Genomic DNA, 115,343 nt, shown 5'->3' with positions numbered 1-115,343 from the left:
GCTGTTGAACTTCCAGACGATGATTTCGGATCTCACAGGTCTGGAGATCGCCAACGCATCGCTGCTGGACGAGGCCACCGCCTGCGCCGAAGCGATGACCATGGCGGAGCGCGTGTCGAAGTCGAAGGCAAAGGCCTTCTTTGTGGACCGCGACTGCCACCCGCAGAACATCGCGGTGGTGAAAACCCGCGCCGAACCGCTGGGGATCGACGTCATCGTCGGCAACCCCGACAAGATGGACCCCGAGGCGGTCTTTGGTGCGCTGTTCCAGTATCCGGGCACCTATGGCCATGTGCGCGACTTTACCGACCACATTGCCAAGCTCCACGAACACAAGGGCATCGCCGTTGTTTCGGCTGACCCGATGTCGCTGACCCTGTTGAAAGAGCCGGGCGCGATGGGGGCAGATATTGCAGTTGGCTCCACCCAGCGTTTTGGCGTACCGGTGGGCGCAGGGGGGCCACATGCGGCCTATATGGCGACCAAGGACGCCTATAAACGCAACATGCCGGGCCGCATCGTCGGCGTGTCTGTCGACGCGCATGGCAACAAAGCCTATCGCCTGTCGCTTCAGACCCGCGAACAGCATATTCGCCGCGAAAAGGCGACCTCCAACGTCTGCACCGCGCAGGCGCTGCTGGCGGTGATGGCGTCGATGTATGCGGTCTTCCACGGCCCCAAAGGTCTGCAGGCGATCGCGCAGCGTATTCACCGCAAGGCCGTGCGTCTGGCCAAAGGTCTTGAGGAAGCAGGTTTCAAAGTCGACCCGCAGGCGTTCTTTGACACCATCACCGTGGATGTCGGCCCGTTGCAGGCGGCGGTGATGAAATCCGCCGTTGATGAGGGCATCAACCTGCGTCGTGTTGGGGAAACCCGTGTGGGGATCTCTGTCGATGAGACCACGCGGCCCGAGACCATCGAGGCGGTCTGGCGTGCCTTCGGTATCGTGCGCGCGGATGATGATTTCAGCCCCGAGTACCGGGTGCCTGAGAACATGCACCGCAAGTCGGACTATCTGACGCATCCGATCTTCCACATGAACCGGGCCGAAACCGAGATGATGCGCTACATGCGTCGCCTCGCGGACCGCGATCTGGCGCTGGATCGGGCAATGATCCCGCTTGGGTCCTGCACCATGAAGCTGAACGCGGCGGCGGAAATGATGCCGCTGAGCTGGCCGGAGTTTTCGACCATCCACCCCTTTGCGCCTGCCGATCAGCAGGAAGGCTATGGGGAGTTGGTCACGGATCTGTCCTCCAAGCTCTGCGATATCACCGGCTATGATGCGATCTCCATGCAGCCGAACTCCGGCGCGCAGGGGGAATATGCGGGCCTGCTGACCATCGCCGCCTACCACAAGGCGCGCGGTGAGGGGCATCGCAACATCTGTCTGATCCCGATGAGCGCCCATGGCACCAACCCGGCGTCGGCTCAGATGGTGGGCTGGAAAGTGGTTCCGGTAAAGTCCGACGAGAAGGGCGATATCGACCTTGAGGACTTCCGCGCCAAGGCGGAAAAACATGCCGAGCACCTTGCGGGCTGCATGATCACCTATCCCTCGACCCATGGTGTGTTTGAGGAAACCGTGCATGAGGTCTGCAAGATCACCCATGACTCCGGCGGTCAGGTCTATATCGATGGTGCCAACATGAACGCCATGGTGGGCCTCAGCCGTCCGGGCGATCTGGGCGGCGACGTGAGCCACCTGAACCTGCACAAGACCTTTGCCATTCCGCACGGGGGCGGCGGCCCCGGCATGGGGCCGATCGGGGTGAAATCGCACCTGATCGAGCATCTTCCGGGGCATCCGGAAACCGGCGGCGTTGAGGGGCCGGTGTCGGCGGCACCTCTGGGGTCGGCCTCGATCCTGACCATCTCCTGGGCCTATTGCCTGATGATGGGCGGCGCGGGTCTGACGCAGGCGACCAAGGTGGCGATCCTGTCGGCGAACTACCTCGCGAAGCGGCTCGAAGGGGCCTATGACGTCCTTTACAAGGGGCCGACCGGCCGTGTTGCGCATGAGTGCATTCTGGACACCCGTCCCTTTGCGGACAGTGCGGATGTGACCGTTGACGATGTGGCCAAACGCCTGATGGACAGCGGGTTCCATGCGCCGACCATGAGCTGGCCTGTCGCGGGCACGTTGATGGTGGAGCCGACGGAATCGGAAACCAAAGCCGAGCTGGACCGTTTCATCGAGGCGATGCTGTCGATCCGGGATGAGATCAAGGCCGTCGAAGCAGGCGAGATGCCGCGCGAAAACAACGCGCTGAAGAACGCCCCGCACACGATGGAAGATCTGGTGAAAGACTGGGATCGCCCCTATTCGCGCGAACAGGGCTGCTTCCCTCCGGGGGCCTTCCGCGTCGACAAATACTGGCCGCCGGTCAACCGCGTCGACAACGTCTACGGCGACCGCCATCTGGTGTGCACCTGCCCGCCGATGGAGGACTATGCCGAGGCGGCAGAGTAAACTGTAGGCAAAAGGACGCGCCCCGCAGGGGCGCGGCTGGTACAGCAGAGCCCGTCCCTTGCGGGGCGGGCTCTGCCCGTTTGGTGCCAGCGTGATGGGCCAGCTGTGATGGCGATATGCCCGGCGGCGGCAGGGCTGGGCGCAAAGCGAGGCCTGGTCGGCACGGCGGCGATGCGCGGATCGTGCCCGTCAGTAGCCTCTGGCGCGGTCGACCTCGTGCAGCAGATCGGCGCCTGCGGTCAGGCGGCGCAGGTTTTCGAGCACATCTCCCAGCGCATCGCCGAGGTGCCAGCCGGACACATGGGGGGTGATGGTCACACAAGGGTGTTTCCAGAGCGGATTGTCCTCGGGCAGGGGCTCCTTGCGCAGCACGTCGAGCACCGCATGGCCGGGGCGGCGCTGGTAGAGGGCGGAGGCCAGCGCCTGCTCGTCGATGAGGTCGCCGCGCCCGGCGTTGATGAGGGTTGCCCCTTCCTTCATATGAGCCAGACGCTCTGCATCAAGCAGGTTGCGGGTCTCCGCCGTGGAGGGGAGGATCGCGCAGACATAGTCGGAACTGGACAACAGCCCATTGAGCCCGTGATCGCCGCTGAGGCAGGTCACGCCGGCAATCTCCTTGGGGGTGCGGCTCCAGCCCATGGTCTGAAACCCCATGTCGCGCATCAGACCGGCCGTGAGCCCGCCGATATGGCCGAGCCCCAAGACCCCCACGGTGGTGTCGGCGGGGCGGCGCGGCGCGACCGGGTCCCAGAGCGCGCGGGCCTGGGCCTTTTCGTGATAATCCATGTTACGGGTGCCGCGCAGGACATAGGCGAGGCAATACTGGGCGATTTCGCGGGCGGGCTCTTCGGGTTTCAGCCGCGCCACGCGCACATGCGGCGCCAGGGACGGGTGGTTCACGATGGTCTCCACGCCCGCGCCCAGTTTCTGAACCAGTTGCAGGTTCGGCAGCTGCGTCGGAAGATCGGATTTCAGCGCCGACACCGCCAGCACAGTGACCTCGTCGAGATTGCCGGGGGCCGCCGTGGTGCGAATATCGGCTGCGGGATCCAGGGCGCGGAATTGCGCCGCCAGATCCTCTTCGCTGTACCAGCCGTTATGTCCGATTTCGATCAGCAGTGCCATGTCCTTGGTCCTTCGGTTTGTCGTGCGACCCGCAGGTAAAGCGGCGGGCATGGCGTCACTGTGCTGGACAGGCCGCAGTTTGCCAAGTCATGCTGCAGAGGCAAAGTGGGCAGGCAGTGGCCGGACGGGCGCGCGGCACAGGGCAGGGGGCACGCCGGGGGGGCGGTGCGATCCTGTCGCGGGCGCCGGGCGGGCTGCGCAAATGCGCTTGGGCAGAATGCAACTCGGATACGCAGGACAGGACGTGACAGACACAATGGTTCCCTTTTTTGATCGGCGCGACGATGGCGTCTTTGTCGGCAATGATCCTGCGCGGGGTCCCTGGGCCGTGGACTATTGCCATGCCGGACCGGTTGCCGGGCTGGTGGCCCGCGCCGCAGAGGTTGAGATCGGCCCGGAAAAGCAACTGACGCGCCTGACCATGGATTTGCTGCGCCCGGTGCCGCTGGCCGGCATCCGCGTCGCCGCAGAAACCACCCGGCATACGCGCACTTTGGCAACGACGCGCGTGACCGTGCATGATCTGTCGGATGCGCTGCTGGTGCAGGCCACGACCATGCATCTCGCAGAGCGCGACATCGGGCTGGTGCCGACCCCCGCACTGCCCGCGCCACGGTTCGAAGAGGCTGAACCGGGGCCCTTTGCGATCGGGGAAGGGCGGCATGAGCTCGCGAATTTTGCGCGCCTGCTGGAAGCGCGCTACCCGCCCGGCCATGGATTTGGCCCGGGGCCAAAGACGATGTGGTTGCGCACGCCGGATCTGGTGCAGGGGGAGGAAACCTCGCCGGTGCAGGGGATCTGCGCATTGGCGGACTGCGGTAACGGGATCTCCTGGAACCTGCCGACCAGCGAGATGGGGTTCATGAACACCGATCTGACGTTGCAGATCCACCGCATGCCAGAGCCGGGCTGGCATGCGTCCGAGGCGGTTTCCCATTGGCAGCCCAACGGGATCGGCATGTCGCAGGCGGTGCTGTATGATACCGAGGGGCCGGTGGGGATGGCCTTGCAGACACTGGTCCTGTTCCCGGCGCGGTAGCTCTGTTCGATCCCCCCGGGACGCGGGGTCATGTGCAGGTCAGTCAGCCGGGATCGCGTGCAAAGACCGGCTCCGGGTAGCCCACCCGCGCCAGATACAGCCCATGCCCGGGGCAGACCGGCCCGCAGGCTGCGCGGTCCCTGGCGTCGAGCGCGTCGCGCACATCGTCCGGTGACCAGCTTCCTGCGCCGACGCGTTCCAGCGTGCCGACAAAGCTGCGCACCTGATTGTGCAGAAAGCTGCGGGCGCGGACATGGAAATGAACCTCTGGCCCCGACAGGCCCGTCACCTGCTCGATCCGCAGCTCGTCCAGCGTCTTTACCGGGCTTGCGGCCTGACAGATGGACGAGCGGAAGGTGGTGAAATCATGTTTTCCGAGCAGATGGTTGGCCGCGGTCTGCATCGCCTCCACGTCGAGGTGATGATTGATCTGCCAGAGCTGACCTGCGTCATGCGTGGCCGGTGCGCGTCGCATCAGGATGCGAAAGAGGTATTGGCGCTCGATGGCGCTGAACCGGGCGTGCCAGTCATCGGCGACACGTGCGGCATCGACGATGGCAACCGGGGCGGGCTTCAGGTGGAAATTCAACGCTTCGCTGAGGCGGAAGGGATCCCAGTCCTTGCGCAGATCGCAATGGGCGACCTGGCCCAATCCATGCACGCCGGTGTCGGTGCGCCCGGCGGCGGCGATGGTGTGTGGCCCCGGTTCCAGTTTCGCCAGGGCGGCCTCGATCGCGCCCTGTACCGAAGGCTGATCTTTTTGTCTCTGCCATCCGGCAAAGGGCTTCCCGTGGTATTCGACTTTGAGAGCTATACGCGGCATGGAGCGCGGCGTAGCGTGCCGGGGCGGAGCTGACAAGCCAAAGTTGGTGCACAGGGCCGGGCAGGGCCCCGCGGGCCCGGGCTGGCAACCGCAGGCGGTGATGCCTATGTTGCGGGGAGGCCGTGCGGGAGGCACATCCCGAACAGGCACAAGGAAACGGCCCGCCAAACGCGGCAGGGCGCATGAGGAGCGGCAGGTGACGCGAGGAACAGGGGTGACGGGGCTGGCCGCGAATGTGGCCGACGGGGTGCTGCGCGGGGCGGAGACCCTTGGTGGCGTGGTGGCAAGCCCGTTTGCAGACCCCGCATTGCGGCTCGGGGTGACCGGTCTGGCACGTGCGGGCAAGACGGTGTTCATCACCTCGTTGGTGGCCAATCTGCTGAACCGGGGGCGCATGTCCCAGTTGACCGCCGCGCAGCAGGGCAGGATCGAGGCCGCCTATCTGCAACCGCAACCGGATGACACCGTCCCGCGCTTTGACTTTGAAAACCACCTAGCAGCGCTGACGGGGCCGGACCCGCATTGGCCGGAGAGCACCCGGGCCGTGTCCGAGCTGCGCCTTAGCCTGCGATTGCGGCCTACGGGCCTGTTCGGGGCGGTGACCGGGCCGCGCGTCCTGCATCTGGACATCATCGACTACCCGGGCGAATGGCTTCTCGACCTGTCCTTGATGGACAAGGATTTTGCCACCTGGTCGGCGGATGTGCTGCGCCGGATCGAGACCCGGTCAGAGGCCAGCGCATTTCGCGCCGCCGTCAAGGCCGCCGATCCGTCGGCCGCGCATGATGAGGCGCAGGCACAGGGGCTGGCCGCGTCCTTTGCTGCGTATCTGCAGGCCGCGCGGGCGGCGGGCTACTACGATTGCACACCCGGGCGCTTCCTGCTGCCGGGGGATCTGGCCGGCTCTCCGGTGCTGACGTTTGCGCCGCTGCCGGAAGGCGCTGCGCCGCGCGGCAGTCTTGCCCGCGAGATGGCGCGCCGGTTCGAGGCCTACAAGGCGCAGGTGGTGCGGCCGTTCTTTCGCGATCACTTTGCCCGGATTGATCGGCAGGTGGTGCTGGTGGACGCGCTGGGGGCGCTGCATTCCGGCCCGCCCGCGATGGAGGACCTGCGGCGCGCCATGACCGATATCCTGGCCAGTTTCCGTCCCGGTTCGAATGGCTTTCTCAGCCAGTTGCTGCGCGGCAAACGGGTGGAGAAGATCCTCTTTGCCGCCACCAAGGCTGATCACCTGCACCATCAACAGCATCCTCAGCTGACCGCGATTATCGAGGCCCTGACACAGGATGCCCGGGATCGGGCCCGCTTTGCCGGCGCAGAGACCGCGGCGCTGTCCATGGCGGCCCTGCGGGCCACGACAGAGGAAATGCGCTCGCATGACGGGGCGGAACTGCCCTGTGTGCGCGGGATTCTGGCGGAAAACGGCAAGCCCGCCGCACTCTATCCCGGGCGTTTGCCCGAAGATCCGCGCCACCTGCTGACACCTGCCCGGCAGGGGGCAGAGCAATGGCTGGACGGCAGCTATGCGTCGATGCGGTTCGCCCCGCAGCCCCTGACCCTGAAACCGGGCGATGGTCCTCCCCATATTCGCCTGGACCGGGCGGCGGAATTCCTGTTCGGGGATCGCCTGTGAGCTGTGTTCTGCGCCCGGCTGCGCCGCTGGATGCCAGTTGTATCGGCGATATCCTGCATCGCTTTGAGCGCGACACAGCCTGGATGCCGAAGGAGCATTCGGCAGCGGAGGCGATCGCATTTTGCGACCGGATGATCGCGCGCGGCTGGGTCACGGTGCTTGAACGGGGCGCGCCGGGGGATGTGGTCGGGTTTCTGGCGCAGGATGGCGCCGAGGTCTGCGCGCTCTATCTGCGGCCGGACATGTGCGGGCAGGGCTTGGGGCGGATGTTGCTGGATCATGCAAAGCGGGCCTCTGCCGAGCTCAGGCTGTGGACGTTTCAGGCCAATACCGGCGCACAGCGGTTCTATGTGCGCGAGGGCTTTGTCGAGGTGCAACGCACCGATGGCCACCGCAATCCGGAGCGTTTGCCGGACATCGAATATCATTGGCGCGCAACCAAGAGGGAGGCTGCCGCATGACCCGCAAGCCCGTCGTTTTTGATCTCGAACCGGACGATCAACCGGCACAAAGCGTCAGTGATGCGCCGCCTGTGCCCGAGCTTGACGAGCCGACGGCGCTGCAAGCCACGGTCGAGGCGGTCGGCGCCGCGCGCCGCCGGGGCTGGGGCGGGTGGCTCTGGGGGCTGGTCCTGGGGCTGCTGGGCACCATCATATCGGTTGCGGCCTGGGATTACGCCACCAGCCTGATTGATCGTGTACCCGTGCTGGGGCTGGTGGTGTCGGGGGCGATGATCGGCCTGTTGCTGGCGGCGCTGGTGTTCTGTGTGCGCGAGCTTGCCGCCCTGGGCCGTCTGCACAAGGTCGACACATTGCGGCAGGCATGCCGCGACGCCCGGTCCGGCGATCTGTCGGCGGCGCGGGCACAGGTCGCGCGTCTATCGCAATTCTATCGGACCCGCGCGGATCTGGAATGGGCGCGGCGCAGGCTGCACGAGCGCGAACCCGAGATCCTTGATGCGGATGGTTTGATGGACCTGGCGGAGGCAGAGCTGTTGTCGCCGCTCGATGTGCAGGCCCTCGCGGAGGTTCAGACCGCGGCACGGCAGGTGGCAGGGGTCACCGCATTGGTGCCGCTGGCCCTGGCGGATGTGATCACCGCCCTGGTGTCGAGTTTGCGCATGATCCGCCGGATTGCCGAGATCTACGGCGGGCGCTCCGGATTGTTCAGCTCCTGGCGTTTGACGCGCGCGGTGCTGTCGCATCTGGTGGCGACCGGCGCCGTGGCGGTCGGGGACGACCTGTTGGAGCCGGTGCTTGGTGGCTCTGTGCTGTCGAAGTTGTCTCGGCGCTTTGGCGAGGGGCTGATCAACGGCGCATTGACCGTGCGCGTCGGGCTGGCGGCGATCGAGGTCTGCCGCCCGATGGACTTTGCCAGCGTGGACAAGCCGCGCCTCAGCGTGGTGCTGCAGCGCGCACTCAAGGGCTTTGTAAAGTGATTTCCGAGCGAAAAACTCGTGATCTGATTTCTGATAACTGAAGTCAACTATTTGAAAATAAATGAAAAACATCTTGCGACCTGCCAATTTAGAATCGATTTAAATTGCAGGGCCAGAAACGATCCCGACTCGGGATCTTCACGCAAGGAGACCTTCATGAGCCAGTCCGCATGCAGCAGCTGTGCGTTTTTCGAAGGCCACAAAGCCAACAATGATCAGACCCTGAAAGATGCCGGCCTGTGCCGTTTCAATCCGCCGGTGTTCCAGCCTGAGGCAGCCGAGCGCGGCTATTGGCCGGTCGTGAAACAGGATGATTGGTGCGGTCATTTTGAACGGGACGCCGCCTGAGTGCAGCGCGCCCCGGGGATGTGAGTGCCCGCCAGCCTTGCCAGCCAGCAGGTGCGACGCCTGCCAGCCAGCGCGCCAGCCATGCCCGCATCACCTCCGGCCGCCAGCCAGCGAGCGACATCACGCCGCCAGAGAAATCCCTCCGGCGGTGTTGTCATGTCAGGAACGCCACGCGTCCCGTGCGCTTCAGATCAGCCGGGGCGGTTCATCCTTTGGCTGACGCATGGATTCGATTCCGGTGCGAAACCCTTCACCGATGCGATCCGCCAGATGCCCCCATTGCATCGCCTGTTCGGCCCCGAGTTCGTGGTGCAGCACCTCGTGAAACAGCCCAAGCCAGATCGGGAAATGCTCCGGCTTCACATCCGGGCGGGCCAGGTGCTCGCGCATGGGGAAGCCGTCATAGACCCGTTCGCGCAGGATCGCGTTGCGCCAGAAGTTGGCGATCTTGGTCTCATGCTCCGGCCAATCGGTGACATGAGCGGCGAACACCGGACCCAGCACCGGGTGACGCCGCACCGCGCTGTAAAAGACACGCACAACGCGCCGGATGTCGTCCGGGGTGATGTCGAAACGGGCCAACGGATGTGCGTCTTGCATGGTGTCTCTGCTCCACTTGGTCTGCGACGCCCAACCTAAGCCCGAAGCCGCCCGGCAGAAAGGGGCGCATGGCGTCGCATCCGTCTTGTGTGGTGGATAGACTTTACCCTTGCGCCACAAGCCCCTATAAGCGCTCTCATGACACCGACTGCAACACGACGTGTGGCCATCATTATTCGAATTATGAACCCGGCGCTCTGAGTATACGAGGCGCCGGGCAAAGGTGCTTGAGTGATCGCACCGAACCGAATATCCCCAAACCGACCCGTTGATGCAAAAGGACGCCACCGATATGTGCGCCGACAAGACCGAAGTCACGCCCGACTACAAAGACACGCTGAACCTTCCCAAAACCGATTTCCCCATGCGCGCTGGCTTGCCCAAGCGCGAGCCCGCATGGCTGGAGCGCTGGGAAAAGATCGGCGTCTATGACCGCCTGCGCGAGAAGGAAGGCCGCACGCCCTTTGTTCTGCACGATGGCCCCCCTTACGCAAACGGTCACCTGCACATTGGCCACGCGCTCAACAAGACCATCAAGGACATCATCGTCCGCTCGCACCAGATGATGGGCTTTGACAGCCGCTATATCCCGGGCTGGGACTGCCACGGTCTGCCGATCGAATGGAAGATCGAAGAGCAGTACCGCAAGAAGGGCAAGAACAAGGACGCGGTGCCGGTCATCGAATTCCGTCAGGAGTGCCGCAAGTTCGCCGAGGGCTGGATCGACGTCCAGCGCGCCGAGTTCAAGCGCCTGGGCATCACCGGCAACTGGCCAAACCCCTATATCACCATGGATTATCATGCCGAGGCGGTGATCGCCGAGGAGTTCATGAAGTTCCTGATGAACGGCACGCTCTATCAGGGCTCCAAACCGGTGATGTGGTCGCCGATCGAGAAAACCGCGCTGGCCGAGGCCGAGGTCGAGTATCACGACAAGGAAAGTTTCACCATCTGGGTGAAGTTCAAGGTGGCCGAACCTGCGGATCACAAGCTGGCAGGCGCGCATGTGGTGATCTGGACCACGACGCCCTGGACCATGCCGTCGAATAAGGCAGTCGTCTATGGCGCCGACATTGCCTATGGCCTTTATGAGGTGACCGGTACGCCGGAGGAATGCTGGGTCAACGTGGGCGACAAATATCTGCTTGCCGACAATCTGGCCGCAGATGTGTTCAAACGCGCCCGCTTGGCTGAGGATCAATATACCCGCGTTGCCGACGTCTCTGCCGACGATCTTGCGGGCATTGGCCTCGCCCACCCGCTGGCAGGCGCCGAAGGTGCCAACGGTGAATGGGACGACATCCGCGACTTCCGCGCCGCCGACTTTGTGACCGACACCGAAGGCACCGGCTTTGTGCATTGCGCGCCGAGCCACGGCATGGAGGAATTCGAACTCTACCGTGATCTTGGGATGCTGGAGCAGGTCATCACCTACAACGTGATGGACGATGGCGGCTTCCGCGCTGATCTGCCGTTCTTTGGCGGCAAATACATCCTCAACCGCAAGGGGGGCGAAGGCGACGCCAACAAGGCGATCATCGACAAGCTGGTCGAGGTTGGCGGCCTGATGGCGCGCGGCAAGATCAAGCACAGCTACCCGCATTCCTGGCGCTCCAAGGCGCCGATCATCTACCGCAACACGCCACAATGGTTCGTGGGCGTGGACCGCAAGCTGAACGACGGGCAGGATCAATACGGCGAGACCATCCGCGAGCGCGCCCTGCGGTCCATCGACGAGCTGGTGAAATGGACCCCGCAATCGGGCCGCAACCGGCTCCATTCGATGATCGAGAACCGCCCCGACTGGGTGCTCTCGCGCCAGCGCGCCTGGGGGGTGCCGCTCACCTGTTTCACCAAGAAGGGCGCATTGCCGACGGATTCGGACTATCTGCTGCGGGACGAAACCCTGAATGCGCGCATCGTGGCCGCATTCGAGGAGCATGGCGCCGACATCTGGTACAGCGACGGTTTCAAGGCGCAGATGCTCGAAGGCATTGCCGATCCGGATGCCTATGATCAGGTCATTGACGTGCTGGACGTGTGGTTCGATTCCGGTTCGACGCACGCCTTTGTCCTGCGCGACCGCGACGACGGTGCCGAGGACGGGATCGCGGATGTCTATATGGAAGGCACCGACCAGCACCGGGGATGGTTCCATTCCTCGATGCTGCAGGCCTGTGGCACCAAAGGCCGAGCGCCCTATCGCAACGTTGTGACCCATGGCATGACGCTGGATGAAAAGGGGTTCAAACAGTCGAAATCGCTGGGCAACATCATCCCGCCCGAGGATATCATCAAGCAGTATGGCGCCGATATCCTGCGGCTCTGGGTGGCGCAGACCGATTATACCGCCGACCAGCGCATCGGGCCGGAGATCCTCAAGGGGGTTGCCGACAGCTATCGCCGACTGCGCAACACCATGCGCTTCATGCTCGGCAGCCTGGGCGATTTCAGCGAGGATCAGCGGGTTGATCCTGCGGATATGCCCGAACTGGAACAATGGGTGCTGCACCGTCTGGCCGAATTGGATCACCAGGTGCGCGAACGCTATAAGGCGTTTGATTTCAATGGTGTCTGGCAAGCGGTCTTTACCTTTGCGACATTGGATCTGTCGGCCTTCTACTTCGACATCCGCAAGGATGCGCTCTATTGCGATGGCGACACGCTGAACGCCCGCGCCGCGCGCACGGTGCTGGACATCCTGTTCCACCGTCTGACCACCTGGCTTGCGCCGATCCTCGTCTTCACCATGGAAGAGGTCTGGCTGGAGCGTTTCCCCGGCGATGACAGCTCGGTGCATCTGGTCGATATCCCCGAGACGCCACGCGACTGGATCAATGAGCCGCTGGCGGCCAAATGGGCCAAGATCCGTCAGGCGCGTCGTGTGGTGACCGCCGCCCTGGAGGTGCAGCGCACCGACAAGGTGATCGGTGCCTCGCTGGAGGCGGCGCCGGTGGTGCATGTGCGCGACGTGGACGTTCTGAACGCCCTGAAGTCGGTGAATTTCGCGGATGTCTGCATCACCTCTGATGTGCAGCTGACCAATGATCCAAGCCCGGCCGAAGGCTATCGCCTGCCGGAGGTCGATGGCGTTTCCGTCGTGTTTGAAAAGGCCGATGGGCAGAAATGCCAGCGGTGCTGGAAAATCCTGCCGGATGTTGGCCTCCAGGCGCACCCCGGAACCTGCGGGCGCTGCAGCGCTGCGCTCGGGTCCTGAGGGCGACGCAGCTTGAACGATTGGAAGAACGCCCGGAGAGACCTCTCCGGGCGTTTTTTTGTCGAGTGTTGGTGCAGAAAGAGCATCGCGGCGTCAGCGGGCAGCTCTGGCGCCTCACGCGGTCAGCACGGCGACCCGCGCGCCGATTGGTTCATCGCGAATAGGGCGGGCCAAAGGTCCAGGAGCCGCCCTCGGGCGCTGACCTGTCGGCCCTGTTTCGTGAACGGGATCTGCGGCTTGGGAAAGAAATGGTGCCCCCACACGGACTCGAACCGCGGACCTACTGATTACAAATCAGTTGCTCTACCAGCTGAGCTATAGGGGCGGGAGTGGTCTTCGAGAAGGGTCTCTGCCGCGCGGCGCGCGCCGAAACTTCAATTGAATCCTCAACTCCATCCGGTGCCGTCATTTACTCAGAAGCGCTCGCGCCTGCAAGTGCTTATTTCGCCGACTTCGGATGCAGGGGCGGATACGCGACAGTTGTTGCGGAGGCAAGTCCTTTTTATACATTTGCAGCCTCGGAGACCGGACATGAGCCTTGCGTTCGACAGCTGTGCCAAACGGGCGTGATGCGGGCGGGAGGTGTAAATCGGGTTTGGTGAGTCGTGGCCCGGCGGCACCGGGTTTGGCTAGCCTGACCCACCAAGCAACTCCGCGTGGGTCAGGCATCTTCGGGGCGTGGTGCCTATCGTGCGCCGCCTGTCAGGGCTTTCCGAAGCGCATGGTACGACGCCTTGGGGGTGCGTTTCAGGGTGTCGAAGTCCACATGCACCATGCCAAATCGTTTTTCATACCCGAGCGCCCATTCGTAGTTGTCGAGCAGGGACCACAGGAAATACCCCTGCACCGGAACGCCCGCGGCGATGGCACGCTGGACGCGCTCCAGATGGGCGTCGACATAGGCGATGCGCTCCGGGTCCAAGACCGTTCCGTCGGACACCAAATCCGCGTTGGCCATGCCGTTCTCCGTCACGATCAGGGGCAGGTCGCCGGTATATTCTGCGGCTGTGCGGGTCAGGAACTGATAGAGGCCGTCGGGGTAGATTTCCCAACCCATCTGGGTCTTGGGCAGGGGGCCGTCCAGCTCCGCGTAATGGGGCCAGGCGCCGGCCTCGGGACCGATGACCTTGCGGGTGTAGTAATTGAGGCCACACCAGTCCACCGGCTGCGAGATGGTCGCGAAATCATCCTGCCAGCCTGCGGGCAGATGTGGTTCCAGCCCTTTTAGCGCCGCCTCGGGATAGGCCCCCTTGAAGACGCCGCCGAGGAAGAAGCGGTTGTAGATCGCGTCATAGGTCTCCGCCGCCGCCAGTGCCGCGGGGCTCTGGTCGACTGGCTCGGCCCATTCGAAGTTGAACACCGCGCCGAGATTGCCCATGCCGAGCCCGCGCATCACCTCGATGGCGCGGCCATGCGCCAGCAGGACGTGATGCATGGCGCGGGCGGTGGCGCGAATGTCGCGCAGGCCCGGCGCATGGTGGCCAAGGAAATGCGACAGCCAGCCGACGCACCAGGGTTCGTTGATCGGGGCCACCGAATACATCCGGTCGCCGATGCGGGACATGATGACCTCGGTGAAGTCTGCAAACCAGTTGCCGATGTCGCGATTGCGCCAGCCGCCACGGTCGGCCAGCGGTTGCGGCAGTTCCCAGTGGTAGAGCGTCGCGCAGGGCTTGAGGCCCCGCTCCAGCATCGCGTCGGTCAGCCGGTCATAGAAATCAAGGCCTTCGGGGTTGGGGGTGCCGGTGCCCTCGGGCAGGACCCGTGCCCAGCTGGTGGAAAAGCGATAGCAGTCCAGCCCGGCTGCCGCGGCAAGGTCCAGATCCTCGGCATAGCGGTGATAGTGATCGCAGGCGGTATCGCCGTTTTCATTGCGGACCACATTGCCGGGGGTGGCAGCGAAGCTGTCCCAATGGGTGGGGCCGGCGCCGCCGAAGCCGTGCCCTTCGATCTGGTAAGAGGAGGTCGCGCTGCCAAACAGGAACCCGGCGGGGAATTCCTGACGTGTGAAACTGAAGTCTGTCATATGTCTACATCCTGTTGGGCGCCGGTCCGGTGGAGCGACCGACGGTCAGCTCTGCTTCGAGCAATTCGGTGAGGGGTGGGGCCCCGGGGGTCTCGATCTGGGTGATGAGGAGGGTGGCCAGGCGTCGCCCGGCATCCCGCACCGAGGAGCGGGTGGCGGTAAAGACCGGCACATCGGCGCCATTGCGCAAATAGGACAGATCATCGTCATGGGTGATGACGGAGATATCGCGGCCCATCACCATGCCCGCCTCCTCGATGGCGCGGCGCACCCCAAAGGCGGCAATGATCGAGGATACCAGATAGGCGGAGGGCGGCTGGTCGAGCTGCTGCGTCCGCCGCACGGTGTCATAGCCATAGACCTCGGTCATTTCACCGGCAAACAGCAGGTCGGGGTCGATTCCGATGTCCCGCGCCTGCAACGCGGCTTCGTAGCCCCGGCGCCGGCGAAAGGCGAAATCCATGCTTTCCTGGCCGTTGACCAGGCAGATGCGGCGGTGGCCGAGGTCGAGCAGGAAATCGGTGGCGCGGCGAAACGCGCTGGTGTTGTTCACATCGAGCCAGCTGTAGGGGGCGGTGATGTCGGTGGCGCGCCCATGCACGGCAAAGGGCAGGCCGATGTCCTGCAACATGGTGATCCGCGCGTCCCGCATTTTCGGGGCGTGCAGCACGATGCCGTCGACATTCCGCTTGGCCACCATCTCGTGATAGGCGCGTGACTGATCCTCATCCGCCACCAGCGACAGCACCATGTCATAGCCGGCCTTGCTGTAGCGCTCCCCGGCGCCAGCGATGAAGTCGCCAAAGATCGGGTTCATCATCTCGTGCTGGGTCGACATCGGGATCACATGACCGATCGCCATGGCGCGTCCGGTGGCCAGCGCCTTGGCACGGGTGTTGGGGCGATAATTGTGCTGTTGTGCGGCGGCCATGACCCGTTTGCGGGTGGCCTCGCTGACCTCGGGATAGCCGTTCAGCGCGCGGCTCACGGTTGTCTGGGACAGGCCCAGATGCGCTGACAGCTGTTTGAGGTTCATGCTCACGGTTCTCCAAAGCGCTTTAAAGTTGGGCTGCAATCGGTTTCAGGCACCCCTGTCTGCCTGTGATTATGACAAAGGGAAAGAGCTGATTTCAAGCATATATGTTTGGGCGCTAACATCGAGTCATTGACAGGCGTCTCCGAATCTAGAAGTTTAATGGCAGTCAAAGCGCTTTGGTTGTTTGGTTCGGGTGCTCAAAATACTAGCCTCATAAAAACAACCAACACGGGATGATGGCGCAAAAAAACATCGGGAGGAGATACGATGAAACGGAGTTTGATGACGGCCGCGGGCGTGATGGCACTGGTGGCCGGTACCGCTGGCGCGCAGGAGCTGATTTTTCCGGTCGGAGAAGGCGACTTCAACTGGGACAGCTACGCCGAACTGGAAAAGATCGACCTCGGCGGCGAGCAGGTGACGGTTTTTGGTCCCTGGCTTGGTCCGGACCAGGAACTGGTCGAAAATGTGCTGGCCTATTTCGCAGCGGCAACGGGGGCCGACGTCCGCTATGCAGGCTCCGACAGCTTTGAACAGCAGATCGTCGTCGATGCCGAAGCCGGCTCCGCGCCCAATGTGGCGGTCTTCCCGCAGCCCGGCCTCGTGTCCGACATGGCCGCGCGCGGGTTCATCGCACCGCTGGGCGACGACACCGCAAACTGGGTCAAGGACAACTACGCCGCGGGTCAGTCCTGGGTGGATCTGGGCACATTCTCGGGACCGCAGGGCGATGACGGCCTGTTTGGCCTGTTCTACAAGGTCGATGTGAAATCCCTTGTCTGGTTCAACCCGGAAAACTTCGAGGATTTCGGCTATGAGATCCCGACCTCGATGGAAGAGCTGAAGACCCTCACCGATCAGATGGTCGAGGATGGCAACACCCCGTGGTGCATCGGGCTGGGCTCCGGCGGTGCGACCGGCTGGCCGGCCACCGACTGGGTCGAGGACATGATGCTGCGCACGCAGGACCCGGCGGTCTATGACCAGTGGGTCAGCAACGAGATCCCGTTCGACGATCCGCGCGTCGTCGAGGCGATCGAGGAGTTCGGCTATTTCGCGCGTAACGACGACTATGTCTCCGGCGGGGCAGGGGCGGTGGCCTCCACCGACTTCCGCGACAGCCCCAAGGGCCTGTTCGCCAGCCCGCCGCAGTGCATGATGCACCGTCAGGCGTCCTTCATTCCGGCCTTCTTCCCCGAAGGCACCGAAATGGGTCTGGACGCGGATTTCTTCTACTTCCCCGCCTATGAGGGCAAGGAACTGGGCAACCCGGTTCTGGGGGCCGGCACCATCTGGTCGATCACCAATGACAGCGATGGCGCACGGGCGCTGGTGGAATTCCTGAAATCCCCGATCGCGCATGAGGTCTGGATGGCACAGCAGGGCTTCCTGACACCGCACAAGGGCGTCAATACCGAGCTTTATGCCACCGACACGTTGAAGAAGATGGGCGAGATCCTTCTGTCCGCCGACACCTTCCGCTTTGATGCGTCGGACCTGATGCCGGGCGGCGTCGGTGCCGGCAGCTTCTGGACCGGTATGGTGGACTACGCGGGTGGCAAGCCTGCGGCGGAAGTGGCCACCGACATCCAATCCTCCTGGGACGCGCTGAAGTAACCGCACGTCCTGTCGCGGGGTCGCTCTGGGGCGGCCCCGCTTCCCTTGCCGGTGAGGCCGCGCCAACACGCGATCTGCCTTGTCGGCCCCAATTCTTCTTCAGGAGCCAGTCATGCATCCAGCCATTCAAGGGCTGCTGACCATCGCCTTTGGCGTCGGGGGCTGTGTCGGCTATTTCTACCTCTCGAACCTTATCCTCGACACGCTGATCTTTCCGGCGCGGGGCAAGGAGATTGCCCGCAATATCCGACGCGCCAATATGGTGCGACCGTGGCTGTTCCTGTTTCCGGCCCTGCTGGCGCTGGGGCTGTATCTGGCCTACCCGGTGGTGGAGACCCTGCGTCTGTCGCTGACGGAGCGCCAGCCCGGCGGCGGGTCGGAGTTTGTCGGCCTTGCCAACTACAGCCAGATGCTGGGCGAGGACAAATTCTGGGAGGCGCTGCGCAACAATTTCCTCTGGCTTCTGGTGGTGCCTGCGGCCTCGACCGCGTTTGGCCTGCTGGCCGCGCAGCTCACCGACCGGCTGGCCTGGGGCAATATCGCAAAATCGCTGATCTTCATGCCCATGGCGATCTCCTTTGTCGGCGCGGCGGTGATCTGGAAACTGGTCTATGACGCGCGCCCGCCGGGCACCGAACAGATCGGCATCCTGAATGCGATCTACATCTGGCTTGGCGGTGTCGAGCCGCAGCAGTGGCTGACCATCCCGTTCTGGAACAACTTTTTCCTGATGATGGTGCTGGTGTGGATTCAGACCGGCTTTGCCATGGTGATCCTGTCGGCGGCCCTGCGCGGCATCCCCGAGGAAACCATCGAGGCGGCCATCGTCGATGGCGCCGGTCCGTTCCAGATCTTCTTCAAGATCAAGGTGCCGCAGATCATGGGCACCATCGTGGTGGTCTGGACCACCATTACCATCGTGGTGCTGAAGATCTTCGACATCGTGTTCGCCCTGACCAACGGCCAGTGGGAAACGCAGGTTCTGGCCAACTACATGTACGACAAGCTGTTCCGCGCCAATGACTGGGGCGTCGGCTCGGCCTCGGCGATGATCATCATGCTGCTGGTGACGCCGATCCTGGTCTGGAACGTCTACAACGCACGCCGCGAAATGCGCTGAGGGAGGGCTTTGCCATGAATGCCATTGCAGGACAGAAGCCCGGGCTGATCTGGGCGCTTCGTATCTCGGTCATCGTGCTGGTTGGGCTGTGGCTGTTCCCGACCGTGGGGCTTTTGGTGTCGTCCTTCCGGACCGGCGACCAGATTGCCACCTCGGGCTGGTGGAAGGCGCTGTTCCCAACCGAGCAGAACCTCACCCTGCGCACGGCCGCACCCGATACCCAGGTGCAGGACGGTGATGTCTGGGTGATCGAGGGCAACCTGTTCGAAGATGACAGCGAGGCGGAAATCTCCGCCTGGGGCACCAACGCGCGCGACATCTCTGCCTATGGGCCGGGTGACACTGCCGAGCTGCGCCGCGGCGGTCAACTGACGGTGCAGGCCGACGGCAGCTATCGCCTTCAGGCCGAAGAGGAAATGGGCGGACGCCGGGGGCCGCGGGTCTTTGTCACCGCTGTGGTGCCGCCGGAATTCACGCTGCAAAACTATGAGACCATCCTGATCTCGGGTGGGTCGACCGACAATATGGCGCGGGCGTTTTTCAACACGCTGACGGTGACCATCCCGGCGACGATCATTCCGATCCTGGTGGCCGCCTTTGCCGCTTATGCGCTGGCGTGGATGGAGTTCCCGGGCCGTGCCCTGCTGATCGCCGCCATCGTGGGCCTGCTGGTGGTGCCGTTGCAGCTGGCGCTGATCCCGCTGCTGAAGTTCCACAACGAGATCGGCATCGGCAAGGGCTACCTCGGCGTCTGGATGGCGCATACCGGGTTTGGCCTGCCGCTGGCGATCTACCTGCTCCGGAACTACATGGTGGGCATCCCGCGCGACATCATCGAGAACGCCCGCGTCGATGGCGCCACCGATTTCCAGATCTTCACCCGCATCATTCTGCCGCTGTCGTTCCCGGCGCTGGCCTCCTTTGCGATTTTCCAGTTCCTGTGGACCTGGAACGATCTTCTGGTGGCGATGGTGTTCCTGATCGACGCCACGGGCGAGACCACGGTGATGACCAAGCAGATCGTCGAGCTTCTGGGCACCCGCGGCGGCAATTGGGAGATCCTTGCGACCTCCGCCTTTGTCTCCATCGCGGTGCCGCTGGCGGTGTTCTTTGCCATGCAGAAATACCTGGTGCGTGGGCTTCTGGCCGGTTCGGTCAAGTGACCGACCCATGCACCGTGTTCAACTTTCAACCTCCGATGACGGACTTCACGACATGAACGCTCAGACCTCCATCAACCCCGCCTCCGTTCTGGCCAATGATCCTGACTGGTGGCGCGGGGCGGTGATCTACCAGATCTATCCGCGCAGCTATCAGGACAGCAACGGCGACGGCATCGGCGATCTGCCGGGCATCACCTCGCGGCTGGAACACATTGCCTCGCTCGGGGTGGATGCGATCTGGATTTCGCCCTTTTTCACCTCGCCGATGAAGGACTACGGCTACGACGTCAGCGATTATTGCGATGTCGATCCGATGTTCGGCACATTGGCCGATTTTGATGCGCTGGTGGCCAAGGCGCATGACCTTGGCCTGCGGGTGATGATCGATCTGGTGCTGTCGCATACCTCCGATCAGCACCCCTGGTTCGCCGAAAGCCGCCAGAGCCGCGACAACCCCAAGGCCGACTGGTACGTCTGGGCCGACCCGCAGCCCGATGGCACGCCGCCGAACAACTGGCTGTCGATCTTTGGTGGCCCCGCCTGGCACTGGGATGCGAGGCGCGAACAGTATTACCTGCACAACTTCCTCGTCTCGCAGCCGGACCTGAACTTCCACTGCGACGCGGTGCAGGATGCCTTGCTGGACGCCACCCGGTTCTGGCTCGACCGCGGCGTCGATGGCTTCCGTCTGGACACCATCAACTTCTATATCCACGACAAGGAGCTGCGCTCCAATCCGGCGCTGCCCAAGGATCAGCGCAATTCCAATATCGCCCCCTCAGTGAACCCCTATAACCATCAGGAGCACCTCTATTCCAAGAACCAGCCGGAGAACCTCGAGTTCCTGGCGCGGTTCCGCGCGCTGCTGGATGAATACCCGGCAAAGACCGCCGTGGGCGAGGTGGGCGACGCGCAGCGCGGGCTGGAGATCCTCGGTCAGTACACCGCTGGCAACACCGGCGTGCACATGTGCTACGCGTTTGAATTCCTTGCCAAGGATCCGCTGAACGCAGCGCGGGTGGCAGAGGTGTTCGACACCGTCGATGAGGTGGCCGCCGATGGCTGGGCCTGCTGGGCGTTTTCCAACCACGACGTTGTCCGCCATGTCAGCCGCTGGAACCTGTCGGATGCGGCGCTGCGGCTCTATACCACCATGATGATGTGTCTGCGCGGGTCGGTCTGCATCTATCAGGGCGAGGAACTGGGCCTGCCCGAGGCCGACATCGCGTTTGAGGATTTGCAAGACCCCTATGGCATCGAGTTCTGGCCCGAATTCAAGGGCCGCGACGGCTGCCGCACGCCGATGGTCTGGGATCAGGGCAACACCTATGGCGGTTTCTCCGAGGCACGCCCCTGGTTGCCCGTCAGTCTGGAGCATGCAAACCGCGCAGTAAGCATGCAGGAAGCGGACCCGGACGCGCTGCTGCACCATTATCGCCGCGCCATTGCCCTGCGCCGCGCCCATGCCGCCCTATCGCGAGGCAGCCATGACCGGGTGCAGGCCACGGGCAATGTGGTGCAGTTCACCCGTACTGCCGAAGGCGAGGAGATCTTCTGCGCCTTCAACCTCGGTGACACACCGGCGGAAATCACCCTGCCCGCGGGCGCGTGGGAGCAGCTGGGTGCGGATCTGGGCACTGCGGATGTGGCGGCAACGGTGGGCACACTGACACTGGCTCCGTGGCAACCTTGCCTCGCACGGCGCGTATAAAACACTCTGGGAGGAGGACACCATGGCGAACCTGAAACTGACCGGAGTGGAAAAGACCTATGCCGGCGCGGTCAATGTCCTGAACGACATCAATCTCGATATCCAGCAGGGCGAGTTGATCGTTTTTGTGGGGCCGTCGGGCTGCGGCAAGTCCACGTTGTTGCGGATGATCGCGGGGCTGGAGCGGATCACTGGCGGCACGCTGGAGATCGACGGTGCGGTGATGAACGACATCCCGCCGGCGCAGCGCGGCATCGCCATGGTGTTCCAGTCCTACGCGCTCTACCCGCATATGACGGTGCGCGACAACATGGCCTTTGCGCTCAAGATTGCCGGCAAAAGCAAAGAGGAGATCGACGCCGCCATCGAGCGCGCGGCCAAGATCCTGCAGCTGGAGGATTACCTCGACCGCTTGCCCAAGGCGCTGTCGGGCGGGCAGCGGCAGCGGGTGGCGATCGGCCGCTCCATCGTGCGCGACCCCAAGGTCTATCTCTTTGACGAGCCGCTCTCGAACCTCGACGCGGCCTTGCGGGTGGCGACGCGGATCGAGATCGCGCAGCTGAAGGAGTCGATGCCCGACAGCACCATGATCTACGTGACCCACGATCAGGTGGAAGCAATGACCCTGGCCAGCCGCATCGTGGTGCTGGCCAACAAGGGCATCGCCCAGGTGGGCACACCGCTGGAGCTCTATGAGCGCCCCGAAAACGAGTTTGTGGCGCAGTTCATCGGCTCTCCGGCGATGAACCTGATCCCGGGCGAGGTGATCGCGACGGGCGAACAGACGCGGCTGCGGCTGGAACACGGCGAGGAGATCACCTCGACCGTGCCGACACGCGACAGCGATATGGGGTTGCAGGTGAATGTGGGCGTGCGCCCCGAAGATCTGTTCGAAGAGGGCGAGGGCGGTGCGGTGATCGACACCACCGTCAATATCGTCGAGGCGCTGGGAGAGGTCACGGTGCTGTATTTCACCGCAGCCCCGGGCCGGGAGCCGCTGATTGCCAAGCTTCCGGGCATCCACGGCGGGCTGCGAGGGCAGCGCGTGCGTCTCTTTGCCAGACCGGACAAGGTACATCTGTTCCACAACGGGCGGTCGCTTCTGTACCGCTGATCCTGCAAGCCGCCATTCTGTCGTCCGCAGCTGCGCGCGTCCCGTTCGGGGCGCGCGTTTTTGCACCGACTCCTAAAACTTTAACGATTGCTGCCTCAGTTAAGGGATCTGAAACCTGTTCGAATGTGGCAATTGTGACAGATTTGGTGCCCCACATCGCTGATTTTGCGGTGGTATTATCCACCGAAATGGGAACAATCCGGGGATATTGGCCCTGTATTTGCTACAATTTGTTTTAAATTCCATGACTTTAGGGTCAATTTGTCTTTATTGTTAACTTTTGTGCCCATAGTGCATGGGTTTTCTGCGATCCTGACCCTGATCTGACCTGGGGGGGTTAAGGTTTGTTAACACTGTCACAATCAATCCATGAATTGGTCCAAGGCCAACAGGGGCCAGCCATATTCCAGCCGCACGCCTGAACGAGGGTGTGAACGTGGGAAAATGGAGTGGAACCATGAGACTGATGCTAGCGATCATCGCGGCATGCCTGTCTTTCGGCATGTCCGAGTCTGCCATGGCCAAGGATCGCAGGGCCAGCAGCTTGCCGGGGTGGGAAGCTGTCGGGCGGCTCAATATAGCCGGAAAATACATGTGCACGGGAACGCTGATTGCGTCCAACCTCGTTCTGACCGCGGCGCATTGCGTCTATGATGCGCAGACCGGGCGGCGGGTGAACCCGCGCGGGATCCGCTTTGAGGCGGGGCTCGACGGGCGCCGGTTCAAGGCGGCGCGTATGGTCAGCAAGGCCGTGATACATCCGTCCTATCAATTCCGTGCAGGCGGCAACGCGCAACTGGGACATGATATCGCGGTGCTGCGCCTGTCGACGCCGATCAGCCGGTCCGAGATCCGTCCGTTTACGATGTCGGCCCGCGCCGACCGGGGAGCGAGTGTGGATGTGCTGTCCTACAGCTATCACAATGCAACGCGCGCCAGCCGACAGCAGGGGTGCCATGTGCTGTCCCGTCGCACCCGCACGCTGGTGATGTCCTGCCGTGTCGATTTCGGAGCCTCCGGCGCACCAGTGCTGGACGTCACCCCGGGGCAGGCGCCCAAGATCGTCTCGGTGATTTCGTCAAAGGCCGCGATGGGGCATCGCCGGGTGTCGATCGGCACCGCTCTCGACAGCACGCTGCGGATGATGATGCAAAGCGCGATCTGACGACGCAGCCAGGCTGGCGGTGGGGCCAGCTTTAGACAACGATGCCAGGTGTGACAGGCCAGAACGGCTGTCTCTCCTCGCAACATGAGAATGACGGCCCGCTGGATGTGTCAGCGGTGATCCGGACCCTGGCTGGCAGGGCCGGTTTTTTGCTGTTCCGCACCCGTGTCGCACCCCCGGTCGGTGCCGGTCCTAGGGTTCGCGGAAGGCTTCGCGGGATTTGTAGAGCGGTTTCAGCAGGTAGCTCAGAATGGTCTTGGAGCCGGTCTGAAGCTCCGCGGTGGCGCGCATGCCGGGGCGGATCTCGATCTGCTGCTGGCGCGCGGTGAGGCTGGAGCGATCCACCCGCACCGTTACCCGGTAGTAGGGCGGCGCGTCCGGATCGCGCTCATCCTCGAAGGTATCGGCGGAGACGATGTCCACCTTGCCCCGGAGCGAGCCGTAGATGGTATAGTCATAGGCGGTGAGCTTGATGGTCACATCCTGTCCGCGCTGCACGTTGGCGATGTCCTCGGGCTTCACCCGCGCCTCGACAAACAGCTCTTCGCCCAGCGGGATGATTTCGAGGATCTCGTCCCCGGGCCGGATCACGCCACCGATCGTGGTGACGGCAAGGCTGTTGACGATGCCGGCCATCGGCGAGGTAATCACGGTGCGCTCCAGCTGATCGCGGGCGAGCCGCTGTTCCTGTCGCAGCGAGGTCAGTTCACGCAGGGTGTCGGAGTATTCCTCGGCCAGTTCCAGTTCCGACTGGGTGCCGATCTCGTCGAACTTTGCCTGGGCGTCGCTGACCTTCTTCTTGGCTTCGTTCACCTCTAGCAGCGCCACGATCTTCTGCTCGTGCAGGGAGCGCAGGTTCGACAACTCGTTCTTTAGCTGGCGCAGAATGTCCTCGGCGCTGTTGCGGCGGCTGTCGAAATCGCTCTGGCGGGCCTTGAGCAGCGCCCGCTCCGAAGCGAGGATGGAGGGCGAACGGCTTGCCAGCGCCCCGGGCACCGTGAACTCATAGGCGCCCTCGATCTCCGCCTCCAGCCGGTATTGCTTGATCTCAAGCGCGTCGATCTGGTCTTGCAGATCGTCGGACGCGGCGCGGAACTTGGTGTCCTGGAGCTTGGCCAGGACCTGTCCGGCCTGCACCGTATCGCCCTGGCGCACGTGCAGCTCGGCCAGGATGCCGCCTTCGAGGTTCTGCACGATCTGCGAGCGGGACGAGGACACCACCTGCCCATCGGCGCGCACGATTTCATCGACCGAGGCAAAGCCGGCCCAGGTCAGGAACAGCACCAGCACCAGCGCCACCAGCTTGATCATGCGGCTGGCGCCATGGGTGCCTTCGAGAATGTCCATATCGGCTGCAATGCTCATGAGGCTTTGCCCCCTCCATTCAGATGCGCCAGAACCTCGTCGCGGGGGCCGTCGACGACCATGCGCCCGGCTTGCAGGATCAGGGTGCGATTGGTCAGAGACAGGATCGGCATGCGGTGGGTTGCAATGATGGCCGTGCGCTCGCCGAGCCAGTCATCCAACCGGCTGACGAGGGTGCGCTCCAGGGTCTGGTCCAGGGCCGCAGTGGGTTCGTCCAGCAACACGACTGAGGGGTTCTGCAGGTGCAGCCGGGCCCAGCCCACGGCCTGACGCTGGCCGATCGACAGGCCCGCGCCGCCGTCGCCGATCTGCAGGTCCAGGCCACGCGGATGGCTGCGCACAAACGGGGCGAGGCCGGCAAATTCCAGCGCCGTCATCAGCTGTTCGTCGTCATGGGTCAGATAGGAGAGGTTCAGGTTGTCGCGCAGCGTGCCGGCAAAGAGCTTCACCTCCTGGCCGAGATAGCCGATGTGACGGCGCAGGTCGCGCGGTTCGATCTGGCTCATGTCGGTGCCGTCGATCATGACCCGGCCACGTTCGGGGGCGTAGAGGCCCGAGAGCAGCTTCAGCAGGGTCGATTTGCCCGAGCCGTTCACGCCAAGGACCGCAACGCGCTGGCCGGGGGTGATGGCAACGGCGGGCACATCCACGGTTGGTGCGCCTTCGGGGTCGTAGCGGAACACCACCTCTCGCAGCTCAAAGCGGCCTTCGATGGTCTCGCGGCGCAGATAGGCGCGACCTTTCTCGCGTTCCTGCGGGGCGGTGGCGATGACGTCCAGCGCATCCAGCGCCGCGCGCACATTGCTCCAGCGCGCCAGCGTGCCCGCAAATTGCGTCAGCGGCGCCAGCGTGCGGCTGGTCAGGATGCCGGTGGCGATGATGGTGCCGACGGTGAATTCGCCTGCAAACACCATGTAGGTGCCCAGGATCACGGCGCAGATATAGGTGGCCTGCTGCACGCCCTGGCTCCAGTAGGTCAGGGCGCTTGCCATTTTGCGCTGGCCGTTGGAGGCCTGCGAGGACAACAGGTTCAGCTCGTCCCAGAGCCGCAGGATGCGTTCCTCGCCGCGCTGGGTCTTGATGGTCTCCATCTCGCTGACAACCTCTTGCAGCAGCCGGCCGCTCTTGGCCGAGGCGCCCTGCGCCTGGCGGGTCATCGCCAGCATTTTCTTCTGGATGAAATAGCCGGGCAGCAGCATCAGCACGCCGCCAATCATGATCACATAGACCACCGGGCCACCGATCGAGGCCACCAGCAGCAGGAAGACGGCGATAAAGGGCACATCCGCCAGCGTCGACAGGGTGGAGGAGGTGAAGAACTCCCGCACCGAGGAAAAGTCGCGCATCGCGGCAAACAGGCCGGAGGGCGGCAGCGGGCTCTGATCCATGCGCAGGCCGATGACCCGGCGCATCAGCTTGTGCTGCACGGCCATGTCGATCTGACGTCCGGCGGCGTCGGTGATGCGGGCGCGGGCGAGCTTCAGCAGCCCTTCCATCCCGATCGCCATCAGCGCCCCGATCGCCAGCACCCAGAGCGTCGCCTGCGACTGATGCGGCACCACCCGGTCATAGACCTGCAGTGAGAACAGCGCCACCGCGACGGCCAGCACATTGGCCACCAGCGAGCCGAGCATGATCTCACTCATCTGGCGGCGGTACTTGGGGAATTCCCCCCAGAACCAATGTGAGGTGTCGAGCTGGGGCGTATGGCGCTGGGTCAGCTGTGCAAGCGTCGCGCGCGCGGTCAGAACCTGCCCGGTAAAGAAGGGCATGAAGTCCTGCATCGGCACTTCGGCCCGATTGTCAGGACAGGACGTATCGTAGATGGTCACACCGGCCTTGCCCTGGCTCAGCACCAGCACCGGCTGGCCGCCCTGCATGATCGCGATCGCGGGCCAGGTGCGCGCGGTGGGGCGTTTGACCTGCTGCACGCGGGCCTTCAGGCCGGAGGAGATCAGTGCGCTCATCATCGCTTCGGGGCGCAGGGAGGCTGCGCCGCTGGCCTGGAGCTGTTCGACCAGATCCTGCGGTGCCAGCGTCACCCCGCGCAGCGAGGCGAGGCGGCACATGAGCTGTGCCCGCGCCTTGATCCGGTCGTGATAAGGGACAGCGTCCTCGGGGGCGGGGTCCGTGTCCTGCGCGGATGGACCCGTGATCGCCGTGGGGGAGATCGTCGCGATGGTCTCGTCTTCGCGACCCGGTTCCGGGGGCGCGGCTGCATCGCTTTCGCGCGCTGCACTGTCGTCCGTGGGGGCTGGGGGAAGGCTGGGTGTCATCGAGGCCCGTGGGGCGCTTGGGCGCTTCTCTGCCTCGGGGCGCGGGCCGTCCTGGGCTGAGGTTTCGGCAGGCGAGGGGGCCACCATGGAAATCTTGACCGGAGCCTTGCCTCCTTTGCCAGCGGGACCGGAGGCGCGCCCCTTGAGAGCGCGCCCGCCGGTCACGGAGGAGAGCTTCAAGCCGCGCTTGGCTGGTTTGGGCGCCGTTGCGGGCGGAGTCTGATTGTCGTGATCCGTCAAATCTTGTCCCCATCCGCCAACAGACCCAGCGAGGCCGCAAGCGCCAGCTGGATCAGCACAACTTCATATTTTGCGTCGATATAGGCCTGTTCCCGCTTCACCAGTTCCTCGTAGATCGGGATCACGTCCATGACCGGGCGCTGACCGGCCTCGAACTGGGCCTTGAACAGGTTGTAGGTTTCGCGGCTGGCGCGGGACAGCGACAAGGCCTCGCGTTCCTGGCGGCGATAGGAGGCCAGGCGCTGGATCTCGCGGCTGTACTCGCGCCGTGCCTCTTCCTCCACCTCGCCGATGCGACGGCGGGCGGCTTCTTTGGAGGCTTCGACGGCCTGCAAGGCGGCGGGCGTGCCAAGGCCAAGCGGCTCGGCCAGGTTCAACAGCACGCCGGCGCCCTCACCCTCGCTGCCGACCTGCCCGGTCGCCGAGACCTGCGGCAACAGACCGGCGCGCTCCATCTTGGCCTGTTCGATGGTGCGAGTGGCCTCGGATTGGGCCTTCAGCACGCTCAGGTAGGCGCTGCCGTCCGGCGGCAGGCTGAGGTCCAGCCGCTGCGGCGAGGCCGGGAACTGCTGGCCTGTCATCGCTTCCAGCTCGGCGCGGGCGGTGCGGGCGGCATCATTGGCCGTGGCCATGCTGGATTGCACGCCGCTGATCTTGGACTGCACCACATTGAGGTCGGAGCGGTCCGACACGCCCCCGTTGACGCGGCCCACCACCACGCGCTCGAAATCGCGCATGGTGCGGATGGCGCGATGGGCATAGGCGGCTTTCTCGTCCCCGCGCAGCCCTGCCACATAAAGCGAGAGCGCGGTTTCGACCCGGTCGTTCATGTCTTCGGACAGGGTGACGGCGGCCACCTCCACGTCGGCGGCGGCAAAGGCGCGTTCGGCCTTGCGGCGGCCATTGTCGAACAGTACCTGCTCCAGCAGCAGGCTTGCAACCATTTCACCGAGATCGTTGAGGCTCACGCTCGGGCGCAGAGAGGGCAGCCAGTTCTTTGACTTTGCCTCGGCGCGCAGCTTGGCACTGATAAGGTCGGATTCGGAGGCACGGGCAGAGGCCGACAGCGCCGCATCCGCGACGGTGTCGTAAATACTGCCCGGTTCCAGCAGCGAGCGGCGCTGCATCAGCGCCGAGATGACTTCGGATTGCGGGGCATCTTCCGCCTGGGCGAAATTGCTGCGCGCAGCGCCGGTTGCCGGATCTCCCGCCGCGGTTCCGGGGGCGGGCAGATCACAGGCCGTCAGGCTGCACATCAGTGCAACGGCAGAAATGCGTCGTGCCAGAGCCATAGCTGTCCCTCGTGCCTCAGATCCCATGGTTGATCCACGGGTTATCGCCTCGGCGCGCTCCGACCGCCCCCGCGAGGAGGGCAGGCGGCGCGCGCGCCGGGCGTTTTTAGATGATGACATTCACGTCGTCTTCGACCAGGAGCGTGGTGTCACCGTCGCCGATGGTATAGACATTGAAGGTCTCGCCATCCACGTCGCGAGTTCCGTCTGCCTCTGCGCCTGTGAGGGTAACCGAGTGATCCGCCGAGTCATCGCCCCGGACCACCAGCGTGTCGGAATTCTCAGACAGCGCGTTGATCATCTCTTCGGTCAGCGTGACGTTGGAGCCATTGCCGCTGTCCTCGAACACCAGGTTCAGCGTGTCGATGTTATGTCCATCCAGGTTCTCGAACAGTTCGGAGCTGACGGTCTCGTGGTTGATCACCAGGGTCGAAGACGTGTTGCCCGCGTCATCGGTGCCCTGCACCAGCAGGTTGGTCCCGTCGGCAACCGGCGTCTCAAGATCGAGTTCGACCCGTCCTGACGACAGGCTCAGATCAAACTCCGCCTCGGTGGCGGTGCCGCTGTCGCTCACGGTGTAGAGGGCAAGGTCATCGGTGGTTTCATCGAGATAGACGTCTTCGATATTGCCGAGGATGACGGTTTCGCCAAGGTATGTGGGCGTGTCCACATCGGTGTCGATGCTGAAGTCCTGGGTAATGGTCTCCACATTCCCGGCCGGGTCGGTGGCGGAAATGGTGGCGGTCACATCACGGGAGTCCGTGCCCAGATCATCACCGTCGAGCGTCAGGCTCCAGTTGCCATCGTCGTCGACGCTGGCCGGGTAGGTGGTGCCATCGATTTCCACAGAAACGGTGGAGCCTTCCTCGACTGTGCCAGCCAGGGTGAAGCCGGAGTTCAATTCGGACGTGTTGACCACATCGTCCGAGGTCTGAAGCGTCTCGGACCCATAGTTCACCACCTCGGTGTCGAGCGCCACCGTGTCGCTGTCGGTCTCGGTGTTGCCGAGGTCATCGCTGATCGAGGCGGTGACATCGAGCGTGTCTGTGCCTTCGTCGATCTCGCTCGCGTCGAAATCATAGGACCAGTTGCCGTCCGCGTCGGCCACGGTGGTGCCACTGGCATCGCCGAGCGTCACGGTGACGGTCTCGCCCGCGGTGGCGGTGCCGGTGATGGTCACACCGTCCGCGCGCTCCGCGGCATTAATAATATCGTCGGTTTCGATCGGGTCGTCGTCAAGCTGGACAAAACCGGCATCGGTGTCGACTGCGATGGTCGATGTCGCCGTCGCAGTATTGCCCGCCGTATCGGTCGATGTGACCGTGATCTCGCGATCATATTCGCCCTCGGTGTCAAAGACGGTGCCCGAGGGGTAGGTGACGGTCCAGGTGCCATCGCTGGCCGCGGTGGTTGTGCGGGTGACCCCTTCGATGGTGACTTCGACGGTGGCCCCGGCCTCGGCCGTGCCGGTAATCGCCACACCTGCCGCCGCTTCTGCCGCGGTGACGATGTCATCCCCGCCCGACAGGCCGCTGTCGATGGTGACGGCGGTTTCGGTATCCACCTCCAGCACATCCGTCGTGGTGGTGCTGTTGCCATGCGGGTCGGTGGTGGTGATGGTGATCCCGGTTTCGTATTCGCCGGTTTCGATTTCATCAGAGGTAAAGGTCACCGACCAGGTGCCGTCTTCGGCGACCGTGGTGGTCTGAGTGGCGCCGTTGATTTCCAGGGAAACCGTTGCGCCCGCCTCGCCGGTGCCGGTGATGATGGTGCCGCTGGCCTGCTCGTCGCCGTCGACGATATCGCCGACCGACTGTGTGCCTTCGGTGATGATGACGGTGGGCGGCTCGGAGTCGATGTCGATGGTGGGGCCGTCCAGGTCCTCGTAGGTGGTGCCATCGGGGGCCACCACGTCAACCACGGTTTCATAGACCCCGTCATCGGGCAGATCATCTGTGGGAACGTTCACCGACCAGGTGCCGTCATCCTCGACAGTGGTGGTGACCACCACATCGCCGATGGTGACCTCCACATCGGAGCCCGCCTCGCCGGTTCCGGAAATGGTCACGCCGTCAGGGTCGCCCTCGGGGACATCATAGGTGCCGTCGGCATCATTGACGGTTGGCACGATGGTATCGGAGCCGCCGTCACCTCCGTCGCCGCCGCCTCCACCGCCGCCGCCGCCACCGACGCCGGCAATGACCGCTGCGCCGGCAGCCGCTGCTCCCACGCCGCCAAGCCCCCCGAGCAGGGGCGCGGCCAGGGGTGCGACCACCGGTTCGATGCGGTCCACATCGAGGAAGACCATATCGTCATAGGCGCTCCACTTGCCCGACAGGTCCAGCGGCTCGTAGCTGGCAAAGAGCATGCCTTCGGATTTGTCCTCCAGGACAACCTCGATGAAATCGCCCTCGTCGCTGAGGAACAGGTTTTTCGGACCGGTGCTGGCGGTGTCGTAGAACCCGTCCAGCTCCACCACAGTGCCATCGGCCAGCGTGACGTGAAGGTCACGCCCCCGGCGGGCGTAGCTTTCGACATCGGTCGGATCGAGGTTGAGGGAAATATCCTTGGCCCCGGTTGTCGGGATGATGGAAGGGGATCCTTCTGCCGAGGTGCCATGCTGGTTGGTGCCCAACGCATCGCGGGCAATAAATGCAACGGTGCTCATGCTAAACTGCTCACTTTATACAGGACACGCCCTCATGCGAGGCACGCGCCGCTGGTTTCATTCGCCTATATGTGTCTGCCGTGTGCCGTCTCTGCGGCTTTATTGAGGTTAATATGCATTCATCTCTAATTATGTGTCCAGTCCAAGATTGACGTGGGGGACCATGAATGGGGCCGGGGCGTGCCTCAAACTCCTCACTTTTCTGACTTCTCCGGCGCGGAGTGACCAATTTGCCTCAGTTCTTAAGGAAGTGTTACCGGCGCCGAAAAGGCGGACGCGGCCCGTCGTGTGGCACCGTTCAGCATCGCAAAGCCGCTGTGAACCGGTGTTGCGCAGGCCGTCCAGAGCGTCGCGGCTGCGGGTCAAGAACGAGGCATTCACACTTTCTGACGCTCTGATCGCTCACATTTGAAGCAGAGGAACATAAAAGTTTACTGGTATTAATAGAAAATATACCAAAGTTCGTTATGCTGAGTGGCACATGTAGTGTATGCTATCAGTAAAAGATATCCGACGCCGAGGCCCTTGGCGCCAGTCAAAATCCCTCTACCGTTAAGGGTGAGAGGGATGCTGGGTCGGGAGACGGCCACGAGCGCCGAGCAGAACCCAAAGACCACACTTAACGCGGACACCTCAACGGCCCTCGTCAGGCTACCCTGTTCGCGTGGAATCCCAGAACCCAGGAGGACGGGTAACGACGTTAACCAGGAGGCGAGACCCCGATGAATAAAGTTGCAGAGCTTTTTGCAGAGGCCTATGGCCAGACGCGCGAGCAGGAAATGTCTTTGCAGGACTATCTCACGGCCTGTCGCGATGATCCCAGCATGTACGCCAATGTCGCGGAACGCATGCTGAAGGCGATCGGCGACGAGGAACTGGTCGACACATCAAAGGACGCCCGACTGGGGCCGATCTTTCAGAACCGGACGATCAAACGCTATTCCGCTTTCAAGGATTTCTACGGCATGGAGGACACGGTCGAGCGGATCGTGGGATACTTCCGCCATGCCGCACAGGGGTTGGAGGAGCGCAAGCAGATCCTCTACCTGCTGGGGCCGGTCGGGGGCGGTAAGTCCTCTTTGGCGGAACGGCTGAAGCGGATCGTCGAGGATCAGCCGATCTACGTGCTGAAAGCCGGCAACGACCTGTCGCCGATCTTCGAAAGTCCGCTGGGCCTGTTTGATCCGGTGCGGATGGGGCCGATCCTGGAAGAGGAATACGGGATCGCGACCCATCGCCTGCCGGGGCTGATGTCGCCTTGGGCGGTGCAGCGGCTGGATGAGTTCGAGGGCGACATCAACAAGTTTACCGTCGTGCGCCTGCATCCTTCGCGCCTGCGTCGCATCTGTGTCGCCAAGGTGGAGCCGGGGGACGAGAACAATCAGGACATCTCCACCCTGGTCGGCAAGGTCGATATTCGCCAGCTGGAACACTACAGTCAGGACAATCCGGATGCCTACAGCTTTTCCGGCGGTCTGAACCGGGCCACGCAGGGCGTGCTTGAGTTCGTCGAGATGTTCAAGGCGCCGATCAAGATGCTGCACCCGCTGCTGACCGCCACGCAGGAAGGCAACTACATGGGGACCGAGAGTTTCGGCGCGATCCCCTTTAACGGCCTGATCCTGGCGCATTCCAACGAGAGCGAATGGCAGCAGTTCAAGAACAACAAGAACAACGAGGCCTTTATCGACCGGGTGTCGATCGTGAAGGTGCCGTATTGTCTACGGGTTTCGGATGAGGCGAAGATCTACGAAAAGCTGATCCAGAACTCCGAGCTGCGCGAAGCGCCCTGTGCGCCGGAAACCCTCAAGATCCTCAGCCGGTTCTCGGTGCTGACACGTCTGAAGCCGCATGAGAACTCAAATCTCTACAGCAAGATGCGGGTTTATGATGGCGAGAGCCTGAAAGACACCGACCCCAAGGCCAAGACCGTGCAGGAATATCAGGACCGCGCCGGTGTGGACGAGGGCATGAACGGGGTTTCCACCCGCTTTGCCTTCAAGGTGCTGTCGTCGGTGTTCAACCATGACACCAAAGAGGTCGCAGCCGATCCGGTGCATCTGATGTATGTGCTGGAAGGGATGATCAAGCGCGAACAATTCCCGCAGGAGACGGAGCAGAAATACCTGGAGTTCATCAAGACCGAGCTTGCGCCGCGCTATGAGGAGTTCATCGGCAACGAGATCCAGAAGGCCTATCTGGAGAGCTATACCGAATACGGCCAGAACGTCTTTGACCGCTATATCTCTTATGCCGATGCCTGGATTGAAGAGCAGGACTACAAGGACCCCGATACCGGGCAGCTCTACGACCGTGAGGTGCTGGACGCGGAACTGTCGAAGATCGAGAAGCCGGTCGGCATCGCCAATCCCAAGGATTTCCGCAACGAGGTCGTGAAATTTGCCCTGCGGCACCGCGCCAATACCGGCTCGAACCCGGCGTGGAACTCCTACGAGAAACTGCGCGATGTGATCGAAAAGCATATGTTCAGCCAGGTCGAGGAACTGCTGCCGGTGATCTCCTTCGGGTCCAAGAAGGACAGCCAGACCGAGAGCAAGCACCAGGAATTCGTCGAACGCATGCGCGAGCATGGCTACACCGACAGGCAGGTCCGACGCCTCGTCGAATGGTACATGCGAGTGAACAAGGCGGGCTAACAGGCGGGAGGTGTCTATATGCACCACTTCATCGACAGGCGCGCAAATCCAAAGGGCAAAAGCTTGGGGAACCGGCAACGGTTCCTCAGACGCGCGCGCGAGAACATCAAGGAACGCGTTGACCGTTCAGTCCGGGAAAAATCCATCGGCAAGGGCGAGAGCGTTCCGGAAAATGGCGAGAAAATCACCATTCCGGCCAAGGGGCTGAAGGAACCGCGCCTGTATCACGGCCCCGGCGGCAATCGCCGCCATGTGTTGCCCGGCAACAAGGAGTTTGTTGTGGGCGACACCATCGACCGGCCGCAGGGCGGTGCTGGCGAAGGCGGGCGCAAGGCCTCCGAAGATGGGGAGGGCGATGACGAGTTTTCCTTCACCCTGACGCGGGATGAATACCTTGAAATCCTGTTTGACGGGCTGGAGCTGCCGGATCTGGTGGAAAAGGCCACGGTGGAGACCGAAACCATCGGCACCCGCCGCGCCGGGCTGACCACCGCGGGCACACCTAACAACCTGAACCTCGTCCGCACCATGCGCAATTCGCTGGGCCGCCGCATCGCCTTGCAGCGCCCCACCACCAAGAGCCAGCGCGACCTGGAAGCGCAGATTGCCGATCTGGAAGCGGTCGAGGCGCGTTCGCCCAGCCAGGAGTCACTGCTGGAGGAGTTGAAGGTCAAACTCGACGGCATCAAGCGCAAGCGCCGCGTGGTCGGATATATCGACCCGCTGGATCTGCGGTTTGATACTTTTGTCCCGGAAAAGATCCGCAACTCCCGCGCCGTGGTCTTCTGCCTGATGGATGTCTCCGGCTCCATGCAGGAGCGCGAGAAGGATCTGGCCAAACGGTTCTTCCTGTTGCTGCATCTGTTCCTGACGCGCGGCTATGAGCACACCGAAATCGTGTTTGTGCGCCATACCCATTACGCGCAGGAAGTGGAGGAAGAGACGTTTTTCTACGCCCGCGAAACCGGCGGCACCATCGTCTCCACCGCGCTGGAAAAGATGAAGGAAATCATCGACGAACGCTATCCGCCGGACGAGTGGAACATCTACGGCGCACAGGCCTCGGACGGGGAGAATTTTGGCAATGACTCGGTGCGTTGCCGCAAGATCCTGACCGAGCAGTTGCTGCCGGTCTGCCAGTTCTACGCCTATGTGGAGATCGTCGAGGAGAGCGCCCAGATGCTGCTCGACAACACCGAGGCGGGCGAGGATCTCTGGCAGAACTACCGGCAGGTCAAGGACAAGGTCGCGCATTTCGAAATGCAGCGCGTGTCCGAACCCGGGCACATCTATCCGATCTTCCGGGAGTTCTTCCTGCCCAAGGTGAAAGGCTGATCCACATGCAGACTGCAAAATCCACCGCCACACCGCTGTTTACCGGGCCGGAGTGGACATTCGAGCTGTTGGAAAAGGCCCGCGACGCCATTGAAAAGATCGCGCTTGAGGATCTGGGGCTGGATGTCTACCCGAACCAGATCGAGATCATCTCGGCCGAGCAGATGCTGGATGCCTATTCCTGCGTCGGCCTGCCGCTGATGTATCACCACTGGTCTTTTGGCAAGCATTTCGCCCGCGACGAGGCGCTCTATCGCACCGGGCGGCAGGGTCTGGCCTATGAGATCGTCATCAACTCCAATCCCTGCATCAGCTACAACATGGAAGAAAACACCATGGCGATGCAGACGCTGGTGATGGCGCATGCGGCCTTTGGGCATAACCACTTCTTCAAGAACAACTATCTGTTCCAGCAATGGACCGATGCCGATGGCATCCACGACTATCTGGCCTTCGCCAAGAACTACATCGCCGCCTGCGAGGAACGCTACGGCTATGATGCGGTGGAGGAAATACTCGACGCTGCCCATGCGCTGCAATCGCAGGGCGTGTTCCGCTACGGTCGCCCGCCCAAGCCCACCGCCGAAGAGCGCAAGGCCATGCAGCAAATGCGGGAGGCGTATGAAAAAGGCCAAAGCGCGCTCGATATCTGGACCGACGCAACGCTTGGCCTGAAGCGCGACCCCGACGTGGACGGTGAAGACAGCGGCCATGCCGACCGGCGCAAGCAGATGAACATGCCGCAGGAGAACATTCTCTATTTCCTGGAGAAGCACAGCCCGGTGCTGGCCCCCTGGCAATGCGAAATCCTGCGCATCGTGCGGATGCTGGCGCAGTATTTCTACCCGCAGAAACAGACCAAGGTGATGAACGAGGGCTGCGCCACCTTTGTGCATTATTACATTGTCAACAAGCTCTACGATCAGGGGCTGATCACCCAAGGGGCGTTGATGGAGATCATGCACAGCCACACCAATGTGGTGATGCAGCCCGAGTATGATGATCCCCGCTATTCCGGCATCAACCCCTATGCGCTGGGCTTTGCGATGATGCAGGACATCCGGCGGATCTGCGAGGCGCCCACCGACGAGGATCGCGAGTGGTTCCCGGATATAGCGGGCGATCCGGACTGGCGCGGCGTGTTGCGCAACGCCTGGGCCAACTACCGGGACGAGAGCTTTATCCAGCAATTCCTGTCGCCGCATCTGATCCGCAAGTTCAAGCTGTTCACGCTGACCGATGATGAGACGCATCCGCAGCTGGTGATCAGCCAGATCCACAATCGCGCTGGCTACAGGGCGATCCGGCGTGACCTCGCCAGGCAATACGACCTGGCCTATATCGAGCCGGACATTCAGGTGACGGACGCGGATCTGAAGGGAGATCGGACCCTGAAACTCACCCATCGGGTGCGGGACAATGTGCATCTGGCCGAAGAGGATCGCGACGAAGTTCTCAGGCATCTGCGCCGCTTGTGGGGCTATGATGTCAAGCTCGCCGCCGTCGAGGCAACTGGCCAGACCTGATCCCGCTGCGGCATTGCGCTCTTGTGGCTGCGGTCGTACCCGGGAACGCTTCGGTCAGGGCGCGAGGGGTGGATAATGCGGGTGGAGGTCGTCGATCACGACCGGATGGGTGTGCGGCCGCGACGGATGCGCCAACAGATGCGGGTGGTCGTCGGGGAGATCCGGATGCGCGTGGGGCAGGGGGGCGGCGGAGCCGAGCGGCCAGGCCCGGCTCCCTGCGAGAAGGCCGACGATGCCGATCAGGGCGAGCACCACCAGGATTACCTCCTGCCCGAAATAGGTCATGCCCAGCCCGGCCAGCGGATAGCACAACAGCCAGCACGCGTGAGAGAGCGTGAATTGAGCCGCAAAGACGGCCGCCCGGTCCTCCGGGTGGGCAGAGCGGCGCAACAGGCGCCCCGCCGGCGTCAATGTCCCGGAATAGCCAATGCCGGCCAGAAACCAGCAGAGCAACAGGCCGCTCAGTGTCAGGCCGGCGACAGACCAGACGGCGGTTGCACAGAGCGATGCGCAGCCCAAGGCCGCGAAGCTCTGCATCACCTTGCGATCCTGCAGCTGATCGAGGAGGGCCGGCAGGAACAATGCGGTCAGCATTGAACCGGCGCCGAAGGCGCCAAGCACCAGCGCGACCTCCCCCTCGCCAAGGCCGAGTGACCCGCGTACCATCACCACCGTGTTCACGAACACCATCGAGGAGACCGCCGCAGCCGCCAGCGACAATCCCAGCAAACCACGCAGACGCGGGGTGCGCAGATAGATCCGCAGGCCCCGCGTGGTACGGTCATAAAACCCGCGCGGCGGTTGTGGTCTTGCTGCGGGCAGGCGGACCGAGATCACCAGCAATGCGGAGAGGGCAAAGCCCAATGCGGTGCCGAAGAACAGGGACGGGGCGCTGACAACTGTCAGCAGCAGCGCCGCAAGGGCGGGCGAGGCCAGGGACTCCAGGTCGTAAGCGAGGCGGGACAGGGACAGGGCACGGGTATAATCCTCTTCATCCGGCAGGATGTCCGGGATTGTGGCCTGAAAGGCCGGCGTGAAGCCTGCAGAGGCGGCCTGCAACAGAAAGACCAGCCCATAGATCTGCCAGACCGAACTGACAAAAGGCAGGCCGAGCACCACGGCGGCCCGGATCAGGTCGAGCATGACCAACCACATCCGCCGCGGAACCCGGTCGGCCAGCGCCGCGGCGATCGGGGCAAGGGTCACATAGCTGATCATCTTGATGGCAAGCGCCGTCCCCAGAACGCTGCCGGCGCGGTCACCGGCAATGTCATAGGCGGCCAGGCCAAGTGCCACCGTGGCCAGCCCAGTCCCCAAAAGCGCAATCACCTGCGCTGCAAAGAGGTGCCGATAGGTCCGGTTGTGGAACAGGTGCAACATCTGAAATCCTGGTGCCCCCTCGGGCGGGGCAGATGCAGCCTGCATCACGGGGAAGAGCGCCGCAAGAGAGCCGGAAGATCAAAAAAGCAGTTAACCCGAGAGAAACGCTGGAGCGCCATCCGCTATGACGCGCAGGCAGGCCGGGATAAAATGCAGGCAGGCGCTGACGGCGCAGCTCTGCGGCTTGGAAACGCGGACCGGGCGAACGGTCCGCGCTATTGGTGGGCCCTTGCGGGGGCAGGCGGCGTCGCGCCTGCGCGTGGATCAGAACTCCACGACGGCCCGGATCGACTTGCCCTCATGCATCAGCTCGAACCCTTCGTTGATCTGATCGAGGGTCAGCTTGTGCGTGATCATCGGATCGATCTCGATCTTGCCGTCCATGTACCAATCGACGATTTTCGGTACATCGGTGCGGCCGGAGGCGCCGCCAAAGGCGGTGCCACGCCAGGAGCGGCCGGTGACCAGCTGGAACGGACGGGTGGAGATCTCGGCCCCGGCAGGTGCAACACCGATGATGATGCTTTCGCCCCAGCCCTTGTGCGCGGCTTCCAGCGCGGTGCGCATCACGCTGACGTTGCCGGTGGCATCAAAGGTGTAATCGGCACCGCCGCCGGTGAGTTCAACCAGATGCGCCACCAGATCGCCGGTCACCTCGGAGGGGTTCACAAAATCGGTCATGCCGAATTTCTCGGCCATTGCGACCTTGCCGGGGTTGAGGTCGACGCCGACGATCTGATCCGCACCGGCCAGACGCAGGCCCTGGATCACATTGAGGCCGATGCCGCCGAGGCCAAACACGATGGCGGTGGAGCCGATTTCGACCTTGGCGGTGTTGATCACCGCACCGATGCCGGTGGTCACGCCGCAGCCGATGTAGCAGACTTTGTCAAAGGGGGCGTCCTCACGGATCTTGGCCAGCGCGATTTCGGGCACCACAGTATGATTGGCAAAGGTGGAACAGCCCATGTAGTGGTGGATCGGCGTCCCGTCAGGAAGCGAGAAACGGGTGGTGCCATCGGGCAGGAGCCCCTGACCCTGCGTGGAGCGGATCGCCTGACAGAGGTTGGTCTTGGGGTTGAGACAGTAATCACACTCGCGGCACTCTGGCGTATAAAGCGGGATCACGTGATCGCCGGGTTTCAGGCTTTTGACGCCTTCGCCCACCTCGATCACCACACCGGCGCCCTCATGGCCGAGGATCGCCGGGAAGATGCCTTCGGGGTCATCGCCGGAGCGGGTGAATTCGTCGGTGTGGCACAGGCCGGTGGCCTTGATCTCTACCAGAACCTCACCCGCCTTTGGGCCTTCGAGGTTCACTTCCATGATTTCCAGCGGCTTGCCTGCTTCGAGAGCCACTGCGGCGCGGGTCTTGATCATCGCTTTGTCCTTCTTCTCAGACTTTTCAGGCCGTTACGCGCGTGCGCCGCCTGCTCCTGGAGCAAGCCTGCACGCGTAGATCCGGCCGGTTTGGTCGCCGGGGCGACCGTGTTCCACGGGGCTGTCGGGCACTGTGCGGATTTCTTAACAGCTACATCACGCCACGGGGCGTGCGCAACTGTCGAAAGCCGGGGCGCTCGTGCATCGTCAGGATGATCTATAGCGGGCGCAGGCGGGGCGGGTGGTGCTTAAAACCGACAGAAGCGTCATTCCCTGCGTCATGCCCCGCCATTGCGCTCAAGTTTCCGTGGAGTGGCTTGAGATTACCGGCGGTCGCGTCCATCTTGGCAGACAGGCGCGTGGCGGATGAATGCCGGGCGCGGGGCAAGCGTTTGGGAGGCAAAGACAGATGAATATCGGTGATGTGGCGGCCAGGTCGGGATTGCCGGCCAAGACGATCCGCTACTATGAGGACATCGGTCTGATACGTCCCAACCGCAGCGCCAATGGCTATCGCTGTTTCGAGGAGCGCCACCTGCACAAGCTGGCGTTTCTGGGCCGGGCACGGGCGCTGGGGTTCTCCATCGAGGATTGCCGGGTCCTGCTTGGGCTTTACGAGGATGAAACGCGCGCCAGCGCGGACGTAAAGCAATTGGCTCAGGCGCATTTGACCAAGATCGAGGCAAAGATCGCCGACCTTGAGGCCATGCGCGAGACTTTGCGAGAGTTGATCACCTGTTGTGCCGGCGATAATCGCCCGGATTGTCCGATCCTGAAAGACCTGTCTGGCGATTGCGAGGACACGGGCTGAATGCTGCGTTTCCTTTTGCGGACGCCGCCGGCCGGTTGATGGCAGTGCGTGGTGGCGACGGGGGAGCTCCCGCCCGTCGGGAGTGCATCTGAAATGCACCGCCCTCCCGTTGGGCCGAGCGCCGCGCCCTATGGGCGCGGCGCGGGCGCGTCCGGATCGGGAGCCTGTGCCTATTCTGCGAGGTCTGCCGGCCAGAACGGGTTCGACCAGGCGCGTTTGCCGGCGCGGTCAATGACCGTCACCCGCAACCACGGGCTCTGGGCCAATTGGCCAAGCGCAATGGTGGCCTCTGTCAGGCTGCTACCGGTGACCATGGTTGATGCATTGCCCGGCGCTTGCACGATAACCGTGGTGGCCGCAGAGCATTTGACGCGGACGCGGTCGTCCTCATACCAGATGCCGTGGATCTCCGGCCCCTGCGAGGAGTAGAACAACCCCGCCTTCAGGGCGTCCAGGAGGGCCTCGGGCGTGTTCTCGCGGGCCTTCACCATGACCCAGCCGCCAAAGGCATCCGGTGCCTTGAAATGGGCGTCATCCGTCGCGATCAGGGTCAACCTGCGCCCTTCGGACAGCAGCAGATCCAGCGTCGGCATGCCGGTGCCCCGGTCTGCAAAGCTGTGCGACTCGTGGTTGTAGACTTCCACCGCATGGGCTGCGGTGATGCTGCGGGCATCCGCCATCGTCAGCCCCGACCATTGCGGATGGGCGAGAGCGACAAAAGCGCCTGCCTTGCGGGCGCGCTCGGCGATCTCCGGTCCGGTTTCCTGGCCCGGAACCGGTTGGAAATCGGGGGAATGCGACGGTTCGAAATCGGCCGGGAGCCCGACCGCCAGGAGGTGCCACAGCGCGCCGTTTTCCTGTGCGCCCGAGTGCAATTCAGCTCCCAGGAGCGTGGTGAAATTTTCGTCCCGATAGGGTGTCGTGTCGGTAATCGGGTAGTTCCAGCGTCCAACGAAGTGATCGGTGAGCGCGATGAAATCATAGCCTTCCGCCTTGTACCTTCTGCAGACCTCTTGTGGCGGCAAGGCGCCATCGGTCATGTCAGAATGCGTGTGCAGATTGCCGCGGAAGAAGCGGCCGGGCGTGTCGAAGGGGGGCAGTTGCATGCGGCTCTCATTTGGTCTGATCGTCAATTCCGCCCCTCTACCGGGGGACTGCAACAGGTGCATGACGCATTCATGACACGGCAAAGGCTTGTGCGTTGCCTGAACCGAGGGGGATCGCGTGCGCCCGGAGCGCGTGCCCGGGGCGCATGACTGATGAAAGAGGGGGAGGCGGGAGGAGCCACGCCCGACCAGTCCCGCAGCGTGTCGATGCACTCTGCGATGCACCGGCAGGCCGGTACAGATGCGCCCCGTCCCGCAAGCTCGGCTTGCGAGAGGGCAAAGCGCGCGGTGCCACGGCACCGTTGGGAAGCGGCACCCGCATCGGGAATGGAGGAGACCGGCGGGGCCACATCGCGCGGGCGCTGCCATACGCATTCCAAACCTCAGGTGCAAGTGACTGACTGGGGTGTGCGCGCTGTCAGGGCTCAGTCCTAGGTCTGCTGGCAGACGTGGGGTGTCTGGACGATCTGAAGAACCACAGTTCGCGCCGCGGCCCCCGCACAAGCGTGGGGTAAAGCGACTTTGGCGCCTGTAGACCCGGAGATGTCCGGATATCTGCCGTGATCGACCGTTAATAATACGCGAAAATTTTCCGGATGGAGGCCAAAGGGTGCCATCAAACCCGCGGGTTCGATGGGGTCCGGGCTGGCGACAACGCTCACGGAGGAGAGGGTAAGGGGCCGAAGGCGTCTGTCCGGAGCCTCGCTCAATTCGGGATTCAAAAAACCAAACGAACATTCAATAAATATGAAAAATCATATACATCAACGCCTTTTGCGATGCAGCATTCCTTCAGGTTGCGGGTCTGAAATTTCAATAAACAATCTAAGGTTGTTAAATACTTGAGTGCGTTAATTATTCGTGCGACTTGTTTACAGACCGTTAACCCGCTGAAAGTGCTGTGTTTTGTTTTCAATTATTTTTCTGTTGGTGATATCGGGTTTTGGTGCTTTAATGATTCACGTGAAGTTGCTAATGTGCAATTTGTGAGTGTTTTGCCATAGTGGCTCTAGTAACTTGTATGGCGAGAGTGTCCAATGGTTGTAGTTTTGAAAGTCCGTCAGTACGGCGCGTTTGGTGTATTCAGACCAGATGGGGAACCCATTCAACTCGGTGCGAAGCATCAGGCGCTCATGGCGCTTCTGATCACCGCCGAAGACGGGATCCGAACACGCGCATTCCTGGAACATACCCTGTGGAGCTTTGCGCAGCCCGAACAGGCCAAGGCAAGCCTGCGCACTGCGCTGTCCACTTTACGAAAACATATCGGTCCCTCGGCGTCCGCCGCTCTGACTGCAAATCGAGAGCGCGTCACGCTCAATCTCGATATGGTCGAGGTGGAAAATGATCCCAGCCGTGGTGTGTTTATGGAAGGTTTTGAATTGCCCCATGAGCATGCATTTGCGGAATGGCTGACCGAAATGCGGGATCAATCGCAGGGGCGCAGTGCTGCGCCGCAGGACCCGCCCTGGGGACCGCGTGACCGCAGTCGCGTCATTCTGGATGAATTGTTGCCCTCGATTGCGGTGCTGCCATTTATGCAGCGCTCTCCGGGCGGCTCGAACGCGCCGTTGGGGGCGATCCTGTCCGAGGAATTGTCACGCCACCTGTCGCGCAGTCAGGCCTTCTCCGTGACCTCCTACATGGCGTCCCGGCAGTTCAGTCTTGAGGAGGTGCGCCCGGCCGAAGTGTCCTCGGTGGCGGGGGTCAGTTACCTGGTCTCCGGTTCGGTGTTCCTCAACGGCCATGACTACATTGCGCAGATCGATCTGCACGACTCGCACCGGGAAAAGGTGATCTGGTCACGGGAATTCCGCGGTAGCCTGTCAGGCCTGTTGATGGGGCAGAGCACGGCGCTGCGCGAGGCCACCAGCCAGATCGGCCAGACCGTCGTTGGCGAAGCGGTGCGGCTGGTCAGTTTCCGTCCCTTGTCGAACCTGGCCAATCACACATTGCTGATGGCGGCGATCGTGATGATGCAGAGCAAGCATCTGGACCAGTTCGAGAAATCCAACGAGATCCTGGATACGTTGATGGAGCGCGAAATGCACCATCCGGTGGTGCTGACCTGGGCCGGGATCTGGCATGTGATGCGGGTGCAAAAGGGCCTGTCGGAGGATCGTCACAAGAGCACGCTGATGGCGGAGAACCTCGCCAATGCCGCCTTGGCGCAGGACCCGGCGTTTTCTCTGGCGCATACGCTGAAGGGTATGATCGCCAGCTATCTGACCTTTGATTTCGACACTGCGCAGTATTCCTATGACAAGGCGTTGCAGGATAATCCGAACGAAGCACTGGCGTTGCTTCTGAAAGGGGCCACCCGGGCCATGCAGAACCACCCCGATGAGGGGCTGCGCCTGACCGAGGCCGCGCGCAAGCTGACGCCGCTTGGCCCGCAGCGCTACTATTTCGACTCGCTCGCGGCATCGGTCAATCTTGCTGCACGGGACTATGATCGTGCGATCGAGCTTGCCGATCAGTCTCTTCAGGAGAACGACAGCTATCCGGCCACGTTGCGCACCAAGGCGATCGCGTTGCAAATGTCGGGACGCGGCCAGGAGGCGCGGGATGTGGTGGAATGCCTGATGAAGGTGACGCCGGATTTCTGCCTGTCACGCTACATGCAGGAACATGCCGCTGCGTTTACGCCGTCCGGACAGGATTGGGTCAGTGCGCTGCGCGAGGCCGGCGTTCCGGAGTGATCTTACCTTCGCCACCTGAGCGATATCTCTGCTGGAACGGGAGCCTTCGGGCTCCTGTTTTGTATCGCGCATTGTGTCTGGTTTCCGGAATGTGATCGCAGGTTTGGTGCTGCTAGGGGTCTGATTCCAATGAATAAGCCGTGGGTTTCCTGTGCCGCGTGTTTTTTTTGCGAAAAACCCCTTGCAGCCCCTCTCAACAGATATTAGAAGGCCCCTCACAGACAGTGTTGGGATGTAGCCAAGTGGTAAGGCAACTGTTTTTGGTACAGTGTACCGTAGGTTCGAATCCTACCATCCCAGCCACCAACTCCTGAACATCGTAGCAAGACTGTCGCCAAGAACCGGTGACCGGAATGCCCCCGTTTAGTGCTTCAGTTTACTGGCTAGGGTCAGGATGCATTGATTTCCGCCACAGCGCGTGATTCACGGCCTCGAGAATGGAGCGGTGACATGTCTGATTTCTTCTGGCTGATCGACGCGCAGGTGGCGTGATCGAAACCTGTCTTTCCGAAACCTCATGGCAAGCCTCGGGTCGATGACAGGCGAGTATTGAGTGGGATTATCTTCATCGTTCGCAATGGCTTGCGTTTGCGCGACGCTCCTGCTGCCTATGGTCGAAACAAGACGCTTTACAGCCGCTGGAAGCGTTGGAGCGAGAAAAGTATCTTTGCGCGGATGATGTTCGGGCTGGCTACGGCCCACGGCGAACAGAAGACTGTGATGATCCCTCTCATTGAATGCTTCGCAACCAAATGCCGGGTCGGTGCGTACAGCAACGGCACGACGGCCCTTTCAAGCTACGAACCGTGCACCCCCTCCATACGCGAAAGGCGCCGGAGCATCTGCTCGGGCGCCGCTATCACCGTTTGTCAGAGATCAGGACAGAGGCACCGGCGATAGGTATTGTCCTTGACAGCCCCGCGCAGGCTTATGCTTTCGTTTGCGCCTGCATCTGCATTCTCTGACGTCTCGCCGGAACGATCAGCCCCTCAGCTCAGTGGCTTTGACACAAACCTAGTGTGTCCAGGGGCCGCGGCGGTTGGTGGCGAAGTTCTCGCCATAGCCGCCGGCGCGCAGGTTGGGCTTACGGGTCTTGGGCTCTTGTACCTCAACGTCGATGCCGTGATCCTCGGCATATTCCAGGGCTTCTTCCTTGCTGTCGAACTTCAGGCGCACCTGGCTTTGGGTATCGGAGGAGGAGGTCCAGCCCATCAGTGGGTCGACTTCGCGCGCGCTGGCCGGGGCGTATTCCAGCACCCATTTCCGCGTCTTGGCCATACCAGAGGTCATGGCGTTTCGAGCTGGCCGGTAAATCCGCGCGCGCATGGCTGTCTCCTCAAGAAGATTCCTTTGCCTCTATATGCGATGGATGCAGCGGCGCGGCAAGATTGCAAATGTCACGGATCGGAATGGCGTTGTGCAGGCGCCACCCCGCGATCCGGCGGGCAGGGGATGTTTGACTTGCCCCTTGAAGTGGAACAAAAACGGACCAAACTCTGTCTGCGTGCCCGACAAGGAGTCGCTGATGCCCTACGCCCATTCCGACAAGACCCTGCCAATGATGGCTGACCGCGCGCCGGAGCGACGCGAGAAGCTGGAAGGGGGCAAGAAATTCATCATGCAGACGGCTTTTGCGCCGGCAGGCGATCAGCCAACAGCGATCGCCGAACTGAGCCAGGGCGTCCTGGGCGGCGAGCGCGATCAGGTGCTGCTGGGGGCGACCGGGACCGGCAAGACCTTCACCATGGCCAAGGTGATCGAGGAAACGCAGCGCCCGGCGATCATCCTTGCACCCAATAAAACGCTGGCGGCGCAGCTTTATGGCGAGTTCAAGGGCTTCTTCCCGGAGAACGCGGTCGAGTATTTCGTCTCGTTCTACGACTACTACCAGCCCGAGGCCTATGTGCCGCGCTCGGATACCTACATCGAGAAGGAAAGCCAGATCAACGAACAGATCGACCGGATGCGCCACTCGGCGACGCGGGCGCTGCTGGAGCGCGATGACGTCATTATCATTGCATCGGTGTCCTGCATCTACGGGATCGGCTCGGTCGAGACCTATTCGGCGATGACCCAGGACCTGGTGGTCGGGAAGGATTACGACCAGCGCCAGATCATGGCCGATCTGGTGGCTCAGCAATACAAACGCAACGATCAGGCGTTTCAGCGCGGCTCTTTCCGGGTGCGGGGCGACACGCTGGAGATTTTTCCGGCACACCTTGAGGATCGGGCGTGGAAGCTGTCGTTTTTTGGTGAAGAACTGGAGGCGATCACCGAATTCGATCCGCTGACCGGCGAGCGCACCGGCAGTTTCGAGAAAATCCGTGTTTATGCGAACTCCCACTATGTAACGCCCAAGCCGACGCTCAATCAGGCGGTGATCTCGATCAAGAATGAGCTGCGCCAGCGGCTTGATAATCTGGTGAGCGAGGGCAAGCTTCTGGAGGCGCAGCGGCTGGAGCAGCGCACCAATTTTGATATCGAGATGCTGGAGGCGACGGGCCATTGCAACGGGATCGAGAACTATTCGCGGTACCTGACCGGGCGCGCTCCGGGGGAGCCGCCGCCAACGCTGTTCGAGTTCATCCCCGACAACGCCATTGTCTTTGCCGATGAGAGCCATGTGTCGGTGCCGCAGATCGGTGGCATGTACAAAGGCGACCATAGGCGCAAGTTCACGCTGGCCGAGCATGGCTTCCGCCTGCCGTCCTGCATGGACAACCGGCCACTGAAATTCGAGGAATGGGACGCCATGCGCCCGCAGTCGGTTTTTGTTTCGGCAACGCCTGCCGCCTGGGAGCTGGAGCAATCCGGCGGTGTGTTCTCGGAGCAGGTGATCCGACCCACCGGGCTGCTGGACCCGGAGGTGGAGATCCGCCCGGTGGACATGCAGGTGGACGACCTGCTGGACGAGATCCGCAAGGTCTCGGCCAACGGGTATCGCACGCTCGCCACGGTGCTGACCAAACGCATGGCGGAGGACCTGACCGAATACCTGCACGAACAGGGCATCAAGGTGCGCTACATGCACAGTGACATCGACACGCTGGAACGGATCGAGATCCTGCGCGATCTGCGGCTGGGGGCGTTTGACGTGCTGGTCGGGATCAATCTTCTGCGTGAGGGGCTCGACATCCCGGAATGCGGGCTGGTGGCCATTCTCGATGCCGACAAGGAAGGGTTCCTGCGCTCGGAAACCTCGTTGATCCAGACCATCGGGCGCGCGGCGCGCAATGCCGACGGCAAGGTCATCATGTATGCCGACCGGGTCACCGGATCCATGGAGCGGGCGATCGGGGAAACCAACCGCCGTCGAGAAAAGCAGATCGCCTACAATACGGAACACGGCATCACGCCAGAGACCGTGCGCAAGAATGTCGATGACGTACTGGCCGGTCTCTATGAGGGTGATACCGATATGTCTCGGGTCACGGCGACGGTGGACAAGCCGCTGCATGGCGCGAATTTCGAGGCCCACCTAGCCGGGCTGCGCGAGCAAATGCGCAAGGCGGCGGAGAACCTCGAATTCGAAGAGGCCGCACGCCTGCGTGACGAGGTCAAGCGGCTGGAAGCGGTGGACCTTGCCATCGCCGACGATCCGCTGGCCCGCCAATCTGCGGTCGATGCCGCGGCGGAACAGGCGACCAAAACCCGCGGTCGCTCCACTGCGGGGCGTCCGGGGCAGCGTGGCGGCAACGTGAAGCGGCGCGGTCGCTGACGTGCCGGATCAACGGCCGCGCGCCTTGGCAATGCACCAGAGCGCGGTTGGCGTGGCTTAGTTCCGGGCCGGATCGGGCAGCGGCAAACAGCCCGGCAGGCCAGCTGGCAAGACCAGGACGCCCCCGGCATCATAAAGACGGGCTGCGGCGTCGGGCGCCGCGACGGTAATCGTCATGCTCAGACGGTTGCCCGTCATGATCGACATGTCGGGGTCGAGCCGCGCGGTGAAATCCGGCCCCGGAAGGATCACCACATAGGCCGGGGCGGCATCACTCATCAGACTGACCGCCACAAGGATGCCCAGCCATGTCAGCAACAGGCAGGGCAGGGCGAGCAGAAGATGCTTAATAGTCATGCACATGCTCCACCCGGAGCCCCTGCGCCGCCAGCATGCGAAGGCGTGCCGCCAACTCTGGCACCTTGACCATGATCAGGTGGCGATAGTCGTCCGTCCCTTGTCTGGCAAAACTATGCAGCGCATAGGGATAGGTCGCCTCGGGCGCGAGTGCGGTCAGCATGATATCGTCATTGCCGGCAATCTCGACAAAGCTTGCACCGGCCTCGGCCATCTCGATCAGGAGCTCGGTCAGCGCTCGATACCGGGGTGTTCGGATCACGATCCCTTCGGGGCGTTCGTCCTCGATCGTAACGCCGGGCAGGGCGGCCAGTTGCGCGGCGGGTATATCGCGCACCACCATATGCAGGTGCAACGCATCCCCTCCGGACTGCGCGACAGCAGCCGCGATCACCCGCGCATAGGCGGCTTTGGCCCCGTATTCGAGGCCGAGCGCCAACTGCCGCTCCTGATCGCGCAACGTATCCGCGCCTGCCGCATCGCGCAGGGCGGCGGCGTCTGCCTCAAAGTCCCATTTATACCAAGGCGTTTGTTGCAGAAAGTTCGCATAGGCCGCGGCCTGTTCGGCCGACAGCGTGTCAGTTGCGGCGCGCTGGTTGCCCCGCAGCCATGTGGTGACCCGGCCCAGAGTTTCCTCATATGCGGCCTTCAACGCCAGTTCGAGCGTGAAGCTGGTGCCGATGACATAGACCATCTGCTTGGTGCCGGCATCGACACCGCCGTGGGCGGCGGCGGTTTCGGTCAATGCGCACAGCGAGCTCCAGAACCCCGCAATGGATCGAAGATACGCAAAATCATGCGGGTCGCCCTGTTTCAGAACGCGCCCGTAATCGTCATAGGCGTGGACGATGTGCCATTCGGGATAGGTCATCAGCGTCCGGGATTCCGGTCGGTGCTGGCTGGCGGGCAGCAGCGCATCGTAAGGGTCCGGGTGCTGGGTGCCCCGGCAGGTCGTCTCCACATAGGCGACGGGGGCGATCAGCAGAACGACCAGCACGCCGCCCGCCAGCAGCAACCAGCGCAGGAAACGCCACAGGCGCGTCATCTGCGCTCTCCGATCAGCAGGCCGGACCCCAGCGCAAACCCACCCAGCGCCAGGTGGGGCAGGTTGGCCGCGATGCGCAACACCGACAGCTCCGGGCCGAGCGAGTCATTGGTAAAGATACCCAGATCGAGAAAACCATAGCCTGTGAACAGGCCAAAGATGCCATCGCCAAGGTAGGCCGCACCAAACAGCAGCAGGAACAGCCGTGCCGCAGTGCGCGACATCAGGGCCGCGATCAACGCCCAGAGCGCCGAGGCCACGTGCAGCGCGTCGTCATAGATGTCGAGCGCGAAGATGCCAAAGGCCAGCCCCTCGGCATCCGTGAGGCCGGGGACATAATTCAGCGATGCCGCGATCATCAGCGCGACGAAATAGGCGAGGCAGATTTTTTGCAGAAGGCTCATAGCGTCCTGAGATAGCTGTCCCAGAGGTTGTTGCGCAAGACAAGCCCCGGGTCGAGTTGCCGCTTGGCGGCGGAGAATTCCGAGGCGCGCGGATAGGCCGCTGCCAATTGCTCGGGCCGTGCATGCGGGCGATAGGGCAGGTAGTAGCTGCCGCCAAGCGCGGTGATCCTGTCGATCAGCACACGCGTCATGCGGGCCATGTCCGCCTCGGCCCGCTGCGTCAGTTCCTGACTGAACGACATCACCGCCGCAATCCGCGGTTCGGTTGCGTAGGACAGCAGGCTTTCGTCGTCCTGCGCCACATAGCGCAGGGTGACGTTCAGAAACTCCTGATAGGAGGCGGGAATGACTTCGCGGCAGACCGCCAGGAACTCCGGGAAACGATCAAAGCCGATGAAATACTCGTGCAGGATGTCCGTGCGTTCCGGCGTGCGGTCATCCAATGTGGCCACCGGTTCATTGATCAGGCTGTTGCGGGTCACTGCGCCGCCGCCAATCGCGGGGCCAAGGGTGGTTTCGTTCCACCAGCGGAACCGCTTCATCGGTTCCCGACCCAGCTGCGCGCGATAGATCCGGCTGGCGACATGCGCCATCCACCCGGATCCGGCTGCGGCCGGGAGATCGTCCTGATCTTCGCTGTCGCGGTAGGTGACCAGCAGCGCCTCCTGAAAAAACGTGGCGCGTCCGACGTTGAGGCGCCCGTAGGCCATGGAGACATCGGGGTCCGCGATCGCATCGCGGAACGCCGTGGCGAAGGTCTCGGCGGGCAAGGCTGTATATTGCGGCACCAGGCGCCGGTTTGGCAGCATGTCCACCTCCAATTCGGTGATGGCGCCAATCAGCCCGTAGCCCCCCATCGCCTGATTGAACAGATCGCTGTTCTGCGTGCGCGAGCAGGTGACCAGCTCTCCATCCGGCAACACCATCTGCACGGAGCGCACGGTCGATCCCATCGGGCCATGCGGCACCGGCCAGCCATGCGCATTGACGCTATAGGTGGCGGCAACGCCAAAATCATTGTTGGATTGCATGACCTTGGGCGAGAACCCCTGCGGGTCGAGGGCGGCAATCACCTGCGACCAGCGCGCGCCTGCATGGACCCGATAGCTGCCAGCCGCGCGGTCGAGTTCGACAAACCCGTTGTCAAAGGTCACTGCGACACCGTCGCGGGGGATCGCCTGCCCCCCCATCGAGTGGCGCGCCGCGCCGATGTTGAACGGGCGCCCGTCGGCCCGCGCGCTGCGCAACTCCGCACGGACGGCCTTTACCAAGGCCGGGCCCGGATCTTCGCGCAGGTGCAGATGCGTGTGCACCGGCGTTGCGGACAGGCCGCTGGCATCGTTGAGATGGGTGGATCCTGCAAGCGGGGCAAGGCGCTGGGTGCCGTCGAGGACAGGTTGCCTTGCACCAAAGCGGCTGGCTGCGGCCCATCCTGCCGCTCCGCCCGCACCAATCAGGAAAGCGCGTCTGGCGAGCTTCTGCATCTGGTCTCCAAATCAAATGAGTCAAATCATGTGCAGCATCGCCCTTTGACGACACAGCGGGGCCAACTATGACCCGTTCCCCGGGGGAATGTCAGGTCAAGATTTTCCGGAACTTCCCCCTTTTGTCGGGGCGTGCAGGGCCTGCGTATTTCTGCTTTCGGTTTTGGGGCCATGGATTTATGAAGACCATCATGCGGACCGGTTGCTGCCTGCCAGTTCCGGTTTCGCGCTGCCCTTTCGGAGTGGTCAGAGGCTGATCGACTCCTTGGTTACGTAGACCGCAGGCCAGAGGCCAGCCCAAGTGAGAGCCCCATGATAATCACACAACTAGTTACCCATTCCGGCGGCTTTCATGCCGATGAGTTGCTGTCCTCCGTGGTTCTGACCCGGCTCTATCCGGACGCCCAAATCTACCGCAGTCGGGACGCGGAGTGGATCTCTCCGGCACCGGGACGTCTGATTTATGATGTCGGCCGGGCCTACGACCCGCAGGCCGGTATCTTTGACCATCACCAGAAGGACGCCCCGCTGCGCGACGATGGTCAACCCTACAGCTCGTTCGGATTGATCTGGAAGCATTTTGGTGCCGACTACCTGCGCGCGCTGCAGGTGCCGGATGCGGACATCGGCGCCATACACGCATCATTTGATGCAGGTTTTGTCCTGCCGGTGGATCTGATGGACAACGGCGCCCTGGACCCGTCGGTGGCCGGCCCGTTGGCGGATCTGACGCTGCCGTCTTTGCTGGAAACGCTGAAGCCTTCCTTCGACGATCCCGATCCGCAGGCGGATGACACGGCGTTTGCCGCAGCGCTTGGCGTGGCGCGGGCCTTTGTCGAGGCGAGCATTCGGCGCAAGGCGGCGAAACGGCGCGCAGAGGCGCAGGTGTTGGAGGCGATCACGCAGGCGGGCGAGTCCCGGGTGCTGGAGCTGCCGCAGGGCATGCCGTTTCGCGCCGCGATCGAGGCGGCAGGGGCCTCGCATCTGTTATTCGTGGTACATCCGCGAGGGGCGGACTGGACGCTGACCACCATTCGGACCGGTGACGATACCTTTGACAATCGCGCCGATTTGCCCGCGGCCTGGGCCGGGCTCACCGATGCGGCACTGGAAGCTGCCAGCGGCGTGAGTGGTGCGAAATTCTGTCACAACGGGCGGTTCATCGCCGTGGCCGAGAGCCGCGACGCGATCCTCAGGATGGCGGATCTGGCGGTGGCAGAGGCCCTGTCGTCGGCGTGAGCCGCCCGCGATAGCGCACGATCAGCCCGATCAGCGGCAGTCGTACCGCCACGTCAAAGCAGAACGCCCCCGCGGGATCAGCATATTCCACCGCGTCACTGCGTGGCAGCAGGCGGCGCGGCAGGGGCAGGCCCAGACACCAGCCACGTGTCACCGGATAGGCCAGCCCACCGGCCGTCTGCCGCAGGGCGATGACAAAGCACAGCGGCCCGAACCGTTCGGTGACCGTGCCATCGCCGGGTGTGCCAAAGGGCGCGAGGATTGAGCGGAAACGCTTGTGGCCGAACCGCCGCACCCAGATCTCGCGCGCCCCCTCCCGGAGCACATCCACCTGCACCGGCACATCCTGACCGGCGGCGGGAAAGCCGATGAGGCGCCGGATGATCCGCGCCAACGGATGTGCGCCAGTTGTCACCGTGGCTGTTCCCTGCCAGCGACTGGCGTCGATGGTGTCATGCAATGCCTGTACCGTAGCGGGCAGCGCCGCAAAGCCAGACCCCAGCGCGGTGCGAAAGACGGGCTGGATCGGCGTTGTCCGCGTGGCGGTCTGAATATCAAGCCCCCGCGCCTCTGCCAGAATGTCCGCGAGGCTGACCTCGCACAGGCAAGCACGGGCACCGGCGGGCAGATCGGCAGCGGGGCGATCGCGGCAGAGCAATCTGCGACAGAGCGCCTGGGCCACAAGCGTGGGCACCTCCGGTCCGTCGCCAGCACCGGCGATCAAGGTCCACCGGCGCGTTTCGTAGTGACCAGAGGTGGCGCGCCCGCGCAGCTCGACACTCATGCCGCCGCGATCACTTCCGAAGGTCTCAAAGGCCTGAGCGCACCGCCGCAGCATTGGGGCGAGGGGGGCGAGGGATCTGATCCAGCCCATCCTGACAGGCAGGCCCAAGATACGCAGCCCGTGATGCAGCAGCGGCAGCTCCAGCCCGGCGCGAAACAGCACTGTGCGGGCATTGAAATAACCCGGGAGCAGCTGCAGGTCCGGCGCGCCCATATGGGCCGCCCAGCGGTGCAAAGATGCGCGGCCTGGCAGCGACAGCGTTTCGCGACGGGTCCCGCTCCAGCCGGTGACCTGCGCAGGCAGGCCGCCCCGTGTGATCGGGATGGGCTGGCCAACCTGTGCCAGAATGGCGTGGATCACCGAAAGACCACGCGGCGCCCGGTTGCCGGGCAGGATGGTGCTTTCGATCCGGTCGATCTGCGTCAGGCCTGCGGCGAGGTCTTTGACTGCGGCGGAGGACAGGCCGGGCACGCTGGAGGCACCGGACAGGACAACACACCCTTTGCGGCGCGCGTCGGCGTCCAGCTCAGAGATACCCGCGGAAAAGCGGGCGTCGTCCGAGAGGTCGATGTAGTGGGCCCCGCAGGCCAGCGCTGCATGTGCAAGCGCATAGGGCGCGTCGCCGTAGGCCTGGAAGGGACCCGCCGTGTCGATCACGATCCGGGGCCGGAGCGCTGCAACATCGGTCGCAAGGGATCGGCTGCTGCGGTCCAGCGAGATCGGCGTTCCGCCATGTGCCGCGCAATGCGCCTCCGCATCGCGTAAGGAGCGCCCGGCAACCAGAACCTCGATGCCGCCTTGGCGGGCCAGGGCGGCGCTGAGCCGGCCGCCAAAGACCCCGTATCCGCCCAGCACCAGGACCCGGTTATTCAAGAATGCGCCCTCTGAGATCGTCCGAGGGCAGCAGACAGCTGCGCCGCCCGATCACGTAGCGATTTGCCGCGATCCGGTCATAGAGCCAGTTGCCGATGGGCGTCGGGATCAGCTTCAGGACAGCCAGGGCCCGCCACGGCCAGCCGATGGCCCGCATCGCCGCGCAAAAGGCGGCAAGTTTGGTGAAGGCGCGACCGTCGACGATTACGATATTCGTGGACCAGTCATGCGGATCAAGCCCATGCGCCAGATAGAGCGATTGCCCGGTCCCGGATTGCGCGGTGACAAAACGAAACCGCGCTGCCCTGTCATGGCGGGCCATGAACCGCGCAAAGGCCGAACACATGATGCAGGCCGCATCAAAGACGATCAGATCCTGTGTCGGGGGTGGCATTGGCCCTCTCCCAGATAGATGCGGTCCAAGATCTAGCAGCCCCGGCGCCGGTTGGGAATGCGGCGAAGTGTGCCCGCCTTTCAACCCCGCCCGCGGTAGGGCGGCACGCCCTGATCGGGAATCCAGACATCCTCGGGACACGGGCCGGTCTGGTAGAAGACATCGATCGGGATGCCGCCGCGCGGATACCAGTAGCCCCCGATGCGCAGCCACTTCGGTGCCAGGAAATCCGCCAGGCGACGGGCGATCGAGACGGTGCAATCCTCGTGAAAGGCCCCGTGGTTGCGGAACGCCCCGAGGTAGAGTTTCAACGATTTGCTTTCCACCAGCCAGTCACCCGGCACATAGTCGATCACCAGATGGGCAAAATCCGGCTGGCCGGTCATCGGGCAGAGCGAGGTGAACTCGGGCGCGGTGAAGCGCACGTTATAGGTCACGTCGGCTTGCGGGTTCGCCACCCGCTCCAGCTCGGCAGTTTCGGGAGAGGCGGGCAGGGTGGTCGCGCCGCCCAGCTGTTTCAGATTGCTGTAGATACTGTCGGTCATGGTCGGAATTCCAAAGGTCAGACGCCGCGCTGATTGCCCCAGATCAGGACATGCAGTTGCGGCAGGATACGGGGGGTGAGCCAACCCTTGCCCACGGTTTCGTCGATCAGCCAGCGCAGGCGGGCGGTGGTCTGATCAAGATCAACGGGGCTTTGCGGGTCCACCTCGGGGTTGCCGGGTTGCAGGAACAGCGGCAGCTGCGGATGCCGGTCGTGGGCGGCGCGGGCAAAGGCGAGGTCGGCCTTGTCAAAGATCACGATCTTCATCACCGTTTGCCCCGCTCGCTCCGCCGCCGCGAGGCAGCGGTCGAACTTCAGCCAGTCGGTTTTGTGGCCACTGGAAGGCGGTTTGGGGCTGAGCACCAGCGTATCGAGCCCGGCGAACCAGTCCTGCGCGATGGAGCCCTGCGTCTCCAGTGCAAAGCGATAGCCTTCCTCCTGGCCGATGGCGATCACCGGGGCAAAATCCTGAATGGCCGGGTTGCCGCCGGAGATCGACACGGTGAGGGGCTGGCCGCCGGACAGGCGGCGGACCTCAGCCATGATCGCCTCTGGCGTCATCGGCGCCCAGGTGTCGCGATAGGCGCTGTCCACCGCATGCAGGCTGTCACACCAGGCGCAGCGATAGTCGCAGCCGCCGGCACGCACAAACACGGTGGGCTCTCCGATCAGGATGCCTTCACCCTGCACGGTGGGGCCAAAAATCTCGGCGATGCGCAGGGTCATGGCAGCACCCGGGGGCGGTATTCGGCCCAGGTCTTTGGCGTTTCGGAAACCCGCACCGCCGCCACCTCGGGCCAGCGCGCCTGGCACCAGCGGTAGAAATGGCGCGCCATGTTCTCGGCGGTGGACGGTCCCTCCAGCACATCGTTCAGGTGCCGATGGTCAAACGTCCCGTCAATATAATCCTTGAGCGGCTTCAACTCGTGATAATCCCGCACAAAACCGTCGCGGTTCAGCTCTTCGGCGGCCAGTTCCACCACGACGATGTAATTGTGCCCATGCAGCCTGGCACATTGGTGATCGTCGGGAAGGTGAGAGAGCTGATGCGAGGCCGAGAAGTGAAACTCCTTGGTGATCCGAAACATCAGCCAGCCTCCTTAGCGGCGATCGCCGCGCGCCAGAAACCGGGGTCCTCATAGGTGGTGGGATCGGTGACGCCGGCCAGATCAAAGGCCTCGCGCCGTTCCACGCAGGTGCCGCAGCGCCCGCAATGATGTGTGCCGCCCTTGTAGCAGGACCAGGTCTCGGCAAAGGGGGTGCCGTGGAGGGCGCCCTCGGTGACGATATCGGCCTTGGAGCGGTGCACAAACGGCGTCCAGAGCCGGGTGTCGGCATAGCCGTCCAGCGCCGCCTGCTGCATCGCATCAAAGGCCTGCGTGAACGCGGGGCGGCAGTCGGGATAGATGAAGTGGTCGCCGCCATGCACGGCGGTGGCGACGGCCTCATCGCCGTTTGCCGCCGCGATGCCAAAGGCGATCGAGAGCATGATGGCATTGCGATTGGGCACCACCGTGATCTTCATCGTCTCTTCGGCATAGTGGCCGTCGGGCACGTCGATGTCCTCGGTCAGGGCGGAGCCGGTCAGCGCCGCCCCGATGGGGCGCATGTCGATGAGGTGAAACGGCACGCCAAGCCGCGTCGCGGCGGTGCGGGCGTAGTCCAGTTCCTTGCGGTGACGTTGGCCATAGTCGAAGGAGACCAGACGGGTGAGCTGCCGGGTTGCGGCAGCCATATGGGCGAGGGACACGGAGTCCAATCCGCCCGAGCAGATGACAAGTGTTTTCAAGTTTTCAGTCCTTGTTTTGTTGACCGGGTAGGCTGCGACCGGTGTGGGCGGCGTATAGGCGGCCTTGGCCGAGGATGCAATGGGCGGCGGCGGCGTTGCGTCCAGCGCATAGCCGCCTTGCCCGGTGCCGCAAAGCGGGCAGCAAGGCCGAGGGCGCGGGAACATTTGTCCCGCTCTGCCATCAGAATTCGGAAAAGAGTTCCTGCACAGCGCTTGTCATGGCCCAGTGGCCTATCGTTTGTCCTCTGGTCGGGATGCGGGTTCCTGAATGCCAGCCGCTCTTGCGGAGCGCCCAAAAAATGGACACCTGTGCAGCAAACGCAGACACCAAGGAGTCTCTTGCCATGAAAACCCTTACATTCCGCGCGGCCGCGCTTGCCGGGCTGGTTGCTGTTACGCCGCTTGTTGCACAGGCCGAGGACACCACCCTCACCGTGGGCATGTCCGGTGGTTACTTCCCCTTCACCTTTGTCCGTCAGGACGTGCTGCAAGGGTTCGAGGTCGATGTGATGAACGCCGTGGGCGAAGAGGCGGGCCTCGAGATCGAATTTGAGACCATGTCCTTTTCCGGGCTGATCGGAGCTCTGGATGCGGGGCGGATCGACACCATCGCCAACCAGATCACCATCACGCCGGAGCGCGAGGCGAAATTCGCCTTCACCCAGGCCTATGTCTTTGACGGGGCACAGGTCGTGACCCGCGACGGCAACCAGGATGTCACCGGTGTCGAGGATCTGCGCGGCAAGACCGTGGCGGTGAACCTCGGCTCCAACTTCGAGCAGTTGCTGAACGATCTGCCCTACGCCGATGAGGTCAACATCAAGACCTACGAAAGCAATATCGAACAGGATACTGCGCTGGGCCGCGTCGATGCCTTTGTGATGGACCGGGTGTCCTCGGCGCAATTGATCAAGGAAAGCCCGTTGCCGCTGCAACTCGCCGGGCAACCCTTTTCCGAAATCCGCAATGCGCTGCCGTTTCGCGATGACGCCGAAGGGCGGGCGTTGCGCGATCAGGTCGATGCGGCCCTGACCACCCTGCGCGAGAACGGCACCCTGACCGAGATCTCGGTCAAGTGGTTCGGCACCGACATCACCTCCAACGCGGCGGAGTAACCGATGCAGGCGCTCGACTTTGAGTACATGCTGGGGCTGGTGCCGGTGATCCTCGGCTATGTGCCGCTGACGCTGGGCATGGCGGCGGCGGGCATGGTCTGTGCGCTGGTGCTGGCGGCGCTGCTCGCGGTCGAGCGCGTGGTGCGGGTGCCGGTGCTGGACTGGCTGGTGGTGCTGTTCATCAGCTTTTTCCGCGGCACGCCGCTGCTGGTGCAGCTGTTCCTGTTCTACTACGGCTTGCCGCAGGTACTGTCGGTTCTCACCCGCATCGACGGGGTGACGGCGGCGATCCTCGGGCTGACGCTGCATTTCTCGGCCTATATGGCAGAGTCGATCCGGGCCGCCATCATCGGCGTGGATCGCAGCCAGTGGGAGGCGGCGCAGTCCATCGGCATGACCCAGTGGCAGCTGATGATGCGGATCATCCTGCCACAGGCCGCCCGGGTGGCAGCGCCCACCTTGGTGAATTACTTCATCGACATGCTGAAGGGGACCTCGCTGGCCTTCACCCTCGGCGTGACCGAAATGATGGGTGCGGCGCAGAAAGAGGCCGCCGGCAGTTTCCTCTATTTCGAGGCCTTCCTCGTTGTGGCGGTGATCTACTGGATCATGGTGGAGGCGCTGAGCCAAGGCCAGAAATGGCTGGAAACCCGTTTGAACAAGGCGTTTGTGCGATGATTTCGATCAAGGGACTGACCAAGACATTCGGGGGCACGCCGGTGCTCGACCAGATCGACCTCGATATTGCTGCGGGCGAGCGGGTGGTGATCATCGGCCCCTCCGGCACCGGCAAGTCGACGCTGCTGCGCTGTCTCAACTTCCTCGACCAGCCGGATGCGGGGCAGATTTCCATCGCAGACCTGAGCGTCGATGCGGCGCGGGCGCGCAAGGCCGATATTCTGGCGCTTCGGCGGCGGACCGGTTTTGTGTTTCAGAACTATGCGCTGTTTGCCAACAAGACCGCCGCCGAGAACATCATGGAGGCGCTGGTCACCGTGCAGCGCCTGCCCAGGTCCGAGGCGGCAGAGCGCGCCCGGGCGATCCTCGCCGAGACGGGGTTGGCGGACAAGGCCGACAGCTATCCGGCGGCCTTGTCCGGTGGCCAGCAGCAACGGGTCGGCATCGGACGTGCCATGGCCCTCAATTCCGAACTGATGCTGTTTGACGAGCCGACCTCTGCGCTGGACCCGGAATGGGTGGGCGAGGTGCTTGACCTGATGCGCCGGGTGGCGGAGCAAAAGCAGACGATGCTCATCGTGACCCACGAGATGCAGTTTGCCCGCGAAATCGCTGATCGCATCCTGTTCATGCATGGCGGCAAGATCGTGGAGCAGGGCCCCCCGGCGCAGATCTTTGATGCGCCTCAGGATGAGCGCCTGAAGCGGTTTCTGGCACGTGTTGGCGGCTGACGCGCCTATGACGGTCGAGAACCCGACCTCGACATCGTTGGCATGGCCCTCATGCCAGTCTGGCAGATCCCAACAAAAAAGCCCCGCCAGACTGGCGGGGCTTTTCCGATTGGAGCGTGCGTCCCTTATTCGGGGATGGAGCCTTCGATACCTTCGACATAGAAGTTCATACCCGCAAGGGTGCCATCGTCTGCGATTTCGCCTTCGGCGAGGAACTCAGACCCGTCCTGCTTGTTCAGCGGGCCGGTGAACGCGTGGTATTCGCCAGACGCCATCGCGTCCTTCAGGGCCAGCGCCTCGGCTTTCACTTCGGCCGGAACCGCATCGGTGATCTCGCCAATGCCAACCATGCCCGGGCCGATGCCGTCCCAGGTGTCCACGGATGTCCAGGTGCCATCCATCACGGCCTTGGTACGCGCGATGTAGTAGGGCGCCCAGTCGTCAATGATCGAGGATACGCGCGGGAAGGGCGCATATTCCGCCATGTCAGACGCCTGACCGAAGGTGACCACATTGCCCGCCGCCTGCGCCGCGGCCTGCGGTGCGGTGGAATCGGTGTGCTGCAGGATCACGTCCGCACCCTGTTCGATCAGAACCTTGGCAGCGTCGGCTTCTTTCGCCGGGTCGAACCAGGTGAAGGCCCAGACGATCTTGAACTGGACGTCGGGGTTGACCTTCTTGGCGTGGATATAGGCGGAGTTGATGCCGCGGATCACTTCGGGGATCGGATAGGAGCCGATGTAGCCGACAATATTGCTCTCGGTCATATGGCCCGCGATGGTGCCCTGTACCGCGCGGCCTTCGTAGAACCGTGCCGAATAGGTCGAGACGTTTTCGGCGCGTTTGTAGCCGGTGGCGTGCTCGAACTTCACATTCGGGAATTTCTTGGCGACGTTGATGGTCGGGTCCATGTAGCCAAAGGAGGTGGTGAAGATCAGATCCGCGCCCTGCAGCGCCATCTGGGTGATCACGCGCTCGGCATCGGGGCCTTCGGCGACGTTTTCCACATAGACGGTTTCGACCTTGTCGCCGAATTCCTCTTCGACCGCCAGGCGCCCCTGATCGTGCTCATAGGTCCAGCCGCCATCGCCGACGGGGCCAACATAGACAAAGCCGACTTTGGTCTTGTCCTGAGCCAGCGCGCCACCGGCGGCCAGTCCCAGTGCAACGGCAGCACCGGCAAGAAGTTTGGTGAGTTTCATGTGATGGGTTCCCCCTGATTGGTTCCAGTGTTGCGATCCGCCCCGGTTTACCCCGAGGCTGGACTTTGTTTTTTGTCCGACGCGCATGGCGTATCGAACAGGGATGCGCCCTGCGAATTCAGCGGGACGCGTGAAAGCTCCGGCCCAGCGACGCAGGCGCGCTGCTCTTGTCGGCGGATAGAATGACGAGCACCAGAATGGTGATCAGATACGGCGACATTGCCAGATATTCCACCGGGATAGCAACGCCCGCTGCCTGCAGATTAAGCTGCACAACGGTGACGCCGCCAAAAAGATAGGCACCCAAAAGCGCCCGCCATGGCTTCCAGCTGGCAAAGACCACCAGCGCAAGGGCGATCCAGCCGATGCCGGCGGTCATCCCCTCGGTCCATTGCGGTACGCGGATCAGGCTGATGTAGGCGCCACCGAGCCCCGCACAGGCGCCACCGAACAGGATCGCCAGCGTGCGGATCTTGACCACTTTGTACCCCAGCGCATGCGCCGCATCGTGGTTTTCGCCCACCGCGCGCAGGATCAGACCGACGCGGGAGTATTTGAGTACCGCCCAGACCGCAGCCGTGAGCGCGATGCCGAAGTAGAGCACGACATCATGACCAAAGAGAATGCGCCCAAACACCGGCAGATCCGACAGGACCGGAATGTCGATACGCCCCATCTGCGGCGGTTTCACACCCACGTATTTCTGCCCCATCAGGGCCGAGAGTCCCAAGCCAAAAAGCGTCAGCGCCAGACCCGAGGCGACCTGGTTGGCCAGTGCCACCTGGGTCATGATCACAAACAGCAGCGACAATAGTGCCCCCGCGATGGCGGCGGCAACAAACCCCAACAGGGGTGAGCCTGTCTCTACGGCGGCGGCAAATCCCGCAATCGCCCCGACGATCATCATCCCCTCGACCCCGAGGTTCAGAACGCCGGATTTCTCGACCACCAGCTCACCGATTGCCGCCAGCAACAAGGGCGTTGCAGCCACCATCAGAGACGCGATCAGAAGGACTGGGTTGATAGCAGACAGATCCATCACGCCACCTCCGGTTTGCCAATTGCAATGCGATAGTTGGTGAGCAGATCAAGCGCCAGCAGGAAGAACAGGAGCATGCCCTGAAACACCTGAATGGCCGCGGACGGCAGGCCCAGATTGCCCTGCGCGATGTCACCGCCAATGTAGGTCAACGCCATCAATGCGCCCGCCAGCAGAATGCCCACCGGGTGCAGGCGCCCCAGAAAGGCCACGATAATCGCGGTAAACCCATAGCCCACGTTGAAATCGATCGACACCTGACCGGAGGGACCGGAGACCTCAAACATCCCCGCAAGCCCCGCCAGTGCGCCAGAGGCCCCGAGACAGAACAGGATCAGCCGGGCGGGTTTCACCCCTGCGAATTTCGCCGCCCGCGGTGCCTCGCCGGTCAGGCGGATATGATAGCCAAGCATATGCCGGTTGAGCAGCACATAAGAGAAGATCACTGCAATCAGCGCCGCAACCACGCCCCAGTGCATGCCGGTCCCTGCGATCAGCTCGGCGTTATGGGCACTGTCATATTGTTGCAGGTTGCGCGAGCCCGGAAAGCCAAATCCTTCCGGGTTCTTCATCAACCCCAGCGACATGGACGCCAGCAGCTGTTCGGCCACATAGACCAGCATCAGGGACACCAAGATCTCATTGGTGCCAAATCGTGTCTTCAGCACCGCAGGGATCATCGCCCAGGCCCAGCCGCCAAAGGCGCCCGCCAGAACCATCAGTGGAAAGATGATCCAGGACTCCGTCGGGTAGAACGCCAGCCCCACACCTGCGCCAGTGAGCGCGCCGATAATATATTGCCCTTCCGCGCCGATGTTCCAGATCCCGGCACGAAAGCCCAGGCTGAGGCCAATGGCAATCAGCACCAAGGGCGCGCCTTTCACCAAAAGCTGCGGGCGGTAATAGAACGCAAACTCGCCAAACAGCGGCTCCCAGAAAATGGTGCGGATCGCCTCCACCGGGTTCTTGCCAAGGGTGGCAAACAACAGCCCCCCCATCACCATGGTCGCCAGCACCGCCACCAGTGGCGTCGCCATTGACCACGCCCGCGACGGCTGCGGTCGTTTCTCTAGCCGGATCATCCCTATTGTCCCTCTTGGCCGGATCTTTGTGGTCCGGTTCTCTTCATCTTCTTGCAAATATCCCCGCCGGAGGCTCCGGCCCCAAGCGTCACATCCCCGACATTTGTGCTGAGGATCCTACACATGCGCCACTTCCATGCCATGGGCACCGCCCATCATCAGGCCAATCTCATCCACCGTCAGCTCCGCCGTGGGGCGCGGGGCGGACAGACGCCCCTCGTTGAGGGCGGCAAAATTGTCGGAGATTTCCATCAGCTCATCGAGATCCTGACTGATGCAGATCACTGCCGCGCCATTTGCCGCCAGATCGAGCAAGGCCTGCCGGATCGCTGCCGCCGCCGCCGCATCCACACCCCATGTGGGCTGGTTCACCACCAGCACTTCCGGGCGTTGCAACACCTCGCGGCCAATGACGAATTTCTGCAAATTGCCACCAGAGAGAGAACGCGCTGCATTCTCCGGCCCCGGAGTGCGCACATCAAACGCCTTGATGATCTTCTCGGCAAAGGTCCTGGTTGCGCCCCATTTGAGAAAGCCGTTGTTGTCCAGCCCCTCGCGCACCGATCCGGTCAGAAGCGCATTTTCCGTCAGGCTCATATCAGGCGCGGCCGCGTGGCCCAGACGTTCCTCCGGGGCGGTCAGCACGCCAAGCGCGCGGCGTGCCGTCGGCCCCATGTGACCAATCGGCTTGCCATCAAATTTCACCGCATCGCGGGCGCAAGTGACCTCGCCCGACATCACCGCTAAAAGTTCATCCTGACCGTTGCCCGCAACACCGCCGATACCAAGGATCTCGCCCCGCCGAACGGCCAGATGCACGTTCTTCAATGTGGTGCCAAAGGCCGAAGGCGCAGGCACCGACAGGCCCGAGATGTCCAGGGCCACATCGCCAAACTCCCGTGCGCCGCGTTCGGGCGTCTTGAGAGCGGTACCCACCATCAGCTCCGCCATGTCGCGGGCCGAGGTGTCGCGCGGCACACATTCGCCCACGTTTTTGCCCAATCGCAGGATGGTCGCGTGATCGCAAAGCGCGCGGATCTCTTCGAGTTTGTGAGAGATATACAGGATCGACGTGCCCTCGCTCTTCAGCTTCTTCAGGGTCTCGAACAGGATCTCCACCTCTTGTGGCGTCAGAACCGATGTGGGCTCGTCCATAATCAGGAGCTTCGGATCTTGCAGCAGGCAGCGGATGATCTCCACCCGCTGACGTTCGCCCGCCGACAGATCACCGACGGTGCGGAACGGGTCGAGCGGCAGGCCATACGCCTCGGAAACCTCGCGGATACGGGCGGCCAGATCACGCAGGGCGGGTGGATTTTCCATCCCCAGCGCGATGTTTTCCGCCACATTCAGCGCGTCAAACAGCGAGAAATGCTGGAACACCATCGCGATGCCGTCGGCGCGCGCCTGACGGGGCTCGGCAGGCTCATAAGCCGCACCGCGCAGGGTCATCCGGCCACTGTCAGGCTTCACAAGCCCATAGATCATCTTGACGAGTGTCGATTTGCCCGCGCCATTTTCACCCAGGAGCGCATGCACCTCGCCCTCGCCGATGGTAAAGGAGACATGGTCATTGGCCACCACGCCAGGGTAGGCCTTGGTGAGGCCCTCGATGGTCAGAAGGGGAGGCGTGCTCACGCGCTATGCTCCTTTTTCAAATCCGAACGCTGCGAGAGCGCCATGAGTTCTGCGGCCACGCCGATGGCGATGGCCTGCGGGTGTTTGCCCAGTTCGGGCAGGCCGATCGGGCAGGTGAGCCGCGCAATCTGCTCCGGCCCATGTCCCAGCGCGGCAAGCCGGTTTCGGAACCGTGCCCATTTGGTCTTGGACCCGATCACCCCGGCAAAGCCAAATCCATGCCCCAAGAGCCGATGGCATAGCGCCAGATCCAGCTGATGGGAATAGGTCAGGATCAGATGATGGGCATCAGAGGGCGCGTGCGGAACCAACCGATCCGGTTCGCGGGCCGGCAGGGCGGTGACGCCTGCCGGGATCTCTTCCGGGTATTTTGAGCGCAGAACATCAACCCAGGTGATGTCGAAGTCCGGCAGCGGCGCCAGCATCCCGACCAGCGCGCGCCCCACATGCCCGGCCCCCCAGATCCACAGCGGTTGCGTCGCGCGGGCCACGGGTTCCACCATCCAGCCTGCGATCAACTGCGGTTTGGGGCGCTGGCCCTGGGCGCGGGCATTGTTCAGAATCCGTGTTACCGCGAGGGGTTGCGGCTCCGGGCGCACCGGCCGAGCGATGACATCGCCCTGAAGCCGCTCCAGATCTTCCTGCGTGTAGACCTCGTTCAGCAAGGTCACGGACCCACCACAGCACTGCCCCAGATCGGGTCCGAGCGAATGCGTTGACAGCCTGCGGGGCACGTCCAGACGCCGGGCGGCCTCTGCTGCCTCGAACTCCAGCGCGCCACCACCGATGGTGCTAGATTGCCCGCCGCTCCAGACCAGCATCGCCGCCCCAACCTCGCGCGGGGCAGAGCCTCTGACCTCGGCCACCACAACACGGATGACACGGCCATGGGCCGCGACGGCGGCCCTGAGGGCGTCGACATCAAACCCCATCGCGCTGTGTCCCAAGTGCACGCCAGATCTCCTCCGCCGTGGCCGGCGCATTCAGGTGCGGATAGGCATCGCCACAGGCCGCAATAGCATCCGAGAGCGCAAGCCAGGCGGAAATCCCCAGCATAAAAGGCGGCTCCCCCACCGCCTTGGAGCGATAAATGGTGTCTTCGCGGTTCTGCCCATCATACAATGCCACATTAAACACATCGGGCCGGTCAGAGCAGGCCGGGATCTTGTAGGTCGACGGCGCATGCGTCCTGAGCCGCCCTTTGTCGTCCCAGACCAGTTCCTCGGTGGTGAGCCAACCTGCGCCCTGCACATAGGCGCCTTCCACCTGACCAATATCCAGCGCCGGGTTCAGCGACGCCCCCGCATCATGCAGAATATCCGTGCGCAGGATGCGGTTTTCACCGGTTAGCCTGTCCACGACGACCTCCGTGACCGCCGCCCCATAGGCAAAATAGAAAAACGGCCGCCCCGCGCCCTTGATCCGGTCCCACTCCAGCGAGGGGGTTTTGTAAAATCCTGTTGCCGACAGGCTGACGCGGCCCGTGTAACACAGCATCGCCGCCGCCTCGAAACTGATCTCCTCAGAGCCGATCCTGACCTTGTCCCCCTCAAACACGACCGCAGAGATCGGTTGCTGATGCACCTCTGCCAAATGCGCCGCCATGCGGTCGCGAATGGTGTCGCAGGCGGCCTTCACCGCCATGCCGTTCAGATCCGACCCCGAAGAGGCCGCCGTGGCCGACGTATTGGGCACCTTGGCGGTATCGGTCGCGGTGATCTTTACGCGCGCCTGATCGACACCAAAGCGCGCGGCCGCCACCTGCGCGACCTTCTGGAACAATCCCTGACCCATCTCGGTACCACCATGGTTGAGATGGATGGAGCCGTCCTGGTAGACATGCACCAAAGCCCCCGCCTGATTGAGATGCGTGAGGGTGAAGGAAATCCCGAACTTCACCGGTGAAAACGCCATCCCACGCTTCAGGCGCTCATTATTGGCATTCCAGGCCGCGATCTTTGCCCGTCGCGCCGCGTAGTCCGAACTCTCCAGCAACTGCGTGGTCATCTCGTGCAGCTCAAAGTCGGTGACCGGCATGCCATAGGGCGTGGTGTTGTCTTTCATCTTCTCAGAAATATCTCGGGGGGAGGCCGCAGGCCGGGGGGCAGAGCCCCCTTTGATTGAGGCCGTGGCAGCGCCTCCCGCATCAGGCGCGTCATAGTAATTGCGCATCCGTAGTTCGACCGGGTCAATCCCCAGAACATGCGCCGCATGGTCCATCACCCGTTCGACCCCGACCATCCCTTGCGGGCCGCCAAAGCCGCGATAGGCGGTGGCGCTTTGCAGGTTGGTTTTCAAACGGTGGCTCTCGATGCGGATCGCGGGGATCGCATAGGCGTTGTCGGCATGCAGCATGGCACGGTCCGCCACCGGCAGCGACAGATCCTGCGCCCAGCCGCAGTTGACCAGATGCGTGAACGCGATGCCCTCAATGCGCCCCTCAGCATCAAAGCCCGCGCGATATGAAATCCGAAACGCATGACGCTTGCCGGTGATGGTCATGTCATCGTCGCGGTCATAACGCATCTTACAGGCTTTGCCGGTGAGGCGCGCGGCCACGGCGCAGGCGACGGCCAGCGCGTTGCCCTGGCTTTCCTTGCCGCCAAAACCACCCCCCATACGCCGGGTCTCGACGCGCACCGCGTGCATCGGCAGGCCAATGGCCTCGGCCACCTTATGCTGGATTTCGGTGGGGTGTTGGGTGGAGGAGTTGACGATCATGCCGCCATCCTCCTGTGGCAGCGCCAGCGCGGCCTGACCTTCGAGGTAGAAATGCTCCTGCCCGCCTATCTCGAAAGTGTCCTCGATCACATGCGTCGCCGAAGCGATGGCAGCAGGGGCGTCGCCTTTTTGATAAATGCGCGGGCCTTCCTCGAAGCGGCTGTCGGCAGCGAGCGCTGCGTCAAGGGTCAGCAGTGCCTCTTCTTCGGCGTATTCTACCTTGCCCTTGCGTGCGGCAATGCGGGCGGCGCGATGGGAGGTTGCGACCACCAGAAACACCGGCTGGCCCAGATAGTGCACCTCTCCCTTGGCCAACAGCGGCTCGTCATGGGCCGAGGGTGAGACGTCATTGTCGAACGGTAGATCTTCCGCTGTCAGCACCGCGACAACACCTTGAGATGCGCGCACTTCCGCGAGGTCCACTGCTGTGATTGTGCCCTTTGCAATCGGCGCAAGGCCAAAGGCCAGATGCAGCGTGCCCTTGGGTGTCGGAATGTCATCGACATAGCGGGCCTGGCCCGTCACATGCAGGGCTGCCGCATCATGGGGCAGGGGTTTTGCAACACTCATAGGTCCACCTCCAACACATGCTCAGAGGCGCCGTTCAGATCTGTGAAATAGCGCGTGAGCATATTGCGGGCGCAGTCCAGCCGATAGGCGGCGGAGGCACGCATGTCACTCATGGGGGTGAAATCCTGATCAAAGGCGGCTTTGGCGGCCTTGATCGTTGCGTCTGTCCACGGCTGGCCGAGCAGGGCGGCCTCCACATGCGTGGCGCGCTTCGGGATGCCTGCCATGCCGCCAAAGGCGATGGCGGCTGCGGTCACGCTGCCATTGACCACGGTGACATTGAACGCGCCCAGCACCGCAGATATATCCTGATCGAAGCGTTTGGAGAGTTTATAGATCCGAAGGCTGTCGGGTTGGCGCGCAAAGCTCACGGCCTCGACAAACTCCCCCGGGGCGCGGTCCTGTTTGCCGTAGTCGAGAAAGAAGTCCTGCAGCGGGATGGCACGGCGGGTGTCTGCGTGGCGCAGGTGCAATGTGGCGCGCAATGCGATGAGGGCAGGCGGGTTGTCCCCGATGGGAGAGCCATTGGCGATATTGCCGCCGATGGTCGCAGCGGCGCGGACCTGCTGGCTGGCGTAGCGGCGGATCATCTCGGCGTAGGAGGCATGGAGCGGCTCAAGGGCGGCGCGGACACAGTTCATATCCGCCATTGCCCCGATGCGGACCTCTGTTTCTGTGACGGTGATGTCCTTCAGATCCGTACAGCCATCAAGGAAGATCACATCATCCAGATCGCGCAATTGCTTGGTGACCCAAAGCCCGACATCGGTAGCCCCGGCGATCAGCGTGGCATCGGGGCGGGCGGCATAGGTCGCGGCCAGCTCATCCGAAGATCTGGGACGCAAGGTAGAAGGGGGCGCTGCCACAGGGATGTCGGAGGGGGACTCTGCCCCCCGGTCTGCGACCTCCCCCCGAGATATTTCTGAGAAGATGAAGGATGACTCCTGCCTGATATGCTCCGGCACAGGGGAGTTTTGGGCGGCTTCGGCGGCGCGGATGATCGGGGCATAGCCGGTGCAGCGGCAGAGGTTGCCGGCGAGCTGGTCGTCATGATCGGTGGCACCGTTGGTATGGGCGGTGACCATCGACATGACGAAGCCCGGGGTGCAAAAACCGCATTGGCTGCCGTGGAGATCGACCATTGCCTGTTGCACCGGATGCAGGGTGCCATCCGGATGGGCGACCCCTTCGACCGTGCGTATGGATTTGCCGTGGAGTTGCGGCAGGAACAGGATGCAGGCGTTCAGCGCTCTGGCACCGCTTTGGTCGGTGACCATCACGGTGCACGCGCCGCAATCGCCCTCGTTGCAGCCTTCCTTGGTGCCGGTGAGACCACGGTCCTCGCGCAGCCAGTCCAAGAGCGTTGTTGTTGGCTGGGGTTCTGGAAGCGAGACCTCTTCACCGTTGAGATGAAAGGTAATCGTCATCTTGAAAAGCCCGTCGCGGTACCCTGTTGTCCCCTGCTGCGCGACCTTCGATGCGACGTAGAAAGCGCGCGGGATGATTGTCCTGTTGTTGCACTCAGCTTGTGAGGCGCCGCCTGCCAAAGCAAGACTTATGGTCGCAGGCATCGCCCCGCGCGTGGTGCGCCACAGGATCACGGCATTGCACAGATTGCGCAGTTACTGACTGATTTGTAACAATTTTACGCCCCCGGCGCTACGGTGAATCGCGGTTTGAGGCTAAAGAGTTTCAAAAAAATCCATAATATAAGTGCTGGTCTTTTGGGCGTTCGAGGCGGCTTGGCCCGGGGGGTGAGATTGCAGGCATGCATCTTGCCATTGACCGGAGGCGGGCGTCACAGATCAGATCTTTTCCAGCCGGGCGCCCGGGGGTAGGGTCCGGTCATGACAGCTTCTCCTCGATTCATTCACCTGCGCACCCATACCGAATACTCTCTTCTGGAGGGGGCCGTGCGGCTGAAAAAACTGCCGGATCTGTGCAAGGCCAACCAGATGCCGGCCATCGCGGTGACGGACACCAATTCGATGTTTGCGGCGTTGGAATTTTCCGTGACGCTGTCCGGCGCCGGCATCCAGCCGATCATCGGCTGCCAGGTGGATCTGACCTTCGAGAAGAGCGAGCCGGGCGACAAACCCAAGTCACCTGCGCCGGTGGTGCTGCTCGCTCAGAATGAGACCGGCTATGAACATCTGATGAAGCTGTCCTCCTGTCTCTATGTGGACAAGGGGGGGCAACTGCCGCAGGTGTCGCTTGAGGAGCTGGAGATCAATTCCGGCGGCTTGATCTGTCTGACGGGGGGGCCGGATGGTCCGGTGGGCAAGCTGCTTCAGCAGGGGCAACGCCCCGCCGCCGAGGCCCTGATGGCGCGGCTCAAGACCATGTTCCCGGATCGCCTCTATGTGGAGTTGCAGCGCCACCCCGGCGAGGACGGGCAACCCGAGGCGGAAACCCTGACCGAGCGTGGCCATGTGGAGATGGCCTATGCGATGGATCTGCCGCTGGTCGCGACCAATGACGTCTATTTCCCCAAGACCGAGATGTATGAGGCGCATGACGCGCTGATCTGCATCGCCGAAGGCGCCTATGTGGATCAGGCCGAACCCCGCCGCCGCCTGACTGCGCAGCATTATTTCAAGAGCCAGGAAGAGATGATCGCGCTGTTTGCCGATCTGCCGGAGGCGATCGAGAACACCGTGGAAATCGCCCAGCGTTGCGCCTTCATGGCCTATCGCCGGGATCCCATCCTGCCGAAGTTCGCAGATGACGAGGTGGTCGAGCTGCGCCGGCAAGCCAATGAAGGCTTGAAGGACCGTCTGGCGGTCATTCCCCATGCGGTACCGGTGGAGAAATACCAGGAACGGCTCGATTTCGAACTGAACATCATCGAGGGCATGGGATTTCCCGGCTATTTCCTGATCGTTGCGGACTTTATCAAATGGGGCAAGGAACAGGGCATTCCGGTGGGACCGGGGCGGGGGTCTGGTGCGGGTTCATTGGTGGCCTATGCGCTGACCATTACCGACCTTGATCCGCTGCGCTACAGTTTGCTGTTCGAGCGCTTCCTCAACCCCGAACGGGTTTCGATGCCCGACTTCGACATCGACTTCTGCATGGACCGCCGCGAGGAGGTGATCCGTTACGTGCAGCAGAAATACGGCCGCGACAAGGTCGGGCAGATCATCACCTTTGGGGCGCTGTTGTCCAAGGCGGCGGTGCGCGACATCGGCCGTGTGTTGCAGATGCCCTTTGGCCAGGTGGACCGGCTGTCGAAGATGATCCCGGTCGAGGGGGTGAAGCCGGTCTCGATCGAGAAGGCCTTGCAGGACGAGCCGCGACTGGCAGAGGAGGCGCGCAACGAGCCGGTGGTGAACCGACTGCTGACCTATGGCCAGCAGGTGGAGGGGCTGTTGCGCAATGCCTCCACCCACGCGGCGGGGGTGGTGATCGGCGACCGGCCGCTGGATGCGCTGGTGCCGCTCTATCAGGATCCGCGCTCGGACATGCCGGCGACCCAGTTCAACATGAAGTGGGTCGAACAGGCCGGTCTGGTGAAATTCGACTTTCTCGGTCTGAAGACGCTGACGGTGATCCAGAACGCCATGCAGCTGATTTTCAAATCGGGGCGGCCCCTGCATGTGAATGCCGAAGGGGCGCAGCTCTATGAACCCGCAGAGGGCGCCGAGAACCACATCAACGCCATTCCGCTGGACGACAAGGTCACCTACGACCTTTATTCCCGGGCCAAGACGGTGGCGGTGTTCCAGGTGGAATCCACCGGCATGATGGATGCGCTCAAGCGCATGAAACCCACCTGTATCGAGGACATCGTGGCGCTGGTGGCGCTTTATCGTCCCGGCCCGATGGAAAACATCCCGGTCTACTGCGAGGTCAAGAACGGCCAGCGCAAGATCACCTCTGTGCATCCGCTGATCGACCACATCCTTGAGGAAACTCAAGGCATTATCGTCTATCAGGAACAGGTGATGCAGATCGCGCAGGTCATGGCGGGCTACAGCCTTGGCGGTGCGGACCTGCTGCGCCGTGCGATGGGTAAGAAGATCAAGGAGGCGATGGACGCCGAGCGCCCGAAATTTGAAAAAGGCGCGGCGGAGAACGGCGTCGACAAGAAAAAGGCCTCGGAGGTTTTTGACCTTCTGGAGAAATTCGCCAACTACGGTTTCAACAAATCCCACGCGGCCGCCTATGCGGTGGTGTCCTATCAAACCGCGTGGCTGAAGGCGAACCACCCGGTGGAGTTCATGGCGGGCGTCATGAACTGCGACATCCATCTGACGGAAAAGCTCGCGATCTATTTCGAGGAAGTGAAGAAGGGGCTTCAGCTGCCGTATGTGGCGCCGGACATCAACCGCTCGCTTGCGACCTTTGACGTGGTTGATGGGGAGCTGATCTACGCGCTGGGCGCGCTCAAGAATGTGGGCGTTGATGCCATGAACCTGATCGTGACAGCGCGGGGCGATCAGCCGTTTGTCACCCTCTACGACTTTGCCCGCCGCGTCGACCTGAAGCGTGTGGGTAAGCGCCCGCTGGAGATGCTCGCACGGGCCGGGGCCTTTGACGTGCTGGACAGCAACCGCCGCCGTGTGTTCGAGAGCCTTGAGGGGCTGGTGCAATATTCCGCCGCCATTCAGGAGCAGAAGAACTCCAACCAGGTGTCGCTGTTTGGCGAGGCCGGCGATGACCTGCCCGAACCACGTATGGCGGGGGTGCCCGATTGGTTGCCCGCCGAACGCCTGAGCGAGGAATTCAAGGCGGTTGGTTTTTATCTGACGGGGCACCCGCTGGATGACTATATGCCAGCGCTGAAACGCAAGGACGTGATGACCCTGGACGAGGTCATGGCCAAGGCCGAGCGCGGCCCCTTCATGGCCAAGATGGCGGGCGTCGTGGCAGGCCGGCAGGAGCGTAAATCCGCACGCGGCAACCGCTTTGCCTTTGCGCAGCTCTCCGACACCACCGGGGCCTATGAGGTTACGATTTTCTCGGACGTATTGGAGAAAAGTCGCGAATTTCTGGAAACCGGCTCCAAGGTGGTGATCACGGCAGAGGCCACCATGGAGAGCGACCAGCTCAAGCTGTTGATGCGCTCTGCCGGGCCGGTGGATTCCGCCATTGCCGATGCCGGGCGGTCGAGCCTGCGCGTCTACCTGGAGAGCGCATCGGCGGTGGCAACCGTGGCAACCGTGCTCGAAGACGCCAAGAAAGCCGCCAAGAATGCCAGTCCCGGCGAGATCTACGTCTATCTGCAAGACCCGAACCTGCCCGGCGATGTGGAGATGGAACTGGGGCAGATGTTCCCGATCAACCCTCAGATCAAAGGCGCGCTCAAGAGCCTTGAGGGGGTAATGGATGTCGAGGAAATCTGAGCGCGCGCGAGCCAGCCGATAAGTGCGGCCCTGTTTGCGCCCGCCGCGTGATTGTTCGTGATGCGTCGACGGTCGGGGTTTGGTGCTTGAATTGTTGCGCGGGCCTTGCGCGTCCGAACGGGCGAAGAATCAATTAAATCCTGCGCAGGAGGCCGCGTCGCGATGCAGGGGCGTGGCACCGCAGCCACCGGGAGGTAATGATAGGTCACGATGCGCGGCGCCTCAGCATCGCCCCTACCGCATCAGCCTGAACCGGCCTGGAACCCGGCAAGGCTGCGGGTCAAACAAAACAGGGGCGCGGCTCCGACCCGGACAACCGCACCCCCGTGGTCTTGTGTTCGTTCGACCTCAGAGGCCGAGTTTGTTCTTGGCCGTGTCGACGTCGGATTGGAACACATAACCGCGTTTCAGCGTGCTGGTCGCACTGGTCACCGGCCACCATTCGGTAGAGCCCGGCCAGCTGCGGTACATGACGCCCCAGCCATTCACAACGTGTTGAATGCAAAGGGGTTCTGCTGCCGAACTGCCCGCAGCGTTGCCTTGGGGATAATACCAGGTCAGGTTCTGGCACAGGGTGCCATCTGCGCTCACCGTCCAGGTTCCGGCAGCCATGTTTTCGCTGTTTTCGGCGCACCAGGCGCGGACCTGATTGTTGGGCGAGAAGTAGATGCCCCCACCGCAATCCTGTTCCCAGAGATCGGTTTTGCCCGCGTAGGCGCCGATGACTTTATCAACGGGCGCCGGACGTGCATTGCGCGGCTTTGGGTCGGCAAATGCCGCAGCGGGCAGGCTCGCCACGAGGGAGAGGGACAGAAGAGTTTTAACAAGTGGCACCATGGATCATGTCTCCTTGCGCGTCGCGTTTCAGCAGTCAGGTGAATTTGTAGAAAATCTTGTCCAAACTTTATGCATCGACGCAAGCGCTATCGCGGGTGAGGTGACGACGGAACAGCCGCCAGACCACATGCGCCCGCGTCTGAACCCGGCAATCGCATGCGTGTGGCGGCGCCTAGTAGTGCGGAGGGCGTTCGTCGCCAAAGACCGCGCCGCCGGTGCCTTCGGCCTCGCGCTGGGCCTCGCGCTCTATCAGCATCTGCACGCGCCGCTTCAGGAGGTCGATGTCCGACTGCTGGCTGGTCACGATCTCGTTCAGCTCATCGACGGTGCGGGTCAGATAGGCGATCTGTTCTTCGAGATGTTGCATGGGGCATGCCTCCTGTGTTGCGGACTGATGTAACGCGGGCGCGGGCAGGCGTCCATGGGGCGTGCGCAGGGCGTCGCACCTTGCTCACTGAGGCCCCTTGGGCTAGACGCAAGCGCGAGAAACCACCCGCAAGGAGGCCACAATGGCCAAAGCCAAGAAACAGCCCCGTCCCAAGGCAATTACGCCCAAAGGATTCCGTGACTATTTCGGCGAAGAGGTGACCCAGCGCACGCATATGCTGGCCACCATTGCGGAGGTTTACCATCATTACGGCTTCGAGGCGCTCGAATCCTCTGCCGTGGAAACGGTCGAGGCGCTGGGCAAGTTCCTGCCCGACGTGGATCGCCCGAACGCAGGCGTTTTTGCGTGGCAAGAGGCCGACGAGAACGACCCCGAGGGCAAGCCGGGCGACTGGATGGCGCTGCGCTATGACCTGACCGCCCCCTTGGCGCGTGTTTACGCACAGCATCGCAACGATCTGCCCAACCCCTATCGTCGTTTTGCGATGGGGCCTGTGTGGCGCAATGAAAAACCCGGCCCGGGTCGCTATCGCCAGTTCTATCAATGCGATGCGGATACGGTTGGCACGGCCTCCATGGCGGCGGATGCAGAGATCTGCATGATGCTGTCGGATACGCTCGAAAAGGTCGGCATTCCGCGTGGCGACTATCTGGTGCGCGTCAACAACCGCAAGGTTCTGAACGGTGTGCTGGAGGCGATGGGCCTTGCCGAGGAGGATCCCAAGCGCGACGACGTCCTGCGCACCATCGACAAGTTCGACAAGGTGGGCGAGAGCGGTGTGCGCGAGCTGCTGGGCAAGGGGCGGCTGGATGCCTCCGGCGCTTATATCGACGGTGTGGGGCTCGAGGACCAGCAGGCAGAACCTGTGCTTGCGTTCCTGACGTCCAAGGGCGACACCGTGGCAGAGACCATGACGAACCTGCGCGCCGCCGTGGGCGACAGCAAGGTCGGCCAAGAGGGCGTTGCCGAGCTGGAACTGATGGGCGCGCTCTTTGCCGCTGCGGGCTATGGCGATGATCGCATCCTGATCGACCCGTCGATCGTGCGCGGTCTTGGCTATTACACCGGTCCGGTGTTCGAGGCCGAGCTAACCTTTGAAATCTTTGATGAGAAGGGCCGCAAGCGCCAATTCGGCTCGGTTGCGGGCGGTGGGCGCTATGATGGCCTGGTGAAACGCTTCACTGGCCAAGAGGTGCCTGCGGTGGGTCTGTCCATCGGGGTTGACCGTCTGCTGGCGGCGCTGCGCGAAAAGGGCCGCCTGGCCGCGACCCCCACCGGCCCGGTGGTGGTGACGGTGATGGACCGCGACCGCATGGCCGACTATCAGGCCATGGTCGGCGAACTGCGTCAGGCGGGCATCCGCGCCGAGGTCTATCTTGGCAACCCCAAGAACTTTGGCAACCAGTTGAAATACGCGGACAAACGCCATTCGCCTGTGGCTGTGATCGAAGGTGGCGATGAAAAGGACCGCGGTGTGATCCAGATCAAGGATCTGATCCTCGGTGCCAAGATCGCTGAAAGCGCCACCTTGGAAGAGTGGAAAGAACGCCCGAGCCAGTTCGAAGTGCCCCGCACGGAGTTGGTCGCGAAGGTGCGTGACATTCTCGCCAACCAAGCCAAAGATCAGGAGGGCTGAACATGCCCAACCGTTCCCAGATCGAAGCCCGCGCGGCGCTGTTGCGTCAGCGCTTTGAGGTTGCGGGCGGCGTTGTCGTCGACCCGCCGCTGTTGCAACCTGCTGATATCCTGTTGGATCTCTATGGCGAGGATATCCGTGCGCGCGCCTACGTGACCTCAGATGCGCTGCGGGGCGAGCAGATGCTGCGCCCGGATTTCACCTTGCCAATGGTGCAGATGCACATGAAGGGCGGTGCGGAGCCTGCACGCTATACCTATGCGGGGCAGGTGTTTCGTCGCCAGGAACACGACCCGGACCGGGCCAATGAATTTGTGCAGGTCGGCTATGAGGTCTTTGACCGCACCGACCCAGCGGACGCGGATGCCGAGGTCTTTGCGCTGTTTCAACTGCAATTGCGCGGATTGGAATTGCGTGTGGCAACCGGTGATATTGGGATCCTCCTGGCTGCGGTCGAGGGGCTCAACACCACGGAGGTGCGCAAAGCGGCGCTGCGGCGGCATATCTGGCGTCCGCGCCGGTTCCGCGCGCTCTTGGACCGCTTTGCCGGGCGTACCCCAATGTCCGAGAGCCGCAAGAAACTATTGTCGACCACAGGTCCGCTGACCGGCACCGCACCGGAGATCGGCAAACGCCGCGCTGCCGAGATTGATGCGCGGGTAGACACCCTGCGGGCGGATGCGGCAGCGCCGCCGATCTCTGAACATGAGATGGAAGCGCTGGAGGCCTTGCTCGCGGTGCGGGAAACGGTGCCTTATGCGCTGGAACAGATGCGCGACATTGCGGTCGATCTGCCGGCGATCCTGCCGGCCCTGGATCGACTGGAGGCCCGCACATCCGCGATGAAGGCGCGCGGGATCGCGATTGATCAGCTTGATTTCGAGGCCTCGTATGGCCGCACCTCTATGGAGTACTACGACGGCTTTGTGTTTGGCTTTTACGCTGAACGCCGTCCGGACCTGCCCCCCATCGCAACGGGCGGGCGTTATGACGCGCTGACGCGATATCTGGGGCAGGGGGATGAAATTCCCGCAGTCGGCGGTGTGATCCGCCCCGACCTGATCCTGACGCTCGAAGGGGAGGCACAGTCATGAGCATCAAGCTGGGCGTGCCGTCCAAGGGGCGGCTGATGGAGAAGACCTTCGACTGGTTTGCAAAACGCGGCATCACCCTGTCGCGTACCGGATCTGATCGCGAATACGCAGGTGCGGTCGAGGGCGTCGAGGGCGTGGATCTGGTGCTGCTGTCGGCGGGTGAAATCCCGCGTGAGCTGGCGGCGGGCCGTATTCACCTAGGCGTGACCGGCACCGATTTGGTACATGAAAAACTGCCGCGTTGGGAGCAGCAGGTGGAGGAGCTGGAGCCGATGGGCTTTGGCGAGGCCGACCTGATCCTCGCGGTGCCGCAGTTCTGGATTGACGTGGACACGCTCGAAGATCTCGATGCCGTTGCCGCCGCGTTCCGACGTACCCATGGCCACAGATTGCGGATCGCAACAAAATATCACCGTCTCATTCGTGAGTTCCTCGCGGATGCGGGCGTTGCGGATTACCAGCTGATCGACAGTCAGGGCGCAACCGAAGGCACGGTGAAAAACGAGACCGCCGAAATGGTGGCCGATATCACCTCGACCGGAGAGACCCTGCGCGCCAATCACCTGAAAATCCTGTCGGATGGCCTGGTGCTGCGCAGCCAGGCAACGCTGTGGCGCAGCCGGATGGCGAAATGCACGTCTGAGGAAAAATCTGCGCTCAAGACGCTAATGGTTAAGATTGATAACTAATGGCTGATGCGAGGCTCTGCCTCGCGCTCCGGGATATTTGGGTTAGAAGAGGAAGGGCCGCGGAGATCGCGGCCTTTTGGTTCTTCTAACTTGAAATATCCTGGGGTGAACTGGCCATCAGGCCAGGAGGGGCAAAGCCCCTATTTTTCTTCGGCGTCAAACCACACCGATTTCAGCCAATGCCTGAGAGAGTTCCGCAGGCAACGGCTCTTCGCTTTCGCGCCCTTCGGGCAGGTCTGCCGGTGTGTCCTCGGGTTTCAGATAGCGCCAGCCCTGAAAGGGGCGTTTGGGCGCGGTATGTGTCCGGTGGATGTCTGGTTCAAGAACGATCGCACACCGTCGGATTTCGTCCTCGCCATAGACTTCATCCATCCGCAGAATGCGTTGGCGGCATTGGACCAATCCTTTGATAACCCAATAGATTGACCCGCCGTTCAGGATTTCGGGCTCCCGTTTGGGCCACATGCGGGTCACATGGCGCGGCAGCCCGTCTTGCCAGCGTTTGGCATAGATCGCTTGCCAGCCGATCAGGTCCTCGACGCTCTCGGAACCAACAGAGAGCTTCACGAGGTTCATATGCTTGGTCACTGAATGCTCCCACCTTCGTTCCGCGTTTGGGATGGCTATTGTAGCCTGTCAGATGCTGGCGACAAGGACCGCTGGACCTGCGCCGCTGTACCGTCGGCATCCGGCGGGCTTGGCGACTGTCAACCCAATCACCGGAACCCATAGACACAGCATGAACATGAATAATGATCATGTTTGTGTGCAATATAATGAGGTTGATTTGAGTTGGGCGTCTTCAGTACCAAGGGCGCGCAGTATGACAGGACCGGTATGATCAACTTTTCTCTCTCGACCTCGGACAGTTTCAAAGCCATTGCCGCCGCCGCGCGCGACAGAATACTCATTCTGGACGGCGCGATGGGGACGATGATCCAGACCCTGAACATGACCGAAGAGGATTTTACCGGCGGCGGACATATCCATGGGCCCGGGTGCCGTCATCATCCCTCGGATCATCCGCAAAAGGGCAATAACGACCTGCTGGTGCTGACCCAGCCACAGGCGGTGGAGGACATCCAGCTGGAGTTCGCCCTTGCTGGCGCCGACATCCTGGAGACCAACACTTTTTCCTCCACCACCATCGCGCAGGCGGATTACGGGCTGGAAAGTGCTGTGCACGACCTCAATGTGGCCGGTGCGCAGGTGGCGCGGCGCGCGGCGGACCGGGCGGAGGCGATCGACGGGCGACCGCGCTATGTCGCCGGGGCGGTGGGGCCGACCAACCGCACCGCGTCGATCAGCCCGGATGTCAACGATCCCGGCTATCGCGCGGTGAGTTTCGACGACCTGCGCATGGCCTATGGCCAGCAGATCGACGGGCTGATCGCAGGCGGATCGGACCTCATCCTGATCGAGACCATCTTTGATACGCTCAACGCCAAGGCGGCGATCTTTGCCGCCTTCGAGAGCTTTGCAAAGGTGGGCAAACGGCTGCCGATCATGATTTCCGGCACCATCACGGATGCCTCGGGTCGCACGCTCTCCGGGCAGACGCCCACCGCGTTCTGGCATTCGGTGCAGCACGCGCGGCCCTTTACGGTGGGGCTGAACTGCGCGCTCGGCGCGGATGCCATGCGCCCGCATCTGGCAGAGCTTTCCGGTGTCGCGGAGACACGCATCTGTGCCTATCCGAATGCGGGCCTGCCCAATGCCTTTGGGCAATATGACGAAACCCCGGATGAGACCGCCGCGCTGGTCGAGGTCTTTGCGCGCGAGGGGCTGATCAACGTGGCGGGCGGCTGCTGCGGCACCACGCCGGACCACATACGTGCCATTGCCGACCATGTGGCGAAATATCCCCCGCGCACGGTGAAGGGAGACACGCAATGACCGAACCTCTGCTGCGCCTGTCGGGGCTGGAACCCTTTGTTCTCACACGCGATATTCCCTTCGTGAATGTGGGAGAACGCACAAATGTCACCGGCTCGGCCAAGTTTCGCAAGCTGATCACCAACCGCGATTATGCCACGGCGCTTGATGTTGCGCGGGACCAGGTGGAGAACGGCGCCCAGATCATCGACGTCAACATGGACGAGGGCCTGATCGATTCAAAACAGGCGATGGTGGAGTTCCTCAACCTTGTTGCGGCAGAGCCGGACATCGCCCGGGTGCCGGTGATGATCGACAGCTCCAAATGGGAGGTGATCGAGGCCGGCCTGCAATGTGTGCAGGGCAAATCGGTGGTGAACTCCATCAGCCTCAAGGAGGGCGAGGAGGCGTTTCGCCACCACGCCGGCCTGTGTCTGGCCTATGGGGCGGCGGTTGTCGTCATGGCCTTTGACGAGAGCGGGCAGGCGGATACTTTCGCGCGCAAGACGGAGATCTGTGCCCGCGCCTATCGGATCCTGACCGAGGAGGTCGGCTTTCCGCCCGAAGACATCATCTTTGATCCCAATGTGTTCGCGGTGGCGACGGGGATCGAGGAGCATGACAACTACGGCGTCGATTTCATCGAGGCGACACGCTGGATCCGGGCGAACCTGCCGCATTGTCACGTTTCTGGTGGGGTGTCGAACCTGTCGTTCAGCTTCCGCGGCAATGAACCGGTGCGCGAGGCGATGCATGCGGTGTTTCTGTATCACGCGATCATGGCCGGTATGGACATGGGGATCGTCAACGCCGGACAGTTGGCGGTCTACGATCAGATCGACCCGGAGCTGCGCGACGCCTGCGAGGATGTGGTTCTGAACCGGGCTCCGGCGAACGGCGCCACTGCGACCGAAAACCTGCTGGATATTGCCGAACGGTATCGGGGCGCTGGACGCGAAGAGAAAAAACGCGATCTGGCGTGGCGCGAGTGGCCAGTGGAAAAGCGGCTCGAGCATGCGCTGGTCAACGGGATCACTGAGTTTGTCGAAGAGGACACCGAGGCGGCGCGACTGGCGGCGGACAAACCGCTCGATGTGATCGAGGGGCCGCTGATGGCGGGCATGAATGTGGTCGGCGACCTGTTCGGCGATGGCAAGATGTTCCTGCCGCAGGTGGTGAAATCTGCGCGGGTGATGAAGCAGGCGGTCGCGGTGCTGCTGCCCTACATGGAGGCCGAGAAGGAGGGTCAGCGCGAAAGCGCCGGGCGCGTCCTGATGGCCACGGTAAAGGGCGATGTGCACGACATCGGCAAGAACATCGTCGGCGTCGTTCTGGCCTGCAACAATTACGAAATCATCGACCTGGGCGTGATGGTCCCGCCGCAGAAGATCCTCGAAGAGGCACGCGCACAGGATGTCGACATCATCGGCCTGTCCGGTCTGATCACCCCGTCACTGGATGAGATGGTGCATCTGGCCAGCGAATTGGAGCGCGAGGATTTCGACGTGCCCTTGCTGATTGGTGGCGCGACCACCTCGAAGGTGCATACCGCGGTGAAGATCGCGCCCGCCTACAACAAGAGCCAGGCGATCTATGTCACCGACGCCAGCCGGGCGGTGGGCGTGGTGTCCGCGCTCCTGAGCAAGACGCAGAAACAGCCCTATATCGAGGGCATCCGCACCGAGTATTCCGAAGTGGCCGAACGGCACGAGCGCGCCGAGCGGGCCAAGCAGAGGTTGCCGCTGGCGGCGGCGCGCGCAAATGCGTTTCAGGTGGACTGGGGCAGCTATACCGCAACCGAACCCGGTTTCACCGGTGCCAAGGTGATCGACGGATGGGATCTGGCAGAGATTGCGCGGTTCATTGATTGGACGCCGTTTTTCCAGACCTGGGAGTTGAAAGGCGTCTATCCGCGCATTCTGGATCACGAGAAATACGGCGAGGCGGCGCGCAGCCTCTTTGCCGATGCGCAGGAGATGTTGGCCCGGATCATTGATGAAAAATGGTTCGCGCCGCGTGCCGTCATCGGGTTCTGGCCTGCAAATTCCATCGGAGATGACATTCGGCTGTTTGCGGACAAGGATCGCTCTGCTCCGCTAGCGACCTTGCACACGCTGCGTCAGCAGACCTCCAAGCGCAAGGATAGCCCCAATCTGGCGCTGAGCGATTTTGTAGCGCCAGAAGGGGTGCCGGATTGGGTTGGCGGCTTCGTGGTCACGGCGGGCCCCGAGGAAATCGCCATTGCGGAGCGGTTCGAGAAAGCGGGAGACGACTATGGCGCGATCATGGTCAAGGCGCTGGCCGACCGGTTTGCCGAGGCCATGGCCGAGATGCTGCACCAGCAGGTGCGGCGCGATCACTGGGGGTACGCGCCGGAGGAGAGTTTCGGCCCGCAGGAGCTGATTGCCGAGCCCTATGATGGCATCCGTCCGGCGCCGGGCTACCCGGCCCAGCCTGACCACACCGAAAAGCGCAGGCTCTTTGAACTGCTGGAAGCGGAGGCGAGCACCGGCGTCACGCTGACCGAGAGCATGGCGATGTGGCCGGGCTCTTCGGTGTCCGGCCTCTATATCGGGCATCCCGACGCCTATTACTTTGGCGTCGCCAAGGTCGAGCGCGATCAGGTGGTGGACTACGCGGATCGAAAGGGCATGGAGGTCTCCGAGGTCGAGCGCTGGCTCGCACCTGTGCTGAACTACCGACCGAGTGCCACGGCCGGGATCGCTGCCGAATAGCAATGGCAGGCGGCGCAGTGCGCGCCGCCGATGCCTCCGGACCGGCAGAGCTGCGATCCTAGAATTCGCCCGGCGCACATTGCAGGCAGATCAGCCCTGCTTCGCGCCAGGTGTCGACAACCGAACGGCGGTCATCGATGACGATCCAGGGTTCATACCCGTCGGCGCGCATCCGGGCGAGCAGGTGACGTTTTACCTCCGGGTCACTGGCCGCATCTTGCGCCTCCGGCCGTAGATAGATCGCGTCGAAATCCAGGTTGTTTCGCGTCAGCCAGCCTTCGGTTTCGGTCGACCATCCCTCTGGCCGCCCGGAGCAGATCACAATGGTTTCTCCGGCCTGTTTCAGGCGCCGTAGGAGGTGTCCCACAGGTGCGATCACCTTGGCATCTGCCATCGCCGCGTGAAAGCGATCCCAGTCCTTCACGTCACCGTGCACCAGCGGGCCGAGGGTCGCTGCATCAAAGGTTGCAAGGGTCCCGTCCACATCAAAAACGACACAAGGGGTTGCGGGGTCAGCTGGCATGTTGGATCTCCTGATGGGCGGTGCCGGTCCATGTGAAATGGATGGGGATGGCGTTGGCGGGGCGGGGGGAGTGTGAACCCTGGCCCGATAGAATGCGCAGGGCCCGGATGACGCCGGAATGGCAGACAATGACGGGCAGTCGCTCTCCGGCCTCGGCGCAGCAGGTGGCGATCGCCGTTGCAACGCGGTCGATCATGTCCGGCCAGCGTTCCCCTTGTGGGGGATGAGAGTCTCGGGGCGGCTGTTCGGACAGCGGCCGCCCTTCAAAAACGCCCCAGTCGCGTTCCCGCAGATCGGCGTTCACCAAAAACGCCTGATCGGGGAAGCCCAGACGGCAGGTCTCCTGCGCGCGCGCCATCGGGCTGGAAAACACCGCAATCGGCGTGTCCCAGGTCACCAGACGCAAATCGCGGGCCTGCCTCCGGCCGGTGTCTGTCAGAGGGACATCCAGACGCCCGGCGATTATCCCGTCCCGGTTTGCGCTGGTCTCTCCATGGCGGATCAGGCAGAGCGATCTCTGCGGCAGTCGGTTGGTCATAGCGCGATGCTTTCATGCATAAAAATCTCTGCTCCAAGACCGTCCTCGATCAGATACTCTTCGGGGCGGGGGCAGAAGGCCGGGGCGAAGCGTTTCGCCTTGAGGCGCTGGAGCATCTTGATCTGATCCCCAAAGGGCGGATGTACATTCCACCGTTGGAAGTGCCCGCCGGGCACCGAACAGATGCCACGCGCATGTGCGGTCATATGCCCGGTAAACACCACATGCGCATCCTGTCCCAGGCGCCCGCTTTCGCGCCAGGCCCGGGCATATCCCCAGGCCGCGCCACCATCCGCATTCGGAGTGTCGCAGATCAGGAAGCGCCCGTAGTCGTGATCGCTTGCGTGCAACAGCGGAGCGATGGCCTGTGCACGCGGGCTGAGGCCATCGCTGGCCAGCGCGGAACGCAGGGCAGTGCGGCATTCAGGGTCCAGCACCACCGCCTCCAGACCAAAGCGATCAACCAGATGCAGGGCCATTTCACCGGCGCGGCCGGAGGGGGGCACCGGGAGCAGGATCTGTCCGGGCAGGCGGTCGATCAGCGCATCGAGCGCCGCAAAGCGCTCCGCCTGGGTGATCGGGTCCAGATGATAGGAGCAATCCAGTATCGCGGTTGCGGCGGGTGGCGGGATGTCGAAGGCGAACCATTGGGATTCCTCGGACCAGTCGCCAGAATAGAACAGGCCATCGCCAATATCGAAATGCATCCAGACGCCACCTAGCGCATGCCCGTTGCGGCCGGTGGTCAGGCGGATGCCGTCGATCTCGGTCACGCCCCGTTCGGGCAACGGGCGGACTTCGGCGGCGGGCGGCAGCGCCTTGGCCGTCTGCATCGTGGTGTAGATCGGCAGGTTGGCTTCGACCGCGTAGGCGGCACCGCCGATGTGATCGATATGGTCATGCGTGATGAAGACCGCATCCGCGCCCTCCAGCCAGGCCGGATCAAAATGTGCGTTGGCCTCCGGACCGTGCCCACAATCCAGAAGCCAGACCTTGCCCCCGACCGTCAATCGCATGCAGGCGGGGCCTTTGTCGCCGATCCCCGACAGGACTTTGACTTCGTTCATTTATGCCTCCGAAAACGCCCATGGGCTACGCAGTGACACCCCCAGTTGCGCCCCTTCGGCATATCGTTCGCGGCTTTCCGCGAGCAGCTGGGCGCCATCCGGTGTTTCCAGGTTGAGCCGGTAGCGACCGCCCAGGTAGGTGCTGCGGGTCACGCGGGACCGCAGGTCACCTGTTTCGGAGAGGGTGATATTCTCCGGGCGCAGGCAGATCAGGTTCGGCCGGTCGGTATCGGTTTCGACAGCCACCCGCGCCCCGAGCAGATGCGCCTCGGTCCGGGGGCCCGAGTGCGCGATGTCGTCGATCGGCAGAACCGTGCCTTCGCCGACAAAGCCTGCGACAAAGCGGCTGCGCGGGCGCTTGTAGAGCGCCTCGGGCGTGTCGAACTGGGCTATGCGACCGTCGGACATCACGGCAATCCGATCCGCCATGGCCATGGCCTCGGACTGGTCATGGGTCACGTAGACCATTGTCGCGCCGGTGCGGCGGTGAAAGTCGCAGAACACGTCCTGCATCGACGCCCGCAGCGCCACATCGAGGTTCGCCAACGGCTCGTCGAGCAGCACCGCGTCCGGGGCGGAAACCAGGCAGCGGGCCAGCGCCACCCGCTGTCGTTGACCGCCGGAGAGTTCCGCCGGCATGCGATCACCAAAGGACGTCAACCCGGTGGCCGCAAGCGCTGTATCGGTCTCCCGGTTGCGATCCGCTCTGGACGCGCCGCGCACCTCCAGAGGGTAGGAGACGTTGCGCCGCACGGTCATATGGGGCCAGAGGGCGTAGGACTGGAACACAAAGCCGATGTTGCGGGCTTCGGGTGGCAGGGAATGATGGGTCCGCGCATTGGACACCTCGGTTGCGCCAATCGAGATCGCACCTGCGTCGGGATGCTCAAACCCCGCCAGCAGCCGCAACAACGTGGACTTGCCACAGCCCGAAGGCCCCAGCAGGGCGACGAACTCTCCATCCGTGATCGAGGCGGTGATCGAGGCGAGCGCCGGGACACCGTCAAAGCGTTTTTCGACTGAGGTCAGCGTTATGTCTGCCATGGGACGACTCCTTTGGGCAGGCGGCGGGAGGCGAGCTGGACAACACCCATCAACACCATCACCACCAGGACAATTGTCATGGCGAGGGCCGAGGCCATGACGGTCTCGCCACTGTCATCGAGATTGAAGATCATCACCCCCAGCGTTTCGGTTCCCGAAGACCACAGAAGCGCGGAAACCGTCAGTTCATTGAAGGCGGTGAGAAAGAGCAGGATTGCACCTGCCGCCGCAGAGGGCGCGGACAGGGGCAGGATGATGGAGCGCAGGCGCTGCCAGAGCGTTGCGCCGACCGATTGCGCCGCTTCGTTCATCGCGGGGTCAAGCTGGCGGAAACTGGCCTGAATGGGGCGGAACATCACCGTCATGAACCGGGCCAGATAGGCAAGGAAAATGATCCAGATCGTGCCGTAGAGTGTGGCCTCGGTGAAGGGGAGCTTGATCAACAGAAGGATCATGGCGATCGCCAGCACGACACCGGGCAGGGCGTAGGGCAGGTCGACAAGACTGTCAAAGAAGCGCCCCAGTCGCGAGGGGCGCCGCTCCATCATCCAGGCCAGCGGCAGGCAGAGTGCCATCAGGACAAGCGCCGCGCCAAGCGACAGCGCAAAGGAATTGACAAAGGCACGGGAGGTGACCGGCTGGCGGAACAGGACTTCTCCCCAGGAGGACAGCGTCAGGGTGTCCAGGCTCAGCGGCACGCCATAGGCAGGCACCAGCGAGGTCGCCAGCAGGCCCGACATCGGCAGCACCAGGATGGCGCAGACAAACAGCCATAGGGCCGCCTCGATCGGCAGCCGCGCGCGGCCCAGGGGAATGGCAAGTGGCCGGCTGGCGGACCCAACCAGATGCACGGTCTGGCGCGAGCGGAAGAACCGGTGCAGCAGGATACCGCAGATCGCGACAAGGCCGATCAGCATCGCCAGGGCGGCGACCTCGGCCAGGACAGATGTGCCGAGGCCGGCAAGCTTCTGATAGATCAGTGTGGGCAGGGTGGAATACCCGGCCGGAATGCCCAGCATCGCGGGAATGCCGAAATTGCCAAGCGCGGTCACGAATGTAATCGCGGTGCCTGCGGCAAGGCTGGGCAGGCACAAGGGCAGGATGATCTGCCGCCACAGGCGCAGCCCCCGCGCACCGCTGATGCGGGCGGCCTCGACGGCTTCCTGCGGAATGGAGCGCAGCCCGGCACGCAGGGTCAGGAACACGATCGACGTATGCTGGATGCCCAGCAGCGCGATGATTCCGGCAGGGGAGTAGAGCGGTTGCGGTGCGCCCAGAGGTGGCGCAATGCCCAAGGTCTTGAGCAGAACCGAGGACGGTCCCACGATCTGGGTCCAGGACAGGGCGGTGATCTGCGGCGGGATCATCATCGGGATCATCAGGCAGAACACCAGTGTCGCCTTTGCCCGCAGGTCCGTAAGCGCCACCAGAAAGGCAAACAGGCTGCCGATGACCACCGACACCAACGTGCCGAGGCCCGCGGTCACCAGCGAATGGAGCAGTGCCGTCTGGGTGTTGTCCCGTGCCCAGATCTCGGACACGAGTGCAAGGCTGGCACGCCCGTCCACCGTGATGCCTTCGGCAAACAGTCGCAGCACCGGGGCGAGGGTGACCGTGATGGCGATCAGCAGAGCGACGTAAAGCAGCCGATCCTCGGATCGGCTGCCTCCATGGGTCTTGTTCGGCTGCATTAGTTGACGCCAAAGATCTCTGCGAATTTCTCTTTGTTGGCTTCGGCGTTCTTCAGCGCTTCTGCCGGGTCGAAGTCCATCAGCTTGATGGAGTCGCGCGCGGGGAAGCCTGCCGGTACGCCCATATCGTTCCGGGCTGGGATATAGCCCATGTCCAGCACCAGGTCCTGGCCGGCTTCACTCAGGACGAAGTCCACAAAGGACTGCGCGGCCTCGACATTCTTGGCGGAGGACATGATGGCCACCGGCTCCGTCACATAGGAGACGCCTTCTTCGGGAAAGACGAATTCGACCGGCGAGCCTTCGGCCTTGTTGCGGATGGCGAGGAAATCCACCACCACACCGTAGGGTTTTTCACCCGCGGCCACTGCCTTGAAGGTGCCGCCATTGCCACCCTGGGCGCGGGCGTCGTTCTCGGCCAGATCGCTGTAGTAGTCCCAGCCCAGCTTGTCGTCACCGGTCAGCGTTGCCAGGTGGATCAGCGCGGCACCCGAGTAGAGCGGCGAAGGCATGGCAACCTGCCCCTTGAGGGCCGCGTCGTTAAGATCCGACCAGGAGGCCGGCGCTTTTTCGGCACCGGTGTTGTAGACGATGCCCGTCGTGATCAGCTTGGTGGAGTGATAATATCCCTCGGCGCTGTGCAGGGCGGGGTCATAGGCATCTGCTTCCGGCGATTTATAGGCGGTCAGCAGGCCTTCCTGCGCCATGCCTTCCAGCGTCACGGTATCGGCGATCAGAAGCACGTCGGGTTGCGGGTTGCCGGCTTCGATTTCAGCACGCAGCCGGGCGATCAGTTTGGTTGTCCCGTCCCGGATCCATTCCACTTCTGTGCCGGGATTGGCGGCCATGAAGGCATCAACGGTCTTTTGCGCATCCGCATTGGGCTGGGATGTGTAGAGCGTCAGGGTGTCGGCAAAGCTGGCGGAGGCAAAGCAGGCAAAGGCTGCGGCGGTAACGATGGATTTCATTGCAGTTCCCCAAGTTGTGGCTTTCGAACGAAATGTTTCGGTGGGTGCCTTATTTCGGAGCTATGCAAACATAATGTGACAATATTCCTTATATTCGCAATTTTTCTTGGCAGCATAGCCTCGGGTGAGTAGATTCGATGGATGTCAATAAACTTTCGAAGGAAAGCCAATGAAGCGGGATGATCTGAACATCCGCCGGGATCGCATAATTGCCCTTCTCACCGAAAACCAAGAACTGTCGGCGCGTGATCTCGCCGCGCAGCTCGGGGTGTCCGTTCAGACGATTCGCGCTGATTTGAGGGATCTTGACGCCGCGGCGCTGGTTCAGCGTCGCAACGGGGCGGTGCGGTTGCGCCAACAATCGGAGAACATCGCCTATCTGCCGCGGGTCGGTGCCTCGCGGCTGGAAAAGCAGCAGATTGCGCTGGCGGTGAAGAACCTGGTCAAGGACGGCGCCCGGGTGGCGCTTGGCACCGGAACCACGGTCGAGCAATGCGCCCGTATGCTGGCGATCCGCCAGAACCTGTTTGTGGCGACCAACAGCATTCACGCGGTTCATGCGCTGCAAAATGCCCCGGGTGCGGTGGTTGAACTGGCTGGGGGCACCGTGCGCCTGCGGGATCTCGACCTGATCGGGGCCGCGAGTGCCGGGTTTTTCAGCCGCTTCCGGATGGAGCAGGCGATCTTCAGTTGTGGGGGGCTCTCCGAGGGGGGCGAGGTGCTGGATTACAATGCGGCAGAAATCGTGGCGCGACAATCGATCACCGAATGCGCGCGGGAGCGGATCCTTGTGGTCGACAGTGCCAAGTTCGGACGCGATCTGCCGTGCAGAATGGGACATGTCTGGGAGTATGAGGTGGTGGTGACCAACGCCCCGCTCAGCGCCGACATTCGCGACAGATGCGCGGCCACCGGCTGCCGCATCATCGCGGCGGAGGCAGAGTAACCCGACCCCGCTGTGTCGCAGGGGCGGGCTTGGTCAGAAGGCGCCTGCCGTTGTGGCGGCAGACGCGATGCCGGAGCCGAACAGCGGATCAGGGCAGCTGTCGAAGAAGTTCCGGCGAAGGGTCGCCCGTCACCGGCATGCCGGTGCGCTGCTGATAGGCACGCAGCGCGTCTCGGGTGTTGGGGCCGATCACGCCATCTGTGCCTCCGGTATCGAACCCGGCGGCTGTCAGCTTGCTTTGCAGGGCAATGCGGTCATCCTTGGTCAGCCCGTATTGATCCGGCGGGAAGCTGCCCCGGAGCGGCGGGCCTCCTGCAATGCGATCCGCAAGATGCCCCACGCCGATCGCATAGGCATCAGAGTTGTTGTAGCGTTTCAGGGCGCGGAAATTGGCGGTGACGGAGAAGCTGGGGCCGCCCTCTTGTGGCTGGATGCGGGTGCCTGTGGGCGCACTCGGACCGGCCTCGCCGCCCCAGGGCAGGCCCTTTTGCCACCCGTTGCGCGCGAGATAGGCCGCCGTCGAGGCCAGCGCGTCGCTGGGGTCCTCGGACCAGATGTCGCGGCGTCCGTCGCCGGTGAAATCGACAGCAAAGGCGAGGAAGGACGTCGGAATGAACTGTGTGTGCCCCATGGCGCCCGCCCAGCTGCCGGTCAGGTTGCGGGCCGACACGTGCCCAGCTTGCAGAATTTTCAGGGCCGCGATCAACTGGCGTTCGAAAAACGCCCCCCGGCGCCCATCGTAGGCGAGGGTGGAGGTTGCGGAGATGACGGGGACATCACCGCGGCGTTCCCCGAAAAAGCTCTCAAGCCCCCAGACGGCGGTGATGATGTGCGCTTCCACGCCATATTGCTGCTCGATGGCGCGCAGGGTGCCGCGATGACGGGCATAGGCGGCCCGCCCCTTGCTGACCCGTTCCTCCGACACGGCGATGGACAGGTAGTCTTCGAGGGTGCGTTTGAATTCGGTCTGGTTGCGGTCGCGTTTGACCACGCCCGGCAGGTAGCCGGTCCCCCTGAACGCGGTGCGCAGAAGGTCCTGGGAAAAGCCCTGGCGTGCCGCCCGCTCCTGAAAGGAAGCGACCCATCTGGCATAGTCCGCGTTGCGGACCGGGCGCAGATCATCGGGCAGCGGTTTTGGTCCACCCGGTTGCGTTTCGACGGTTGCGCCGCAGCCTGCCAGCCCGAAAGCGGTTGCCAGTGCCCCGAATTGGCGCCGGTTCATCGACATGTGTCACCTATTTGTTTTCTGTCCCTGAAGACAGACAATCATACAGGCGGCAGGGGATGTCACGCGAATGTCGGCGCGGGCGCCCTGTGGTGCATAATTCGGCTCATGTGCCTGAGGGCACCGGCGCCCTCAGGGCTGTTATTGCTCGCGGAAGGCACGGGACATGCTGTCCCGCACAGGTTTGATCAGATACTCAAAGAACGTCCGTTCCTCGGTCTGGATCATGACCTCCGCGGGCATCCCCGGCACCGGTACAAAGGCGCTGGCCCGTTCATACTCTTCCGGGGGCAGGCCGATATGGGCGACATAGACCTCGCGGGAGGTGCCATCGGAGGTGTCGGTGATCGAGTCCGCAGACACGTACCGCACCCGGCCCGTCAGCACCGGGGTTGTGCGTTGGTTCAGCGCCGAGAGCCGAATGGTGGTGGCTTGCCCGAGGGTAATACTGTCGATGTCGGTGCGGGGAATGAGCGCCTCGATCAGCAAGGGCGCATCAGCGGGCAGGATTTCCGCGATCGGCTTGCCGCTTTCGATCACGCCGCCTGCACTGTGGTAATACATCCGGACCACCGTGCCACTTACCGGTGCGATTACGGTGGAGCGCGACAGCACATCCTGTGCCTTGCGGGATTGCTCCCGGATCGAGTCCAGCTCGGCCTGGATCGCCTGCAATTCGTCCAGCGCATCCTGGCGCCGATCCGAACGCAATTTGTCGATCTCCAGCTCGAATTTCAGGCGGGCGCGCTCGATTTCGGCGATTTCCGCCTCGAGACGCGCGATATGGCCGTTGGTTTCCAGCACGGCGCGGTGAACCGAATTGTACTCAGGACGCCGGATCAGACCACTGTCGAGGAGCTCCTGTTTGTCCGCAAGTTCCTCGTCAAGGCTGATGGCGCGTTCGCGATAGGCGTTCAGCTGTGCCGCATAGCCCTCGCTGCGGATCACCAGCGAGTCCATGCCGTTGTGCAGAATGGCAAGCTCACTTTCCTGAAGCCGACGCGCGGAATCGAAGGTCAGGCGCTGGTCGGCGAGCAGATCGGTCACCTCCGCGTTTTCCGACGCAAGCCGCAAGAGATTGGGCGGAAAACTGACATTGCGGTCGGCGCGATACTCGGCGCGGACACGGGCTTCGGCGGCTTCCAGGCGCGCACGGCGCAATTCGAGCTCACGAAGATCCGCCTGCGCCGCCGTCTGGTTCAGCTGGATCAGTTCATCGCCCTTCTGCACGCGATCCCCTTCCGACACCAGAATGTCGGCGATGATGCCCCCCTCCAGGTGCTGAACGATCTTGTTGCGACCGGTGGCGACAAACGACCCCTGCGAGATGACGGCGGCGGCCAGCGGGGCGCGGAACGCCCAGGCACCAAACCCGCCGAATGCGGTCACGAACAGTGCAATGCCAAAGATGGCGTGCTTGCGGATCGAGCGCGGAACCTCGTGATGCCATTCCTGAATGTTGACGCTGTCAGTCATCACTGTTGTCCCCCGTTGGGAGCGGCGCCGTTGTCGAGACCGGGCGCCTGCCCTTGTTGAAAGCCCGCCAGCTGCTTCAGGACGGTGTCGCGGGCACCGATCATGGCCACGTTGCCCCCGGACAGAAGCATGATCTTGTCGACGGTGCCCAGCAGTGTCGGTTTCTGCGTGATGACGACCACCGTGATCTTGTTGCGTTTGGCGTGTTCGATGGCGCGGGCCAGGGCCTTGTCGCCCGCCACATCGAGATTGGAATTCGGCTCGTCGAGAACCAGGAGGCGCGGATCTCCAAAGAAGGCCCGGGCCAGCGCGATGCGCTGTTTCTGTCCCCCCGACAGAGGGGAGCCATCCGCAGCCACCATGGTTTCATAGCCCTGCGGCAGCGATGCGATCATGTCGTGCACATCGGCCAGAACCGCGGCCCGATGGATTTGCTCATCCGTCGCATCCTGGCGCATCCGGGCGATGTTGTCCTTGATCGACCCGGGAAACAGTTGAACATCCTGCGGCAGGTAGCCGATGTTTTCGCCCAGCTGGCGGGGGTCCCAATTGCGCAGATCCATCAGGTCGAGGCGCACGTTGCCGGAGGTCGGCAGGATCGACCCCACAAGCATCTTGCCAAGGGTCGTCTTGCCGGCGCCCGAATTGCCGATCACCGCCAGCGTGTCGCCGGGATCAAGCGAGAAGCTGATGGCGTTCAGCACCACCTGCTTGGTGCCGCCCGGCACATAGAGCAGCCGTTCCACATCCAGCCGACCTTCGGGCTGGGGCAGCCAGAGCCGCTCGAACTGGAAGCCGGACCGGGTCAGCAGCTGGGCAATGCGCCCATAGGCCGAGCGGGAGAGCAGAAAGGCGTTCCAGCCTTCGATGGCGCCCTCCACCGGGGCCAGGGCGCGGCCGGCGATGATGGAAGCGGCGATCACCATGCCGCCGGTGATTTCGCCCTGAATGGCCAGATAGGCCCCCCAGCCGAGCATCCCCACCTGGGTCAGCAGTCGCACTCCGCGCGAGAAGGTTGCGGAGATCACATTGCGGTCCTGCGCGCAGACCTGAGCCGTGAGTGAAGCGGCTGTGTCCCGACCCCATATGGTGACCGCTTCGGGGATCATCGCCAATGCATTGATGATCTGGCTGTTGCGGGTCATGGAATCGAGATGCAGGTTGGCCCGTGACTGGGCCTGGTTGGCCTGCGCAAAGGGCTTTGCCGTGAGCCTCTGGTTGATCACTGCGATCACCAGAAGCACGACCGCGGTCGTGATCACGATAAATCCCAGGTGGGGATGCACGAGAAAGATGGCCAGCATGAAAAGCGGCGCAAAGGGGACGTCGAGGAAGGCCATCAAGGTGCCGGATGTGAGGAAACTGCGCACCTGCTGCAAATCGCCAAGGGCCTGATATTCCCGGCCGGAACTGTGCAAGGAGGCATGCGCCGCCGCGCTCAGGATCGGAGCGCCCAATCTGGCGGCGACCTCGACCGCGGTGCGCATCAGCATGAAGCGGCGGACCGCATCAAAGACCGATTGCAGGACCACTGCGGCGGCGATCACCAGTGTCAGCATGATCAGCGTGTCGACGGAGCGGCTGGTCAGCACGCGGTCCGAAATCTGGAACAGGTAGATGGGGATTGCCAGGACAAGGATATTGGTCGCACAGGTCATCAACATCACAAAGCCCATGTTGCGGCGGACGGCGACCATGCCCTCCCGCAGGCTCTTTTCAAAATTCTGCGGACCCAGCCGTCGGTGAAACCGGGCGCCGCCGTTACCGCCGCCGCCGCCACCGTTGCCTGAACCCCCAGCGGGGGGCTGCGGTCCGCCGGCTTTGGTCGCAGGGGAGCGCGCGTTGGCGCGCGCTTCGAGCGGCGGCGTGCCGAGCCCTTTGACCATCGGGTCCATGCGGGCTTCGTCCTCGGTCTGGCGGGCTTCTTCATCGCGCCGGGCTGTTTCCGGCGCAGATGTATCGGGGTCCGGGGCGGCGGATGTGGCCGCGGTGTCCTGTTCCGTGGCCGCGACCGTCGTTTCCGGCTCTGGTGCTGTTGTACCGGGTGCGGGTGCTGGGTCGACCTGGGGCGCGCCCTCTGGTGGCGCGCTGAGGTTTGCGTCGGAAGGCACCGTGCCAGGCGCCGAGCCCGCTGCTGTGTCCACCGTTTTGTCCGTGGGGGCGACGGTTTCGTGCTGGGATGTTTCCACCGGTGCGGGCGCACCTTCAGCGGGGGAGTTGGGGGCAGTCCCGGCGACAGGCTCGGGCGCATGCTGCGGAGCGGTGTCCGGGCCTGTGGCAGATTGATCTGGCTTTGGGTCTGGGGCGGGCGCCGCGGGGCGCGCATCGACAGGTACATCCGGAGCATCGTCATCGCGTGTGGCCGTTGACGTGTCGCAGTTTCGCGCTTGGTCGGACAGATCCGCAGGCGCCAAATCGGCCAGATCGCGCAGGGGCGCTGGCACAGGGTCGCCCGCGGCGGCAGGTGGGGCCTCGGCCTGCGGCTGCATTGCGCCGGGGCCTTTTGCCGGTGGCGGGCAGGGGGCGGTTTTCGCGTTGTCCTCGGGGGCTTTGCGCCCCTGGGGATTTTCCAGCTTCCATGTGTCCCGAAGCTTCAGCGGGAGCGGGGTCGGCGCGACCGGCGAGCTGTTCAGCGCCAGGGCGGAGGTGTCGCTTGCGGGGACGGGCCTGCCACCGCTCTGGACAAGGGACGAGGTGGCTTTTGCCTGCCACTCCCGCATTTCGGGCATCGAGTCACAGGCCTTCGCTTCGGCCGCGCCGCTGTTTCTGAAAATCTTCACTTTTCCCCCCGTAAGTCCCTTGCTGTCATTAGGCGAGCATTGTCTGCATCACGTCGCTATGGATCGGTCCATCCTGCGCGATGGAGGTCTCTCCGACGCTTATGTCCTCTGCATTGCTCGGTTGTGTGTTGAGATCGTCAGACAGAAACGCGACGGCTTCGCTGGCCAGCCCGTCGATGCTGTCGGGTGCGAGAAACACGTCCGTGGGCGGCAGATCCTCTGCGATCAGGTTGGCTTGATAGAGGACGGCATCTGAATAGACCTCGCCCCCTGCAAAGACTTCGGACGCCATGCCCACATCAATCAGATGCGCATCATTCACCGCGGCATTGAGGCCGGAGTGAATGGTGGTTCCGAGACCGTCCTCGGCGCTCCCCGTGATCAGATCGCCATCCGACAGGATGTTCAGTTGCGAGAGCAGATGCACATCCAGAAGGTCGCCGCTGATATAGAGCACATTGAGCACGGGCTGCGATTGCAGGGCGCTGTTGCCGATCAGCGGCGAGATGTCGGACCCGCCCGCGCCAAAGCTGTCCAGCACCGACTGGAACGTGGCCGTCATCCCGCTGAACGTGTCCAGCGCGGTGTGGGTGATCGACGCCGAGTTCATCAAGGCATTGCCGCCCGTGCTGGTGTCCGAAGCAGCGGATGTCGTGCCGCCCGTGGAGAACAGCCCGTCTCCGGTCCCGCCCGGCAGCACATCCTGGGGGGCGCCACTGGCGAAGTAGTCCCAATCCAGAACGATATTGGTCTGCTGTACGATGTATTGGGAGATCATGTCGCCTCCCACCAGGATCAGATCGAACCCCATCGCCTGAGAGAACAGCGCGTTGGTGTTGAGCAGCATATTGCCGCCGAGATCGATCCAGCTTTCGGTGGCGGAGGTGGTCACCTGCACGGCGTCATCATCCACTGCCGAGTTGATCTGACGCGTCCAGCTGAAGTTGATGAGGTCACCGTCGATGGTGGAAACCGCAACCATGCCGGGGGCGGGGCCGCCTCCTGCGGGGCCGGTTGCGGGGGCCGCGGGCTGGGCGCCCGGCAGGCTGGGCGAGCCGCTGAACGCGGCGCTGTTCTGCAAGAGGTTCTCTGCACCGGGCGAGGCTGACTCATCCAGCAGCACGTTGACCTGACTGATCATGTCAAAGCTGGCAACGCTCCCGGCCACGGCAATGACTGGCGCGTCGACGCCCCCGGTGACGCTGGAGGCCGCATTGATGGCAACATTGCCGCCCGTCACCACGGTGTGTGCGGCAGAGGAGGCCGTTGCCGTCTCAGAAGGCGAGGCCGGGTCCGTTTCGGTGTCCAGCGGCGTTGTCGTGGCGATATCTTCCTCGGGCAGCCCCACAACGCCCGAGCCTTCGATTGCCGTGCCGGGCTGGGTGGCGGAGGAAGAAGCTGTCGTGGTGCCCGCCGTGGCCGAGGCCGTCGTCGTCGCCGCGCTCTCTTCGTCGTCATCTTCTTGGGGCACATCCGGAAGCAGCTCTGTCCAGACTGGCAGCTCCTCATGCTCGACCCCGTTGACGGTCACGATCTGTGTGTCGCTTCCGGTGGCAAGGTGGATCGAGGCGCCATCCGCTGTTTCGATCTGCGCCTCGGCGAGCGCAACAAGGGTTTCAACCTGGGCTTCTATTTCGAACACGTCCATCTCTGCAAAGGCCGAGCCATCCGTGAGATCCAGTATCTGGAGGGCTTCGGCGCTTGCTTTCAGCTCCTGCATCAGCTGTGTCTGGACGGTGTTCCAGGCGTCCTGGGTGGCAGGGTCGATGTTGATGGTGTCACGATCCGAAAGATGGTTCTCCTGCCAGGTGAAGTGGATGCTGCCGCCGGGCGGCGGAACCTCGAGCACGAACGGGCCGGAAATCGGTGCGGGGCCGGCCGCGACGATTGCCTCTCCGGGCAGGTTGGGGGCGTCCGGGATCATGGGGGCCTTGATCTGCGGTAGTCCGATCTCAGCGGAGACCGCCGTGGCCACCGCCGCCTTGTGCAGCTGAGCATGCGGATTGTGGACGAGGGGATCGTGGCCTTCGGGCGAAAAATTGATGTCCCGGTTTGTGCTGTGTGAAATCAGAGGATCAAGGTCATTGGACGTCTCGGCGGCCTTGAAGCTGTCATAGTCCAGCCGTCCGCGCGCTGTTTCCGTCACGAGCTGAAAGAGCCCGATGAAATATGCGATCGTCTCTGTGACCTTGTCGAGTAACATCGCAACAATACCATACACTGCCGGATAATTCGGCGACTAAGTCGGCACGCGCGGGGCCCGCGCGTGCCGGTTTTTTCTGCGGTCCGGGACCGCGCCGGGGACGATTACGCGTCGTCTTCGCCGGTCATCGAGTAGGACGAGGTCAGGTTCTGACCCACAGTGGTCATGTCCACTGTGTTGCCCAGCACGTTGGCGCCCATCGCGATCGACTGATTGAACGCCGTGGTGTCGAGGATCGCATCTGCCGACGCGGAGGACGTGCCGTTGACGAAGCCGTCATCACCGTTGTGGGAGCCCCACATGCCGCCGCTGCCGCCCGCACCGCCGTCACCGCCGGATGCATTGCCAGCCGCGCCACCGGTCGAGGACGAGTTGGTCGGACCAACCGAGGTGCCGCCGTTGTAGGCGCCGCCGCCAAAGCCGCCCATGCCGGAAACCCCTGCATGGCCGCCGTCACCACCGATCGCACCTGAAGAAGCGCCTCCGGCAATGCCGATGCCACCCGCCTGGGCCGCGGAACCCGCCGCTGCGATCGCCGCCGCTGCGTCACCGCCTTCAAGGAAGTCCAGAAGACCAAGGTCAAATCCGCCTTCCGCTGCGGCTGCACCGGCATTGGCACCACTTTGCGCTGCACCGATGCCCGCACCGATGCTGGCTGCGATCGAACCCGCATCACCTGCGTCGCCGCTGGTTGCGGAGCCGTTGTTGTTGCCGCCAGAGCCGCCATTGGTGTTGCCACCGTCGGCCCAGCCACCAAAGGCCGCACCAAGGCCTTCACCACCAGCAGAAGCTGCTGCCCCGCCGGAAGACCCGCTGCCGCCGTCGGCGTTGATGCCGTCGTCCGCATTGGCGTTGCCGCCGTTGGCGCTGCCGCTGTTGTTGAAGTTGCCGTTGTCATTGCTGACATCCGGGTCGTTCAGCGTGTCGTTGTCGCTGAGATGGTTGCCCATCACATTGACGGTTGCCACATCGTTGCCGGCACCGTTGAGCGAATTGTTCAGGATGCGCTCGACGTTGATGTCGTCGCCGATGTCATAGTGCATCGCGCCTTGTGCCATCAGCACGTCACCGACGCTGGCACCGCCGGACACATCGACATCCGCAAAATCACCATCATCGGGCATGTAGCCTTCCAGCCCAACGCCAACATCCACGGTCACGTTCGTGTTGGTGTTGGTATTGTGGTTGCTGTTGGAGTTGTTGGTGTTGTTGTTGGTGTCGGTGTTGGTATTGGAGTTGCTGTCCGAATTGGCGTTGGCGTTGGCATTGGTGTTGGTATCGCTGTCGGTATTGGTGTTCCAGTTACCGTTCGCGTTTCCGTTGGCATTGCCATTGCCGTTGAGGCTCAGGTTGCCGTTCATGTTCCCGTTGCCGTTCAGGTTCAGGTTTTCACTGGACTGGGACTGATCTTGTCCCTGACCCTGACCCTGGTCTTGACCCTGGCCCTGACCCTGCGCTTGCAGCTCGGCCTGACCCTGGCCCTGAAGCTGGCCCTGACCCTGGAGTTGCGCGAAGAAGTGATGGGGATGTCTTCCACCTGACATGATTGAAATTCCTTCTATGTCGAAGGCCCGATCCTGCCGCGCGTCATCTGTAAAGCGGCCATTTCCCGGGCGGTTGATTAAAGGCGAGGAACAAACCCCGGCCTCCCTGTCGGTCCGGCCTGAATAATGTGAGGGAACCGGCGCCGAGCACCCAGAAAGAGGGTGCAGGATCAGACTGACGCAGAGCAGGAAAGCGAACTAGCTAGCCGAAGGATCAGGGCCGGCATTGACCGCCAAGGCATTGAACTTTTGCAAAAACGCGATTCTTTCCGGGCGAAGATCTATATCTTTCGGAGCGGTGTCGGATTGATTCTCTGTAAACCCAGACGCAACTTTTGCGAGAAGTCAACTCGGGTGGGATTCGCTTTTAGATTAAACAATGTCAAATCGCCAAGATTTCAATTTTCGTAAATTTGACGCTAGATCATAAGCTTAGCTTTGTGATTGGTGAGTTTAAACAGTCAGTTAACACATCTCAGCTTGCCCAAATGGTTTATGAAATGTTAATGGTGACGTGAGGGAAATCGCCTGAATAGCTTAATGAGTTGAGGCTCCGAGCATGTGCTGGGAGCCAGGGTCAGAAGTATGACCCATGTGTCTGAGTGCGATTTGGAGGCTGCCATTATGAATACTGTATGTATTGCCATTGTCGGCAACGGGCTCACCGTGTCCGCGAAATGCGAAGAGCTTATTAAATTGGAATTTCCCGGAACTGAAATAATACGCGTGCAGGCCGTAGACGAGCTGGAGGTGATACACCCCGGTCCGATCAAGCTGGCGCTGATCGAGCAGGAAGTGTTTGCCGGCGTGGACAGCGGCGGGGTGGACAACCTGGAGCGATGCCCGGCGGAACGTGTGGCGCTGGCCTATCTCGATGAAGATCTGGCGCTGAGGTTTCTGGATCAGATCCAGGCCCGCGATGATGTCGGTCGCTTCGGCTTTCTGCCGATGAACCTGCAGTATGATTGCTGGGCGTCGATGCTGCGGCTGCTGTTCCTGGGCCAATGCTGCGTGCCGCAGGTGTTCCTGACGCGACAGGGAGAAGCTGTCCCGGCCGCCACGCTCTCGATGCCGAGCCGCAAGGCAAACCGGCTGACGCCAAGAGAGCGCGAAATCCTGGAGCTGGTCGCAAGTGGCAAACAGAACAAGCTGATCGCAGTTGATCTCGATCTCTCTGAACATACGGTCAAGCTGCACATGCATCATATCATCAAGAAACTTGGTGTGCGCAATCGGACGGAGGCGGCCGGCGTCTTTCTCAGCCGTGCTTCGGGCGGGGTATGACACCACAAGAGGGCGATCCCCATTTCTCGCAGTTGCTGATGCAGGTGGGGCGCCTCAACTACACGTGGACCAATACCGAGAGCGTGTTGATCCATCTGATCGCCGGGCTGATCGGAACCGATACGGAAACCGCGCTGGTGGTGTTCCTGACCCTGAATACGACACGCGCGCGGGTCGAACTGGTGGAGCGCCTGGTGAAACTGGAGCATGTTGATCCGGAGTTGCGACGGCGCGTGCTTTCGGCGACGCGCGACATGATGCGGCAATCCGCGCTACGCAATCGCTACAACCACTGCATCTACTCGTTCGACAAGGATGCCGGCACAACCCGGACCATCCTGATGCGGATCGCGGATCGCAAGGACAAGCTGAAAATTGGCCAGACGGAAGATGTCGACGATACAGCCATTGCGGGAATCGAACACGCCATCGAAAGCCTGCACGCGGTCAATCGGGATATTTGGGCGATCGTGCTCGATTTCGGGTTTCCGACGTAGGACCCGGATTCACCCCGCCTGAAATATCGGCGCGTACTCTCGGTTTTTCAGAGCGTTATCTTGTGGCCAGTCTCATTTCTTTGCCCGACGAACTCACTGAATGGGGTGGGCTGTCTTGCGATGGAAACCTGTGCGATGATAATTGGCGTGCATATAGTCTCAATTTTAATAAACTTGGACTTTATACAATTTTAAGTTTAGTACTCTGTTAAGCAATATTTCCCAATCTGCGGGACATGGGTCTGGGCATGACGAATGCTCAGAACAGTGTTCCTACTGAGCAGGATGGTGAAATGACGAGTGATATTTTTAAATCTGTAATGGCCATCTTGGCGGTGGCCTCCGTTTCCGCGTGTGGGAGCACGCGCAGTTTTGACGGCAACTCTGTCAATCGCGTCAGCACCCGCCTGAGCGTGCAAGATGATTTGCCGAACCTGACCCGCGCGACAGTGGCACCGCATCAAGAACAAATCATGAACGCGTTTCTGACCGGCTACAGCTACTGGGACAACACCCCCCGTGGCTCTGCCCAGATTGCGCGTCCGGTGATCCATCGGTCCGCGGGTGGGGTGGGGACCTATGACGATCCCGTCACACTTGCAGTTGGTCACGTCAAGAGGGGCGGGCGCAGCATCATGGATTACCCCGCTGGAACCCGCTTTTATATCGAGCGGCTGCGTAAATACGCCATTGTGGAGGATCTGTGCGGGGATGGTCCTCGGCCCCAGGAGGGCCCCTGCCACAGTGGCCACAAAGGGCACGACTGGATCGACATCTATGTGGGCGGGCGGGGCTATGACGAAGCCTCTGTTGATGCCTGCATGCGGCACATCACGGGGATTCAGCCCGTGATCTTGAACCCGCGCCCCGGCTATCCGGTGTTCGCTGGTGAAATTTCAGCAACCGGATGCCGGACGTTCTGATTGGCTCTGGACTGGGGATCAAAACCGCCTGACACTCCCGGGGATCATCCCAACGCGTTCAAATGATGCGCGATCCCCTGGAGTATGATGCTGTTGGTGTTGAGGTCGGAATACTGCTTCGTGGCTTGCCCTGTTTCCACAAAGATACTGGAGGAAAACCCGTTCTCCGTCTTTGCGGTGGCACGTACAAAGTTGCGCAACCGGTCGGAATAGGCGTGCGGCTGATACGCCGACCACAGATAGGCGGCTTTGCTGCTGACGGCGAGGTGGGATCTGGCGAACTCGGGCGTTCTGTACTCGGGTTCGCGGCCGACCGTGTCCATTGCCCAGGTGCGCGTCGGCGCGTCCAGCTGCAGGCCCTGGTACAGAAACCACGGGCTGCGGTCGATGGGGCCTTCTGATACACAGATCAACCGGCCGCTGTCCTGATACTCCTCGATCTGTGTCGAAAACAGGACATCAGCAAGATAGGCGCTTTCCGGCGACATGCCGAGCTCCATGGCCTCGAGCAGCAATGGCTCCGCACCAAAGGGGCCAATTCTGGCGGCGGCTTCCAGTAGCGCCATCTGGCCGTCGGTGGCGGATCGACCGGCGAAGACCTCATAGGGTGAACGCACCTCCAGCCCCCAGCGCCGAAACGCCAGGGCGGCGTAGTGGGCGCAATGGGACACGATCGTCGACTTGAGCGTGCCGTCGATGACCGAGTGGATCTCGCCGTCGAAAATGACCTTGTCGAGGTCGTAATTCGCGATCAGTTCCTTTAGCTCATCGCCAAAGGTGCTGTGCCGGCGCAGATTGTCCAAGGCTGCCAGGAGCCGACCGGCGTCGCACCCGTCGAAGTTCTTGTTGCCCCACTTTAGCCTATCGGTCCGGATCCAGCCTTGCGGCAGGCGCCGATCCTGTGAAACGCGTCCGACGATATTGGGCAGAATGCGGCGAATGGCCGTGTCATGCTGGTTGGCGTCGATCAGGCCGATCTGCTTTGCCGCGACCAGTGCATTTATCTGACTGCCCACGTCCCACATGGTGACGGTTTCATGCAGCCGGCCGCCGGGGGAGAAATTCACCGTCGCCGGGCACAGACCGGTTTCGGGATGGGTGAACCGTTCAATATAGCGCCAGGCGACCTGCGCATCCTCCAGCAGCTCTTCGCGGGTTGGCGCCGTGTCACGAGGGTGCCGGGTCAGCAATCCCGGCTGCGCAGCGGCGACCCGTCGGTGTCGGGTGGGGATCGGCCCCCTGGGCGCGAGCAGGCGCGCACGTTCCGGCAGGGATTGGAACGTCGTGACCGTGTCGGCCTTCAGGGCGGACAGTTTATCACTCAACTCGCGCAGGGCGACGGCCGAGGCAAAGGGCGCCGGAGAAATCTGCACGCAGAGATCTCGGATGCCAGCAAAGGCCTGTGCCACGCCGGCTGCGCTGACAGGCGTAGAAAGGCGCCGCAAGGGCAGAGTGAGCGCGCCGTCGGCAGCCAGGCCGGCTGCCGCGTTTGGTCCGGTGGGGAACCGGACAGCGATGCCGGTGGTCAGGGGCCGGGTGGTGCGGATGCCGGTGCTGTGGTCGGACGCGAGAAATTCGATCGGATGGGGCGGCGGCCATCCCTCCTGCGCTTCCTCATCGGTGGCACCGCGCTCCAGCGGTATCCAAAGTCCGGTTTCGACACTGTCTTTGGTGTCACCGCGATCCGGCCCCACCGTGAAGGGTATTTCAAGCGCGTCAAGTCGCGCCGTCAGAGCCGCAAAGCCCGCCTGGGCGGTGGTCTCTTCGGGCAGCGGTTCGAGGATATGAAGGCTGACCAGCCTGCGGAATTGGTAATTGTCACGCAGTTGCAGGTCGGCAAGCGGCAGCAGTGAAAAGCGCCCCTCGAGTTCCTGATCCGCGAGCGTCTCTGCGAAGTTGGCCGCAGCGGGAATAACCTCTGCCATCGGCAGGCGCGAAAACGACGGCGCCGACAGATAGTGGATGGTCTGTGTGGTGGCCTCTTCAAAGGGCGGTGCAGGATGCGCGTCAATCCGGCTGCGGAAGCCGCCGAACAACCGCACGACGCCATTGTCCCAGGTTTGGGACCGCGTGGGGGCGCTGTGGTCCGGAATGACCAGCACATTGATCAGGCCGGCCGTCCGCACCGCTTCCGGAGAGGCGGGGCGGGGTGCCTCATGACAGGCGATGGTCTGGATCGGAACCGGGGCGGAGCGGGCCTGTTCTGCAGGGCGCAGCATCTGCATCAGCGCGGCCAGCGCGTCGTGGGCCGCGCGCGCCTGAAAATGCGGCGACAGACTTGCCAGGTCCGGCACGAACGGCGCGATTTCGATACCGCTGCCCCCCAGAACATAGCCGGACAGCAGACGCGACAGCGCATGGTTGCCATCCAGGGCGCGGCCGGTCTCGTCAAAGGGGTGCACCAGGCATGTGACGGGGATGTTGCGCTCCCAGAACGCATCCAGAACCGCAATCAATTGCGGCACAGCGGTGCGGGAATCGATGCCCGAAATGACCGGATAGCTCTGGGGGGCGACGGCGCCGAGGAAATCGGAGGCGAGGCTCCGGATCGGCATCAGGCCAGCGCTGGCGGCCACGGTTTTCAAAAAGTGCCGGCGTTTCATGCGCCCCCCGTCGCGAGGCTGTAGTCGCGTCCCAGTCGTTTCTGTGTTCCCCAGCTCGCAAGGCGCCCGGTCACCGCGCGCAGGATCGCCCGGATAACCGAGTAATACAGCAGCGGACGGTAGAACACACGATGGATCGGGAACAGCAGCAAGGACCAGAGGCTCTCATCTTCGTCTCGCGCCAGCGCAAATGCGGCGATCAGGATCTCGAGGGCCGGGAGGGTGAGATAGGCCCAAAGGTAATGCGTGGGCTGGGCGGCAAGCGTGGTGTCAAGCTCGCCCCAGCCACCGGCCACCATGTTGTAGAGCAGGACCAGCACAAACAGATCAGCGATCGGTGCCAGAAGCGGAAAGAGGTAGCCGAAGATAAACATGTCGGGAATGGAGATCAGCCCGACCATGCGGCCTTCGAAAACGGCACGTTTGTGCTTCCATGCGCTTTGGAACATGCCAAACGACCAGCGCAGCCGCTGCTTGAGCAATTGGCCGATGCGCTCGGGGACTTCGGTGTAGCCGCGGGCGCGGGGCTCGTAGACGACGCGGTATCCGGCCCGGTTGACCTGAATGGTCAGGTCGGTGTCTTCGGTCATGGTGGCGTCGCTGAACAGCCCGGCCTTGCGCAGCGCGGAGCGCCGCCAGGCGCCCAATGCACCGGGCACGACGAGGATGCCATTGATCAGATCGAAGGCCCGGCGGTCGACATTTTGCGAGGTGGCGTATTCGAACGCTTGCAGCCGGGTCAGCAGATTGACCTTGTTGCCGGCCATGATCTTGCCCGCGACCGCGCCGACCTTCGGGTCGTTGAACTGTTTGACCAGATGACGGATCGCGCTGCGCTCGATCTGGGTGTCGGCATCGATGCAGACCACGATCTCGGCGTCGACGTTCAGCAGGGCCCGGTTCAATGCGCTCCACTTGCCCTGATTGGGCTGGGAAATCAGGCGCACGTCCTGTTTGTGGCTGAAGCGGAACACTTCTGTCAGCGTGTTGTCCGAAGACCCGTCATCCACCACGATGATCTCCAGATTGCGATAGTCGCTGGCGCGGACGCTTTCGATACAGGTGCGGATCACCTTTTCCTCGTTGTGGGCCGGGATGATGACGGCAACGCGCGGTTCCACGAGGCTGACGGGACGGCGCCCGCGCCAGTTCAGGATCGAGAGGACAAGCACGGCCAGCGACCGGGTGATGCCGATGGCCAGCGCCACCCAGAAGGCGGTCACGACCGCATGGCGCATCCAGGCGACCATGGAAAACGACACCCGGTCAAGCGTCTGATATCCACCCTCGGCCACCGGCATGATGTCGGCGCGTGTGGTGTTTGCCAGGTTCGCCAGCGTGGTAAAGCTGTATCCCTCGTCGCGCAGCCCGGCAATGATGAGCGGCAGTGCCTTGACCGTTGCGGAACGGTCTTTGCCACCGTCATGCAGAAGGATCATGTTGCCGCGATCGTTCTGTACTTCGGAGATGACGAAATCCGCGATCTCGCGCGCGCTCCAGCCGTCCCAGTCGCGCGGGACGATATCCATGCCCACGACTTCCAGTCCCCGGTCCAGGGCCGGTTCCAGTGACGCGACGCGGGCGGCGCTGATCGGGCCGCCGCTGCGCTGGAACGGTTCACGATAGAGCATGGCCTTGCGTCCGACTGCACCGGCAATGATTTTGTCGAGCAGCGAGAACTCCAGATCGACACGGGTTCGCGAGATCTGGTCCATTCGCGGGTGCGAAAACGTGTGCGCCCCGATCTCGTGCCCCTCGTCGACGATGCGGCGCAGCACATCCGGCGCTTCCATCACCGCAGATCCGGTGACAAAGAACGCTGCCGGTACGGATTCCGCCTCGAGGATATCAAGCACCTGTGGCGAAAACTCAGGATGCGGGCCGTCGTCAAAGGTCAACGCCACCTGTTTGCCTTCGGGTTTGCCATAGCGTTCAAGCGCGTAGGGGCGGGGCATCAGGTCGTAGCTCTGCGCTGTCACCCGCCCGGTTTCGTCATCGATACGCACTTGCCGAATGCCCGGAGAGAGCCGCTGCTTGAGTTTCAGAAACGCCCCTTCGCCGGAGTATTGGACAAAGTTTTTCAGCTGCACCAGCGCCAGCGCTGCGCTCAGTTCATCGGCGGAGCTGCCGCGGTTTCGCAACACCGTCCAGACGCCGGGGTCTTCTTGGCCGAGCGACCAGATGCCGGTGCTGGCGATCCCCAGGTCGGTCAGCGTGGCGAGCTGGTTTTGTATGGATGCTGCGTCCTGCAGCCAGATTTTGTGCTGACGCCCGTTTGCATCCCGAAAGGAGCTGAGACTGCCAGAGACCTTCGCGCTGTAGCGCAGCTTTGCGCCTGTGGCCGCAATTCTGTCCATGGCCTCTGCGTATGGCATCGTCCGCGGCATCGGCACCCCGGAGGTCCATTCAACGGCAAAGCTGCCAAGCGCGACCACCAGTTTGTCCTTGCCGAGTGTCTCTGCGGCTGCTTTTGCCGTGTCCGCGAACCAGGCATCAGGCGCCAGCGGTGCAGGTGCCGCACCGACCCAGGGTTCGTGAAAGAGCTTCAGGATGACGGTGTCGAACAGATCTGTGGCCTCCGGGGTCCGCCACAGGGCGTCGGTCCCGCTCAGGATCAGGCAGGCCGTGAAACCGTCTGCGTCAAACCGGTTTGCCAGCGTTTCAAAGAAGGGCAGCAGCCGGGGCAGGTCCGCTTCGTTGAAGTCAAGGATGTTCAGGCAGGCCCCCTGCGCATAGAGCAGGGTCAGCGTCGTGGCGAGCTCGGACGCCATGCGCGTGGCGGTGCCCGGCGTGCTCAACGCGGTGAAAAAGGCCTCTTTCCGCGGGCCGGGATCAATCATGACCGTTGGCATCAGGTCCGGTGTGGCGGCGGATTGCGCCCGGAAGTCCTCCACCATCACGCGGCTTTCGGCGCTTTCGAGGGTGAGAGCCGGGCCGTTGGCGTCTGCTTCGATACGCAGCCAGTCCGGTACCAGGACCCCGATCTGTTCGCAGCTGTCGGGCAGGGACAGGTGCGCCCAGTCATAGGTGCTGGGCACATGGGCAAAGACCACCGGCGCTGCCGCATCCGCCATGGCGGCAAAATAGGGCTGCTCGGTCGGGGCACAACGCGTGTCACGTTTCGGTGCCGCTGCAAGAGATGCGAGCTGCACATCCGGGGGCAGCGTCCGGTCAAACGTCTCCAGTGGGTCCCGACGATCCTCTCGGGACCAATAGGCACTGACATCCTGGAACGCGGTTTGCCAGGACAGGGCGCCGTTCAGAAACAGTGCGAGCCAGGCCAGCGCGACGGCAAGAAGCAAGATCACCGCTTGCAGCAGGCGCCGCCGGCGTATCTGTTTCGGGTCGGCAAAGACCTTGCCGGTCTCGGAGCTGACCGTCAGCTTTTCGTAGTGGAATGCAAATCTGTTCACAGGGATTGCTCCCCGCAAACTGCCGGCATCACAGCCTCACGCGACAAGCGCACGCCTGCCGCAATTGTACCCTGCACAATTGCTCGCACGGTCCCCCACAAAACCGGTATCGGTCCCAAGCTGCCACCCGCCGCCCTGCGGCGAAGGTCCCCACCCGTGAAGCGGCAGCGTGGGATCCATTGATCTATGCCCAGCAGACTTCCGCCGATCAGACCAAATGTCAAAATTGTCTTTATATTAGCGAGAAATTGCGAGAAATTTTAATGAACTTGTGGTGATAATCCGCGAGATCCAGCCCGATTGTTGCCCGATCCCGGCCCAGTCTGGCCTTTGGAGCGCGCGGAAATACACTTTCGAATCGCGGCGCTACACTTTTCGGGTTTCGGGCGATGCGGGGCGCGGGGCCCCGACCGTCGGGCGCGGCTGTCGTGAGGGACGCACGGCGCGGGGTCAGAGTGTGAGAAGCTTCTTGTACATATCGATCAGGAAGGCCTCGGCTTCCTCGTATCTCTCTTGCAGCTTCGCCGGGGCGATTTCCTCGATCTGCACGTCGAAATCGGCATAGTGCTGGGTGGTGGCCCAGATGGAAAACAGCAGGTGATGAGGATCAACCCTGGCCATGCGCTGATCCTGCATCCAGCCCTCCAGGACCTGGATCTTGGCGTTGAACAGTTCCTTGAGCGGGCCGAAAATCTCGCTGCGGGATTGCGGCAGGCCACTGAGGATCTCATTGGCAAAGAACTTGCTCTCCTTGGGGAAGTTCTTTGAAATCTCCAGCTTGCGGCGGATGTAGTGACAGATTTCTTCCACCGGATCGCCGTGCGGGCTGAGCATGCTGAGCGGCGCCATCCACAGTTGCAGCGTGCGCGACAGGAGTTCCTTGCGGATCGCGTCCTTGCTCTCGAAATAATAGAGCAGGTTGGGCGTGGTCAGCCCGGCCGTTTTGGCGATCATGTTGATGGAGGCGCCCGATGACCCGTGAAGGGCAAAAACTTCCAGAGCCGCAGTCAGGATTTGCTCGGTTTTTTGACGCTGAATCTTGGTTCTGGGTTTTGCATCTGACATGCGCGCCATCTAACGGATCCGCCATTTGTAAGCTGAAATAAAGTTGCGCACCTATTGGCACATGTCAAAGCGCGTGACTAGCGCCTGCGGGCGAGCGGGGTTGGAAAAGGGGGCGATTGGAAATCCAACGGGGTGACATTTGCGTGAGCCAAAAAAACAGGCGGGCAACATGTGCCCGCCTGCTGGCCAGTTGTCTCGGGGAGTTGTGAGGTCAGGATGCGGCCAGTGAAGCTTTTTTGGCGGCGGCTTCTTGTTGGAACACCGGGATGATCTTTTCGCCGTAATCGGCGATGATTTTCTCTTCATCGCCGCTGTCGAGGTAGATGTTGAACTGGGTGGTCCCGGCGGCCTCCAGATCGCGCAGCTTGGCAATATGTTCGTCCGGGGTGCCCAGTACGCAGAAGCTCTTCACGATGTCTTCGGTGATGAAGTCCAGATAGGGGTTATCGCTCTGACCGTGCTTGGAATAGTCGTAGCCTTTGCGGTTCTTGATGTAGTCGGTCAGGCTGGTCGGCACGTGATCGCCGTCGGTGCCGTATTTCTCAACGATGTCAGCGACGTGGTTGCCGACCATGGCGGGGAACCACTTGGTCTTCTCGATGCCTTCCTCGATCGGGCCGGTGTGCGCAGGCGCGGCCGCCATCACGCGGTAGCTCGACATGTCGCGGCCTTCCGCTTCGCCGCCGGCCTTGGCCTGATCCGCCAGCCATTTGACGATCTTGGGTTCTGCGATCTGCAGCACCACGCCGTCGCCCACCTTGCCAGCCGAGGCCAGCGCCTTGGGGCCATAGGCACCAATCCAGACAGGGAGCTCATAACCGCTGGCCCAGGGGAACTTTACTGGTTCCGGGCATTCGCCGTATTGTACCTCTTCGCCGCGGATCAGGGATTTCACCACATGGGTGAACTCTTCCATCCGCTTGATCGTCGAGGGTTTCTTGCCCATCACGCGCACGGCGCTGTCGCCGCGCCCAAGGCCAATGTCGAAGCGTCCGCCGGACTGTTTGGCGAGCGAGCCGAACAGCGAGGCCGCGACTGACCATTCGCGCGAGTTGGGATTGGTGACCAGCGGGCCAAAGCGCATGTTTTCCGTGTGCTCCATGCACATCGCCATCGCCACGAAGCTTTCGCGCCACAGGATGTGACTGTCGTAGAACCAGCAATAGGTGAAGCCTGCATTCTCGGCCTGACGCACTAGGGCGCGGGCGCGGTCAGGTTCAACGAAGCCTTTGAAACAAATTCCGAATTCCATGTCTTCCTCCGTGTTGGAATAGGTTTTTATGCTGTGTGGGTTTAGTGATCGGGGGCGCAGATGCGGATGCCCGCATGGGTGAAGGGCACCGCCTTTGAGATATTCTGACGGATCAGGATCGGGGTGATCGCCTCGATGCAGCGGGCAGATTGTGCATCACCTGCGTTGTAGGTCTGCACATCCAGCGCGCCGACCAGCTCCATCACTTGTTTGCGGGCGGGAAGGCTGTTGCCGCAGATCAGGATGTCGCAGTTGATGTCCCAATCGAGTTTGTTGAGCGTGGTGGCGGAGACATTGTGCAACGCGCCCACCACCGGGATCTCCTCGCCCAGCAAGGCCTGTGCGGCCTCGGTGGCAGAGCCTTCTGGCGGCATATCGACCTTTTTCGGGTCGCCCTCGGCCAATGGCACCACGATATCGACAAGGATCTTGTCCGCGAGGTGCGGTTTGAGCGTGGTGAGCGTTGCGTTATGGGCTGACCAAGGCACGGCGCAGATCACCATTTGATCGGCGGCTTGCGTCGCCTCGATATTGCCAAGGCCGGAGATTTCGGCAGCGCCTTCGGGCAGTTTCTGCATCAGCTCGGCGGCGATCCCGGCACTGCGTTCGGCGTCGCGAGAGCCAAGTGCGACCTCAATCCCAGCGCGGGCAAACCGCAGTGCCAGACCCTGTCCTTGCGGCCCGGTGCCGCCAATGATCGCGATCTTCATCTGAACATATCCTCCTGTTTTTTCCTGAGTATGTCGGCGCCGCGGCTGTCGGCGGGCTGCCAGTCGAGCCCGCGCAACAGCACAGCCGGGGTGCGCCCGTTCTTGCGCACCACGAGGCCGGTTGCGGCGGCGATTTCATCGGCAAATGCCGGTTCTGTGACCTCCAGCGGACGGCCCCATGCGTCCAGATTGCCCTGTTCGCGGATGGTGGCGGGCACCTTGGAAAGGCCGATCGCCACATTGACCTGACCCAGCCGCCATGGCCTGCCGAAGGTGTCGGTCATCACCACGCCGATACGGGCATCAAAGCGCTCCGCCAGATCGCGTTGCAGCCTTGCGCAGCTTGCGTCCGGGTCTTTGGGCAGCACCATGGCGGCGTCTTCTTCGCCAAAATTGGACTGATCCACCGCCGCATTGGCCGAAATGAACCCAAGCCGGTGTTCGCAGATCATCGTCCCCTCGTTCTGGTCGGGACGTTTGAACGAACGCACGACGCGGGTGCTTTCGCGCAGGACCACCTCGACCTTGCGGGGGTCTTTGTTCAGCTCTTCGCCATACCGAAGGGCCTCGGGCGAGGGCGTCACGCTGGCAAGCGGAATGATGCAGCCCTCGGCCTTGGAAAAGACCTTCTGCGCCACGCAGAGAATATCGCCATCCCGTAAGGGAAGATCGGCGTTGCTCAGGCAGTCGGCGAATATGGCCGACAGATTGTCGCCGTTTTGAATGTCCGGCACGCCGGGCAGGGCGGTGAGGGTGACGCTCAGGCTCATAGGGTGGCCTCCTGCGCAAGGATTTCCGGGTTGCGGGCGAGCAGGTGGCCGAGGTCCTCAACGGTGTCGACATCGATCCGCAGGCTCTCGAGCGGCAGGATAACGGGCCAAAGCCCGGCCCGCTCTGCCGCGCGGCCGTGATGCACCACGGAGTTGGGGCCATACTGAAACCGAAACGGGCAGGGCAGCGGGGCCAAGAGCGCATTGGTGCCCAGATCCGCCGATGGGCAGAACACGGCGCGCCCTTGCGCGAGGTCGTGGCTCAGCAAGCGGGCAAGGTCGCAAGCCTTGGGCGCGGCGAGGTCACCGGGCAGGATGCAGATTGCATCATAGCCTTGACGTGCCCCCAATGCGGCGGCCACCTCCAATGACTGAGACAGGCCGTCGAGGCCCTCGTCATCAATCAGGGCGACACCTGCGCACCTGGCGATGCGGGAAATCACCGGACTTGAGGTGAGCACCGCGATGTCGGCACTGCCGTGGGGCAGCAGCATAAGCGCCTCGGACAGGTGATTGAGCGTTGCCCGAAACAGCGCCAGAGCGATGCCCGCGCGCCCGTTGGCATCCAGCGCCGCGCCGAGCCGGGTCTTGGCGCGAGAGGGGTCTTTCATCGGAATGACCACCAGCCGCTTTTGTGTGAGGGCCGTCATGCGGCGGCTCCTTTGCGGGCGTGGTCGTGATGGAAGTCGACGATTTCACGCGCCATACGTGTTTTATCTTTGAGATCGCGCATCAGGATCGCAGAGCAGATCGGCGTTGGGCCGATGCTTTGGATCTCTGGTGCAAGGGCGGCATCGACGTGGTCGATGAACAGCGCGTCCACCACATCGCGGTAGCGCTGGGCAACCCCCACCGCGTCTGCCCGTTCGCCAAGGGCGGCCATCATCCTGTCGGCGGGGCCTTTGACGACCTTGCCCGCGATAAAGGGGCTGACCGCGACCTTGGGCGCGCGGGCGGATTGGACCGCTTCGCCAATACCGGGGATGCCAAGGATCGGTGCGATACTGACAAGCGGGTTTGAGGGTGCAATGACGATCAGATCGGCGGAGCTGATCGCGGCCAGCGCCTCTGGGGTTGGTTTTGCCTGCGTGATGCCGTCAAAGGCCAGCTCCCGCACATCGGGCGCGCAGCGTTCGCGAACGAAATACTCCTGAAAGCTGAGCCAGCCCGCATCAGTACGTACGCGGGTTTGTACTTGGTCATCCGTGGGCAGCAGGATCTCTGCGCTGACGCCAAAAGCGCGGGCGACGTCGTGGGCGATGTCGCTGGGGCGATCCCCCTTCAGGCGGCGCTGGCTGCGATAGATATGCAGGCCAAAGTCCCGATCCCCAAGCGACATCCATGTGTCTGCGCCAAGGGTTTTCAGGGTCTCAAGCGCCCGGTGGCCCTCATCAGCGACACCCCAGCCCTGCTGGCGGTCGATCACATCGGCAAGGCTATAGGTCAGCGTATCAATGTCGGGCGAGACCCACAGCCCGTGAAAGCTGTCGTCGTCCGCCACATTTCCAATCACGCTGAGTGCCACATCCGGTAGCGCGGCCAACCCTTCGGCCATTTTTGCACCGCCGACGCCTCCCGCAAGGAGCGTGACCTTTGTCTGGGATGTGTCGCTCATTCCGCTGCCTCCAGCGTCGTGCTGCGTTCTGGGAACATCTGGAGGAAATCCAGCGGGTTGCGCCCGCGACGATCCACCAACGGGGCCAGATCCTCTGGGTCGTGATCGTCATAGATGTCGCGCAGCTCGTAGATGGTGTTGCGGCGCACCGGTACCCGGCCAGCGGCGCGGATCATCTGGACCAGTTCCTTTGCGGTGATTTCCTGCCCGTGATCGGAGCCTGCCGCGCGCGAGATGCTCTCATTCATCAAGGTGCCGCCAAGGTCGTTGACGCCACGCGCCAGCATCTGCTGGGCACGGGCCGCGCCGAGTTTGGTCCAGCTGACCTGAATATTGTCGATCCAGCCGTGCAGCATGATGCGCGAGACCGCATGCATCAGATCGACTTCCAGCGCGGTGGGGCCGGGGCGGACCTTGTCGGGGTTTTCCGACCACAGAGGCGACTCGGTGTGGACAAAGGACAGCGGCACCAGTTCGGTAAAGCCGCCGGTGTCTTTCTGGATGTCGCGCAGCAGGCGGATATGCGCGGCCCAATGTTCGGGCGCGTCAATATGGCCGTACATGATGGTTGCCGTGGTGGGGATGCCAACCTCATGCGCGGCGCGGATGATCTCCACCCATTTCTCGGCGCTGAGCTTGTTCTTGGTCAGTTGCAGGCGCACTTCGGTGTCGAGGATTTCGGCGGCGGTACCGGGCATCGATCCAAGGCCCGCGTCCTTCAGGTCCGCGAGGAAGTCGTGATAGGACATCTTGGTCTTGGACGCGCCATACCAGATCTCGAAGGGGGAGAAGGCGTGAATATGCATGTCCGGCAGCGCCGCCTTGATGGCGCGCACGATGTCGCGGTAATAGGTGCCTTCCATCTTGGGGTGCAGACCGCCCTGAATGCAGACCTCGGTGCCGCCACGATCCCAGGCTTCTTGCGCGCGCTCTACCACTTGCTCGGGTGAGAGCCATTCGGCCCCCGCATCCTCGCTGCGCTTGGCAAAGCCGCAGAACCGGCAGCCCATGTAGCAGATATTGGTGAAGTTGATATTGCGATTGACCACAAAGGAGACATGATCGCCGTTGGTGCGTCGACGCAGCTCATTTGCGGTGCGATACACGGCCTCCGCATCTGCACCGCTGGTTTTAAAGAGGCTGACGCCTTCTGCTTCGCTAACCTCGCCGCCGCTCAGGACCTTGTCGAGGATCTGCCGGATCGGGGCGGAGGCGCCATCGGTCAGGGCGTGTACTGCTGTTGTCGGGGATTCAATCGTTTGCCGGATGGTCATGCGGTCTCTCCCATATGCCGTTGTTCGCGGGCCAGCCCGTTGGTGCCTGCCATGCCATGGGCGCGGCGCAGGACGGCGGGGTTGATGAAATCGGTCTCTGTGGTCAGGTAGCGGGGATAGACGGTCAGCCGTTCGCGCAGCTCAAACCCGGCCTCTGTGCAGGACCGATCCAGCGACCGGATTTCCGGCCATTCATGTTGTGGATTGATAAAGTCGATGGTGACCGGCGAAATGCCGCCCCAATCGTTGATGCCAGCCTCAAGATAGGCGATGTGACGCGCACTGAGATTGGGGGGCGCTTGCAGGCTGATGTCCGGTGACAGGATGATCCGCGCCGCTGCAATGGTGCGCAGCATGTCCTCTAATGTGGGCTCCGGGTGCTGCGCCATCTCGATATCGGGTTTGCGCTGAAAATTCTGGATGATCACTTCCTGGATGTGGCCGTGGCGGGCATGGGCTGCGTTGATCGCGTGCAGCGCCTCGATGCGCTCGGCAAAGCTCTCGCCAATCCCGATCAACAGACCCGTAGTGAAGGGCACCTGTTTCTCGCCTGCGCGTTCCAGCGTGCGCAAGCGCTGGACTGGCACCTTGTCGGGGCAGGCATAATGCGGATGGCCCCGGCGGGTCAGCCGACGGCTGACGGTTTCCAGCATCATCCCCATGGAGGCCGCGACCGGGCGCAATACGTCGATTTCATCGTCGGTGAGCGTACCCGCATTCACATGCGGCAGGAGCGTGGTTTCCTCCAGCACCAGCTCGCACATGTCGCGCAGGTAGTCGGTGAGGCGACTGTACCCAAGCCGTTCCAGCCCCGCACGAGCCTTAGCATAGCGCAGTTCCGGCTTTTCTCCGAGGCTGAACAACAGCTCTTTGCAGCCCTCCTGTTCACCCTTTTGCGCGGTCGCCAGAACCTCCTCTGGCGTCATGATATTGGCCTCCGGCGAGTCCGGGTGTTTGACGAAGGTGCAATAGCCGCAGGTGTCGCGACACATGTTGGTCAGAGGCACGAATGCCTTGCGCGAATAGGTGATCGTCCGGCCCCATTGGGCATCACGGATTTGGGCCGCGCGGCTCATCAAAGCGCGCAGATCTCCCGCCTCCGCCCAGGTCGTGCCTGTGCTGAGCGATTGGGTATTCATGGTGTCCTCCCTGCCTCAAGGATTGTGGGTCAGGGTGGCAGCTGTCAAATAATTTTTTAGCTATAACTCAAAAAATGAAACACACTGATGTGATTGATGTGGTTATATAGTTGATAAATAAAGATATAAAAATCATCTTCTGAAATTTATTGACTACTAAGTAAAACAATCAAATACTCCCTCTTGCTCGTGGCGATCCTTTGGGAGGAGGGCTGTCACGCTAAGGGAGGACATCAAAGTGCGAATAGGAACGCCGCGAGAGTTGGCGACTGGCGAGTCGCGCGTAGCGATGACGCCATTGTCGGCGCGTGATCTTCAGAAGCTGGGGTTTGAGTGCTGTATCGAGGCTGGCGCGGGTGAGGCTGCGGGGTTTACCGATGCGGCCTATGCCGAGGCCG

88 protein-coding genes, 2 tRNA genes and 2 pseudogenes (1 of these 92 running past the window's edge) are annotated in these 115,343 nt (G+C 62.7%); 37 read left to right on the top strand and 55 right to left on the bottom strand.

All coding sequences use genetic code 11. The features are described 5' to 3' along the window. On the top strand, positions 1 to 2,473 hold the 3' portion of the coding sequence (gene gcvP, locus MHM97_RS15150; protein ID WP_239323209.1) for an aminomethyl-transferring glycine dehydrogenase. 377 nt of this gene lie to the left of the window's left edge; 2,473 of the gene's 2,850 nt are visible here — the last part of the coding sequence; the start codon falls outside the window, past its left edge; it ends in the stop codon at positions 2,471 to 2,473. A 189-nt stretch (positions 2,474 to 2,662) separates the two neighbouring features. On the opposite strand, the gene MHM97_RS15145 is transcribed toward gcvP, so the two are convergent. Then, positions 2,663 to 3,598 carry a 2-hydroxyacid dehydrogenase gene (locus MHM97_RS15145; RefSeq protein ID WP_239323208.1) on the bottom strand — a complete coding sequence of 312 codons (936 nt, stop codon included), beginning with the start codon at positions 3,596 to 3,598 and terminating at the stop codon, positions 2,663 to 2,665. 244 nt (positions 3,599 to 3,842) lie between these two features. On the opposite strand from MHM97_RS15145, the gene MHM97_RS15140 reads away from it, so the two are divergent. Next, a complete protein-coding gene (locus MHM97_RS15140; RefSeq protein WP_239323207.1) occupies positions 3,843 to 4,637 on the top strand; it encodes a thioesterase family protein in 795 nt (264 codons plus the stop codon). 43 nt (positions 4,638 to 4,680) lie between these two features. Here the strand turns inward: MHM97_RS15140 and truA are convergent, their stop codons facing one another. After that, positions 4,681 to 5,460 carry a tRNA pseudouridine(38-40) synthase TruA gene (truA, locus tag MHM97_RS15135; RefSeq protein WP_239323206.1) on the bottom strand — a complete coding sequence of 260 codons (780 nt, stop codon included), beginning with the start codon at positions 5,458 to 5,460 and terminating at the stop codon, positions 4,681 to 4,683. 196 nt (positions 5,461 to 5,656) lie between these two features. Between truA and MHM97_RS15130 the strand changes: the two genes are divergently transcribed. The 4 genes from MHM97_RS15130 (at position 5,657) to MHM97_RS15115 (ending at position 8,879) form a co-directional block, all read left to right on the top strand. Then, positions 5,657 to 7,093 (top strand): YcjX family protein, encoded by a 1,437-nt coding sequence (locus MHM97_RS15130; RefSeq protein WP_239323205.1) that lies wholly within the window; start codon positions 5,657 to 5,659, stop codon positions 7,091 to 7,093. Continuing rightward, complete coding sequence (locus MHM97_RS15125; RefSeq protein WP_239323204.1) at positions 7,090 to 7,554, top strand: GNAT family N-acetyltransferase; 465 nt, start codon at positions 7,090 to 7,092, stop codon at positions 7,552 to 7,554. The genes MHM97_RS15130 and MHM97_RS15125 overlap by 4 nt, the downstream gene beginning before the upstream one ends. Beyond that, on the top strand, positions 7,551 to 8,531 hold the full coding sequence (locus MHM97_RS15120) for a YcjF family protein (protein ID WP_239323203.1): 981 nt from the start codon (positions 7,551 to 7,553) through the stop codon (positions 8,529 to 8,531). The genes MHM97_RS15125 and MHM97_RS15120 overlap by 4 nt, the downstream gene beginning before the upstream one ends. Positions 8,532 to 8,687: 156 nt before the next feature. Further along, positions 8,688 to 8,879: a hypothetical protein gene (locus MHM97_RS15115; protein ID WP_239323202.1), complete on the top strand. Its 192-nt coding sequence runs from the start codon at positions 8,688 to 8,690 to the stop codon at positions 8,877 to 8,879. A 186-nt stretch (positions 8,880 to 9,065) separates the two neighbouring features. Here MHM97_RS15115 and MHM97_RS15110 read toward each other — a convergent pair whose 3' ends face one another. Continuing rightward, positions 9,066 to 9,479: a group III truncated hemoglobin gene (locus tag MHM97_RS15110; RefSeq protein WP_239323201.1), complete on the bottom strand. Its 414-nt coding sequence runs from the start codon at positions 9,477 to 9,479 to the stop codon at positions 9,066 to 9,068. A gap of 292 nt (positions 9,480 to 9,771) precedes the next feature. Between MHM97_RS15110 and ileS the strand changes: the two genes are divergently transcribed. After that, positions 9,772 to 12,696 carry an isoleucine--tRNA ligase gene (gene ileS, locus MHM97_RS15105; RefSeq protein WP_239323314.1) on the top strand — a complete coding sequence of 975 codons (2,925 nt, stop codon included), beginning with the start codon at positions 9,772 to 9,774 and terminating at the stop codon, positions 12,694 to 12,696. Positions 12,697 to 12,945: 249 nt separating this feature from the next. On the opposite strand, the gene MHM97_RS15100 is transcribed toward ileS, so the two are convergent. The 3 genes from MHM97_RS15100 to MHM97_RS15090 all read right to left on the bottom strand — a co-directional run bounded on the left by MHM97_RS15100 (position 12,946) and on the right by MHM97_RS15090 (position 15,758). Next, positions 12,946 to 13,021, bottom strand: a tRNA-Thr gene (locus MHM97_RS15100). A 360-nt stretch (positions 13,022 to 13,381) separates the two neighbouring features. Next, positions 13,382 to 14,722, bottom strand: coding sequence for a GH1 family beta-glucosidase (locus MHM97_RS15095; RefSeq protein ID WP_239323200.1), 1,341 nt, complete (start codon positions 14,720 to 14,722; stop codon positions 13,382 to 13,384). A 4-nt stretch (positions 14,723 to 14,726) separates the two neighbouring features. Next, complete coding sequence (locus MHM97_RS15090; RefSeq protein ID WP_239323199.1) at positions 14,727 to 15,758, bottom strand: substrate-binding domain-containing protein; 1,032 nt, start codon at positions 15,756 to 15,758, stop codon at positions 14,727 to 14,729. Between the two features lie 267 nt (positions 15,759 to 16,025). On the opposite strand from MHM97_RS15090, the gene MHM97_RS15085 reads away from it, so the two are divergent. The 6 genes from MHM97_RS15085 to MHM97_RS15060 all read left to right on the top strand — a co-directional run bounded on the left by MHM97_RS15085 (position 16,026) and on the right by MHM97_RS15060 (position 23,648). Beyond that, positions 16,026 to 17,375: an ABC transporter substrate-binding protein gene (locus tag MHM97_RS15085; protein WP_239323198.1), complete on the top strand. Its 1,350-nt coding sequence runs from the start codon at positions 16,026 to 16,028 to the stop codon at positions 17,373 to 17,375. Between the two features lie 112 nt (positions 17,376 to 17,487). Beyond that, positions 17,488 to 18,495 (top strand): carbohydrate ABC transporter permease, encoded by a 1,008-nt coding sequence (locus MHM97_RS15080; RefSeq protein WP_239323197.1) that lies wholly within the window; start codon positions 17,488 to 17,490, stop codon positions 18,493 to 18,495. A gap of 14 nt (positions 18,496 to 18,509) precedes the next feature. Continuing rightward, positions 18,510 to 19,658 carry a carbohydrate ABC transporter permease gene (locus MHM97_RS15075; protein ID WP_239323196.1) on the top strand — a complete coding sequence of 383 codons (1,149 nt, stop codon included), beginning with the start codon at positions 18,510 to 18,512 and terminating at the stop codon, positions 19,656 to 19,658. A gap of 52 nt (positions 19,659 to 19,710) precedes the next feature. Continuing rightward, complete coding sequence (bglA, locus tag MHM97_RS15070) at positions 19,711 to 21,369, top strand: beta-galactosidase BglA (protein WP_239323195.1); 1,659 nt, start codon at positions 19,711 to 19,713, stop codon at positions 21,367 to 21,369. 22 nt (positions 21,370 to 21,391) lie between these two features. After that, positions 21,392 to 22,483 (top strand): ABC transporter ATP-binding protein, encoded by a 1,092-nt coding sequence (locus tag MHM97_RS15065; protein ID WP_239323194.1) that lies wholly within the window; start codon positions 21,392 to 21,394, stop codon positions 22,481 to 22,483. Positions 22,484 to 22,940: 457 nt separating this feature from the next. Next, entirely contained in the window at positions 22,941 to 23,648 is a 708-nt protein-coding gene (locus tag MHM97_RS15060; protein WP_239323193.1) for a trypsin-like serine peptidase, read from the top strand. A gap of 192 nt (positions 23,649 to 23,840) precedes the next feature. Here the strand turns inward: MHM97_RS15060 and MHM97_RS15055 are convergent, their stop codons facing one another. The 4 genes from MHM97_RS15055 to MHM97_RS15040 all read right to left on the bottom strand — a co-directional run bounded on the left by MHM97_RS15055 (position 23,841) and on the right by MHM97_RS15040 (position 31,489). Then, a complete protein-coding gene (locus tag MHM97_RS15055; RefSeq protein ID WP_239323192.1) occupies positions 23,841 to 25,013 on the bottom strand; it encodes an HlyD family type I secretion periplasmic adaptor subunit in 1,173 nt (390 codons plus the stop codon). Beyond that, positions 25,010 to 27,529: a type I secretion system permease/ATPase gene (locus MHM97_RS15050; protein WP_239323191.1), complete on the bottom strand. Its 2,520-nt coding sequence runs from the start codon at positions 27,527 to 27,529 to the stop codon at positions 25,010 to 25,012. The genes MHM97_RS15055 and MHM97_RS15050 overlap by 4 nt, the downstream gene beginning before the upstream one ends. Then, on the bottom strand, positions 27,526 to 28,821 hold the full coding sequence (locus MHM97_RS15045) for a TolC family protein (protein WP_239323190.1): 1,296 nt from the start codon (positions 28,819 to 28,821) through the stop codon (positions 27,526 to 27,528). Before MHM97_RS15045 ends, MHM97_RS15050 begins: the two co-directional genes overlap by 4 nt. A 106-nt stretch (positions 28,822 to 28,927) precedes the next feature. Beyond that, on the bottom strand, positions 28,928 to 31,489 hold the full coding sequence (locus MHM97_RS15040) for an Ig-like domain-containing protein (protein ID WP_239323189.1): 2,562 nt from the start codon (positions 31,487 to 31,489) through the stop codon (positions 28,928 to 28,930). Positions 31,490 to 32,211: 722 nt separating this feature from the next. Here MHM97_RS15040 and MHM97_RS15035 point away from each other — a divergent pair. From MHM97_RS15035 to MHM97_RS15025, 3 genes are read left to right on the top strand one after another with little or no spacing between them, the layout of a single operon-like run. Next, positions 32,212 to 34,146 carry a PrkA family serine protein kinase gene (locus MHM97_RS15035; protein ID WP_239323188.1) on the top strand — a complete coding sequence of 645 codons (1,935 nt, stop codon included), beginning with the start codon at positions 32,212 to 32,214 and terminating at the stop codon, positions 34,144 to 34,146. Positions 34,147 to 34,164: 18 nt separating this feature from the next. Continuing rightward, the gene (locus MHM97_RS15030; protein ID WP_239323187.1) at positions 34,165 to 35,481 is read left to right on the top strand and encodes a YeaH/YhbH family protein; all 1,317 of its coding nucleotides are present in this window, start codon (positions 34,165 to 34,167) and stop codon (positions 35,479 to 35,481) included. Positions 35,482 to 35,486: 5 nt separating this feature from the next. Then, positions 35,487 to 37,007, top strand: coding sequence for a SpoVR family protein (locus tag MHM97_RS15025; RefSeq protein ID WP_239323186.1), 1,521 nt, complete (start codon positions 35,487 to 35,489; stop codon positions 37,005 to 37,007). Between the two features lie 54 nt (positions 37,008 to 37,061). Here the strand turns inward: MHM97_RS15025 and MHM97_RS15020 are convergent, their stop codons facing one another. Both MHM97_RS15020 and MHM97_RS15015 read right to left on the bottom strand, forming a co-directional pair. After that, a complete protein-coding gene (locus MHM97_RS15020; protein WP_239323185.1) occupies positions 37,062 to 38,387 on the bottom strand; it encodes an MFS transporter in 1,326 nt (441 codons plus the stop codon). A gap of 264 nt (positions 38,388 to 38,651) precedes the next feature. After that, on the bottom strand, positions 38,652 to 39,764 hold the full coding sequence (locus tag MHM97_RS15015; protein ID WP_239323313.1) for an S-(hydroxymethyl)glutathione dehydrogenase/class III alcohol dehydrogenase: 1,113 nt from the start codon (positions 39,762 to 39,764) through the stop codon (positions 38,652 to 38,654). A 412-nt stretch (positions 39,765 to 40,176) separates the two neighbouring features. Between MHM97_RS15015 and cueR the strand changes: the two genes are divergently transcribed. Beyond that, complete coding sequence (gene cueR, locus MHM97_RS15010; RefSeq protein ID WP_239323184.1) at positions 40,177 to 40,578, top strand: Cu(I)-responsive transcriptional regulator; 402 nt, start codon at positions 40,177 to 40,179, stop codon at positions 40,576 to 40,578. Positions 40,579 to 40,748: 170 nt separating this feature from the next. Here cueR and MHM97_RS15005 read toward each other — a convergent pair whose 3' ends face one another. Next, positions 40,749 to 41,684, bottom strand: a complete 936-nt coding sequence (locus tag MHM97_RS15005) for a CehA/McbA family metallohydrolase (protein WP_239323183.1) — start codon at positions 41,682 to 41,684, stop codon at positions 40,749 to 40,751. A gap of 1,037 nt (positions 41,685 to 42,721) precedes the next feature. On the opposite strand from MHM97_RS15005, the gene MHM97_RS15000 reads away from it, so the two are divergent. The 3 genes and pseudogenes from MHM97_RS15000 to MHM97_RS14990 all read left to right on the top strand — a co-directional run. Beyond that, a complete protein-coding gene (locus tag MHM97_RS15000; protein ID WP_239323182.1) occupies positions 42,722 to 44,386 on the top strand; it encodes a transcriptional regulator in 1,665 nt (554 codons plus the stop codon). 228 nt (positions 44,387 to 44,614) lie between these two features. Then, a tRNA-Gln gene (locus MHM97_RS14995) sits at positions 44,615 to 44,689 on the top strand. Positions 44,690 to 44,836: 147 nt separating this feature from the next. Then, positions 44,837 to 45,112, top strand: a pseudogene (locus tag MHM97_RS14990) (transposase); the annotation flags it as partial. Positions 45,113 to 45,400: 288 nt separating this feature from the next. On the opposite strand, the gene MHM97_RS14985 reads toward MHM97_RS14990, so the two are convergent. After that, positions 45,401 to 45,712, bottom strand: coding sequence for an ETC complex I subunit (locus tag MHM97_RS14985; protein WP_239323181.1), 312 nt, complete (start codon positions 45,710 to 45,712; stop codon positions 45,401 to 45,403). Positions 45,713 to 45,911: 199 nt separating this feature from the next. On the opposite strand from MHM97_RS14985, the gene uvrB reads away from it, so the two are divergent. Continuing rightward, positions 45,912 to 48,104 carry an excinuclease ABC subunit UvrB gene (gene uvrB, locus MHM97_RS14980; protein ID WP_239323180.1) on the top strand — a complete coding sequence of 731 codons (2,193 nt, stop codon included), beginning with the start codon at positions 45,912 to 45,914 and terminating at the stop codon, positions 48,102 to 48,104. A 57-nt stretch (positions 48,105 to 48,161) separates the two neighbouring features. Here uvrB and MHM97_RS14975 read toward each other — a convergent pair whose 3' ends face one another. Genes MHM97_RS14975 through MHM97_RS14960 form a run of 4 tightly spaced genes read right to left on the bottom strand, consistent with a single transcriptional unit; the run spans position 48,162 to position 51,394 of the window. Continuing rightward, a complete protein-coding gene (locus MHM97_RS14975; RefSeq protein WP_239323179.1) occupies positions 48,162 to 48,461 on the bottom strand; it encodes a hypothetical protein in 300 nt (99 codons plus the stop codon). Next, a complete protein-coding gene (locus MHM97_RS14970) occupies positions 48,451 to 49,506 on the bottom strand; it encodes a hypothetical protein (RefSeq protein ID WP_239323178.1) in 1,056 nt (351 codons plus the stop codon). Before MHM97_RS14970 ends, MHM97_RS14975 begins: the two co-directional genes overlap by 11 nt. Further along, positions 49,503 to 49,910, bottom strand: coding sequence for a DUF4383 domain-containing protein (locus MHM97_RS14965; RefSeq protein WP_239323177.1), 408 nt, complete (start codon positions 49,908 to 49,910; stop codon positions 49,503 to 49,505). The genes MHM97_RS14970 and MHM97_RS14965 overlap by 4 nt, the downstream gene beginning before the upstream one ends. After that, positions 49,907 to 51,394, bottom strand: coding sequence for an FAD-binding oxidoreductase (locus MHM97_RS14960; RefSeq protein WP_239323176.1), 1,488 nt, complete (start codon positions 51,392 to 51,394; stop codon positions 49,907 to 49,909). Before MHM97_RS14960 ends, MHM97_RS14965 begins: the two co-directional genes overlap by 4 nt. Positions 51,395 to 51,706: 312 nt before the next feature. Here MHM97_RS14960 and MHM97_RS14955 point away from each other — a divergent pair, with 312 nt between their 5' ends. After that, positions 51,707 to 52,633, top strand: coding sequence for an MYG1 family protein (locus MHM97_RS14955; RefSeq protein ID WP_239323175.1), 927 nt, complete (start codon positions 51,707 to 51,709; stop codon positions 52,631 to 52,633). Here the strand turns inward: MHM97_RS14955 and MHM97_RS14950 are convergent. The 6 genes from MHM97_RS14950 to queC all read right to left on the bottom strand — a co-directional run bounded on the left by MHM97_RS14950 (position 52,587) and on the right by queC (position 57,017). Then, a complete protein-coding gene (locus MHM97_RS14950; protein ID WP_239323174.1) occupies positions 52,587 to 54,290 on the bottom strand; it encodes an SDR family oxidoreductase in 1,704 nt (567 codons plus the stop codon). The two genes, MHM97_RS14955 and MHM97_RS14950, sit on opposite strands and share 47 nt — an antisense overlap. Further along, a complete protein-coding gene (locus MHM97_RS14945) occupies positions 54,283 to 54,684 on the bottom strand; it encodes a thiol-disulfide oxidoreductase DCC family protein (RefSeq protein WP_239323173.1) in 402 nt (133 codons plus the stop codon). Before MHM97_RS14945 ends, MHM97_RS14950 begins: the two co-directional genes overlap by 8 nt. A gap of 80 nt (positions 54,685 to 54,764) precedes the next feature. Next, positions 54,765 to 55,229, bottom strand: a complete 465-nt coding sequence (gene queF / locus MHM97_RS14940) for a preQ(1) synthase (protein WP_239323172.1) — start codon at positions 55,227 to 55,229, stop codon at positions 54,765 to 54,767. Between the two features lie 17 nt (positions 55,230 to 55,246). Beyond that, entirely contained in the window at positions 55,247 to 55,954 is a 708-nt protein-coding gene (queE, locus tag MHM97_RS14935; RefSeq protein WP_239323171.1) for a 7-carboxy-7-deazaguanine synthase QueE, read from the bottom strand. After that, positions 55,951 to 56,316, bottom strand: a complete 366-nt coding sequence (queD, locus tag MHM97_RS14930) for a 6-carboxytetrahydropterin synthase QueD (protein WP_239323170.1) — start codon at positions 56,314 to 56,316, stop codon at positions 55,951 to 55,953. Before queD ends, queE begins: the two co-directional genes overlap by 4 nt. Beyond that, a complete protein-coding gene (gene queC, locus MHM97_RS14925) occupies positions 56,316 to 57,017 on the bottom strand; it encodes a 7-cyano-7-deazaguanine synthase QueC (RefSeq protein WP_239323169.1) in 702 nt (233 codons plus the stop codon). Before queC ends, queD begins: the two co-directional genes overlap by 1 nt. Before the next feature lie 344 nt (positions 57,018 to 57,361). On the opposite strand from queC, the gene MHM97_RS14920 reads away from it, so the two are divergent. From MHM97_RS14920 to MHM97_RS14910, 3 genes are read left to right on the top strand one after another with little or no spacing between them, the layout of a single operon-like run. Continuing rightward, positions 57,362 to 58,132 (top strand): amino acid ABC transporter substrate-binding protein, encoded by a 771-nt coding sequence (locus MHM97_RS14920; RefSeq protein ID WP_239323168.1) that lies wholly within the window; start codon positions 57,362 to 57,364, stop codon positions 58,130 to 58,132. A 3-nt stretch (positions 58,133 to 58,135) separates the two neighbouring features. Beyond that, on the top strand, positions 58,136 to 58,810 hold the full coding sequence (locus MHM97_RS14915) for an amino acid ABC transporter permease (protein ID WP_239323167.1): 675 nt from the start codon (positions 58,136 to 58,138) through the stop codon (positions 58,808 to 58,810). Continuing rightward, on the top strand, positions 58,807 to 59,541 hold the full coding sequence (locus tag MHM97_RS14910) for an amino acid ABC transporter ATP-binding protein (RefSeq protein WP_239323166.1): 735 nt from the start codon (positions 58,807 to 58,809) through the stop codon (positions 59,539 to 59,541). Before MHM97_RS14915 ends, MHM97_RS14910 begins: the two co-directional genes overlap by 4 nt. Positions 59,542 to 59,666: 125 nt before the next feature. Here the strand turns inward: MHM97_RS14910 and MHM97_RS14905 are convergent, their stop codons facing one another. From MHM97_RS14905 to xdhA, 7 genes are all read right to left on the bottom strand, one after another. Continuing rightward, the gene (locus MHM97_RS14905; RefSeq protein WP_239323165.1) at positions 59,667 to 60,743 is read right to left on the bottom strand and encodes a BMP family ABC transporter substrate-binding protein; all 1,077 of its coding nucleotides are present in this window, start codon (positions 60,741 to 60,743) and stop codon (positions 59,667 to 59,669) included. Positions 60,744 to 60,861: 118 nt separating this feature from the next. Next, on the bottom strand, positions 60,862 to 61,782 hold the full coding sequence (locus MHM97_RS14900) for an ABC transporter permease (RefSeq protein ID WP_005633095.1): 921 nt from the start codon (positions 61,780 to 61,782) through the stop codon (positions 60,862 to 60,864). Then, positions 61,782 to 62,864 carry an ABC transporter permease gene (locus MHM97_RS14895; RefSeq protein WP_239323164.1) on the bottom strand — a complete coding sequence of 361 codons (1,083 nt, stop codon included), beginning with the start codon at positions 62,862 to 62,864 and terminating at the stop codon, positions 61,782 to 61,784. The genes MHM97_RS14900 and MHM97_RS14895 overlap by 1 nt, the downstream gene beginning before the upstream one ends. 117 nt (positions 62,865 to 62,981) lie before the next feature. Then, the gene (locus MHM97_RS14890; protein WP_239323163.1) at positions 62,982 to 64,502 is read right to left on the bottom strand and encodes an ABC transporter ATP-binding protein; all 1,521 of its coding nucleotides are present in this window, start codon (positions 64,500 to 64,502) and stop codon (positions 62,982 to 62,984) included. Next, positions 64,499 to 65,434 (bottom strand): xanthine dehydrogenase accessory protein XdhC, encoded by a 936-nt coding sequence (gene xdhC, locus MHM97_RS14885; RefSeq protein WP_239323312.1) that lies wholly within the window; start codon positions 65,432 to 65,434, stop codon positions 64,499 to 64,501. Before xdhC ends, MHM97_RS14890 begins: the two co-directional genes overlap by 4 nt. Next, a complete protein-coding gene (xdhB, locus tag MHM97_RS14880) occupies positions 65,424 to 67,793 on the bottom strand; it encodes a xanthine dehydrogenase molybdopterin binding subunit (protein WP_239323162.1) in 2,370 nt (789 codons plus the stop codon). The genes xdhC and xdhB overlap by 11 nt, the downstream gene beginning before the upstream one ends. After that, on the bottom strand, positions 67,790 to 69,220 hold the full coding sequence (gene xdhA / locus MHM97_RS14875) for a xanthine dehydrogenase small subunit (RefSeq protein ID WP_239323161.1): 1,431 nt from the start codon (positions 69,218 to 69,220) through the stop codon (positions 67,790 to 67,792). The genes xdhB and xdhA overlap by 4 nt, the downstream gene beginning before the upstream one ends. Positions 69,221 to 69,640: 420 nt before the next feature. Between xdhA and dnaE the strand changes: the two genes are divergently transcribed. After that, positions 69,641 to 73,141 carry a DNA polymerase III subunit alpha gene (dnaE, locus tag MHM97_RS14870; RefSeq protein ID WP_239323160.1) on the top strand — a complete coding sequence of 1,167 codons (3,501 nt, stop codon included), beginning with the start codon at positions 69,641 to 69,643 and terminating at the stop codon, positions 73,139 to 73,141. Between the two features lie 348 nt (positions 73,142 to 73,489). Here the strand turns inward: dnaE and MHM97_RS14865 are convergent, their stop codons facing one another. Both MHM97_RS14865 and MHM97_RS14860 read right to left on the bottom strand, forming a co-directional pair. Then, entirely contained in the window at positions 73,490 to 73,978 is a 489-nt protein-coding gene (locus MHM97_RS14865; RefSeq protein WP_239323159.1) for a DUF995 domain-containing protein, read from the bottom strand. A gap of 172 nt (positions 73,979 to 74,150) precedes the next feature. Continuing rightward, positions 74,151 to 74,345 (bottom strand): SlyX family protein, encoded by a 195-nt coding sequence (locus MHM97_RS14860; RefSeq protein WP_239323158.1) that lies wholly within the window; start codon positions 74,343 to 74,345, stop codon positions 74,151 to 74,153. Between the two features lie 142 nt (positions 74,346 to 74,487). On the opposite strand from MHM97_RS14860, the gene hisS reads away from it, so the two are divergent. Genes hisS through hisG form a run of 3 tightly spaced genes read left to right on the top strand, consistent with a single transcriptional unit; the run spans position 74,488 to position 77,785 of the window. Then, the gene (gene hisS, locus MHM97_RS14855; protein WP_239323157.1) at positions 74,488 to 76,002 is read left to right on the top strand and encodes a histidine--tRNA ligase; all 1,515 of its coding nucleotides are present in this window, start codon (positions 74,488 to 74,490) and stop codon (positions 76,000 to 76,002) included. Positions 76,003 to 76,004: 2 nt separating this feature from the next. After that, the gene (locus MHM97_RS14850) at positions 76,005 to 77,096 is read left to right on the top strand and encodes an ATP phosphoribosyltransferase regulatory subunit (RefSeq protein WP_239323156.1); all 1,092 of its coding nucleotides are present in this window, start codon (positions 76,005 to 76,007) and stop codon (positions 77,094 to 77,096) included. Next, positions 77,093 to 77,785, top strand: coding sequence for an ATP phosphoribosyltransferase (hisG, locus tag MHM97_RS14845; protein ID WP_239323155.1), 693 nt, complete (start codon positions 77,093 to 77,095; stop codon positions 77,783 to 77,785). Before MHM97_RS14850 ends, hisG begins: the two co-directional genes overlap by 4 nt. Before the next feature lie 156 nt (positions 77,786 to 77,941). Here hisG and MHM97_RS14840 read toward each other — a convergent pair whose 3' ends face one another. After that, positions 77,942 to 78,361, bottom strand: coding sequence for a DUF1489 family protein (locus MHM97_RS14840; RefSeq protein WP_255729742.1), 420 nt, complete (start codon positions 78,359 to 78,361; stop codon positions 77,942 to 77,944). 261 nt (positions 78,362 to 78,622) lie between these two features. On the opposite strand from MHM97_RS14840, the gene MHM97_RS14835 reads away from it, so the two are divergent. Both MHM97_RS14835 and metH read left to right on the top strand, forming a co-directional pair. Next, positions 78,623 to 79,681: a homocysteine S-methyltransferase family protein gene (locus MHM97_RS14835; protein ID WP_239323153.1), complete on the top strand. Its 1,059-nt coding sequence runs from the start codon at positions 78,623 to 78,625 to the stop codon at positions 79,679 to 79,681. Next, the gene (gene metH, locus MHM97_RS14830) at positions 79,678 to 82,395 is read left to right on the top strand and encodes a methionine synthase (protein ID WP_239323152.1); all 2,718 of its coding nucleotides are present in this window, start codon (positions 79,678 to 79,680) and stop codon (positions 82,393 to 82,395) included. Before MHM97_RS14835 ends, metH begins: the two co-directional genes overlap by 4 nt. Positions 82,396 to 82,453: 58 nt before the next feature. Here the strand turns inward: metH and MHM97_RS14825 are convergent, their stop codons facing one another. The 6 genes from MHM97_RS14825 to MHM97_RS14800 are packed head-to-tail and all read right to left on the bottom strand — an operon-like array spanning position 82,454 to position 88,226. Beyond that, a complete protein-coding gene (locus MHM97_RS14825; RefSeq protein ID WP_239323151.1) occupies positions 82,454 to 82,918 on the bottom strand; it encodes a phosphatase domain-containing protein in 465 nt (154 codons plus the stop codon). Beyond that, positions 82,908 to 83,456, bottom strand: a complete 549-nt coding sequence (locus tag MHM97_RS14820; protein ID WP_239323150.1) for a histidine phosphatase family protein — start codon at positions 83,454 to 83,456, stop codon at positions 82,908 to 82,910. The genes MHM97_RS14825 and MHM97_RS14820 overlap by 11 nt, the downstream gene beginning before the upstream one ends. Then, on the bottom strand, positions 83,453 to 84,523 hold the full coding sequence (locus MHM97_RS14815; protein ID WP_239323149.1) for an MBL fold metallo-hydrolase: 1,071 nt from the start codon (positions 84,521 to 84,523) through the stop codon (positions 83,453 to 83,455). Before MHM97_RS14815 ends, MHM97_RS14820 begins: the two co-directional genes overlap by 4 nt. Beyond that, positions 84,524 to 85,567: an ABC transporter ATP-binding protein gene (locus tag MHM97_RS14810; RefSeq protein WP_239323148.1), complete on the bottom strand. Its 1,044-nt coding sequence runs from the start codon at positions 85,565 to 85,567 to the stop codon at positions 84,524 to 84,526. It abuts the gene before it with no gap. Further along, positions 85,555 to 87,258: an ABC transporter permease gene (locus MHM97_RS14805; protein ID WP_239323147.1), complete on the bottom strand. Its 1,704-nt coding sequence runs from the start codon at positions 87,256 to 87,258 to the stop codon at positions 85,555 to 85,557. The genes MHM97_RS14810 and MHM97_RS14805 overlap by 13 nt, the downstream gene beginning before the upstream one ends. Beyond that, positions 87,258 to 88,226 (bottom strand): ABC transporter substrate-binding protein, encoded by a 969-nt coding sequence (locus MHM97_RS14800; protein WP_239323146.1) that lies wholly within the window; start codon positions 88,224 to 88,226, stop codon positions 87,258 to 87,260. The genes MHM97_RS14805 and MHM97_RS14800 overlap by 1 nt, the downstream gene beginning before the upstream one ends. 169 nt (positions 88,227 to 88,395) lie before the next feature. On the opposite strand from MHM97_RS14800, the gene MHM97_RS14795 reads away from it, so the two are divergent. Further along, positions 88,396 to 89,172 carry a DeoR/GlpR family DNA-binding transcription regulator gene (locus MHM97_RS14795; protein WP_239323145.1) on the top strand — a complete coding sequence of 259 codons (777 nt, stop codon included), beginning with the start codon at positions 88,396 to 88,398 and terminating at the stop codon, positions 89,170 to 89,172. 88 nt (positions 89,173 to 89,260) lie between these two features. On the opposite strand, the gene MHM97_RS14790 is transcribed toward MHM97_RS14795, so the two are convergent. From MHM97_RS14790 to MHM97_RS14770, 5 genes are all read right to left on the bottom strand, one after another. Beyond that, entirely contained in the window at positions 89,261 to 90,400 is a 1,140-nt protein-coding gene (locus MHM97_RS14790) for a lytic murein transglycosylase (protein ID WP_239323144.1), read from the bottom strand. A gap of 138 nt (positions 90,401 to 90,538) precedes the next feature. Then, positions 90,539 to 91,873, bottom strand: a complete 1,335-nt coding sequence (locus tag MHM97_RS14785) for an HlyD family type I secretion periplasmic adaptor subunit (protein WP_239323143.1) — start codon at positions 91,871 to 91,873, stop codon at positions 90,539 to 90,541. Continuing rightward, positions 91,873 to 94,653 carry a type I secretion system permease/ATPase gene (locus tag MHM97_RS14780; protein ID WP_239323142.1) on the bottom strand — a complete coding sequence of 927 codons (2,781 nt, stop codon included), beginning with the start codon at positions 94,651 to 94,653 and terminating at the stop codon, positions 91,873 to 91,875. Before MHM97_RS14780 ends, MHM97_RS14785 begins: the two co-directional genes overlap by 1 nt. Before the next feature lie 28 nt (positions 94,654 to 94,681). After that, positions 94,682 to 96,856, bottom strand: a complete 2,175-nt coding sequence (locus tag MHM97_RS14775; RefSeq protein WP_239323141.1) for a hypothetical protein — start codon at positions 96,854 to 96,856, stop codon at positions 94,682 to 94,684. Between the two features lie 104 nt (positions 96,857 to 96,960). After that, the gene (locus tag MHM97_RS14770; protein ID WP_239323140.1) at positions 96,961 to 98,217 is read right to left on the bottom strand and encodes a hypothetical protein; all 1,257 of its coding nucleotides are present in this window, start codon (positions 98,215 to 98,217) and stop codon (positions 96,961 to 96,963) included. 48 nt (positions 98,218 to 98,265) lie between these two features. Here MHM97_RS14770 and MHM97_RS22760 point away from each other — a divergent pair, with 48 nt between their 5' ends. The 4 genes from MHM97_RS22760 (at position 98,266) to MHM97_RS14755 (ending at position 101,104) form a co-directional block, all read left to right on the top strand. Beyond that, positions 98,266 to 98,397, top strand: coding sequence for a hypothetical protein (locus tag MHM97_RS22760; protein ID WP_255729723.1), 132 nt, complete (start codon positions 98,266 to 98,268; stop codon positions 98,395 to 98,397). A gap of 627 nt (positions 98,398 to 99,024) precedes the next feature. Continuing rightward, on the top strand, positions 99,025 to 99,684 hold the full coding sequence (locus tag MHM97_RS14765) for a helix-turn-helix transcriptional regulator (protein ID WP_239323139.1): 660 nt from the start codon (positions 99,025 to 99,027) through the stop codon (positions 99,682 to 99,684). Further along, positions 99,681 to 100,181: a hypothetical protein gene (locus MHM97_RS14760; protein WP_239323138.1), complete on the top strand. Its 501-nt coding sequence runs from the start codon at positions 99,681 to 99,683 to the stop codon at positions 100,179 to 100,181. Before MHM97_RS14765 ends, MHM97_RS14760 begins: the two co-directional genes overlap by 4 nt. A gap of 248 nt (positions 100,182 to 100,429) precedes the next feature. Then, a complete protein-coding gene (locus MHM97_RS14755; RefSeq protein WP_239323137.1) occupies positions 100,430 to 101,104 on the top strand; it encodes a hypothetical protein in 675 nt (224 codons plus the stop codon). Positions 101,105 to 101,148: 44 nt separating this feature from the next. Here MHM97_RS14755 and MHM97_RS14750 read toward each other — a convergent pair whose 3' ends face one another. The 10 genes from MHM97_RS14750 to cofG all read right to left on the bottom strand — a co-directional run bounded on the left by MHM97_RS14750 (position 101,149) and on the right by cofG (position 114,945). After that, positions 101,149 to 103,707, bottom strand: a complete 2,559-nt coding sequence (locus tag MHM97_RS14750; RefSeq protein WP_239323136.1) for a DUF3131 domain-containing protein — start codon at positions 103,705 to 103,707, stop codon at positions 101,149 to 101,151. Further along, complete coding sequence (locus MHM97_RS14745; RefSeq protein ID WP_239323135.1) at positions 103,704 to 107,120, bottom strand: glycosyltransferase; 3,417 nt, start codon at positions 107,118 to 107,120, stop codon at positions 103,704 to 103,706. The genes MHM97_RS14750 and MHM97_RS14745 overlap by 4 nt, the downstream gene beginning before the upstream one ends. A gap of 450 nt (positions 107,121 to 107,570) precedes the next feature. Beyond that, the gene (locus MHM97_RS14740) at positions 107,571 to 108,194 is read right to left on the bottom strand and encodes a TetR family transcriptional regulator C-terminal domain-containing protein (protein ID WP_239323134.1); all 624 of its coding nucleotides are present in this window, start codon (positions 108,192 to 108,194) and stop codon (positions 107,571 to 107,573) included. A 202-nt stretch (positions 108,195 to 108,396) separates the two neighbouring features. Continuing rightward, positions 108,397 to 109,437 (bottom strand): TIGR03842 family LLM class F420-dependent oxidoreductase, encoded by a 1,041-nt coding sequence (locus MHM97_RS14735; RefSeq protein WP_168577381.1) that lies wholly within the window; start codon positions 109,435 to 109,437, stop codon positions 108,397 to 108,399. A 41-nt stretch (positions 109,438 to 109,478) separates the two neighbouring features. After that, positions 109,479 to 110,147 carry an NADPH-dependent F420 reductase gene (npdG, locus tag MHM97_RS14730; protein ID WP_239323133.1) on the bottom strand — a complete coding sequence of 223 codons (669 nt, stop codon included), beginning with the start codon at positions 110,145 to 110,147 and terminating at the stop codon, positions 109,479 to 109,481. Beyond that, complete coding sequence (cofE, locus tag MHM97_RS14725) at positions 110,144 to 110,917, bottom strand: coenzyme F420-0:L-glutamate ligase (protein ID WP_239323132.1); 774 nt, start codon at positions 110,915 to 110,917, stop codon at positions 110,144 to 110,146. Before cofE ends, npdG begins: the two co-directional genes overlap by 4 nt. Continuing rightward, entirely contained in the window at positions 110,914 to 111,567 is a 654-nt protein-coding gene (gene cofC, locus MHM97_RS14720) for a 2-phospho-L-lactate guanylyltransferase (RefSeq protein ID WP_239323131.1), read from the bottom strand. The genes cofE and cofC overlap by 4 nt, the downstream gene beginning before the upstream one ends. Continuing rightward, a complete protein-coding gene (gene cofD, locus MHM97_RS14715; RefSeq protein ID WP_239323130.1) occupies positions 111,564 to 112,532 on the bottom strand; it encodes a 2-phospho-L-lactate transferase in 969 nt (322 codons plus the stop codon). The genes cofC and cofD overlap by 4 nt, the downstream gene beginning before the upstream one ends. Beyond that, a complete protein-coding gene (gene cofH, locus MHM97_RS14710; protein WP_239323129.1) occupies positions 112,529 to 113,806 on the bottom strand; it encodes a 5-amino-6-(D-ribitylamino)uracil--L-tyrosine 4-hydroxyphenyl transferase CofH in 1,278 nt (425 codons plus the stop codon). Before cofH ends, cofD begins: the two co-directional genes overlap by 4 nt. Then, complete coding sequence (gene cofG, locus MHM97_RS14705) at positions 113,803 to 114,945, bottom strand: 7,8-didemethyl-8-hydroxy-5-deazariboflavin synthase CofG (RefSeq protein WP_239323128.1); 1,143 nt, start codon at positions 114,943 to 114,945, stop codon at positions 113,803 to 113,805. The genes cofH and cofG overlap by 4 nt, the downstream gene beginning before the upstream one ends. A gap of 238 nt (positions 114,946 to 115,183) precedes the next feature. Here cofG and MHM97_RS14700 point away from each other — a divergent pair. Next, a pseudogene (locus MHM97_RS14700) lies at positions 115,184 to 115,343 on the top strand (Re/Si-specific NAD(P)(+) transhydrogenase subunit alpha); the annotation flags it as partial.

The organism is Epibacterium sp. Ofav1-8, assembly GCF_022348185.1.
GTDB lineage: Bacteria > Pseudomonadota > Alphaproteobacteria > Rhodobacterales > Rhodobacteraceae > Epibacterium.
Note: the sequence above shows the minus strand (reverse complement) of the source record. Positions and strands in the feature narration are given on the sequence as shown.

Coding starts and splice junctions, on each gene's coding strand:
- MHM97_RS15145 (WP_239323208.1), bottom strand. CDS start 3,598: ATGGCACTGCTGATCGAAATCGGACATAACGGCTGGTACAGCGAAGAG.
- truA (WP_239323206.1), bottom strand. CDS start 5,460: ATGCCGCGTATAGCTCTCAAAGTCGAATACCACGGGAAGCCCTTTGCC.
- MHM97_RS15120 (WP_239323203.1), top strand. CDS start 7,551: ATGACCCGCAAGCCCGTCGTTTTTGATCTCGAACCGGACGATCAACCG.
- MHM97_RS15115 (WP_239323202.1), top strand. CDS start 8,688: ATGAGCCAGTCCGCATGCAGCAGCTGTGCGTTTTTCGAAGGCCACAAA.
- MHM97_RS15110 (WP_239323201.1), bottom strand. CDS start 9,479: ATGCAAGACGCACATCCGTTGGCCCGTTTCGACATCACCCCGGACGAC.
- ileS (WP_239323314.1), top strand. CDS start 9,772: ATGTGCGCCGACAAGACCGAAGTCACGCCCGACTACAAAGACACGCTG.
- MHM97_RS15095 (WP_239323200.1), bottom strand. CDS start 14,722: ATGACAGACTTCAGTTTCACACGTCAGGAATTCCCCGCCGGGTTCCTG.
- MHM97_RS15090 (WP_239323199.1), bottom strand. CDS start 15,758: ATGAACCTCAAACAGCTGTCAGCGCATCTGGGCCTGTCCCAGACAACC.
- MHM97_RS15085 (WP_239323198.1), top strand. CDS start 16,026: ATGAAACGGAGTTTGATGACGGCCGCGGGCGTGATGGCACTGGTGGCC.
- MHM97_RS15080 (WP_239323197.1), top strand. CDS start 17,488: ATGCATCCAGCCATTCAAGGGCTGCTGACCATCGCCTTTGGCGTCGGG.
- MHM97_RS15075 (WP_239323196.1), top strand. CDS start 18,510: ATGAATGCCATTGCAGGACAGAAGCCCGGGCTGATCTGGGCGCTTCGT.
- bglA (WP_239323195.1), top strand. CDS start 19,711: ATGAACGCTCAGACCTCCATCAACCCCGCCTCCGTTCTGGCCAATGAT.
- MHM97_RS15065 (WP_239323194.1), top strand. CDS start 21,392: ATGGCGAACCTGAAACTGACCGGAGTGGAAAAGACCTATGCCGGCGCG.
- MHM97_RS15060 (WP_239323193.1), top strand. CDS start 22,941: ATGAGACTGATGCTAGCGATCATCGCGGCATGCCTGTCTTTCGGCATG.
- MHM97_RS15055 (WP_239323192.1), bottom strand. CDS start 25,013: ATGAGCATTGCAGCCGATATGGACATTCTCGAAGGCACCCATGGCGCC.
- MHM97_RS15045 (WP_239323190.1), bottom strand. CDS start 28,821: ATGGCTCTGGCACGACGCATTTCTGCCGTTGCACTGATGTGCAGCCTG.
- MHM97_RS15040 (WP_239323189.1), bottom strand. CDS start 31,489: ATGAGCACCGTTGCATTTATTGCCCGCGATGCGTTGGGCACCAACCAG.
- MHM97_RS15035 (WP_239323188.1), top strand. CDS start 32,212: ATGAATAAAGTTGCAGAGCTTTTTGCAGAGGCCTATGGCCAGACGCGC.
- MHM97_RS15030 (WP_239323187.1), top strand. CDS start 34,165: ATGCACCACTTCATCGACAGGCGCGCAAATCCAAAGGGCAAAAGCTTG.
- MHM97_RS15025 (WP_239323186.1), top strand. CDS start 35,487: ATGCAGACTGCAAAATCCACCGCCACACCGCTGTTTACCGGGCCGGAG.
- MHM97_RS15020 (WP_239323185.1), bottom strand. CDS start 38,387: ATGTTGCACCTGTTCCACAACCGGACCTATCGGCACCTCTTTGCAGCG.
- cueR (WP_239323184.1), top strand. CDS start 40,177: ATGAATATCGGTGATGTGGCGGCCAGGTCGGGATTGCCGGCCAAGACG.
- MHM97_RS15005 (WP_239323183.1), bottom strand. CDS start 41,684: ATGCAACTGCCCCCCTTCGACACGCCCGGCCGCTTCTTCCGCGGCAAT.
- MHM97_RS15000 (WP_239323182.1), top strand. CDS start 42,722: ATGGTTGTAGTTTTGAAAGTCCGTCAGTACGGCGCGTTTGGTGTATTC.
- MHM97_RS14985 (WP_239323181.1), bottom strand. CDS start 45,712: ATGCGCGCGCGGATTTACCGGCCAGCTCGAAACGCCATGACCTCTGGT.
- uvrB (WP_239323180.1), top strand. CDS start 45,912: ATGCCCTACGCCCATTCCGACAAGACCCTGCCAATGATGGCTGACCGC.
- MHM97_RS14975 (WP_239323179.1), bottom strand. CDS start 48,461: ATGACTATTAAGCATCTTCTGCTCGCCCTGCCCTGCCTGTTGCTGACA.
- MHM97_RS14970 (WP_239323178.1), bottom strand. CDS start 49,506: ATGACGCGCCTGTGGCGTTTCCTGCGCTGGTTGCTGCTGGCGGGCGGC.
- MHM97_RS14965 (WP_239323177.1), bottom strand. CDS start 49,910: ATGAGCCTTCTGCAAAAAATCTGCCTCGCCTATTTCGTCGCGCTGATG.
- MHM97_RS14960 (WP_239323176.1), bottom strand. CDS start 51,394: ATGCAGAAGCTCGCCAGACGCGCTTTCCTGATTGGTGCGGGCGGAGCG.
- MHM97_RS14955 (WP_239323175.1), top strand. CDS start 51,707: ATGATAATCACACAACTAGTTACCCATTCCGGCGGCTTTCATGCCGAT.
- MHM97_RS14945 (WP_239323173.1), bottom strand. CDS start 54,684: ATGCCACCCCCGACACAGGATCTGATCGTCTTTGATGCGGCCTGCATC.
- queF (WP_239323172.1), bottom strand. CDS start 55,229: ATGACCGACAGTATCTACAGCAATCTGAAACAGCTGGGCGGCGCGACC.
- queE (WP_239323171.1), bottom strand. CDS start 55,954: ATGACCCTGCGCATCGCCGAGATTTTTGGCCCCACCGTGCAGGGTGAA.
- queD (WP_239323170.1), bottom strand. CDS start 56,316: ATGTTTCGGATCACCAAGGAGTTTCACTTCTCGGCCTCGCATCAGCTC.
- MHM97_RS14920 (WP_239323168.1), top strand. CDS start 57,362: ATGAAAACCCTTACATTCCGCGCGGCCGCGCTTGCCGGGCTGGTTGCT.
- MHM97_RS14915 (WP_239323167.1), top strand. CDS start 58,136: ATGCAGGCGCTCGACTTTGAGTACATGCTGGGGCTGGTGCCGGTGATC.
- MHM97_RS14910 (WP_239323166.1), top strand. CDS start 58,807: ATGATTTCGATCAAGGGACTGACCAAGACATTCGGGGGCACGCCGGTG.
- MHM97_RS14905 (WP_239323165.1), bottom strand. CDS start 60,743: ATGAAACTCACCAAACTTCTTGCCGGTGCTGCCGTTGCACTGGGACTG.
- MHM97_RS14900 (WP_005633095.1), bottom strand. CDS start 61,782: ATGGATCTGTCTGCTATCAACCCAGTCCTTCTGATCGCGTCTCTGATG.
- MHM97_RS14895 (WP_239323164.1), bottom strand. CDS start 62,864: ATGATCCGGCTAGAGAAACGACCGCAGCCGTCGCGGGCGTGGTCAATG.
- xdhC (WP_239323312.1), bottom strand. CDS start 65,434: ATGGGGTTTGATGTCGACGCCCTCAGGGCCGCCGTCGCGGCCCATGGC.
- xdhB (WP_239323162.1), bottom strand. CDS start 67,793: ATGAGTGTTGCAAAACCCCTGCCCCATGATGCGGCAGCCCTGCATGTG.
- xdhA (WP_239323161.1), bottom strand. CDS start 69,220: ATGACGATTACCTTTCATCTCAACGGTGAAGAGGTCTCGCTTCCAGAA.
- dnaE (WP_239323160.1), top strand. CDS start 69,641: ATGACAGCTTCTCCTCGATTCATTCACCTGCGCACCCATACCGAATAC.
- MHM97_RS14865 (WP_239323159.1), bottom strand. CDS start 73,978: ATGGTGCCACTTGTTAAAACTCTTCTGTCCCTCTCCCTCGTGGCGAGC.
- MHM97_RS14860 (WP_239323158.1), bottom strand. CDS start 74,345: ATGCAACATCTCGAAGAACAGATCGCCTATCTGACCCGCACCGTCGAT.
- hisS (WP_239323157.1), top strand. CDS start 74,488: ATGGCCAAAGCCAAGAAACAGCCCCGTCCCAAGGCAATTACGCCCAAA.
- MHM97_RS14850 (WP_239323156.1), top strand. CDS start 76,005: ATGCCCAACCGTTCCCAGATCGAAGCCCGCGCGGCGCTGTTGCGTCAG.
- hisG (WP_239323155.1), top strand. CDS start 77,093: ATGAGCATCAAGCTGGGCGTGCCGTCCAAGGGGCGGCTGATGGAGAAG.
- MHM97_RS14840 (WP_255729742.1), bottom strand. CDS start 78,361: ATGAACCTCGTGAAGCTCTCTGTTGGTTCCGAGAGCGTCGAGGACCTG.
- MHM97_RS14835 (WP_239323153.1), top strand. CDS start 78,623: ATGATCAACTTTTCTCTCTCGACCTCGGACAGTTTCAAAGCCATTGCC.
- metH (WP_239323152.1), top strand. CDS start 79,678: ATGACCGAACCTCTGCTGCGCCTGTCGGGGCTGGAACCCTTTGTTCTC.
- MHM97_RS14825 (WP_239323151.1), bottom strand. CDS start 82,918: ATGCCAGCTGACCCCGCAACCCCTTGTGTCGTTTTTGATGTGGACGGG.
- MHM97_RS14820 (WP_239323150.1), bottom strand. CDS start 83,456: ATGACCAACCGACTGCCGCAGAGATCGCTCTGCCTGATCCGCCATGGA.
- MHM97_RS14815 (WP_239323149.1), bottom strand. CDS start 84,523: ATGAACGAAGTCAAAGTCCTGTCGGGGATCGGCGACAAAGGCCCCGCC.
- MHM97_RS14810 (WP_239323148.1), bottom strand. CDS start 85,567: ATGGCAGACATAACGCTGACCTCAGTCGAAAAACGCTTTGACGGTGTC.
- MHM97_RS14805 (WP_239323147.1), bottom strand. CDS start 87,258: ATGCAGCCGAACAAGACCCATGGAGGCAGCCGATCCGAGGATCGGCTG.
- MHM97_RS14800 (WP_239323146.1), bottom strand. CDS start 88,226: ATGAAATCCATCGTTACCGCCGCAGCCTTTGCCTGCTTTGCCTCCGCC.
- MHM97_RS14795 (WP_239323145.1), top strand. CDS start 88,396: ATGAAGCGGGATGATCTGAACATCCGCCGGGATCGCATAATTGCCCTT.
- MHM97_RS14790 (WP_239323144.1), bottom strand. CDS start 90,400: ATGTCGATGAACCGGCGCCAATTCGGGGCACTGGCAACCGCTTTCGGG.
- MHM97_RS14785 (WP_239323143.1), bottom strand. CDS start 91,873: ATGACTGACAGCGTCAACATTCAGGAATGGCATCACGAGGTTCCGCGC.
- MHM97_RS14775 (WP_239323141.1), bottom strand. CDS start 96,856: ATGTTACTCGACAAGGTCACAGAGACGATCGCATATTTCATCGGGCTC.
- MHM97_RS14770 (WP_239323140.1), bottom strand. CDS start 98,217: ATGAACGGCAACCTGAGCCTCAACGGCAATGGCAATGCCAACGGAAAC.
- MHM97_RS14765 (WP_239323139.1), top strand. CDS start 99,025: ATGAATACTGTATGTATTGCCATTGTCGGCAACGGGCTCACCGTGTCC.
- MHM97_RS14760 (WP_239323138.1), top strand. CDS start 99,681: ATGACACCACAAGAGGGCGATCCCCATTTCTCGCAGTTGCTGATGCAG.
- MHM97_RS14755 (WP_239323137.1), top strand. CDS start 100,430: ATGACGAATGCTCAGAACAGTGTTCCTACTGAGCAGGATGGTGAAATG.
- MHM97_RS14750 (WP_239323136.1), bottom strand. CDS start 103,707: ATGAAACGCCGGCACTTTTTGAAAACCGTGGCCGCCAGCGCTGGCCTG.
- MHM97_RS14740 (WP_239323134.1), bottom strand. CDS start 108,194: ATGGCGCGCATGTCAGATGCAAAACCCAGAACCAAGATTCAGCGTCAA.
- MHM97_RS14735 (WP_168577381.1), bottom strand. CDS start 109,437: ATGGAATTCGGAATTTGTTTCAAAGGCTTCGTTGAACCTGACCGCGCC.
- npdG (WP_239323133.1), bottom strand. CDS start 110,147: ATGAAGATCGCGATCATTGGCGGCACCGGGCCGCAAGGACAGGGTCTG.
- cofE (WP_239323132.1), bottom strand. CDS start 110,917: ATGAGCCTGAGCGTCACCCTCACCGCCCTGCCCGGCGTGCCGGACATT.
- cofC (WP_239323131.1), bottom strand. CDS start 111,567: ATGACGGCCCTCACACAAAAGCGGCTGGTGGTCATTCCGATGAAAGAC.
- cofD (WP_239323130.1), bottom strand. CDS start 112,532: ATGAGCGACACATCCCAGACAAAGGTCACGCTCCTTGCGGGAGGCGTC.
- cofH (WP_239323129.1), bottom strand. CDS start 113,806: ATGACCATCCGGCAAACGATTGAATCCCCGACAACAGCAGTACACGCC.
- cofG (WP_239323128.1), bottom strand. CDS start 114,945: ATGAATACCCAATCGCTCAGCACAGGCACGACCTGGGCGGAGGCGGGA.